Origin of the sequence: Dactylosporangium sp. NPDC000244 (assembly GCF_040300725.1) — a bacterium.
Classification (GTDB): Bacteria; Actinomycetota; Actinomycetes; order Mycobacteriales; family Micromonosporaceae; genus Dactylosporangium.
Map to the genome: position 1 here is coordinate 230,687 of NZ_JBEPEH010000006.1, position 102,855 is coordinate 333,541.

79 protein-coding genes (1 of these 79 running past the window's edge) are annotated in these 102,855 nt (G+C 74.4%); 56 read left to right on the plus strand and 23 right to left on the minus strand.

All coding sequences use genetic code 11. The annotated features are described in order from the left end of the window. The 4 genes in view from ABT369_RS10790 to ABT369_RS10805 are tightly spaced (each overlapping or abutting the next) and all read left to right on the plus strand, a layout consistent with a single transcriptional unit that may run on beyond the window. Window positions 1-3,136, plus strand: the 3' portion of a protein-coding gene (locus ABT369_RS10790) for a non-ribosomal peptide synthetase (RefSeq protein WP_350611520.1). Its footprint begins 2,339 nt before the window's first position; the window shows 3,136 of its 5,475 coding nt (coding positions 2,340-5,475); its start codon lies beyond the left edge, outside the window; the stop codon is at window positions 3,134-3,136. Next, the gene (locus ABT369_RS10795; RefSeq protein WP_350611521.1) at window positions 3,129-4,247 is read left to right on the plus strand and encodes a saccharopine dehydrogenase NADP-binding domain-containing protein; all 1,119 of its coding nucleotides are present in this window, start codon (window positions 3,129-3,131) and stop codon (window positions 4,245-4,247) included. Before ABT369_RS10790 ends, ABT369_RS10795 begins: the two co-directional genes overlap by 8 nt. Further along, entirely contained in the window at window positions 4,244-5,329 is a 1,086-nt protein-coding gene (locus tag ABT369_RS10800; RefSeq protein ID WP_350611522.1) for a Gfo/Idh/MocA family oxidoreductase, read from the plus strand. The genes ABT369_RS10795 and ABT369_RS10800 overlap by 4 nt, the downstream gene beginning before the upstream one ends. Further along, window positions 5,326-6,093, plus strand: a complete 768-nt coding sequence (locus ABT369_RS10805) for a thioesterase II family protein (protein WP_350611523.1) — start codon at window positions 5,326-5,328, stop codon at window positions 6,091-6,093. The genes ABT369_RS10800 and ABT369_RS10805 overlap by 4 nt, the downstream gene beginning before the upstream one ends. Here the strand turns inward: ABT369_RS10805 and ABT369_RS10810 are convergent. Further along, on the minus strand, window positions 6,051-7,343 hold the full coding sequence (locus ABT369_RS10810; RefSeq protein WP_350611524.1) for a condensation domain-containing protein: 1,293 nt from the start codon (window positions 7,341-7,343) through the stop codon (window positions 6,051-6,053). The two genes, ABT369_RS10805 and ABT369_RS10810, sit on opposite strands and share 43 nt — an antisense overlap. 171 nt (window positions 7,344-7,514) lie before the next feature. Between ABT369_RS10810 and ABT369_RS10815 the strand changes: the two genes are divergently transcribed. From ABT369_RS10815 to ABT369_RS10940, 26 genes are all read left to right on the plus strand, one after another. Continuing rightward, window positions 7,515-8,522 carry a class I SAM-dependent methyltransferase gene (locus tag ABT369_RS10815; RefSeq protein ID WP_350611525.1) on the plus strand — a complete coding sequence of 336 codons (1,008 nt, stop codon included), beginning with the start codon at window positions 7,515-7,517 and terminating at the stop codon, window positions 8,520-8,522. Window positions 8,523-8,610: 88 nt separating this feature from the next. Continuing rightward, window positions 8,611-9,747 (plus strand): steroid 3-ketoacyl-CoA thiolase, encoded by a 1,137-nt coding sequence (locus tag ABT369_RS10820; RefSeq protein ID WP_350611526.1) that lies wholly within the window; start codon window positions 8,611-8,613, stop codon window positions 9,745-9,747. A 50-nt stretch (window positions 9,748-9,797) separates the two neighbouring features. Then, window positions 9,798-10,988 carry a CaiB/BaiF CoA transferase family protein gene (locus ABT369_RS10825; RefSeq protein ID WP_350611527.1) on the plus strand — a complete coding sequence of 397 codons (1,191 nt, stop codon included), beginning with the start codon at window positions 9,798-9,800 and terminating at the stop codon, window positions 10,986-10,988. A gap of 90 nt (window positions 10,989-11,078) precedes the next feature. Beyond that, window positions 11,079-11,819 (plus strand): 3-oxoacyl-[acyl-carrier-protein] reductase, encoded by a 741-nt coding sequence (gene fabG / locus ABT369_RS10830; protein ID WP_350611528.1) that lies wholly within the window; start codon window positions 11,079-11,081, stop codon window positions 11,817-11,819. Further along, entirely contained in the window at window positions 11,816-12,247 is a 432-nt protein-coding gene (locus ABT369_RS10835) for a 3-hydroxyacyl-ACP dehydratase FabZ family protein (RefSeq protein WP_350611529.1), read from the plus strand. Before fabG ends, ABT369_RS10835 begins: the two co-directional genes overlap by 4 nt. Beyond that, complete coding sequence (locus ABT369_RS10840) at window positions 12,231-12,749, plus strand: 3-hydroxyacyl-ACP dehydratase FabZ family protein (RefSeq protein WP_350611530.1); 519 nt, start codon at window positions 12,231-12,233, stop codon at window positions 12,747-12,749. The genes ABT369_RS10835 and ABT369_RS10840 overlap by 17 nt, the downstream gene beginning before the upstream one ends. Beyond that, the gene (locus ABT369_RS10845; protein WP_350611531.1) at window positions 12,746-12,997 is read left to right on the plus strand and encodes an acyl carrier protein; all 252 of its coding nucleotides are present in this window, start codon (window positions 12,746-12,748) and stop codon (window positions 12,995-12,997) included. The genes ABT369_RS10840 and ABT369_RS10845 overlap by 4 nt, the downstream gene beginning before the upstream one ends. Before the next feature lie 3 nt (window positions 12,998-13,000). Then, complete coding sequence (locus tag ABT369_RS10850; RefSeq protein WP_350611532.1) at window positions 13,001-14,206, plus strand: beta-ketoacyl-[acyl-carrier-protein] synthase family protein; 1,206 nt, start codon at window positions 13,001-13,003, stop codon at window positions 14,204-14,206. Further along, complete coding sequence (locus ABT369_RS10855; protein WP_350611533.1) at window positions 14,203-15,294, plus strand: beta-ketoacyl synthase N-terminal-like domain-containing protein; 1,092 nt, start codon at window positions 14,203-14,205, stop codon at window positions 15,292-15,294. The genes ABT369_RS10850 and ABT369_RS10855 overlap by 4 nt, the downstream gene beginning before the upstream one ends. Next, window positions 15,291-16,400, plus strand: a complete 1,110-nt coding sequence (locus ABT369_RS10860) for a beta-ketoacyl synthase N-terminal-like domain-containing protein (RefSeq protein ID WP_350611534.1) — start codon at window positions 15,291-15,293, stop codon at window positions 16,398-16,400. The genes ABT369_RS10855 and ABT369_RS10860 overlap by 4 nt, the downstream gene beginning before the upstream one ends. Continuing rightward, entirely contained in the window at window positions 16,397-17,155 is a 759-nt protein-coding gene (locus tag ABT369_RS10865) for a beta-ketoacyl synthase N-terminal-like domain-containing protein (protein ID WP_350611535.1), read from the plus strand. The genes ABT369_RS10860 and ABT369_RS10865 overlap by 4 nt, the downstream gene beginning before the upstream one ends. Further along, window positions 17,152-17,943, plus strand: coding sequence for an alpha/beta fold hydrolase (locus tag ABT369_RS10870; RefSeq protein WP_350611536.1), 792 nt, complete (start codon window positions 17,152-17,154; stop codon window positions 17,941-17,943). The genes ABT369_RS10865 and ABT369_RS10870 overlap by 4 nt, the downstream gene beginning before the upstream one ends. Further along, entirely contained in the window at window positions 17,940-18,878 is a 939-nt protein-coding gene (locus ABT369_RS10875) for a hotdog family protein (protein WP_350611537.1), read from the plus strand. Before ABT369_RS10870 ends, ABT369_RS10875 begins: the two co-directional genes overlap by 4 nt. Then, window positions 18,875-19,573, plus strand: coding sequence for a 2-hydroxychromene-2-carboxylate isomerase (locus ABT369_RS10880; protein WP_350611538.1), 699 nt, complete (start codon window positions 18,875-18,877; stop codon window positions 19,571-19,573). The genes ABT369_RS10875 and ABT369_RS10880 overlap by 4 nt, the downstream gene beginning before the upstream one ends. 27 nt (window positions 19,574-19,600) lie before the next feature. Continuing rightward, complete coding sequence (locus ABT369_RS10885) at window positions 19,601-20,335, plus strand: class II aldolase/adducin family protein (RefSeq protein ID WP_350611539.1); 735 nt, start codon at window positions 19,601-19,603, stop codon at window positions 20,333-20,335. A gap of 11 nt (window positions 20,336-20,346) precedes the next feature. Next, on the plus strand, window positions 20,347-23,145 hold the full coding sequence (locus ABT369_RS10890; RefSeq protein WP_350611540.1) for a cytochrome P450: 2,799 nt from the start codon (window positions 20,347-20,349) through the stop codon (window positions 23,143-23,145). After that, a complete protein-coding gene (locus ABT369_RS10895) occupies window positions 23,142-25,367 on the plus strand; it encodes an acyl-CoA dehydrogenase family protein (protein ID WP_350611541.1) in 2,226 nt (741 codons plus the stop codon). Before ABT369_RS10890 ends, ABT369_RS10895 begins: the two co-directional genes overlap by 4 nt. Beyond that, entirely contained in the window at window positions 25,364-25,960 is a 597-nt protein-coding gene (locus tag ABT369_RS10900; protein ID WP_350611542.1) for an NADPH-dependent FMN reductase, read from the plus strand. The genes ABT369_RS10895 and ABT369_RS10900 overlap by 4 nt, the downstream gene beginning before the upstream one ends. After that, window positions 25,957-27,210 (plus strand): MFS transporter, encoded by a 1,254-nt coding sequence (locus ABT369_RS10905; RefSeq protein WP_350611543.1) that lies wholly within the window; start codon window positions 25,957-25,959, stop codon window positions 27,208-27,210. The genes ABT369_RS10900 and ABT369_RS10905 overlap by 4 nt, the downstream gene beginning before the upstream one ends. Before the next feature lie 67 nt (window positions 27,211-27,277). After that, window positions 27,278-28,630, plus strand: coding sequence for an LLM class flavin-dependent oxidoreductase (locus tag ABT369_RS10910; RefSeq protein ID WP_350611544.1), 1,353 nt, complete (start codon window positions 27,278-27,280; stop codon window positions 28,628-28,630). Beyond that, window positions 28,627-29,802 (plus strand): acyl-CoA dehydrogenase family protein, encoded by a 1,176-nt coding sequence (locus ABT369_RS10915; protein ID WP_350611545.1) that lies wholly within the window; start codon window positions 28,627-28,629, stop codon window positions 29,800-29,802. The genes ABT369_RS10910 and ABT369_RS10915 overlap by 4 nt, the downstream gene beginning before the upstream one ends. Window positions 29,803-29,918: 116 nt before the next feature. Then, entirely contained in the window at window positions 29,919-30,221 is a 303-nt protein-coding gene (locus tag ABT369_RS10920; RefSeq protein ID WP_350611546.1) for an acyl carrier protein, read from the plus strand. A gap of 43 nt (window positions 30,222-30,264) precedes the next feature. Beyond that, a complete protein-coding gene (locus ABT369_RS10925) occupies window positions 30,265-31,824 on the plus strand; it encodes a carboxylesterase/lipase family protein (protein ID WP_350611547.1) in 1,560 nt (519 codons plus the stop codon). A gap of 11 nt (window positions 31,825-31,835) precedes the next feature. Beyond that, a complete protein-coding gene (locus ABT369_RS10930) occupies window positions 31,836-32,711 on the plus strand; it encodes a glycosyltransferase family 8 protein (RefSeq protein WP_350611548.1) in 876 nt (291 codons plus the stop codon). A gap of 19 nt (window positions 32,712-32,730) precedes the next feature. After that, window positions 32,731-34,377, plus strand: coding sequence for an AMP-binding protein (locus ABT369_RS10935; protein WP_350611549.1), 1,647 nt, complete (start codon window positions 32,731-32,733; stop codon window positions 34,375-34,377). Further along, a complete protein-coding gene (locus ABT369_RS10940; RefSeq protein ID WP_350611550.1) occupies window positions 34,374-35,840 on the plus strand; it encodes an aldehyde dehydrogenase family protein in 1,467 nt (488 codons plus the stop codon). The genes ABT369_RS10935 and ABT369_RS10940 overlap by 4 nt, the downstream gene beginning before the upstream one ends. Here ABT369_RS10940 and ABT369_RS10945 read toward each other — a convergent pair. Continuing rightward, on the minus strand, window positions 35,806-36,543 hold the full coding sequence (locus ABT369_RS10945) for an alpha/beta fold hydrolase (protein ID WP_350611551.1): 738 nt from the start codon (window positions 36,541-36,543) through the stop codon (window positions 35,806-35,808). The genes ABT369_RS10940 and ABT369_RS10945 overlap by 35 nt on opposite strands. Window positions 36,544-36,963: 420 nt before the next feature. Between ABT369_RS10945 and ABT369_RS10950 the strand changes: the two genes are divergently transcribed. From ABT369_RS10950 to ABT369_RS10980, 7 genes are all read left to right on the plus strand, one after another. Next, window positions 36,964-38,304, plus strand: a complete 1,341-nt coding sequence (locus ABT369_RS10950) for a LysR family transcriptional regulator (RefSeq protein WP_350611552.1) — start codon at window positions 36,964-36,966, stop codon at window positions 38,302-38,304. 77 nt (window positions 38,305-38,381) lie between these two features. Further along, window positions 38,382-39,527 carry an LLM class flavin-dependent oxidoreductase gene (locus tag ABT369_RS10955; RefSeq protein WP_350611553.1) on the plus strand — a complete coding sequence of 382 codons (1,146 nt, stop codon included), beginning with the start codon at window positions 38,382-38,384 and terminating at the stop codon, window positions 39,525-39,527. After that, a complete protein-coding gene (locus ABT369_RS10960) occupies window positions 39,521-41,095 on the plus strand; it encodes a (2,3-dihydroxybenzoyl)adenylate synthase (RefSeq protein WP_350611554.1) in 1,575 nt (524 codons plus the stop codon). Before ABT369_RS10955 ends, ABT369_RS10960 begins: the two co-directional genes overlap by 7 nt. Before the next feature lie 3 nt (window positions 41,096-41,098). After that, entirely contained in the window at window positions 41,099-42,070 is a 972-nt protein-coding gene (locus ABT369_RS10965; RefSeq protein WP_350611555.1) for a ferritin-like domain-containing protein, read from the plus strand. A gap of 15 nt (window positions 42,071-42,085) precedes the next feature. Continuing rightward, window positions 42,086-42,634: a TetR/AcrR family transcriptional regulator gene (locus tag ABT369_RS10970; RefSeq protein WP_350611556.1), complete on the plus strand. Its 549-nt coding sequence runs from the start codon at window positions 42,086-42,088 to the stop codon at window positions 42,632-42,634. A gap of 87 nt (window positions 42,635-42,721) precedes the next feature. Further along, window positions 42,722-44,539 (plus strand): ABC transporter ATP-binding protein, encoded by a 1,818-nt coding sequence (locus ABT369_RS10975; RefSeq protein ID WP_350611557.1) that lies wholly within the window; start codon window positions 42,722-42,724, stop codon window positions 44,537-44,539. Continuing rightward, window positions 44,523-46,352 (plus strand): ABC transporter ATP-binding protein, encoded by a 1,830-nt coding sequence (locus ABT369_RS10980; protein ID WP_350611558.1) that lies wholly within the window; start codon window positions 44,523-44,525, stop codon window positions 46,350-46,352. Before ABT369_RS10975 ends, ABT369_RS10980 begins: the two co-directional genes overlap by 17 nt. A 59-nt stretch (window positions 46,353-46,411) precedes the next feature. Here the strand turns inward: ABT369_RS10980 and ABT369_RS10985 are convergent, their stop codons facing one another. The 9 genes from ABT369_RS10985 to ABT369_RS11025 all read right to left on the minus strand — a co-directional run bounded on the left by ABT369_RS10985 (window position 46,412) and on the right by ABT369_RS11025 (window position 55,893). Then, window positions 46,412-46,759, minus strand: a complete 348-nt coding sequence (locus ABT369_RS10985; RefSeq protein ID WP_350611559.1) for a VOC family protein — start codon at window positions 46,757-46,759, stop codon at window positions 46,412-46,414. 243 nt (window positions 46,760-47,002) lie between these two features. Continuing rightward, a complete protein-coding gene (locus ABT369_RS10990; RefSeq protein WP_350611560.1) occupies window positions 47,003-47,290 on the minus strand; it encodes a hypothetical protein in 288 nt (95 codons plus the stop codon). A 174-nt stretch (window positions 47,291-47,464) separates the two neighbouring features. Beyond that, a complete protein-coding gene (locus ABT369_RS10995) occupies window positions 47,465-47,647 on the minus strand; it encodes an FG-GAP repeat protein (protein ID WP_350611561.1) in 183 nt (60 codons plus the stop codon). A gap of 13 nt (window positions 47,648-47,660) precedes the next feature. Then, window positions 47,661-48,005, minus strand: a complete 345-nt coding sequence (locus ABT369_RS11000; protein ID WP_350611562.1) for a hypothetical protein — start codon at window positions 48,003-48,005, stop codon at window positions 47,661-47,663. Between the two features lie 33 nt (window positions 48,006-48,038). Next, complete coding sequence (locus ABT369_RS11005; protein WP_350611563.1) at window positions 48,039-51,644, minus strand: caspase, EACC1-associated type; 3,606 nt, start codon at window positions 51,642-51,644, stop codon at window positions 48,039-48,041. 5 nt (window positions 51,645-51,649) lie between these two features. Beyond that, the gene (locus ABT369_RS11010) at window positions 51,650-52,630 is read right to left on the minus strand and encodes an AAA family ATPase (RefSeq protein ID WP_350611564.1); all 981 of its coding nucleotides are present in this window, start codon (window positions 52,628-52,630) and stop codon (window positions 51,650-51,652) included. Next, window positions 52,627-54,495, minus strand: a complete 1,869-nt coding sequence (locus ABT369_RS11015; protein WP_350611565.1) for a VMAP-C domain-containing protein — start codon at window positions 54,493-54,495, stop codon at window positions 52,627-52,629. Before ABT369_RS11015 ends, ABT369_RS11010 begins: the two co-directional genes overlap by 4 nt. Continuing rightward, on the minus strand, window positions 54,492-54,842 hold the full coding sequence (locus ABT369_RS11020) for a CU044_2847 family protein (RefSeq protein ID WP_350611566.1): 351 nt from the start codon (window positions 54,840-54,842) through the stop codon (window positions 54,492-54,494). The genes ABT369_RS11015 and ABT369_RS11020 overlap by 4 nt, the downstream gene beginning before the upstream one ends. A 265-nt stretch (window positions 54,843-55,107) precedes the next feature. Further along, the gene (locus ABT369_RS11025) at window positions 55,108-55,893 is read right to left on the minus strand and encodes a poly-gamma-glutamate hydrolase family protein (RefSeq protein ID WP_350611567.1); all 786 of its coding nucleotides are present in this window, start codon (window positions 55,891-55,893) and stop codon (window positions 55,108-55,110) included. A 78-nt stretch (window positions 55,894-55,971) separates the two neighbouring features. Between ABT369_RS11025 and ABT369_RS11030 the strand changes: the two genes are divergently transcribed. After that, window positions 55,972-56,958 (plus strand): phosphotransferase family protein, encoded by a 987-nt coding sequence (locus tag ABT369_RS11030; protein WP_350611568.1) that lies wholly within the window; start codon window positions 55,972-55,974, stop codon window positions 56,956-56,958. On the opposite strand, the gene nhaA is transcribed toward ABT369_RS11030, so the two are convergent. The 4 genes from nhaA to ABT369_RS11050 form a co-directional block, all read right to left on the minus strand. Further along, a complete protein-coding gene (gene nhaA / locus ABT369_RS11035) occupies window positions 56,891-58,102 on the minus strand; it encodes a Na+/H+ antiporter NhaA (RefSeq protein ID WP_350611569.1) in 1,212 nt (403 codons plus the stop codon). The two genes, ABT369_RS11030 and nhaA, sit on opposite strands and share 68 nt — an antisense overlap. A gap of 69 nt (window positions 58,103-58,171) precedes the next feature. After that, entirely contained in the window at window positions 58,172-58,327 is a 156-nt protein-coding gene (locus ABT369_RS11040) for a hypothetical protein (protein ID WP_350611570.1), read from the minus strand. A 29-nt stretch (window positions 58,328-58,356) separates the two neighbouring features. After that, window positions 58,357-59,310 carry an MBL fold metallo-hydrolase gene (locus tag ABT369_RS11045; protein ID WP_350611571.1) on the minus strand — a complete coding sequence of 318 codons (954 nt, stop codon included), beginning with the start codon at window positions 59,308-59,310 and terminating at the stop codon, window positions 58,357-58,359. A gap of 74 nt (window positions 59,311-59,384) precedes the next feature. After that, on the minus strand, window positions 59,385-60,269 hold the full coding sequence (locus tag ABT369_RS11050) for a serine hydrolase (RefSeq protein ID WP_350611572.1): 885 nt from the start codon (window positions 60,267-60,269) through the stop codon (window positions 59,385-59,387). 11 nt (window positions 60,270-60,280) lie between these two features. Here ABT369_RS11050 and ABT369_RS11055 point away from each other — a divergent pair, with 11 nt between their 5' ends. From ABT369_RS11055 to ABT369_RS11075, 5 genes are all read left to right on the plus strand, one after another. Next, window positions 60,281-61,249 carry a LysR family transcriptional regulator gene (locus ABT369_RS11055; RefSeq protein ID WP_350611573.1) on the plus strand — a complete coding sequence of 323 codons (969 nt, stop codon included), beginning with the start codon at window positions 60,281-60,283 and terminating at the stop codon, window positions 61,247-61,249. Between the two features lie 73 nt (window positions 61,250-61,322). Then, window positions 61,323-62,090, plus strand: a complete 768-nt coding sequence (locus tag ABT369_RS11060) for a glycosyltransferase family 2 protein (RefSeq protein WP_350611574.1) — start codon at window positions 61,323-61,325, stop codon at window positions 62,088-62,090. Further along, on the plus strand, window positions 62,087-62,803 hold the full coding sequence (locus ABT369_RS11065; protein ID WP_350611575.1) for a polysaccharide deacetylase family protein: 717 nt from the start codon (window positions 62,087-62,089) through the stop codon (window positions 62,801-62,803). Before ABT369_RS11060 ends, ABT369_RS11065 begins: the two co-directional genes overlap by 4 nt. Window positions 62,804-62,913: 110 nt before the next feature. Beyond that, window positions 62,914-63,087, plus strand: coding sequence for a hypothetical protein (locus ABT369_RS11070; RefSeq protein WP_350611576.1), 174 nt, complete (start codon window positions 62,914-62,916; stop codon window positions 63,085-63,087). Beyond that, window positions 63,071-63,325 carry a hypothetical protein gene (locus ABT369_RS11075; protein WP_350611577.1) on the plus strand — a complete coding sequence of 85 codons (255 nt, stop codon included), beginning with the start codon at window positions 63,071-63,073 and terminating at the stop codon, window positions 63,323-63,325. Before ABT369_RS11070 ends, ABT369_RS11075 begins: the two co-directional genes overlap by 17 nt. A gap of 22 nt (window positions 63,326-63,347) precedes the next feature. Here ABT369_RS11075 and ABT369_RS11080 read toward each other — a convergent pair whose 3' ends face one another. The 3 genes from ABT369_RS11080 to ABT369_RS11090 are packed head-to-tail and all read right to left on the minus strand — an operon-like array spanning window position 63,348 to window position 65,694. After that, window positions 63,348-64,190: a metallophosphoesterase family protein gene (locus tag ABT369_RS11080; protein ID WP_350611578.1), complete on the minus strand. Its 843-nt coding sequence runs from the start codon at window positions 64,188-64,190 to the stop codon at window positions 63,348-63,350. 41 nt (window positions 64,191-64,231) lie between these two features. Further along, complete coding sequence (locus ABT369_RS11085; protein ID WP_350611579.1) at window positions 64,232-65,074, minus strand: ROK family protein; 843 nt, start codon at window positions 65,072-65,074, stop codon at window positions 64,232-64,234. Next, on the minus strand, window positions 65,071-65,694 hold the full coding sequence (locus ABT369_RS11090) for a 4'-phosphopantetheinyl transferase family protein (protein WP_350611580.1): 624 nt from the start codon (window positions 65,692-65,694) through the stop codon (window positions 65,071-65,073). Before ABT369_RS11090 ends, ABT369_RS11085 begins: the two co-directional genes overlap by 4 nt. 41 nt (window positions 65,695-65,735) lie before the next feature. On the opposite strand from ABT369_RS11090, the gene ABT369_RS11095 reads away from it, so the two are divergent. Further along, on the plus strand, window positions 65,736-66,554 hold the full coding sequence (locus ABT369_RS11095) for a glycosyltransferase family 8 protein (RefSeq protein ID WP_350611581.1): 819 nt from the start codon (window positions 65,736-65,738) through the stop codon (window positions 66,552-66,554). Here the strand turns inward: ABT369_RS11095 and ABT369_RS11100 are convergent. Further along, window positions 66,445-67,845: a glycosyltransferase family 2 protein gene (locus tag ABT369_RS11100; protein WP_350611582.1), complete on the minus strand. Its 1,401-nt coding sequence runs from the start codon at window positions 67,843-67,845 to the stop codon at window positions 66,445-66,447. The genes ABT369_RS11095 and ABT369_RS11100 overlap by 110 nt on opposite strands. 178 nt (window positions 67,846-68,023) lie before the next feature. Here ABT369_RS11100 and ABT369_RS11105 point away from each other — a divergent pair, with 178 nt between their 5' ends. The 6 genes from ABT369_RS11105 to ABT369_RS11130 all read left to right on the plus strand — a co-directional run bounded on the left by ABT369_RS11105 (window position 68,024) and on the right by ABT369_RS11130 (window position 72,605). After that, a complete protein-coding gene (locus ABT369_RS11105; protein ID WP_350611583.1) occupies window positions 68,024-68,266 on the plus strand; it encodes a DUF5988 family protein in 243 nt (80 codons plus the stop codon). 18 nt (window positions 68,267-68,284) lie between these two features. Continuing rightward, window positions 68,285-68,674 (plus strand): VOC family protein, encoded by a 390-nt coding sequence (locus tag ABT369_RS11110; protein ID WP_350611584.1) that lies wholly within the window; start codon window positions 68,285-68,287, stop codon window positions 68,672-68,674. Further along, entirely contained in the window at window positions 68,671-69,477 is an 807-nt protein-coding gene (locus tag ABT369_RS11115) for a shikimate dehydrogenase family protein (RefSeq protein WP_350611585.1), read from the plus strand. The genes ABT369_RS11110 and ABT369_RS11115 overlap by 4 nt, the downstream gene beginning before the upstream one ends. A gap of 173 nt (window positions 69,478-69,650) precedes the next feature. After that, on the plus strand, window positions 69,651-70,817 hold the full coding sequence (locus ABT369_RS11120; protein WP_350611586.1) for a DegT/DnrJ/EryC1/StrS family aminotransferase: 1,167 nt from the start codon (window positions 69,651-69,653) through the stop codon (window positions 70,815-70,817). Window positions 70,818-70,852: 35 nt separating this feature from the next. Then, window positions 70,853-71,947, plus strand: a complete 1,095-nt coding sequence (locus tag ABT369_RS11125; protein ID WP_350611587.1) for a Gfo/Idh/MocA family protein — start codon at window positions 70,853-70,855, stop codon at window positions 71,945-71,947. A gap of 13 nt (window positions 71,948-71,960) precedes the next feature. Continuing rightward, complete coding sequence (locus ABT369_RS11130) at window positions 71,961-72,605, plus strand: HAD-IA family hydrolase (protein WP_350611588.1); 645 nt, start codon at window positions 71,961-71,963, stop codon at window positions 72,603-72,605. Here ABT369_RS11130 and ABT369_RS11135 read toward each other — a convergent pair. Together ABT369_RS11135 and ABT369_RS11140 are read right to left on the minus strand one after the other, a co-directional pair. Then, a complete protein-coding gene (locus tag ABT369_RS11135; RefSeq protein WP_350611589.1) occupies window positions 72,590-73,633 on the minus strand; it encodes a 3-dehydroquinate synthase family protein in 1,044 nt (347 codons plus the stop codon). The genes ABT369_RS11130 and ABT369_RS11135 overlap by 16 nt on opposite strands. Beyond that, window positions 73,630-74,244, minus strand: coding sequence for a hypothetical protein (locus ABT369_RS11140; RefSeq protein ID WP_350611590.1), 615 nt, complete (start codon window positions 74,242-74,244; stop codon window positions 73,630-73,632). The genes ABT369_RS11135 and ABT369_RS11140 overlap by 4 nt, the downstream gene beginning before the upstream one ends. Window positions 74,245-74,449: 205 nt before the next feature. Between ABT369_RS11140 and ABT369_RS11145 the strand changes: the two genes are divergently transcribed. Genes ABT369_RS11145 through ABT369_RS11155 form a run of 3 tightly spaced genes read left to right on the plus strand, consistent with a single transcriptional unit; the run spans window position 74,450 to window position 89,975 of the window. After that, window positions 74,450-87,460, plus strand: a complete 13,011-nt coding sequence (locus tag ABT369_RS11145) for an SDR family NAD(P)-dependent oxidoreductase (protein ID WP_350611601.1) — start codon at window positions 74,450-74,452, stop codon at window positions 87,458-87,460. 17 nt (window positions 87,461-87,477) lie between these two features. Next, entirely contained in the window at window positions 87,478-89,055 is a 1,578-nt protein-coding gene (mhpA, locus tag ABT369_RS11150; RefSeq protein ID WP_350611591.1) for a bifunctional 3-(3-hydroxy-phenyl)propionate/3-hydroxycinnamic acid hydroxylase MhpA, read from the plus strand. A 29-nt stretch (window positions 89,056-89,084) separates the two neighbouring features. Beyond that, window positions 89,085-89,975 (plus strand): SAM-dependent methyltransferase, encoded by an 891-nt coding sequence (locus ABT369_RS11155; protein WP_350611592.1) that lies wholly within the window; start codon window positions 89,085-89,087, stop codon window positions 89,973-89,975. A gap of 30 nt (window positions 89,976-90,005) precedes the next feature. On the opposite strand, the gene ABT369_RS11160 is transcribed toward ABT369_RS11155, so the two are convergent. Then, window positions 90,006-90,767 (minus strand): thioesterase II family protein, encoded by a 762-nt coding sequence (locus ABT369_RS11160; protein ID WP_350611593.1) that lies wholly within the window; start codon window positions 90,765-90,767, stop codon window positions 90,006-90,008. A 101-nt stretch (window positions 90,768-90,868) separates the two neighbouring features. On the opposite strand from ABT369_RS11160, the gene ABT369_RS11165 reads away from it, so the two are divergent. Continuing rightward, the gene (locus ABT369_RS11165; RefSeq protein WP_350611594.1) at window positions 90,869-91,303 is read left to right on the plus strand and encodes a hypothetical protein; all 435 of its coding nucleotides are present in this window, start codon (window positions 90,869-90,871) and stop codon (window positions 91,301-91,303) included. Beyond that, window positions 91,300-91,989 (plus strand): hypothetical protein, encoded by a 690-nt coding sequence (locus ABT369_RS11170; protein WP_350611595.1) that lies wholly within the window; start codon window positions 91,300-91,302, stop codon window positions 91,987-91,989. The genes ABT369_RS11165 and ABT369_RS11170 overlap by 4 nt, the downstream gene beginning before the upstream one ends. A 55-nt stretch (window positions 91,990-92,044) precedes the next feature. Here ABT369_RS11170 and ABT369_RS11175 read toward each other — a convergent pair whose 3' ends face one another. Further along, window positions 92,045-92,746: an alpha/beta fold hydrolase gene (locus ABT369_RS11175; protein ID WP_350611596.1), complete on the minus strand. Its 702-nt coding sequence runs from the start codon at window positions 92,744-92,746 to the stop codon at window positions 92,045-92,047. Window positions 92,747-92,905: 159 nt separating this feature from the next. On the opposite strand from ABT369_RS11175, the gene ABT369_RS11180 reads away from it, so the two are divergent. Beyond that, window positions 92,906-102,855 (plus strand): type I polyketide synthase (locus tag ABT369_RS11180; protein ID WP_350611597.1); only part of this gene is annotated, 9,950 nt, incomplete at its 3' end.

Consider the following 102,855-nt stretch of genomic DNA (forward strand, 5'->3'; position numbering starts at 1 on the left):
GCCGGCGCAGCTGCAGATGCTCCACGACTACCTGGCCGCGGTTCCCGGCGTCGGCGCCGGGCCGCTGCGGCTGGCGCTGCTGTCCGGTGACTGGATCCCGGTGCCGCTGCCCGACCGTATCCGTGCCCGCGTGCCCGGCCTGCGCGTGGTGAGCCTCGGCGGTGCGACCGAGGCGTCGATCTGGTCCATCTACCACCCGGTCGAGCAGGTCGACCCCGGCTGGGCCAGCATCCCGTACGGCCGCCCGCTCACCAACCAGACCGTGCACGTGCTCGACCACCGGCTGCGGGAGCGGCCCGAGTGGGTGCCGGGCGAGCTGTACATCGGGGGTGCCGGCGTGGCGCTGGGCTACCTGGGCGACGAGACGCTGACCGCCGCCCGGTTCATCACCCACCCGGCGACCGGCGAGCGGCTCTACCGCACCGGCGACCTCGGCCGCCAGCTGCCCGGCGGCGACATCGAGTTCCTCGGCCGCGAGGACACACAGGTGAAGGTGCGCGGCCACCGCATCGAGCTGGCCGAGGTGGAGAGTGCCCTACTGGCGCATCCCGCGGTCGGCAATGCCGCGGCGCTCGTCGACGGCGCGGAGCCGATGCAACGCCGGCTCGCCGCCGCGGTCGAGGCGGCACCCCGCGACGGCGCGGCCGACCGCGACCGGGCGCTCGCCGAGCGCCTGCACGCGGACGCGGCGGCGGCCGCCGGCGAGGTGTGCGCCGGCGTCGACACCGCGCGGCTGGCCGCCTTCGCGCGGCAGCTGGACGAGACCGCGATGCGGGCCATGCTGTACACGCTGCGGGAGCAGGGCCTGTTCGCCACCGACAGACGCGCGCCCACCGGCGAGTGCGCGCACACCGCCGACGAGATCATGGCCCGCGCGCGCGTGGCCGACAAGCATCACCGCCTCATCCGGCGCTGGCTGCGCGGGCTCACCGAGCACGGCTTCCTCGCCCGGGACGACGACGGCCGGTACCGGCAGCTGCGGACGGTCACCGCCGAGGACGTCGCCGAGGCGTGGCGGAGCACCGAGCGGATGCAGCGCGAGGTGCGCCACGGCGCGGAGCTCATCCGGTACTTCCGGGTCGCCACCGAGCACCTCCCGGAGCTGATGCGCGGCGAACTGGACCCGGTCCGGCTGCTGTTCCCCGAGGGCCGCCTGGACATCCACGAGTCCGCGTACAACGACAACACGCTCAGCCGCTACCTCAACCAGGTCGTGGTCGCCGCCTGCCGCGGCATCGCCCGGCACGCGCACCCCGAGGGGCGCCCCCTGCGGCTGCTGGAGGTCGGCGCCGGCGTCGGCGGCACCAGCATCGACCTGATCCCGGCGCTGGCCGGGCTCGACGTCGACTACCTGTTCACCGACGTGTCGCAGTTCTTCCTCAACAAGGCCGCCGAGCGCTTCGCCGAGTTCCCCTGGGTGCGCTACGGCCTGTTCGACCTCAATGCCGACCCGCGCGCGCAGCAGCACCAGCCCAACTCGTTCGACGTCATCGTCTGCGCCAACGTCATGCACTACGCCCGGCACGCCGGCCATGCCCTGGCGCGCCTGCGCGAGCTGCTGACGGCGGGCGGATCGCTGGTCTTCATCGAGACGACGAAGGACAACTACCAGATCCTCACGTCGATGGAGTTCCTGTTCGACGCGACGAACAACGACTTCGACGACGTGCGCCGCGGCCGCGACGACACGTTCATCGCCCGGGCGGACTGGCTGGACCTGCTCGCCGAGGCCGGCGGGAGCACGGCGTTGTGCCTGCCGGAGGCGGACGATCCGCTGGCCGAGGTGGGCATGTTCGCCTTCGTCGCCCGGTTCAAGAGCGACCGGCAGCCGCTCGACGCCGCCGAGCTCACGGGCCACCTGCGTGCCCGGCTGCCGGAGCACATGGTGCCCGGCCGGCTCGAGGTCCTCGACGCGCTGCCGCTGACCGCCAACGGCAAGGTCGACCGGCGGGCGCTCGCCGGCCTGCTGGGCCGGCCCGACGCGAGCGCGGCGGCGACCACGACGGCGGGCGCCCAGCCGCTGGATGACCTCGAGCGGCGCCTCGCCCAGGTGTGGGCCGAGGTGCTGGCCGTCGCCGAGGTCGGCCGGGACCAGGACTTCTTCTCCCTCGGCGGCGACAGCCTGCTGGCCGCGCAGCTCGTCACGCGGCTGATCGAGCAGGTGCCGGAGGCGGCCGACGCGTTCTTCGACAGCCTGCTGCGGGTGGTGCTGGAGGCCGCCAGCGTCGGCTCGCTCGCCGACCACCTGCGCAAGCCCCAGGACGGCCCCGCGGCTCCGGACTCCGCCGGGTCGCCCGTGGTGGAGCTGCGCTCGCCGCCCGCGGATCGGCCGGTCGTGCTCGTCCACGGCCCGCAGGGGACGCTGGAGGGCTACGGCGAGGCCGCCGGGGCCGGGGACCTCGGCGTGGTGCTGTCGGACCCGCAGTCCTACGTCGCCGCCGCGCCGGACCGGCTGATCGAGCGGGTCGCCGGGGCGTACGCGCACCGGCTGCGGGCCGAAGGTCATGACGCGGTCCAGCTCGTCGGCTGCCGGCTCGGCGCGGTCCTCGCCGTCGAGATGGCCCGGCAGCTGGCCGAGGCCGGCGGGGAGGTGACCGGCGTGACCGTCATCGCCGGCTATCCGCCGCCGTACGTCGTGGAGGACGAGCTGCTCACCGAGTACCTCTACGCACTCGAGCTGGGCGTCGATCCGGCCGAGCTCGGCTACCCGTCGGCCGGCGAGGTGGCCGCGCAGATCGCCGCCGCTCGCGGGCGGAACCCGGTGCTGGTCCCGGACGGGTCGCTGGCCTGCGGCGAGCTCGGCGAGGTCAGCCAGGCCGACCGGCTCGGCGCGCTGGCCGAGGCCGTGGCCGCGCTCGGCACCGCCAACCCCGGCGAGGTCGCCGAACGGTTCCCGGTGTTCCGGCAGGCAGTGCGAGCGACGGGCCGGCACGAGGTGATGCCGTACTTCGGCGACATCACCCTGCTGCGGCCGTCCGGCGAGGAACCGGCGGCCCTGGCGGACATGACCGCCTTCTGGCAGGAGGTGTGCCTCGGCGAGCTTCGGGTCGTCGACATCCCCGGCACCGCGGCGGACTGCCTCGCCGGGCCGCGGGCCGCGGCCGTGGCCGAGCTGATCGGGGACGGCCGTGGCTGAGCCGCTGGTCGGTGTCGTCGGCGGCTACGGCGCGGTCGGCGCGGCGCTCGCCCGGCAGCTGTACGACCGGGGCGGGGCACGGCTGCGGATCGGCGGCCGCGACCCGCACGCGGCGGCGGCGCTCGTCGACAAACAGCTCGAGGGCCGGGGCGAGGCGGCGGCGGTCGACGCCTACGACCCCGGCAGCCTCGCCGCGTTCTGCGCCGGATGCGCCGTCGTCGTCAACTGCGCCGGTCCGTCGTACCGGGTGCTGGACCGCGTCGCCGTGGCCGCCCTGGCCGCCGGCGCCCACTACGTCGATCCCGGGGGCGACCTGCCCGTACGGGACCTGCTCACCGCGGCCGGCACCGGCGACCGGGCCGCCGTCCTCAACGCGGGCCTCATGCCCGGCCTGACCGCGCTGCTGCCGCTCGGGCTGGCCCGCGCCGGGTCCGGCCGCGTCGCGCGGCTCACCGCGTACGCCGGGCTGGTGGACCGGATGACCCCGGCCGGCGCCGCGGAGTACCTGCTGAGCCTGGGCGGCGGGCACGGCGAGCCGCTGGCCGCGTGGCGCGGTGGCCGCCGGGTCTCGCGGGCGTTGGAACCGCTGACCGGCGTCGAGGTGCCGTTCTACCCCGGCCGGGTGGCCGTGCATCCCTTCCTCAGCGGCGAGACCGAGTGGCTCGCCGCCACGCTCGGTGCGGACGACGTCGACTGGTACAACGTGTTCGACGGCGGCGGCAACGTGGTGGCCGCGCTGAGCCGGCTGCGTCCGGCCATGCTCGGCGCCGGCGACCTCGAGTCGGCGGCCCGGGAACTGGCCGAGGCCGCCGCGCTGGATCTCTTCGGCCGCGACCCGTACCAGCTGTTCGTGTTCGAGATCGCCGACGCCGTGGGGCGCCGGGTCCTGGTGCTGCGGACCGAGGACACCTACGAGGCCACCGCGCTGCTGGCGGCGCAGGCCACCGTCGACGCGCTCGCGGGGCGGCTCCCGGCAGGCGTCCACCTCGCCGCGGAGGTCGTTGCCTACGCGCCGGTCGCCGCCGCGCTGCGGGCACATCCGACGGTTCGCGTGTTCGAGGTCATCGACGCGGGCCTGGACGGCGCCGCCGCGGACGAGGGGGAGCTGTGAGCCGGCCGCGCGTGCTCGTCTGCGGCACCGACTTCGGCCGCATCTACCTCGCCGCGCTGGCCGCGCCCGACGCGGGCTTCGAGCTCGCCGGCATCCTCGCCCGCGGCGGGGCCCGCTCGGTGGAGTGCGCCGCGCACTACGGTGTGCCGCTCTACACCACCGTGGCGCAGGTGCCGTCCGACGTCGAGATCGCCTGCGTCGTCGTCGGCGGCGCGGTCACGGGCGGCCCGGGCGCCGAGCTCGCCTCGGCGCTGCTGGCACGGGGCATCCACGTGCTGCAGGAGCACCCGCTGCACCACGACGAGCTGGCCGGGTGCCTGCGCACGGCGCACCGGCACGGCGTCGTCCACCATCTCAACACGCACTACGTCCACGTCGCGCCGGTGCGCCGGTTCGTCGCCGCGGCCCGGGCCCTGCTCGCCCGCCAGCGGCCGCTCTTCGTGGACGCGATGGTGGCGGTGCAGGTGACGTACACCCTGTGGGACATCCTCGGCCGAGCGCTGGGCTCCGTGCGGCCCTGGTCGTTCACCGGCCCGCAGCCGGCCGGGCCCGAGGCCGCCTTCCGCAGCCTGGACGGCACCCTCGCCGGCGTGCCGCTGACGCTGCGGGTGCAGCAGGAGATGGACCCGTCGCAGCCGGACAACTTCGCCCACCTGTTCCACCGGATCACCATCGGCACCGAGGGCGGCCATCTCACGCTCGTCAACACCCACGGCCCGGTGCTGTGGTCACCGCGCCCGCACATGCCCGCCGACGCCGCCTCCGTCGTCGCGTTCGAGGACTCCGCCGCGGGCCATCTCGACTTCGCCAGCACCGCACCACTCGGGCCCGCCGAGGCGCCCAGCTACCGCGAGGTGCTGGCGCGACTCTGGCCCGACGCGGTGCGGCACGCGCTGCGGGAGCTGGCCGCGGATCTGCCCGACCCGGCGGCCGCCCGGCGGCGCGGCCAGTACCATCTGGCGCTGTGCCGGCTCACCGCGGACGTGAACGCCCGCCTCGGCCCGCCCGCTATGCGTCGCCATCCCGCCTCGCCGCAGGTGCTGCCGGCGGCCGCGCTGGCCGTCGCCGAGGACACGGCATGAGCGGCGAATGGGGTCTGTGGTTGCGGGCGTTCCGGCCCCGTCCGCATGCCGCGATGCGCCTGGTGTGCCTGCCGCATGCCGGCGGCGCCGCGAGTTTCTACCGTCCCTGGCAGGCCGACCTGCCGCCGGAGATCGAGCTGCTGGGGGTGCAGTACCCGGGCCGCGGTGACCGGTTCGGCGAGCCGCACGCCGAGGCGCTCACCGCCATGGCGGCCAGGATCGCCGGCGCGCTGACGGAGCGCCTGGACCGTCCGTTCGCGCTCTTCGGGCACAGCCTGGGCGCCGCGGTGGCGTTCGAGGTGGCCCGTCAGGTGCAGGACCGGGCCGGCGGCCTGCTGCTCGCCCTGTTCGTCTCCGGCCGGGCGGCACCGGCCGATCCGGGCCTGCGCCACCGCGAGCCGGACGAGGTGCTCTGGGGCGAGCTGGCCCGCCTGGGCGGCACGAGCCCCGAGCTCGTGCACTGCGACGAGCTCAGGGGGCTGGTGCTGCCGACGCTGCGGGCCGACTACCGGCTGAGCGAGACGTACGGCCCCGCGCCGCGCCCGGCGGTGCGCTGTCCCGTGGTGCTCTGCGTCGGCGAGGCCGACCCGGAGGCGCCGGTCGCGGCGGTGCGGGAGGGCTGGCTCGACGGCATCCGCGGCGAGCCGACGCTGCGGGTGTACCCCGGCGATCACTTCTACCTGGTGCCGCACCGGGCGCGGGTGGCCGCCGACGTCTGCCGTCAGCTCGGCCTGGCCGCCGTCGGCTGGCCCTCGACGCCGTAGCCGGGACCGCCCACGCGGGCGGCCACCTCGGCCGCGATGTCGGCATAGCCGGTGGTCAGGGCGGCGGCGACGTCGGGGGCGAGGCCGGCGTGGAACAGCAGCACCTGGATGCCCTGCTGGCGCGGCACCAGGGCGAACTCGGCCCGGAACCGGGTGGCGACGCCGTCGGGGACGTACGCCTCGACCCAGGCCCCGGGAACCCGCCGCCGCTCGGCCGGCTCGGCGAGCATCTGGAACACCAGGTCGTCCGGCCGGCCGGCGCCGCGCTGCGGGTCCAGCGGCAGCAGGTGGTACGGCAGCTCCTGGTGGATGAACGCGTCGCGCACCGTGCCGTGGGTCCGGCGCAGCAGCTCGGCGAAGTCCTCGCCGGGCACGGTCGTGCGCAGCAGCACCAGGTTCGCCAGGAAGCCGACCACCTGCCCGTGCTCGGGCCGCACCCGGTTCGCGAACACGGAGGACACCGTCAGGTCGGCCTGGCCCGTGATCCGGTACAGCGTCGCGTAGAACAGCGCCAGCATCACCGTGAACAGGGTGGTGCGCTCCTGCCGGCCGAGCGCCCGCAGCCGCCGCACGACGTCCTCCGGGATGTCGGCGGCGACGGTGGCGCTGCCGCCGGCCGGCGGGCCGTCCCCGTCCGCGGCGGCGGGCAGGACGGGTGGGCGGGCACCGGCGAGCTTCGCCCTCCAGTACGCGGCGTGCCGCGCCATCCCGCCGCCCTCGCGTTCGCGCTGCCAGTCCGCGAAGTCGCGGTACTGGCAGACGACCGGCTCCGGCGTTCCCCCCTCGTACAGCTGCCAGAGTTCGCGGAAGAGCACCGCACACGACCACGCGTCGGTGACGAGGTGGTGGGCGTTGATACAGATCAGCCAGGCCTCGTCGCCGGTGCGCCACACCGTCACCCGCACCGGCCAGCGGGTCGGGTCGATCCGGGTGGCCAGTTCGCCGGCGAGCGCCCGGCGCAGCGCGGCGGCCGGGTCGGCCGCCGCGCGGAGGTCGACGACCACGGGCTCGACCGGCCGCGGCGGATTGATCAGCTGGGTCAGGAGCGGCCCGCGGCCGGTGAACGTCGTGCGCAGGCTCTCGTGCCGGGCGGTCAGCGCGGTGAGCGCCGAGCCCAGCGCGGCAACGTCGAGCTCGCCGGTGACACGGCACAGGGTCGGACAGTTGAGCGCGCCGTCGGCCCCCCGGTTCCGGTCGAGTATCCACAGTAGACGCTGGCCGGTCGAGGCCCGGCTCGTGGAGGGCTCCATGCCTCGCAATCTAGTTGCGTCGATGCCTGTCGGGTACTGCGATTGTCGGCTATCGTCGGGTCCCTTCGGGTATAGGGGGCAGTTATGACGTTTGCGCCGGCGGGTCATGCGCATACGGCCGCAGCGCTTGCCACCCGGTTGTTTCTGGCCGGCCTGGCGACCGCGGAGCTGATGACCGTCTATCTCGGGCTGCGGCTCGGGCTGTACGAGGCCATGGCGGACGGGCCGCTGACGGCGGCGGGTCTCGCGGCCCGCGCCGGCGTCGACGGGCGCTACGCGCTGGAGTGGCTGGAGCAGCAGGCGGCGGCCGGGCTCATCGAGGTCGACGACGCCGGGCGGGCCGCCGCCGAGCGGGAGTACGCCCTGCCACCCGGCCACGCCGAGGCGCTGATCCGCTCCGGCGGCCCGAACTCGGTCGCCCCGATGGTCCTGCTGCCGGTGGGTGGCGTCGCCGGTGTCCTGCCGCGACTGCTGGACGCCTACCGGACCGGCGGCGGAGTGCCGTACGCGGCGTACGGCGACGACCTGCGCGGCGGCGACGGCGGGCTCAACCAAGCGGTGTTCCTGCGCCAGCTGCCCGGGTGGATCCGCCGGGCGCTGCCCGACGTGCACAGCCGGTTGGGCGCCGGTGCCGCCATCGCCGACGTCGCGTGCGGCAGCGGCTGGTCCAGCATCGCGCTGGCCCGCGCCTATCCGGCCGCCACCGTGCACGGCTTCGACCTCGACCCCGCCTCGGTGGCCGACGCGCGGGCCAACGCCGCGCAGGCGGGCGTCGCCGACCGGGTCAGCTTCGCGGTGCGCGACGCCGCCGATCCGCGGCTTGCCGGCCGCTACCAGCTGGTATGCCTGCTGGATGCGCTGCACGACATGGCCCGGCCGGTGCCCGTGCTGCGGGCGCTGCGGTCGCTGCGCGCCGAGCGCGACGGCTGCGTCCTGCTGATGGAGCCGCGGGCCGCCGAGCAGGCGGTCGCCCCGGCGGACGAGACCGAGCGCTTCCTCTACGCCGTCAGCGTCCTGCACTGCCTGCCGGTCGGACGCTTCGAGCAGCCGTCCGCGGCGACCGGTACGGTGCTGCGCCCGGCAGCGGTGGACGCGCTGGCCCGCGAGGCCGGCTTCGAGCGCGCCCACCCGTTGCCGGTCGAGCATCGGTTCCACCGGCTCTACCGGCTGACCGGCTGACCCGACCGCGCGCTATGCACAGTTGCGGGCCGGCCGGCCCGACAGTGGCATTGTCGGCGTCGCGGTGTCGCGTGCCACGCTGGCCCGCATGGCAGTACCGGTGATCGTCGAGGCGGTGCGTACCCCGATCGGCAGGCGCGACGGCTGGCTGTCCGGGCTGAGCGCCGTGCAACTGCTCCGGCACGCGCAGCAGGAGGTGCTGCGCCGATGCGGGCTTCCGCCGAGCCACGTCGAGCAGATCATCGGCGGCTGCGTGACGCAGATCGGCGAGCAGAGCCTGAACGTGACCCGCAACGCCTGGCTCGACGCCGGTGGCGATCCCGCCGTCGGATGCTCCACTGTGGACACGTCGTGCGGGTCTGGCCAGCAGGCCAACCACCTCGTGGCCGCGCTCATCGCGGCCGGTGCGATCGAGGTCGGCATCGCCTGCGGCGTCGAGTCGATGAGCCGCGTGCCGATCGGGGCGAACATCGTCAACGGGCCGGGCCACTACCTGACCGAGGACTATCCGTTCGACGACCCGCCGCGGATGCAGTTCGGCGGCGCCGAGCGGATCGCCCGGCGGGAGCACTTCACCCGCGCGCAGCTCGACGCGTTCGGGGTCCGGTCGCAGGTGCTCGCCGCGCGGGCCTGGGCCGAGGGCCGCTACGACCGGGAGGTGACGCCGGTCGACGCCGGCGGCCGGCTGGTGGCGCGGGACGAGGGCCTGCGGGAGACCACGGCGGAGGTGCTGGCCGGGCTGCGCCCGAACATGCGCGACGGGCTGCACACCGCCGCGACGTCGTCACAGGTCTCCGACGGCGCGGCCGCCGTGCTGTGGATGGCCGAGCACCGGGCCCGGGAGCTCGGGCTGCGGGCGCGGGCGCGGCTGGTGCACCAGGTCGTCACCGGGGCCGATCCCTACTACCTGCTGGACGGGCCCGTCGCGGCGACCGCGAAGGTACTCGCGCGGGCCGGCATGAAGCTGGACGACATCGACCGGTACGAGGTGAACGAGGCGTTCGCGGCGGTGGTGCTCTCGTGGGCCCGTCACCACGACGCCGACCCCGACCGGATCAACGTCAACGGCGGCGCGATCGCGCTCGGGCACCCGCTCGGCGCGACCGGGACCCGCCTGTTCGTGTCGGCGGTGCACGAGCTCGAACGCTCCGGCACCGAACACGCACTGGTGACGATGTGCTGCGGCGGCTCGCTCGGCACCGCCAGTGTCCTGCGGCGCGTGTAGGTCGCGTCCCGTTGATCAGCGCGGCGTAGCGCGCTCGGCCGAGGAGGATCATGGACCGCGAGGAGTTCTACCGGGAGGCACGCACCGACCTGACCGGGCCGCTGGCCGGCGTGCGCGTGCTCGACGTGACCAAGGTGTGGTCCGGCCCGATGGCCACCTGTGTGCTGGCCGACCTCGGCGCGGACGTGATCCGGGTCGAGATGCCGGGCAACCGGGACGGCCAGGTGCCGCCGCGGATTCCCGACACCGGGCTGTCGTGGTTCCGCGAAACGGTACAGCGCAACAAGCGCAGCGTCGCCCTCGACCTGCGGCGGGAGGCGGACCGTGAGACGCTTCTGCGCCTGATCCCGACCGTCGACGTGCTCGTCGAGAACTACAAGCCGGGCACCATGGACGGATGGGGCCTGGGCTACCGCGACTGCCGCGCGGTCCGCCCGGATCTGGTCTACGTCTCCATCTCGGGTTTCGGGCAGTACGGCCCGGACGCGCACCGCCCCGGCTACGACCCGGTCGTGCAGGCGACCTCCGGCTGGATGTCGCTCAACGGCGAGCCGGACGGCCGCCCGGTCAGAGCGCCGACGTTCCTGGCCGACGACGTGGCCGGGCTGCACGGCGCGATCGGCGCGCTGGCCGCGCTGCGCCACCGCGACCGCACCGGCGAGGGCCAGCACGTGGACGTGGCCATGCTCGACACCATGCTGTTCCAGAGCGCCGGATTTCTCACGCTCGGCGCGACCGGGGTGCCGATGCGACGGTGGGGCGACGAGGCCGAGTCCGTCGCGCCCGCCAACGGCTACGACTGCGCCGACGGCCAGATCTACCTCGCCGTCGCCCTCAACAAGCACTGGCGCGTGCTGGCGGAGCTGATCGGCCGGCCGGATCTGGCCCGGGCCCCCGGATTCGCCACCAACGACGAGCGGCTCGCCAACCGGGCGGCCGTCAACGCCGTGGTGGCGCGATGGTGCCACGAGCGGACGGCGGCGGACGCCGTCGCCCGGCTCTGCGCGGCCGGGCTGACCGCGACCCCGGTGCGGACGTTCGCCGACGCCGCCGAGGACCCCCACGTCCTCGAGCGCGAGATGCTCGCGCCGACCCGGCTGCACAACGGCAGCACCGCCCCCCTGACCGGCACCGCGGTGAAGTTCTCGCGGACGCCTACCCGGGTGCGGCACGGCGCTCCGGCGCCGGGGGCGGACACCGAGGAGATCCTCGGCGATATGCGGCTTGACGGTCACGTATGACATCGCCCGCCGCCTTCTGTCCGAGGCGCTCAAGACCTTATTACGTTGAGATATCTCGACACCGGCAGCGGCGGAACAAGAGGGAGAGCGATGTCCGAGCGACCCTGCGTCCTGATCAGCGGAGCCTCCAGGGGCATCGGCCGCGCGATCGCGCTGCGCCTGGCGGCTGACGGGTACGCCGTGGCCGGCTGCTACGCGAGCCCGGGGGAGCAGGCCGACAAGACCCGGGCGGAGGTGGCGGCGCTCGACGTGCCGACGCACTTCGCGCCGTGCGATGTGGCCGACGCGGCCGCCGTGGAGGCCTTCATCCACGACGCGCAGCGGCGACTCGGACCGCTGACCGCGGTGGTGAACAACGCCGGGATCAACCGGGACGCGCCGCTGGTGCTGATGCCGCCCGCCGACTGGGCCGACGTCGTGTCCACGAACCTCACCGGCACCTGGAACGTCTGCCGCGCCGCGGTCTTCGGATTCCTGAAGCGGGGCGGCGGCGCGGTCGTCAACATGTCGTCCGTCGCCGGCATCCACGGCAACGCCGGCCAGACGAACTACGCCGCCACGAAGGCCGGCATCATCGGCCTGACCAAGTCGCTGGCCAAGGAGGTCGCTTCCCGCGGCATCCGGGTCAACGCCGTCGCGCCCGGCTTCATCGAGACGGACATGACGACAGCGCTGCCCGAGCGCACCAGGAACAAGGCGCTGGAGCGGATCCCCATGCGCCGCTACGGGACGCCCGACGAGGTCGCCGCCCTGGTCGCGTTCCTGGTCTCGGCGCAGGCGTCATACGTCACCGGTCAGGTCTTCTCCGTCGACGGCGGGATCACGCTGTGACGGCGGCGAGCGCCGCGCCCCTGCGGGCCGCGGACCGGATCGACGTCATCGCCGGTGACCTGCGCCGCGACGACGTGCTCACCGTGCGCGCCGCGAAGCTGGTGGACCCGAGCGACCCGTACCTTCCCGGGCACTTCCCGGGTCTGACGCTGTTCCCCGGCGTATTTCTTCTGGAAACGCTGCGGCAGACGGTCGTGGGCGTGCTCGGCGAGGACCGCGGTGCGCTGCCGGAGCTCACCCGGTTGCGGTCGCTGCGCTGCCTGGCACCGCTGCGCGCCGGCGAGTGGTTCACGCTGACCTGCACGCTCACCCGCCACGACGACGGGCACCGGGCCGACGGCCGGTTCGAGCGCGGTGACGGGGTTCGGGCGGCGACGGTGCGCGCCGACTACGGCTATCCCGGGGGCGGCCGTGCTGACCCACGCTGAACTGCGGGCACTGCTGCCGCAACGCTGGCCGATGCTCCTGCTCGACCGGGTCGACGAGCTCGAGCCCGGGGTGCGGATCACGGCGGTGAAGGCGGTCACCGGCGCGGAGCCCTGCTACCAGGACCTGCCCGACGGCCTTGACGCCGACCGGTACGCCTACCCGTTCCCGCTCGTGCTCGAGTCGTTCGGGCAGGCCTGCGCGGTGCTGTGGCGTGCCTCCACTGCGGACGACCCCGGCGGCGTGCTCATGTTCGCCGCGGCGCGCGACTGCGTGCCGCGGGCCACCGTCAACCCCGGTGACGTCCTGCGCCACGAGGCCCGGCTGGAGCACGTGGTGCCCGGCACCGCCTTCGCCTGTGGCAGCACATGGGTCGGCGACCGGGAGGTGGCCACGTTCGGCTCCCTGGTGGCGGTGACCCGCCCGGCCGGGCAGATCGAGCCGCGTGGAGCAGGTCGACGAGCCGCTGAGATGACACCGAACCGAGGAGAGGAAGACAGATGAGCACGACGAGTCGTTTCGAGGAACTGCGTGAGATCGTCGCCGAGGTGCTCGAGGTGGAGCCCGAGGAGGTCACCGACGCCGGCGACTTCGCCGACGACTACGAGGCCGACTCGATCCGGGCCATCGAGATCCTGGCCCGGATCGAGAAGCTGTACAAGGTGGAGATCCCGCAGTCGGAGCTGCCGGAGATGCGCAACCTCAAGGCCACCTACGAGGTGGTCGCGCGGTACGCCGGCTGGCAGGACTGAGCGATGCACCCGGTCGTCGTCACCGGCCTGGGTCCGGTGTCCAGCGTCGGCATCGGCCGCCCCGAGTTCAAGCAGTCGCTGCTGGCCGGGCGGTCGGGCATCGGCCCGATCGAGAGCTTCGACACCCGGGGCTTCCCGTACGTCAACGGCGGCGAGGTGACCGGGTTCGAACCGCAGGCCCTGCTGGAACGGATCGAGCCCGCGCACTGGGGCCGCTCGGCGCTGTTCGCCGCGGCCGGGGCCCGGCTGGCGGTGCGCGACGGCGGCCTGGACCTGGATCGGGTCGACGCCGGTCGCGCCGCCGCCGTGATCGGCACCACCAGCGGCGAGTCGCAGGTCGTGGAGCGGATCACCGCTCAGCTTGTCGCCGGCGGGTTCCCCGCCGCGGACGCCGCGCTCTTCGGGCAGGCACCGGCCGGGCGGCTGGCCCACGCGGTCAGCGCGGAGCTCGGCCTGTGCGGGGAGTCGATGACGCTGGCGACCGCCTGCTCGGCGAGCAACTACGCCCTGGGGTACGCGCACGACCTGATCGCGACGGGGCAGGCCGACGTGGCGCTGGCGGGCGGCGCCGACTCGGTGTGCCGCTGGGCGCACGCCGGCTTCTACCGGCTCGGCGCGCTCACCGCCGACGCGTGCGCGCCGTTCGACCGCGACCGCTCCGGGATCCTGACCGGCGAGGGCGGCGCGGTGCTGCTGTTGGAGAGCGCCGGACACGCCGCGGCGCGCGGCGCCCACGTCTACGCCGAACTGCTCGGCTACGGCGTCAACTGCGACGCGCGGCACATGGTGGCTCCGGACGCGCCCACGATCGCCGCCTGCATGCGGATGGCGCACCGGCACGCGGGCATCAAACCGGACGACGTGGACTACATCTGCGCCCACGGCACCGGCACCCCCGCCAACGACTCCGTGGAGGCGACGGCCGTGCGGGACGTGTTCGGCGCGGCACCGCCTCCGATGAGCTCGATCAAGTCCATGCTCGGGCACACCATGGGCGCGGCCAGCGGCTTCGGCGCGATCGCCTCGGCGCTCGCCATCGCCGACGGGTTCCTGCCGCCCACCATCAACTGGCGCACGGCCGACGAGTCGCTCGAGGGCATCGACCCGGTGCCGAACCAAGCCCGGCCGGCCGCCGTCCGGGTCGTGCAGAACAACGGGTTCGCCTTCGGCGGCAACAACGCCATCGCCATCCTCGGGGCCGTCACATGACCGGGACCGTGATCACCGGCTTTGGTGTCCTCAGCGCCGCCGCGGTCGGGGCCGGGCCGCTCGTCGCCGCCGTGGCGCCGATCGGGCACGGCGCCGCCGCCGCGCCCCCCACGACCGCCGTCGACTGGTACGCCGAGCCGCTGCCCGCACCGGCCGCGGCCGTGGTCGAAGGCCTCGACTTCACCGCCCTGCTCGGCCGCAAGGGCACCAGCACCTTCGACCGGGCCACCGGGCTGGCTGTCGTCGCCTGCGGGCAGGCGTTGTCCGACAGCGGGCTCGCCGTGTCCGACGAGACCCGGCAGCGGATCGGCATCACGCTCGGCACCACCCTCGGCAGCCTGCGATCCACCAGCGACTTCAGCCGCGAGACCCTGGTGCAGGACAAGCCGTACCTGGTCAATCCGATGCTGTTCCCGAACACCGTGATGAACTGCGCGGCCGGGCAGGCAGCGATCCGCTTCGGGCTCAAGGGCGTCAACGCCACGGTCGCGGGCGGGGCCCTGGGGTTCCTGGGTGCCTTGCGGTACTCCACCAACGCGCTGCGCGCCGGCTATGCCGATGCCGTGCTGACCGGCAGCGTCGAGGAGTACACCCCGCACTCCGCCTGGGCGGCTCACCACGCACCCGGGGCGGTGCCCGGGGTGCCGACGGGTGAGGGCGCCGCCGTGTGTGTCGTCGAACGCGCCGAGGCCGCCCGCGCGGCCGGCCGGCACGTCGACGCCGAGGTGCTCGCCGCCACGGCCGGGTTCGCCGCGGCCGCGGACGCCTGGCCGGACGCGCTGGCCGGGTGTGTGCGCCGGGCGCTCGCGGCGGCGGGTGCCGCCCCGGCCCAGGTGACCCTGGTCGTCACGGCCGACCCCGCCGAGATCACCGCCGTCGCCGCCGCGCTGGACGGTTCCCGCTGCCAGACGCTGGCGGTGCGGGAGGTCTTCGGCGAGTGCCAGGCCGCCTCGGGCGCGTTGCAGGCCGCGACGGTCCTTGCCGTGCACCGCGGCGACCCGGCCCGCGACGGGCAGCTGGCGCTGGTCACCGGCCACACCCCGGACGGCGCCGTGGGAGCGGCGCTGTTGCGGGGGTGGAGCCGGTGAGCGTGCTGATCCTGGCCAGCGAGGTGCGTACCTGCCTCGGCGACGGCGACGCGACCTACGCCGCGCTGCTGGCCGGGCGGACCGGAGTCGCACCGCTGCGCGGCGTCGACGGCGCGCGGATCAACGTGCTCCACGGCTACGAGATCCCCGGCGCCGACCACGGCCGGCCGCTGCGGGCCGGCGCATGGCTGGCCCAGTGCGTGACCGCCGCGCTGCGCCGCGCCGGCGTCGATCTCGCGGCCGAACCCGCACGGCGGGTCACGGCCGTCGTCGGCACCGGGCTGCGTGAACTGTCCGCGGTCGAGGCCGGCGACACCCGGGCGGAGGACCTGCACTTCGCCGGCGTGGTTCGGGCCGCGGCGCCGGTGCTGGGCGAGGTGCTCACCATCGCCAACGCGTGCAGCGCGGCCGGGCACGCCCTCGCCCTCGGCCAGGACCTGCTGGAGCTCGGCGACGCCGACGTCGTGGTGGTCGGCGGCGCGGACGCCATGACCGAGTCGATGCTGGCGATGATCGGCCGGATGGCGGACGCGCCGACCGACCGGATCCGGCCGTTCGACGCGGACCGTCGCGGGGTCCTCCTCGGCGAGGGCGCCGCCGCCGTCGTGCTCGCCCGGGAGCCCTCGCCGGGCCGGCGGCCGGTCGGCCGGGTGCTGGCGACCGGGCTGTCCTGCGACGCCGAGCACGAGACCGCGCCGTCCGCGGACGGCATCGCGCGGGCGATGCGGGACGCCTACCACCGCGCCGGCCGGGCACCGTCCGACGTCGACCTCGTGGTCGCGCACGGCACCGGGACGGCACTCAACGACCCGGTCGAGGCCGGGGTCCTGCGCGCCGAGGTCGGCGGCCGGCCGCTGGTCACCGCCGTCAAGGGCGCCATCGGGCACACCTCCGGCGGATCGGCCCTGATGAGTCTCGACGTGGCGCTGCGCTGCCTGGCCGGCGGGCCGGTGCCGCCCGTCGTCGGGCTGCGCGAGCCCGCACCGGAGGCGCACGGCCTGCGGCTGGTGACCGGTGCACCGGCGCCCGGCCGGATTCGGCTGGCCCAGGTCGACGCGTTCGGCTTCGGCGGCGTCAACGCGGTCACGCTGGTGGCGGCGCCATGAACCTGACCGTGCTGGCCAGCGCCGTGTATCTGCCCGGGGACGACCCGGGCGCCCCGCCGCCGGAGCGGGCCCACGAGGTGCTCGGCCGCAAGGGACTGCTCGGCAAGGACGCCGCCACCCGGCTCGCGATCTGTGTCGCGCACCGGACCCTCGAGCGGCCCGACGGTGCACCCCGGCCGGCCGGGCCCGCCGACCCGCGGACCGCGGTCGTGGTCAGCTCCAACCTCGGCAACGTCGCCGCGGTCCGGGGCGTGGTGCGGACGGTGCGCGAGAGCGGTGGCCGTGGCGTGAGCCCGCTGCTCGCCCCGGTGTTGTCCAGCAATGTGATCGCGGCGGCGCTGGCCATCTGGTTCCGCTGGAGCGGGCCGAACCTGATGATCTGCTCGGGCGCCACCGGCGGGCTCGACGCGGTCGCGAGCGCCGCGCTGCTGCTGCGGTCCGGGCGGGCCGAGCGGGTGGTGGTGGTCGGCTGCGAGCCCGCCGACCCTGACGCGGCCGCCGTCTACGGACGCCCGCTGCGGGCCTGCGCCGCCTGCCTGATCCTGGCCCGCTCCGGGCCGGCCGGGAGTCCCCACGTCGGTGCGGTCCGTCCGGTCCTGGACGGCGGCGCCGCCGCAGACAGCTACGGCGCCGACGGTGTGCTGCGGGTCGCCGAGGCGGCCGCCGCCGTGCGCGCCGGGAGCTCGACCGGCCGGTTCGTGGTGTGCGGCGACGCCGCCGACGGGTGGCGCGGTGTGCGGGTGAGCGCGTCGTGAACCCCAGTGCGCAACCGCGTCCGTTGCGGGCCGGCGGCGACGGGCCGCTCGTCGCCTTCGTGCACGGCATGGAGGACGGCTGGGAAAGCTGGATGCCGCTGGCCGAGCGCCTTCCGGCGGGCTGGCGCGCGGTCGCGCTGGACCTGCCGTGGCGTTCCGGCAACGACTACCGCTGGCGGCACACCACCGCCGCCGACTGGGTGGGCCGCGGCCTCGCCGCTCTCGATGAGCCGGTCGCGGTGCTGGTCGGGCACTCGCTGGGGGCCACCGCCGTGCTGGGCCTGCTGGCCGGCCCGCAGGCCCCGGCCACCGCGCCGGACGCACGGGCGGTCCTGCTGGCGCCGTTCTACCGGCCACCGGAGGTCCCGGTCAGCTGGGCGGTGTTCGAGCGATGCCGCCGCGAGTTCGACGCGATCGTGACGCAGGGCCTCGGCCCTCGGCTCGGGCCGCGGGCGGCCCTGCTCGACCCGGACCTGCGTGAGCTGATCGTGGCCAAGATGGTCGAGCGGATCGGCCCGATCGGGTTCCTGACGCTGTTCGAGCACTTTCTCGCCACCGCGGAGCTGCCGCTGGGCTCGGTCCGGACACCGGCCCTCGTGCTTGCCGGCAAGGCCGATCCGTGCCTCGCCGGCGGCCGGGCCGAGGCACTGGCCCGGCGGATGCCGGCCGCCACGGTGCGCATCCGGCCCCACTACGACCACTTCTGCCACGTGGCGCAGGCCGCTGACGTGGCCGGCGAGCTCCTCGGGTTCGTCGCCGACCCGGCCTGGGAGGAGACCAGCGCATGACCACCGACACCACGACCGGCCCGGCCGTCGAGACGGTCCGGCTCGGCCGCCCGCGCTTCACCGGGGCCAACATCCGCACCTGGATCGGGTTCAAGCACTTCATGTACCTCGTCGAGGAGGCGATCCTGGAGTGGTTCCGGCGACAGGGCCAGGCGCCCGGCCGGCTGTACCTCGAGCACGGGCTGGGCCTGGAGATCGTGGACTCCTCGGTGCTCCTGCCGGCCGTGCTCGAGCTCGACGACGAGGTCACCGCGCTCGTGGCCCCGGCCGCCGGGGGCGAACCGGGCCGCTTCTCCGTGCGGCTCCTGGTCACCCGGGACGGGCGCGAGGTCAGCGTGCTGCGCGGGCGCGTGAGCGTCGTGCTGGTCGCCGAGAAGGACCCGCCGGGCAGCGCGCCCGCCGGTGCGCTGCGGCCGCTCGTGGTGGCGGAGGCCGGCGGCGGTGGTCCCGGCACCGCGATCACCGGTGATGTCGCCGCGACCCTCACCCCGCACGGCTCGACGGCCCTGCTCTGGTCGTGGCGCACGGCCTACCAGCACTGCCACTACTCCGACCGGGTCCAGCACTCGGCCTACGTGGCCGCGCTGGAGGACGTCGTCGAGCGGTTCCTGGCCGACCGCGGCATCTCGGTGCGCCGGATGCTCGCCGAACGGGCCTGGATACCGGTCGTGTCGCGCGCGCGGGTCACCCTGCTCGCCGACGTGCACATGGAGGAGACGGTGCACACGACGTTCGTGGTCACCGACGTGCTGCGCGGCACCACCTTCGACGGCCGGATGGACTGCTACGTGCGGCGCGGCGACCGGCTCGTGCACACCGCGACCGCCACCATCCTGCACGGCTACGCGATCAGCCGCGGACCCGGCGCCGGCCGGCTCGCCGAGCTCGACGCGCCGACCGTGGCCGCGCTCACCGGCGGGCCGGCCCGCCGATGACCAGCCGCGCACCCCGGGTGTACTTCTCGTTCCGCAGCCCGTTCAGCTGGATGGCGGTCCGGCGGCTGTGCGAGGCCGTGCCGGATGCGATGACGCGGCTGGAGTTCCGGCCGTACTGGGACCCCGACCCGCAGACCGAGGCGGCGCTCACCGAGCGCGGGGCGGAGTTCCATTACGTGCAGATGAGCCGGGCCAAGCACCGCTACATCCTGCTCGACACCAAGCGGCTGGCCGCCCGGGCCGGCCTGCGCATGGTCTGGCCGATCGACGTCGACCCCTGGTGGGAGCTGCCGCACCTGGCCTGGCTCAAGGCGCGGCGGCTGGGCCGGGCCGAGCAGTTCTACGCCGCGGCCACCGACGCCCGCTGGGAGCACGGCCGCGACATCTGCGAGCCGGTGACGCTGCGCGAGGTGGCCCGCGCCGCCGGGCTGGACGGCGACGAGCTCGCCGGCGCGGTCCACGACCCGGCGATCCGGGCCGAGGGCGTCGACTGCCTGGTCGCCGCGTACCACGACGACGTCTTCGGCATTCCGTACTGCATCGCCGGCCGGGACCGGTTCTGGGGCCTGGACCGGCTGGACGACTTCGTCGCGGCCTTGCACGCGCACCCCAGTCCCGAACCAGAGCGCGATGCCGGCCGGCCCGCACCCGCCGGTGCCGCCTACGACACCGACACGGCCGGCGGTTGCGGCTGATCGCAGCGGCGGAAGGAACGGCACGGTATGAGCACGAGAACGCCTGACCAGGAGCGGCTGTACCGCCGCCGGCAACTCGCGGCGGCCTTCCGGGTGTTCGCCGAGCACGGCTTCGACGAGGGCGTGGCCGGCCACATCACGGCCCGCGACCCGATCCTGACCGACCACTTCTGGGTCAACCCGTTCGGCACCCACTTCGGCGACATCCGCGCCGGCGACCTGCTGCTGGTCGACCACGCCGGCCAGGTGGTGCGCGGGACGGGCCGGATCAACCCGGCGGCGTTCGCCATCCACGCCGCCGTGCACGCCGCCCGGCCGGACGTCGTGGCGGCGGCACACGCCCACTCGACGTTCGGCCGAGCCTGGTCCGCGCTCGGCCGCCCGCTCGACCCGATCACGCAGGACGCCTGCGCGTTCTTCGAGGACCACACGGTCTATCGCGACTTCACCGGCGTCGTGCTGGACCTGGACGAGGGCAAGCGGATCGCGGCGGCGCTCGGCGGGGCGAAGGCGACGATCCTGCGCAACCACGGCCTGCTCACCGTCGGGCACAGCGTGGGCGAGGCCGCGTGGTGGTTCGTGGCGATGGAGAGCTGCTGCCAGGTGCAGCTGGCCGCCGAGGCGGCCGGAACGCCCGTCCGCATCGACGCCGCCGAGGCCCGGGCGACCCGGGAGACCGTCGGCGGCCACGACATCGGCCGGTTCAGCTTCGGCCCGCTCTACCGCCACGCGGTGCGCCGGGACCCGGGGCTGCTCGACTGAGGAGGAACGAGATGGCAGAACTGGTACGCAGGGCCGCCGCGGTCTCCGGCGAGCAGTGGGCCGTCGTCGACGACCATTCGCCCCGGCAGTCCTGGACCGCGCTCGACGAACGGGTGAACCGCTGGGTTCACCTGCTGCGCGCGCGGGGCCTGGGGACCGGGGACCGCGTGGCCGTCTTCGCCGGCAACCGGCGCGAGGTCGTCGAGGCGGTGCTCGGCTGCCTGCACGCCGGGGTCACGTTCGTGCCCGTGAACTGGCACCTGACCGCGGGCGAGGTCGCCTACCTGCTCACCGACTCGCAGTGCCGCGGACTGGTCGTGGACCGGGCCCGCGCGGCGACCGCGGCGGCCGCGTTGTCCAGCGCCGCGATCCGCCCCGACCTGTGCGTGGTGACCGGCGGACCGGATGGCCTCGAGGGCTTCGAGGGGCTCGAGGCGCTGCTGGACGCCCAGCCCGGCGACGAGCCCGCGCAGCAGTGCTCGGGCGCGACCATGCTGTACACCTCCGGCACCACCGGCAACCCGAAGGGCGTGGTCAACGGGCTGCTCGTCGCCGGCGCTCCGCTCAGCCGGGTCGATGTGCTCGTCCAGCGGTTGCAGGCCGGCCTCGGCGTCGACCGTGGCGGCCGCGCGCTGCTCGCCGGCCCCTGGTACCACTCGGCGCAGTTGTTCTTCTCGCTGTTCCCGCTCCTGGGCGGGTGCCGGTTGGTCATACACGACGGATTCGACCCGGCCCGGGTGCTGACCGCGATCGACGAGCACGGCATCACCAGCAGCCACCTCGTGCCGACCCAGTTCATCCGGCTGCTGCGCCTGCCGGCCGAGGCCCGGGCGGCGTTCCGCGGCGCGACGCTGCGCCGGGTCTGGCACGGCGGCGGGCCGTGCGCGATCGACGTGAAGCGGCAGATGATCGAGTGGTGGGGCCCGGTGCTCACCGAGTACTACGCGGCCACCGAGGGCGGCATCGCCACCGTGATCGACTCGGCGGGCTGGCTGAGCCGGCCGGGCAGCGTCGGGCGTGCCGCGCCGCCGAACGAGCTGGTCGTGGCGGGCGCCGACGGCACGCCGCTGCCCGCGTTCGCCGAGGGCACCGTCTACCTGCGCCGGCCGGCGGACAATGACTTCCACTACCACGGGGCGCCGGAGAAGACCCGCGACGCACACCTGGCGCCGGGCACGTTCACCTACGGCGACACCGGATACCTCGACGACGACGGCTACCTGTTCCTCACGGGGCGGCGGGCGGACACGATCGTCTCCGGCGGGGTCAACGTCTACCCCGCCGAGGTGGAGGCCGTCCTGCAGACGCACCCGGCGGTGCGCGACGCGGCCGTCTTCGGCATCGCCGACGACGAGTTCGGTGAACGGGTGACGGCCGCCGTCGCGGTGGCGCCGGACGCCCCCGCCGCCACGGCGTTGTTCGAGCAGCTGGACCGGCACTGCCGCGCCCGGCTCGCCGGGTTCAAGGTGCCCCGGCAGTACCGGGTGGTCGGCTCCGTGCCCCGCGAGCCGACCGGCAAGCTCCGCCGCCAGGTGCTGCGGGACCGGCTGGCCGCCCCGGACCCGCTGCTCGCCGATCCGGCGACGTACGCGACCGGTGTCCCGCACGACGAGTTCCGGCGCCGGCGGGCCGAGTCGCCGGTGGCGTGGGCCGGCGAACCGCCCCTGCGCCGGCACCGCGGCGGCACCGGCACGCACACCCGCACCGGCGCCGGGTTCTGGGCGGTGACCGGGCACGCCGCCGTCGTGGCGGCCTCCCGGGACACCGCGACGTTCTCGTCGGCGGCCGGGGGCGCCTTCCTCGCCGACCCGCAGACCCCCGAGCAGCTGGAGCGGGCCCGGCAGCTGCTGGCCAACATGGACGCCCCCGAGCACACCCGGTTGCGGCGCCTGGTGAGCACCGCCTTCGGCCCGCGTTCGGTGCGCGCCCTGCGCCGGTCGATCCGGCAGAACGCGGCCGAGGTCGCCGACGCCGTGCTCGCGGCCGGGGAGTTCGACGCCGTCGCCGACCTTGCCGCGGAGCTGCCGCTCATCGTGCTGGCGGACCTGTTCGGCATGCCGAGGGCCGACCGCGGGCTGCTGCTGCGCTGGAGCAACCACCTGGTCGGCTTCGACGACCCGCGATTCGGCGGAGGCGACGTCGCGGTGTACCGCGACACGTTCGCGGAGGCTTCCGACTACGTACGCCGGCTCGCCGCGCACCGCCGCGCCCACCCCGCCGAGGACGTGGTGAGCCTCCTGGCCAACGCCGAGGTCGACGGGCGGCGCCTCACCGACCAGGAGCTGTGCCAGTTCTGGATGCTGCTGGTGGTGGCCGGCAACGAGACCACCCGGCATGCGATCTCGGGCGGGCTGCTCGCGCTCACCGAGCACCACCGGCAGCGGGACCGCCTGGTGGCCGACCCGGCCCTGCTGCCCACCGCCACCGAGGAGATCCTGCGGTGGGTCACACCGATCATGCAGTTCCGGCGTACCGCCACCGCCGACACCGAGTTGGCGGGGCAGCCGATCGCCGCCGGGGACAAGGTCGTCCTCTACTACATCTCGGCCAACCGCGACGAGGCCGTGTTCGAGCGGCCGGACGACTTCGACGTGGGCCGCCAGCCGAATCCGCACCTGGCGTTCGGCGTCGGCGCGCACTTCTGTCTCGGCGCCGCGCTGGCCCGTGAGGAGCTCTCGACGATGCTCGAGTTCCTCCGCCCGCACCTGTCGCGCCTGGAGCTGACCGCGGCGCCGACCCGGCTGCAGTCCAACTTCATGAACGGGCTGACGGCGATGCCGGTCCGCTTCACGCCGGAGCGCCCGCGATGACCGCCGCCGAGTTCCGCGCGGCCGCCCGGGACTGGCTGGCCCGGCACGCGGACACGCCCTGGGGCGAGGGGCTGGACGGCGCTCGCCGGTTCCAGCGCGCGCTGCATGCGGCCGGGTTCGCGGGCATCGACTGGCCGGTCGAGTACGGCGGCCGGGGTCTCGGCGCCGACGACGAGCTGGCGTTCGCCGCGGAGTCCGCCGGCTACGACCTGCCCAGCGAGCCGTTCACCATCGGGCTGCGGATGGTCGGGCCGACGCTGCTGGCCTTCGGCACCGAGCCGCAGCGCCGCCGGTACCTGCCGTCGCTGCTGCGTGGCGAGGAGATCTGGTGCCAGCTGATGTCCGAACCGGGCGCCGGCTCCGACCTCGCGGCGCTGGCGACCCGGGCCGAGCCCGACGGCGACGACTTCGTGGTCACCGGCCAGAAGGTGTGGACGTCCCGCGGACAGTGGGCGGACCTCGGTGTCCTGCTCGCGCGCACCGACCCGCGGGCGCCCAAGCACCACGGCATCACGATGTTCGTGGTCGACATGCACGCGCCGGGCGTGACGGTGCGGCCACTGCGCGACCTCGCCGGGCGGGACGTCTTCAACGAGGTCTTCCTCGACCGGGTCCGGGTGCCGGCGGGCCGGATCATCGGCGAGCGCGACGGCGGCTGGGCCGTGGCCATGGCCATGCTCACCCACGAGCGGCAGTCCAGCGCGGCGATGCTGCGTGCCTCCGGCACCACGATCACCGCGGCCCAGCTCGCGCGGGCGGCCACCGGCGACCGGGCGATCGCCCTCGATCGGGTCGGCCGGGTGCGCGTGCACGAGAACGCGCTCGCGTCGCTGCGGGCCGAGCTGGCCGCCGCCGCGCGGTCCGGCGTGGAGCTGGGCGCCCGCGGCTCGGTGGCCAAGCTGGCCTGGGCGGCACTCGACCGGCTGGCCGCCGAGACCGCGTCGGAGGTGGCCGGCCCCGGTGTGGTCGCCCGTTGCGGGCGGCCGGGGGAGGCGGACCTCGCGACCGCCGTCGGCGTCGCGCTGTCGACCGGCATCGCCGGCGGTACCGATGAAATCCAGCGCAATATCGTCGGGGAACGGCTTCTCGGCCTGCCCCGCGACGGCGACACCGCCACCCGGCCCGCCGCGGCGCCGACGTCGGCCGGCAGCGCCGAGCTCGACGCGCTGCGCGACGCGGTGCGCCGGTTGCTCACCCGGCACGCGGCCATGCCGCAGGTGCGGGCGGTGGCCGACGGCTGGCACGGCTGGGACCGTCTGCTGTACAAGCGCCTCGCGAGCGAACTGGACCTCGTCGGGCTGGCGGTGCCGGGCCGGTTCGGTGGCAGCGGGGCCGGCTGGCGGGAGGCCGGCGTGGTCTGCGCCGAGCTGGGCCGGGCGCTGGCGCCGGTGCCGTACCTGACCGTGGTCCTCGCCGCGCAGGCCCTGGTCGCCAGCGGCGACGAGCGGTCCGCGGCCGAGCTGCTGCCGCCCATCCTCGCCGGGGCGACCGTGGCGGTCTGGGTCCGCCCGCCGGACGGCGCGGTGACCGCGAGCGGAGACCGGCTGACCGGCGTGGTGCCGCTGGCCGCGGACGCGCTGGCCGCGGACGTCCTGGTCCTGCCGGCCGGCGGCGACGACGGTCCCGGCCTGTACGTGCTCTCGGCGCGCGGTCCCGGAACGCGCCGCGACCGGCTCGAGGCGCTCGACCCGACCCGCCGGCTGGCCCGGCTCGAGTTCACCGGGGCCCGGGCCCGCAAGCTGTCCTGCACCGATCCGGCGGGGGCGACCGGCCACCTCGACGACCTCGCCGCGCTGCTGCTCGCGGCCGAACAGTACGGCGGGGTCGCCGAATGCGTGCGGATGGCGGTCGCGTACGTCAAGGAGCGTACGCAGTTCGGCCGCCCGATCGGCGCGTTCCAGGCGGTCAAGCACCGCTGCGCGGATCTGCACGTCGTCGCGGAGCAGGCCGGGGCGCTCTGCCGGCACGCGGCGACCGTCGCCGACACCGCACCGCACGAGCTGCCGGAGGCGGCGGCGAGCGCCAAGGCCTACCTCGCCGAGCACTACCGGCGGGTGGCGGCCCAGACCGTGCACCTGCACGGCGGTCTCGGCTTCACCTGGGAACACGACGCCCACCTGTACCACAAACGGGCGCTGACGTCCGCCGTGCTGCACGGCGACGCGACCGGACACCGGCTGCGCATCGCCGCCCGGCTCGGCCTGACCGGGGAGGCCGGATGACGGTACGGGAGATCGCCGGCACGCCGCGGGTGGTCCTGCTGGCGGGCTCGCTCAGCGCGCACTCCAGCGCGGACCGGCTGGCCCGCTGGTGCGCCCGCCGGTGCGTGGCGGCGGGCCTGCCCTCCGCCGTGTTCAGCGGGACCGACCTGGAGTTCCCGTTCTACCGGCCGGGCCGCACGGAGCCGCGGTCCCGCGCCTTCCTGGACGCTCTGGCCGGAGCGGACGGCGTGGTGCTGCTCTCGCCCGCCTACCACGGTGCGCCGAGCGGGCTGCTGAAGAACGCCCTCGACTACGTCAACGAGCTCGCCGACGACCCGCGGCCCTACCTGCACGGCCGGGCGATCGGATGCGTCGGTGTGGCCGGGGGCGACCAGGGCGCGCACTCGACGGTCGCGTCGCTGCGGACCATCGGCCACGCGCTGCGCGGCTGGCCGACCCCGCTGGGGGTGACGCTCGCCCGGGAGCGCGCGGCGTTCACCGACGACGGATCGCCCGCCCACCCGAGCGCGGTCGCCGATCTGACGGTGATGGTCGAACAGGTCCTGACCATGGTTCGCTGGGCGGCCCGCGAGCAGGCGGACGCGGTGCTGTGACCGGCACCGCGACCGATCCTGCCGATCCTGCCGCTGCTGCCGCTCCGGTCGTCCTGCGCCGCAACCGGGATTTCACGCTGCTGTGGCTCGGGCAGGCGGCCTCGCAGCTCGGCTCCGGTATGTCCGCGGTCGCCTATCCGCTGCTGGTCCTGGCCCTCACCGGCTCGGCGGCGCTGGCCGGCACCCTCGCGGCCGCGGTCACCGCGGCCACGGTGCTGGCACGATACCCGGCCGGCGTGGTCGTCGACCGGTGCAGCCGCCGCGCTGTGCTGGTGTCCTGCGACGCCCTGCGGGCCGTGACCCTGGCCGCGCTCGGCATCGCCGTGCTGACCGGCCACGCGGGGTTTCCCGCCGTCCTGGCCGCCGCGCTCGTCGAGGGAGTCTGCGCGGCGTTCTTCGCCCCGGCCGAGCTGGCCGCGGTGCGCCACGTCGTCCCGGCCCCGGCGGTGGCGGCGGCCGCGGCCGGCAACCAGGCCCGTGGTCACCTCGCGGGCCTGCTGGGCAATCCGGCCGGCGGTGTCGCGTTCGGGATCTCCGCCGCCCTGCCGTTCCACCTCGACGCGGTCTCCTACCTGGTGTCCCTGCTGTGCGTCGCGGGCATCCGCACGCCACTGCGCGCGCCGCGGCGGCCGGACCCGGGCCCGGATCGAGTGTCCGGAACCGAGATGCTGGCCGGCGTGCGCTGGCTGTGGCGGCACCGGTTCCTGCGGGCGACGCTGCTCTGGAGCGCCGCCGTCGCCGTCGTCTACAGCTCGATGGGGCTGCTCGTCGTGGTGCTCGCGCACCAGCGCGGCGCCGGGCCGGGCGGGATCGGCGTGATGCTCGGGATGGGCGGCGTGGGCGGCCTGCTGGGGGCCGTGGCCGCGCCGTGGCTGCTGCGGCGCCTGTCCGCGCGCGCCGTCGTGCTCGGCTTCGGCTGGTGCGGCGCGGCGAGCGTGGGGCTGCTGCTCGTGGCCGGCTCGCCGTGGACGATGGGGGCGCTGGCCGCCGTCGCGTACTTCCCGGCGCCCGCGCTCGTGGCCGGGATCCAGGCGCGCATCGCCACCGAGGCGCCCGATGCGTTGCTGGGACGGGTCAGCAGCGCGGCGAGCCAGCTGGCCGCGGTCGCCACGCCGGCCGGGCCGCTGCTCGCCGGACTGCTGCTCGGCCTGGCCGGTGCGGTGGCCACCGTGTGGTGCTACGCGTCCGTGATGGTCCTGCTCGCCGTGGTCGCGATGGCGAGCCCGGGGCTGCGATCGGGCAATGGGTAGAAGCGGCCGCGCAAATGCATAGACGAGAGTCGGTACCGCCGGCGGACGTGCCGATAGCGTCGGGGACATGCACCTCAACCTGTTCACGGAGTGCACGCCGTCGCCCTCGTTCGAGGGGCTCTGGCGGCATCCGCAGGAACCGGACCCGGCGGTGTACCGCAGCCTCGGGCACTGGATCGCGCTGGCCGCCCGGCTCGAGGAGGCGTGCTTCGACGCGCTGTTCTTCGCCGACGTGCACGGCGTCTACGACGTGTACGAGGGCTCGTGGCAACCCGCGGTGCGCGAGGCGGTGCAGATCCCGTCCATCGACCCGGTCCTGGTCATCCCCGCGCTCGCCGCGGCGACACGGCACCTCGGGTTCGCGGTCACATACTCGACCACGTACCACCCGCCGTACCTCTGCGCCCGCACGTTCTCGACGCTGGATCACCTCACCGGCGGCCGGATCGGGTGGAACGTCGTCACCTCGTACCTGCGCTCGGCCGAGGCGAACGGCATCGGCGAGTTCCTGGCCCACGACGTGCGGTACGACCGCGCCGACGAGTACCTGGCGGCGGTCCGGGCGCTGTGGGAGGACAGCTGGTCCGACCGCGCGGTCGTGGCCGACGTCGCCGGCGGCCGGTACGCCGATCCGGCACTGGTCCGCGAGGCCGGCCACGAAGGCAAGTGGTTCCGGGTGCGCGGCCCGCACCAGTGTGAGCCGTCGCCGCAGCGGACACCGGTGCTCTACCAGGCCGGTGCCTCGGGGCGCGGGATGGCGTTCGCCGCCCGTCACGCCGAGGTGGTCTTCCTGACCGCCGCGGACCGCAAGCGGTGCGCGGAGCAGGTCGCCGAGCTGCGCCGGCTGGTGCGGGAGGCGGGCCGCGACCCGGCGTCGCTCAAGGTGCTGCTCGGCATCCCGGTCATCGTGGCGCCCACCGCCGAGGAGGCGGCCGCCAAGGTGGAGCTGTTCACATCGCTGCACAGCGCGGAGGGGCGGCTCGCGAAGTGGTGCGGCTGGACCGGCGTCGACCTCGGCGGGTATGCGGACGACACCCCGATCGAGAGCATCCGGGTCGAGGGCACCCGCACGCCGCTGGACCTGATCCGGCGCACGAGCCCGGACCGCGACTGGACCGTCGGCGACGTGCGCCGGACGCTGACCCTGCCGCACCGCCCGATGCGCGGCGGCCGCTTCATGCTCGCCGGAACCCCCGAGGAGGTGGCCGCGCACATGACGGCGTGGATCGAGCAGACCGGCATCGACGGCTTCAACCTCATCCCCTGCCCGGCGTCCGCCGGTGCGGTGGACATCTGTGACCTGCTGGTGCCGCAGCTGCAGCGGCAGGGCCTCTTCCGCCGCCGGTACGACCCCGGCGAGCCGACGCTGCGCGAGCGGTACTTCGGCGCCGGCCATCGCGACCACGGGGGCCGGCCGTGACGGAGAACGCGCTCACCCACCTGCCCGGCCTGGCCGCCCTGGCGACCAAGCTGCGCGGCGACGCCGACCGTGCCCAGGCGCTGCCGGCGGAGCTGGTCGCGGAGCTGACCGCGGCCGGCTGCTTCCGGATGGTCACGCCGGTCAGTCACGGCGGCGACGAACTGCCACTGCCGGACGTGATCCGCGTGGTGGCGGCGCTGTCGCGGGCCGACGCGGCGGTGGGCTGGACGGTCGGGCAGGCGGCGCTGGCCCAGGTCGTGTTCGCCTACCTGCCGCCGCCGACGTTCGACACGCTCTACGCCGACGGGCCCGACGTCGTCGGCGCGGGCGCGACGGCGCCGAAGGGCCGCGCGATGCGCGATCCGGAGGGCGGCTGGCGGATCTCGGGGCAGTGGCCGTTCGTGACCGGCTGCGGCCACGCCCGCTGGTTCTTCGGTCAGTGCGCCGTGGTGGGCGACGATCCGGCGGCGACCGGCGGGGCGGACGGGGCCGGGCCGCCGCCGATGCGGCTGGCGGTGCTGCCGATGGACTCGGTCACGGTGGTCGACAGCTGGCACGTGCTGGGGCTTCGCGGCACCGGCAGCAACGACGTCAAGGTGCGCCGGCGGTCGTGCCCGGACGAGTGGACGTGCTCGGTCGTCGGCTCCCGCCCGGCGCTGGACCGGCCGGGGTTCCGGACACCGCTGCTGGAGTACGGCGCCTTCCTGGTGGCCGCGGCCATGGTCGGCATCGCGTGGGGGGCGGTCGACGACGTCGTCGCGCTCGCCGGCGCGGGCAAGCGACCGGCCTTCAGCCCGGCCGCGCTGGCCGACCAGCCACTGTTCCAGGACCGGGCCGGGGAGGCGTACCTGGCCGCGACATCGGCCGAGGCGCTCCTGACGGCCCAGACCGAGGCCGCCTGGGCCCGGGCCGCGCGACCCGGCTCGCCGGCGTCGCTCGTCGAGCGGGCCGCGCTGCGGGGGACCGCCGCGGAGGTGGCCACGCTGGCGCGCCGGGCGGTGGACACGGCCTACCAGCTCGGCGGCGGCTCGTCGATCTACGACTCGTGCGGGTTGCAGCAGCGGATGCGCGACCTGCACACCGCCACCCAGCACGCGGTCGCGTCCCGCCAGCCGTACCAGGTGCTGGGCAGCGCGCTGGTCGATCGGCCCAACCGGTCACTGGCGTACTGAGCCACGCAGGGTTGCATCACCGGGCGCCCTGCTGTCATATCCGCCCACCGCCGGCGCTCGCTAGCCTGACCGAGTGGGACGACATCGACGATCCACAGTGGACAATGGAGGTCACCATGGCTGACGCGCCGGCCACGCCGGACACGGCGGCACACACCGAAGACGGGATCCGCCGGACCGTGCGGGACATGGTCCTGCAACTGGCGCCCGAGCCCGATCCGGCGGCCGATGGCCGAGCCCGGCTCGCCGACGACCTCGGATTTCACTCGCTGGCCCTGGTGGAGCTCGCCTTCGCACTGGAGGACGACTTCGACCTGCCGCTGATCGACGAGCCGGCCGCGCGCAGCATCACCACGATCGACGAGGTCGCCGAGCACGTCATCCGCGTGCTGCGCGAGCGCGGCGACCTGGCGGATTGACCACAATGGACGGCCGGTTCCCCACCTGCGAAGGAGAAGCCTGATGCGATGGTCATGGAAGCGGAGCGCCGCCGCGGTGCTGGCCGCCGGGCTCGTCGGCACGCTCGGCGCGGCCCAGGCCTCGGCCAGCCCCGGCCACGACCCGATAGCGCGCACCTGGGGCGGCTGGGTGCGCGGCGCGGTGGTCGACGGCACGGAGCAGTACCTCGGCATCCCCTTCGCGGCGCCGCCGACCGGAGCGCTGCGCTGGCAGGCGCCCCGCCCGGCCACGCCATGGACCGGTGTCCGCGACGCCACCGCGCTCGGGCCGATCTGCCCGCAGACGCCGGCCGTGCTCAACAGCGGGCTCGGCAGCACCACCGAGGACTGCCTGCGGGTCAACGTGTACCGGCCCGCGAAGCCTCAGCGCCGCCCACTGCCCGTCATCGTCTGGCTGCACGGGCCCTCGGACTCCGGCAGCGGCAACAGCTACCGGCCCGGCCCGCTGGCCGCCGCCGGCGACGCGGTCGTCGTGACCGTCAACTACCGGCTCGGGATCTTCGGCTTCCTGGCCCATCCCGGCCTCTCCGCCGAGGCCGGCGCGGCCGGCTCGGGCAACTACGGGCTGCTGGACCAGCAGGCTGCGCTGCGCTGGACCCAGCGCAACATCGCGGCCTTCGGCGGTGACCCGCGCCGGGTGGCGGTCGCCGGGCAGTCCGACGGCGGTACCGACGTGTGCGCGCACGTCGCGTCGCCGGCCGCGGCGGGGCTCTTCCAGCGTGCGGTCGTGCAGAGCGGGCTGTGCGGCCTGCCGCTGCCGACGCTGGCGCAGAGCGAGCAGCGCGGTGTCGCCCTCGCCCAGTCGGCCGGCTGCACCACGGTCGCGTGCCTGCGCGGCCTGCCCGTCGCCGACGTGCTGCGGCTCGGCACGACCGGGGCCTGGGGCCCGTCGGTCGGCGGCAGCGTGCTACCGCGGCAGATCCCGCAGGCGTTCGCCACGGGTGCGGTACACCGGGTCCCGGTGATCCAGGGCACCACGCACGACGAGGGACGGTTCCTCATCGCCACCGAGCTCGCCGGCCGGCCCCCGCTGACGGCCGAGGACTACCAGCACGAGATCACCGCGCGCTTCGGCGACCGCTCGGCGCAGGTCCTCGCCGAATACCCGGCCCAGGCCTACGACGTGCCGGAGCTGGCGCTGTCGGCGGTGGTCACCGACTCCACGTTCGCCTGCCCGACGCGGGCGCTCAACACGGCACTGAACCGCCATGTGCCGGTGTACGAGTACGAGTTCGACGATCCGGACGCGCCGCTGTTCCTGCCGGTGCCGCACACCTTCCCGCTCGGCGCCTACCACGCGGTCGAGGTGCAGTACCAGTTCGCCTTCCCGATTCCGATGCCGCCGCTGTCGGACGCGCAGCGCGCGCTGGCCGAACGGATGGGCCGCTACTGGCTCGCGTTCGCGGCCACCGGCGACCCGAACACCGCCGGTGCCCCGTCGTGGTCGCGGTTCCGGGGCGCGGACGCCCAGATCCAGTCGCTCGCGCCGGCCGGCCCGGCCCGCGCCGACGACTTCGGCACCGACCACCGGTGCGGGTTCTGGTCCGGACTGCAGGCGGGGTAGGAGAGATCACCATGTCAGGAAGCAGCCCGGAGGCGATCGGCATCGCCTTCGCCATCGACGGCAACTACGTCATCCCGCTCGCCGCGGCGGTCCGCTCCATCGTGGACAACTGCTCGACACCGGAGCGGATCGAGGTGGTGGTGCTGGCCCGCGACGTCGCGCAGCGCGACCGTGACCTGGTCGTGGCGTCGATCGCCGGCACCGGCGCGACGATCGACTTCGTGGACGTCAGCGACGTGGACTACAGCGGCCTGCCACAGATCGGCTACATCACGACGACCATGTTCGCCCGGCTGCTGATCCCGCAGTTCACGCCGCCGCAGTGGCAGCGGGCGATCTACCTCGACGCCGACGTGCTGGCCTTCACCGACATCGCGGAGCTGTGGGAGCAGGACCTCGCCGGCAACCTGGTCGGCGCGGTCGAGGACGACCTGGTGACCGTCGCCGTGCACACCCGGTGGGCCGCGCAGTACGCGGCCGCCGGCAAGCCCGGGCTGGACAAGGCGTTCTTCAACTCCGGGGTGATGCTCATCGACCTGGCCGGGTGGCGACGGGAGCGGATCGGGGAGCGGGCGCTGGACTTCGCCCGTCACGACCCGGCCTCGGTGACGAGCTCCGACCAGGAGGCGCTCAACGTGACGATGGCCGGGCGCTGGCAGGAGCTCGATCCGGCCTGGAACGTGTCGACCCACTACTATCTGCGGCCGCGCAGCCGGCGGCGATTCGCCGAGACGCTGCGCAACGTGAAGCTGCGGCACTTCACCACCCAGTTCAAGCCGTGGCTGCCGGTGCCGCAGGTGCCCGGCGCCGAGGAGTTCTTCACCTACCTGGACCGCACGGCCTGGGCCGGCTGGCGCCCGGCGCCCGAGCCGGTCGCGGCCGGCTGAGCGGGGGAAGAGGCGGGCGATGGATCGCACATTGCTGGCGTGGCTGGACGACCCGGAGCCGCGGCGTGGCATCCGGTTCGCCCGGCGCGGCGAGGAGTGGGAGTTCTGGGGGTACGACCGGCTCGCGCGGCTGGCGTACCGCACCGCGGCGGCCCTCGTCGAGGGCGGCGTCCGCGGCGGCGACGTGATCGTGGTGGTGCGGCGCTCGGGGCCGGGGTTCGTCGGCACGTTCTTCGGGACGCTGCTGGCCGGCGCGACCCCGTGCCCGGCCGCGCCGCCGGTCGCGTTCGGCGATCCGGCCGGCTACCACGCGCACCTGTCCGGCCTGCTCGGCGCCGTACGCCCGGCGCTCGTGCTCACCGAGCCCGACCTCGTGGCGGAGATCGGCGCGATCGCCGCGGCCGCCGGCGGGTGCCCGGTGCGCTCGGCCGACGACCTGCTGTCCGGGGTGGCGGAAGACAGCCGCCCCCCGGGCCGGCGACCGGCCGAGCTGGCGCTCATCCAGTTCACCTCGGGCTCCAGCGGCCGGGCGCGCGGCGTGCGCGTGCCCCGCGCCGCGCTGGAGGCCAACCTGACGGCGATCAGCACGTGGCTGCGGCACACCCCGGACGATCCGACCGCGACCTGGCTGCCGATCCATCACGACATGGGCCTCATCGGGACGTTCCTGACGCCGGTGGTGAACACCGCCGACGTGTGGCAGCTGACGGCGGAGGAGTTCGTGCACCGGCCGCTGCGGTACCTGCGGTGCTTCGGCGAGGGCGGCGCCCGGCTCTCCGCGATGCCGGCGTTCGGGCTGCACCACATCCTGCGCCGGGTGCGCCCCGATGACCTGGCCGGCCTCGACTTCGGCCGGTGGCGTGCGGTGATCGTCGGCGCCGAGCGTATCGACGCCGACGCGCTCGACCGGTTCGCCGCGCTGCTCGGCCCGCACGGCCTCCCGCGGCGGGCGCTGTGCCCGGCGTATGGTCTCGCCGAGGCCACGCTGCTCGTCACCGGCGTCGGGCTGGACGAGCCGTGGCGTGCCGCCGAGGTCGACCCCACCGGGCTGTCCGTCGGCGCGCGTGTCGAGCCCGGCGACACGCGCGTGGTCGGCTGCGGTCCGGCGATCGGCGGCGTCGAGGTGTCCGTGGTCGACGACGAGGGCACCGCCCTGCCCGACGGGCACGTCGGGGAGGTGGTCGTGCGCGGGGCGTCCGTCTCGCCGGGCTACCTCGGCGGCGCCGCGGACACCGGTGCCGCGGCGCTCACCGAGCTGACCGGCGGGGTGCTGTACTCCGGCGACGCCGGGTTCCTGGACCGCGGCCAGCTGTTCGTCCTCGGCCGGCTCGGTGACGCCATCAAGATCCGCGGAAAGGCGTTGTTCGCCGAGGACGTGGAGGCGGTGCTCGCCGGCCACGGGGTGCCCACCCACCGGTTCGCGGTGGCGCTGGGGTTCCACGACGGCGCACCGACCGCGGTGGTGGTCGCGGAGGAGGCGCCGGGCGGCCCGCTCACCGCCGCCGTCGGCGCGGTGCGCGGCCGGCTGGGAGACGCCCGGCTGGTCGTCATCCGGGTGCCTCGGGGCACCATTCCGCGCACGTCGAGCGGCAAGCCGCGGCGGCGCCGGCTCTGGTCGGCGTTCGCGGACGGTTCGCTCGCGCCGATGTCAGGAGCAACGACATGACCATGACTTCGGTACCGTTGCAGGTGCTGCCGGAACCGGCGTTGCTCATCGGCGCGCAGCGGCGCACCGACTCCAGCGGCGGCGAATACGATCACGTCTACGCGGCTACCGGGCGCCGGACGGTGACCGTACCCGTCGGCGGCCCGAGCGAGATCGACGAGGCCGTCCGCGCGGCGGCCGCCGCGGCCCCCGGCTGGCGTGCCACCGCGCCGGATCGCCGCCGCGACCTGTTGCTCGAGCTCGCCCGCCGCATCGTCGATCATGCGGAACGGCTCGGCATGCTGCAGACTGTGGAGACCGCCGTGCCCCGGCGGTTCGCCACGCGGCTGCCGCAGGTCGCCGCGGACTTCCTCACGTACTGCGCGGGCTGGGCGGACAAGGACGCCGGCGAGGTCGTGCGTACGTGGCCGGCGCCGGCGCTGGACTACACGCTCGACGAGCCGTACGGCGTCGTGGCCGTCATCGTGCCGTGGAACGCCCCGCTGCCCTCGATCGCTCAGGTGCTCGCACCGGCGCTGGCCGCCGGCAACACCGTCGTGCTCAAACCGCCGCCACTGGCTCCGTTCACCGCGCTCGCCGTCGCCGAGCTGGCCCTCGACGCGGGGATCCCGCCCGGCGTCGTCAACGCGGTCGCCACTGGGCCGGAGGGCGGCGCCGCGCTGGTCGGGCACGCCGGCGTCGACAAGATCCACTTCACCGGGAGCGCCGCGACCGGGCAGCGGGTGCTCGGCGCCGCGGCGGCCAACTTGACGCCGGTCTGTCTCGAGCTGGGCGGCAAGTCGGCCCATGTGATCTTCGCCGACGCGGACCTGCGGATGGCCGCGCGCCAGGTGCTCGCGGGACTGGTCGTCAACAGCGGGCAGATGTGCGTGAGCGGCACCCGGGTGCTGGTCCAGGCCGCGGCGTACGACGAGGTGCTGGCGACGCTCACGAAGCGGCTGCGCCACGTGTCCGTCGGCGATCCGTTGCTGGACGCGACGCTGATGGGTCCGGTCATCAGCGAGGAGGCGTGCCGGCGGATCCTCGGCGTGGTCGAGCGGACCGTCACCGCCGGCGAGGCCCGGCTGGTCACCGGGGGCGAGCGGCTCGGCGGTGAGCTGGGGGAGGGGTACTTCCTGCCGCCGACGGTGCTCGCGGACATCGACCACGGCAGCGACCTGGTGCAGCAGGAGGTGTTCGGGCCGGTGCTGTCGCTGCACCGCTTCGACACGGAGCAGGACGGGTTGCGGCTGGCCAACGCGACCCGCTACGGGCTGGCGGCCTACGTGCACACCACCGACCTGCGCCGCGCGCACCGCGTCGCGGCCGGGCTGGTGGCCGGGACGGTGTGGGTCAACGGCTTCCCGGGGGTCGGCCCCGCGGTGCCGTTCGGCGGAACGCGGCACAGCGGCTTCGGGCGGGTCGGCGGGCGTGCGGGGATGCGCGAGTTCAGCCGGCCGAAGAATGTCTGGGTGAGCCTGTGAGGCACCGCGCCGACAGGTAGCCTCGGATGTGCCGGGCCACGGTCTCGGCCTGCGTGGCGTGTGCGTCGTGCCGCAGCGACGTGTCGAGCACGAGCGTCGCGTGCGGCAACGCGGAGGCCAGACCCTCGGCCCGGCCGAACGACAGGCCCGGGTCGTCCGCGCCGGACAGGACGAGCGTCGGCACGGTGACCGCGCCGAGCGGCAGGTCACCGGTCGCGACGAACTCCTCGAACAGGGTGATGAAGCGGGCCGGGCCGAGCCGGTCGATGATGCGGTCCAGCAACTCGTCGACGGCGGCGGGGTCGGTCTCCCGGCGCCGGTCGAGCGCGCGCCCGCGTTCGCGGATCACCGCCTCGAAGTGCTGGCGGCACAGCGTGAACAGGTCCCAGGTGACGCCCCAGTCCGGCGGCCGGTACAGCGGAGCGATGAGCACCGCCGCGGCGGCGTCGGTACCGCCGGCCAGCACGTCCAGCACGGCATTGGCGCCCAGCGAATGCCCGATCAGCACGTCGTAGGGGGTGCCGAGCGCGCGCAGCCGCCGGCGCAGCCACGCCCCGGCCGTCCCGTCGCGCCGCCAGCGGACGTCGGCGCCCGCTCGCCACGGCAGCTCGAGCGTGATCGCTTCGCCCTCGAGGGCGGCCGTCAACGGCGCCCAGCTGTCCGGGGTGTCGTCGAGACCATGGACCAACACGAACACCGTCACGGTGCCATACAAACCAGCGCGTGCCATCGGGGCCAGACCGCGCGCGGAGATCGGCATAGCGGAGCGTTTCCCGGAATACCCGCGCCCGCGCTGGTTATGCATTCCACCGGCTCTGCACCGTTCACCCGGCCTTGAGCTATGCATCCTTGATCTCCGGCGGCCACCGGAACGGCGGACTCATGCCATGCCCGAAAGTCCATCGATCGGTATAGTTCAGGCCGGGCTCGTCGTCGACCTGGCGCAGGGCTCGACCGGTTGGAAATCCGGGCGCTGAACTCGGCAAACGTCGCTCTCGGTGACGTCGGACGCGGACCCTCGTGCACGACTGTTCCTACACATTACGTCTGCCGCCGTGTATACATCCGACGGCTTCGTACCCATCACGTTCGTCATCCTGAACCGTGCGACGGGGAGGTCACCTTGGTCGAGGAGCTACCGAGCCGGCAGGATTTCCTCCTGCTGCAGGGCGTCGTGGAGACAGGGAGTATCCAGGGAGCGGCACGGCTCGTCGGGATGACGCAGGCGGCCGCGCTGCGGCGGCTGGAACGGCTGGAACGACGCGTCGGGGTGCACCTCGCCGAGGTCGAGCACGGGCGGGCCGGGCTCACTCGCGCGGGCTGGGCGGTGCTCGCCGCCGGGGCGCGGCTGCTGCACTCGCTGGAGTCGGTGTTGCAGCGCGTCACCGAGGAGGTCGGCACCAGCCGGGCGGCGCTGCTGCCGACGCTGCGGCTGGCCGCATTCGGCAGCGATCTGAGCGAACTGGCCGACCGGCTGGCGTTACAGGTCCCCGGCATGCTGCTCAACGCCGTGGCGGCGGAGCCCGGCGAGGCGATGGAGCAGTTCGAGCGGCGCCAGGTCGACGCCGTGTACCTGTGGCTCGGCGACGACGCCATCCCGAACTGCGACCGCCCGCTGGCCCGCCACGACTTGCTGGACGAGCCGCTGTGGGTCGCGCTGCCCGCCGGGCACCAGTGTGCCAACCAGTCCACTGTGGACATCGCGGACCTCGCCGGCGACCAGTGGATCGTCGGCGACACCGACGAGTCGACGGCGCTGCTGCGCCGAGCGACCGCGGACCGGTTCGCTCCGAAGATCACCTTTGTCGCGCACACGCCCGCCGAGCGCCGCAGCCTGCTCGGGCTCGGCCACGGTGTGACGCTGTCCTCACCGCTCATCGTGCTGCCGACGGTCAACCCCGGCTTCGTACTGCGCCCGTTACGCAACCCCCCGCGCCGCCGGCACGTGCTGGTCATCGACGGGGCGGTCATCGCCGAACAGCTCGTCGAGGCGCTGCGTGCCTGCCTGATGCGGCTGTACAAGGAGCGGGCCGAGCAGCGCAACCCGGAGTACCGCTACTGTGCGCAGTTCCCGCCCCAGGCGGCACACCCCGCTGCGGCCCTCCCGCCGCCCGAGGACGTCATCGCCCGGCTGCTCGTCGCCGGGCCGGCGCTGCCTCCGCCGAACGCCGAAGGGGCACTGGAGCCCGAGGATCTCCACCTGCTGCACGTCGTCAGCGAGTGCGGCAGCCTCAACCGGGCCGCGCCGCAGTTACTCATCACCCAGCCGGCCCTGACCCGGCGGATCGGCCGCCTCGAGTGCCGGCTCGGCATGAACCTGCTCGAGCGCACCCACCGCGGCACGGCGCTCACGGCCAAGGCGCACAGGCTGCTCGACGGCGTCCGCGAGGCGGAGACCGCCTACCGCTCGGTGGCGCACCGTCTGCGGCACGGTGGGTCCGGACGCCTGGGCGTCGCGAGCTGAGGCATAACCGGCCGGGTCATGCCGATGCCGGTGGTGACCCTAGGCCGGACCGGACACCCTTGGTGACAATCGTCGATGTGGAACGCGACGCATCGAATCGGCAACCGGCCACGCCGCTGCGGCTGCACTGGTTTCTCCCCACGCACAGCGACGGGCGTGAGATCGCCCGCGACGCGGCCCGGCGCCAGCCCCGCCGGGAACCCGACATCGGGTACCTGGCCCAGGTCGCCATGGCCGCGGACCGGCTCGGCTTCACCGGCGTGCTCACCCCGGCCGGCCTGTTCTGCGAGGACCCGTGGCTGGTGTCGGCCGCGCTCGCGGCACAGACGCGGCACCTGAAGTTCATGGTGGCACTGCGGCCCGGCCTGGTCGCCCCCACGCTGGTGGCCCAGATGGCGGCGACCTACCAGCGGCTGTCCGGCAACCGGCTGCAGCTCAACATCGTCACCGGCGGTGACGCCGACGAGCAGCACCGCTACGGCGACTGGCTGGGCCACGACGAGCGCTACGCCCGGGCCGACGAGTTCCTCTCGGTCGTGCGGGGCGCCCTGCGCGGCGAGCCGTACGACTTCCACGGCGAGTACTACCGGGTGACGGGCGCGACCGTCACCCGCCCGCCCGCCGAGCCGCCCGAGGTGTTCCTGGGCGGCTCGTCGGCGCCGGCGAAGTCCGTTGCGGCCCGGCAGGCCGACGTCTACCTGTGCTGGGGCGAGCCCCCGAAGGCGATGGCGGAGCACGCGGCCGAGGCCCGCACCCTGGCCGCCGCGCACGGCCGGCACATCAGCATCGGTACCCGCTTCCAGGTCATCACGCGCGACACCGCCGCCGAAGCGTGGCAGGTGGCCGAGCGGCTCCTGGACGGGATGGATCCGCAGCGTATCGAGCAGGCCCGGCGCCGCTTCTCCCGCAGCGAGTCCGAGGGGCAGCGACGGATGGCGGCGCTGCACGGCTGGCGGTCGGACGGGCTGGAGGTCTACCCGAACCTGTGGGCCGGCTACGGGCTGCTGCGGCCGGGCGCCGGCATCGCGCTCGTGGGCAGCCACGACGAGGTAGCCGACCGGCTCGCCGAGTACCACGCCCTCGGCGTCGATCACATCATCCTGTCCGGCCAGCCGCACATCGAGGAGGCGTACTGGTTCGGCGAGGGCGTGCTGCCGCGGCTGCGCGAACGCGGGCTGCTGGACGGACCGACCCGTGCGCACGAGGAGGCACTGGCATGCTGAGCGGCTGCACGCCCTGGCCGGACGAGACGGCGGGACGGTACCGGCGGCTGGGCTACTGGAGCGGCGAGGTGCTCGGCGACCTGACCCGCGACGTCGCCCGCCTCGACGGCGAGCGGATCGCGGTGGTCGACGGTGCCGGGCGGCACACGTACGCGGACGTGGACCGGCGCGCCGACCGGCTGGCCGCCGGCCTGCACGGGCTCGGCCTGCGACCCGGGGACCGCGCCGTGGTACAGCTGCCCAACCAGGTCGAGTTCGTGACCACCTGCCTGGCGCTGTTCCGGCTCGGTGTGATCCCCGTGCTGGCGCTGCCCGCGCACCGGGGCCGCGAGATCGGGTACCTGTGCCGGCACACCGGCGCGGCCCTGTACATCACCCGGGAGCGCTACCAGGGCTTCGACCACCGGGAACTGGCCCGCCAGGTGGCGGACGAGGTCGCGCACGTCCTCGTCGCCGGCGATCCCGGGCCGTTCCGGTCCCTGGCCGGCGTCGATGCCGACCCGCTGCCGCTGGACCGGCCGGCCAGCTCCGAGGTGGCGTTCTTCCTGCTCTCCGGCGGCACGAGCGGGGTACCGAAGCTCATCCCGCGCACCCACGACGACTATGCGTGCCAGCTGCGCCGCACCGCGGAGGCGGTCGGGTTCGGGCCCGGCGACGTCTACCTGGCGGCGCTGCCCGCGGCGCACAACGCCGCGCTCGGCTGCCCCGGCGTCCTCGGCACGCTGCGCGCCGGCGGAACCGTGGTGATGGCCGGCACGCCGGCTCCCGACGAGGTGTTCGCGCTCATCGCCCGCGAGCGGGCCACGCTGACCACGGTCATGCCGCCGATCGTCGGGTTGTGGCTGGACCTCGCCGGCCCGCTCGGCGCCGACCTGTCCAGGATGACCTTGCAGGTCGGTGGCGCCCGGCTCAGCCCGGACACGGCCCGCCGGGTGCGTGGCGAGCTCGGCAGCCCGCTGACCCACTGGTTCGGCATGGCGGAGGGCCCGCTGTTCCACACCCGCCTGGACGACCCGGACGAGGTCGCCGCCACCACGCAGGGCTGGCCGCTGCACCCCGACGACGAGGTGCGGGTCGTCGACGTCGACGGCCGCGACGTGGCGCGCGGCGACGAGGGCGAGCTGCTCGTGCGGGGGCCGTGCACCATCCGCGGGTACTACCGCGGCAGTGGCGACTCGTTCACCCCGGACGGCTTCCTGCGCACCGGCGACCTGGTCCGGCTCACCGCGGAGGACCGGCTGGTGGTCACCGGCCGGCGCACCGAGGTGGTCAACCGCGGCGGGGAGAAGGTGCCGGCCGGCGAACTGGAGGACCAGCTGCTCGGCCACCCCGACGTGCGGGAGGCCGCGGTGGCGGCGCTGCCCGACCCGGTGCTCGGCGAGAAGACCTGCGCGTTCGTGGTCGCCGGCGGCCCGGTCAGCCCGGAGGCGCTGATCGGGTACCTGCGCGGCTGCGGGCTCGCCGAGTTCAAGCTGCCCGACCGGGTGGTCTTCCGCCCGGTGCTGCCGCGGACACCGATCGGCAAGATCGACAAGCGGGCGCTGGTCGCCTCGTTGGGAGCTGACTGACCGATGACGCACTTCGCCGTCACCACACCGGTCGATGCGGTCCTCACCTGGGACTACGACTCGACGAGTCCGCGCCTGCGGTCGCTGTACGAACGGGCCAAGCACGGCCAGTGGAACGCCACCACCGACCTGGACTGGTCGACGCCGGTCGAGTTCGGCGCGCGCCTGCCGGAGGACTCCGGCTTCGCCATGGAGTCGTTCCGCTCCTCACCGCTGGCCCGCCGTGGCCCCGGTGCCTGGGACGCGTTCCGCTGGGAGCTGCAGTCGTGGATGGTCAGCCAGTTCCTGCACGGCGAACAGGGTGCGCTGGTGGTGGCCGGCCGGCTGGTGCAGGTGCTGCCGGACCTCGACAGCAAGTTCTACGCGGCCAGCCAGGTGGTCGACGAGGCGCGGCACGTCGAGGCGTTCTCCCGGTATCTGCGGGAGAAGGTGCCGCACCCGTACGCGATCGCCGGCTCCCTGCGCCAGCTGCTGTCCGATGTGCTGTCCGACAACCGGTGGGACGTGACGGCGCTCGGGATGCAGATCATGGTCGAGGCCCTCGCGATGGCGGCGTTCCGGCTGGCCAACTCGACCTTCCACGACGACCTGATCCGGGAGATCACCCGGCTCGTGGCGCGGGACGAGGCGCGGCACGTGTCCTTCGGAGTGCTCTCGCTGGAGGGCCTCTACTCCGAGCTGACCACCGCGGAGCGGGGGGACCGCGAGGAGCTCGTCCTGGAGTCGGCGGCCCTGATCCGGCGGCGGTTCCTGCTGGAGGACATCTGGGAACGCCTCGACGTCGACCGTGCCGAAGGGATGGCCTATGCGGCGGCCGACCCGCTCATGGTGGCGTACCGGCAGGCCATCTTCACCAAGGTGGTCAGCGCGCTGGGCAAGATCGGCCTGCTCACCACCCGGGTCCGTGACGGCCTCGCGGCGCTGGACCTGATCGGGTTCGCCAGCGACCGCAGCCTGCACGGTGCCTTCCGGTAGGAATCGCTCGCGACCATGCCCGACCGCAACCGGACGCGGGTGTCCCGGCGGCTCATCATCGCCACGGCGCAGGCCATCGCGGAGAAGCAGGGCGTCGACGCGGTGACCATGCGCCGGGTCGCGGAGTGGCTGCGCATCACACCGATGGCGCTGTACCGGCACATCGCGGACAAGGAAGACCTGCTGCGCGCCCTGCTCGACCGCTCGCATGCCGACATGCCGCCGCCCGGCCCGCACGTCGACCCGCGCGTCCGGCTGCTGGCGCTGGTCCGCTGGCACCACGCCAGCCTGGCCCGCCATCCGTGGGCGATTCCCCTGGCCGCGACCGGCGAGCTCTTCCCGCAGGTGGGCGTCTGCTCGCTGTACAACTTCGACCGCGCCTTCCGCGAGAGCGGCCTGGATCACCGGGAGGCGGCGCAGAGCCTGCGTGTGCTGTGGCGGTTCCTCATCGGAGACCTCACCCAGCGCGCACGCCGGCCGCGCGCCGTCGACCGCGCGCAGGAGTCCTTCGAGGAGGATCTCGGCCGGATCATCGACGCGCTGCTGCGCCGGCCGGGTCGGTGAAATTGTCGTACCCCCGTGGTTTGCTGAACCCACCGGAACGGAGGCTCGGCGACGGAGGCAGGGCACGACAGGCGACAGGAGGCAGCGGTGATCCGCCGATTGCGTGAACGTCAGGAGTGGAAGTTCTTCGGCGTGCTGCATCACGCGGACCGCCCGCTCGCGGCCGCCTGGTGGGCGGTACTGGTGCTGCGCGGCCTGCTGCCCGCCGCGTTCGCGGTCGCCATGGGCCTGCTCGTCGGCGCGGTGCAGCAGGGCCGTCCGCTCGCCGGGCCGCTGGCCTTCGCCGGTGTCGTGTTCGTCGCGCTGCAGGTCCTGGCGCCGGTGCACAAGGCGATCGGCGCGAACCTCGGCGACCGGACGGCGGCGTGGCTGTACGACCGGCTCACCGAGGCCGCGGCCGGCCCGCCCGGGATGGGCCACCTCGAGGACGGCGAGCTGAGCAAGGACATGACCGTCGCGCGGGAGTTCGACGCCGGCATGACCGGCCCGCCGCTGTCCGCGTCCGTGGACTTCATCGCCGGTGGGCTCGTGACCCTGCTGAGCGGCCTGGCGTCGGCGGTGGTGCTGGCCGGCTACGCATGGTGGGCGCCGCTGCTGCTCGGCGGCGCCTGGCTGGCCACGCACTGGCTGCTCCGCGAGAGCGGCGTGTGGAAGGATCGCAACACCGACGAGGTCCGCTCGGCCCAGCAGGAGGCCGACTACGCCTACCAGCTCGCCGTCAACGCGCCGGCGGCCAAGGAGATCCGGCTGTTCGGCCTGGTCGACTGGGTCATCGAGCGGTTCGTGGAGCGGCGGGTGCGGCTGCACCGGTTGCAGTACGAGGCGACCCGGATGCGCGAGCGGTCCCTCGCGGTGAGCGTCGTGGTGACCGTCGCGGCCAACGTGCTGGTGTTCTGGTCGCTGATCGACGCGGTGCTCGGCGGCCGGCTGAGCCTCGGCGGCCTGGTGACGTTCGCCCAGGCGGCGCTCGGCGCCTCGATGATCGCGTTCGGCGGGCTCAACTGGGCCCTCGACGGCGCCGCCGCGCCGGTGGCCGCGGTGCTGCGGCTCGGCCCCCGGACCGGACCCGCCGGCGCCCTGCCCGCCGGTGACGTTCCCGCCGACGGGAAGCCGGCGAAGGAGATCCGCTTCCGCTCGGTGCACTTCGCGTATCCGGGCACCGCCGCGCAGGACGTGCTGCGGGACTTCGATCTCACCATTCCGGCCGGGACATCGCTGGCGATCGTCGGGCGCAACGGGGCCGGCAAGACGACGCTGGCCAAGCTGCTGTGCCGGCTCTACGACCCCACCTCGGGCTCGATCGAGATCGACGGCGTCGACCTGCGCGACCTCGACCTCACCGCGTGGCGCACCCGGGTCACGGCCGTGTTCCAGGACTTCATCCGCTTCGAGCTGCCATTGCGCGACAACGTCGCCCCGACCGGCGCGCCGGACGAGGTGATCCGCGCGGCGCTGGAGGCCGCCGGGGCCGGGGACCTCGCCGGGTTGGACACCGTGCTCTCCAAGGGATACCCCGGCGGCACCGACGTCTCCGGCGGCCAGTGGCAACGCATCGCACTCGCGCGGGCGCTGTGCGCGGTCCGGCTCGGTGCGGGCGTCGTCCTGCTCGACGAGCCCACGGCGCAGCTGGACGTGCGGGGCGAGGCGGAGATCTTCGAACGGGTCCTGGAGCAGACCAGGCATTGCACGACCATCCTGGTGTCGCACCGCTTTTCGACCGTGCGCAAGGCCGACCGCATCTGCGTGCTGGAGGAGGGCCGGGTCGTCGAGCTGGGCACGCACGACGAGCTCATCGCCCTGGCGGGCCGGTATCGCACCATGTTCGACCGGCAGGCGCAGCGCTTCGCCGCCGACCGGCCGCAGGACGACGACGAGGAGGTGGCCACCGATGACGTCCTCGCGTGAGGCCTCGCCGTCCGCCGCGGCCGACGAGGCCGAGCCGCTGCCGCCGGCGCTGGTGTCGATGTGGCGGCTGTGCAAGCTCGGCTACCGCTACGAGCCCAGGCTCATGGGCGTCGCTCTCGCGCTGGCGCTGCTGGCGGCGGTGCCGGAGGCGCTGCTCGCGCTGTGGCTGAAACTGCTCGCGGACGGGCTGGCCGAGCACGACAACGCCCTCGTCTACGGGGCCGGCGCGGGACTGGCCGTCTCCGGTGCCGGCACGTGGCTGCTGAGCGCGGTGGCGGCCCGCCAGCACCGGCGGTTCCGCGACAAGGTGACGATCGCGCTGGAGTCGCACGTGTCCCGCCTCCAGGCGTCCATCGTGACCGTCGCCCACCACGAACGCCCCGAATATCTCGACCGGCTGTCGGTCCTGCGCGATCAGGTCTTCGTGCTCGACCACATGTACATGTCGGTCTTCTCCACGCTCGGCTGGATCCTGCGCCTCGCCGTCACCATCGCGCTGCTGGCCTCGATCAGCCCGGCGCTCGTGCTGCTGGCCCTGTTCGCGGTGCCGACGGTGCTGACCTCGGCGTGGCGCCCGGCGGTCGAGCGGGCGGTGCAGGAGCGTGAGGCCGCGTCGCTGCGCCTGGCCCGGCACCTGTTCGGCCTCGCCACCACCGCGCCGCCCGGCAAGGAGGTGCGGGTCACCGGCATCGCGGATCGGCTCGTGGCCCGGCGCCGGGAGGCATGGGAGCGTTGGTACGCGCCGATGGCGTCGGCGCGCCGGGGATCGGCCGTGTGGCACGCCGCCGCCTGGGCGGTCTTCGGGGCCGGCTACGTCGCCGCGGTCGTCTACGTCTCCTCGGTGCTGTCCGCGTCCCCCGGAGACGTGCTGCTGGTGCTGGCCGCGGGCGCGCAGCTGTCGGCGTACGTCGGCGCGACGGTCGGTGAGATCGGATTCCTGCGCGGCATCTGGATGGACGGCTCGCGACGGCTGGCGTGGCTGGAGGACTACGCGGCGGCGTTCGCGGAGCGGGCCGATGTGCCGGTGCCCGACGCGCTGACCGGCGGCATCACGCTCGACCGGGTGTCGTTCGCCTACCCCGGCAGCGGCTCGAAGCTGGTGCTGCAGGACGTCGACCTGACGCTGCCGGCCGGTGCGGTCGTCGCGATCGTCGGCGAGAACGGCGCCGGCAAGAGCACGCTCGTCAAACTGCTGGCGAAGCTGTACGAGCCGACCGCCGGCCGCGTGCTGGTCGACGGCACCGACCTGGCCGCGATGCCCGCGGACGAGTGGCGGCGCCGGCTGGCGGGCGCGTTCCAGGACTTCTACCGCTTCGAGCTGCGCGCCCAGCGCACGGTCGGCCTCGGCGACCTGCCGCGCCTCGACGAGGAGCCCGCCGTCGGGTCGGCGGTCGGCCGCGCGGGAGCCGACGACGTGGTCGCGCAGCTGTCCTCCGGCCTGCGCACGCAGCTCGGACCGGCGTGGCCCGGCGGCGTGGAGGTCTCCTTCGGCCAGTGGCAGAAGCTCGCCCTCGCCCGCGGCTTCATGCGCGACGAACCCCTGCTGCTGGTGCTCGACGAGCCGACCGCCGCGCTGGACGCGGAGACCGAGCACGCCCTGTTCGAGCGGTATGCGGCCGGCGCGCGCCGCGACACCGCCAACGGCCGGATCGTGATCCTCGTGTCGCACCGGTTCAGCACGGTGCGGATGGCCGATCTGATCATCGTGCTCGACGGTGCCCGCGTGGCCGAGGTCGGCGCCCACGAGGAGCTGATGGCCCGCGGCGGGCAGTATGCGGAGCTGTACCGCATCCAGGCGGCCGCCTACCGGTAGCGCGGACGCCTCCGGCGTGCGGGCCGGGCGTCACGCCCCCGAGCGCGCCGATCCCCGGATCACGCGTGCTGCGTGACGTTGATGACCGTGCCGTTCGGGTCGCGGACGAAGAAGCGCCGCAGGCCCCACTCCTCGTCGGTCAGGGGGTAGACGATCTCGGCACCGGCGGCGACGGCCCGATCGTGCACCGCGTCGACGTCGTCGACCTCGATGGAGACGTCGGGGTGGACGCCGGCCTTGATGTCGAGGTTCATGACGCCGAGCTGCACCTCACGCCGGTCCGTGCCGAAGAACAGGATCCAGTCGAGGCCGCCCTGCTCCTGCAGCCCGACGACGTCGCGGTAGAACGCCCGGCTGCCCTCGAGATCGTCGGAGCGGATATTGGGCTTGATCCATTGCACACCCATTGCTGGAGTCTACGGCCGGCGAGGCGCCCCCGCAGGTCATCGGCGTCACGCCCCCCAGGTGTGCGCGTGTTCGGCTGGTGGGGCCGTGGTCGTGGTAGGGCGGCTACGGCAACAACGGATACGGCAACAGCTACCAATGGCTGGTGCGATTGGTGACGAGCCACCACATCGGGGGGCGCCGCGGGCGGGGTTGCCGCCCGCGACGCATCGCCGGCCGTTGTCGGGATCGGGCCGATCCGGCGCTCAGAGCTGGCCCGATGTTCCCGTCGACCAGACCGCCTGGCTTCCGGCGGTGTAGATGACGAGGTTGCCGTCCGGCTGCATCAGCACCCCGTATCGGCCGTCGGCGGAGAGCGTGTACCGGCCGCCCGACATGGTTGCCGGCGCGGTCAGCGCGACCGGGCCGATGTAGCCGTCCCCGGCGAACGCGCCGGGATTGACGGTGGCCGCCGCGGCAGGCAAGGCGGTGCCCGCGACAAAGGCCGACGCGGCGGCCGCCGCGATGAGGAGATGCCGGCGGAGTCTCTTCACGGTCGGTGGTCCTTCCTGTCGGCCAGGCCGGCGGCGCACAACAGGAAGACGATTCGCAGTCGCATGGAAGGCCGTCCTGGGGGTTCCGGTCCGCCGCGTTCGGGCGGCATGCGCCCAAGGTAGGAATCGGACCGGAACCCCGGCATCGGTGTCAGCACGTACTTCCCTGATACGTCAGATGCCCGACGGTCTGTCTCTCACATGACGCTGTCGCCGGTGAGGTTGCCGTTCGGTTCCGGTGTAGAGCTTCGTGATGCCGGCGGCGTCGACGCCCGCGATGTCGGTCTTGCCGTCGCCGTTGAAGTCGCCGGCGGTGATGGCGTGGAATCCGTTCCACAGCCCGCCGGCGGGCCACATGAGCGTGCCGCCGTTACCACAGGATGCCCCGGATCGAGCCCACCACCCCGGCGTGCTGTGCCCGGTCCAGCAGCCGGGCGTAGTTCCCGCCGGTCGGCAGGAACGTCGTGATCCGCTTCTGGGCCGCCGCGTTCGACTGCCCGTTGACCAGGAACACGTCTCCCGCGACCAGGTCGGCCCAGCCGGCCTGCAGCACCGGCGCACCGCTGCCCAGCGTGTAGAGCGACATGGCGTAGCTCTGCAGGCCCGCCGGGATCGCCCCGGCCAACGCGAAGGCCGCGCCCACACCGAAGACCGCCGCGGTGGTGCTGGAGATGACGGTGCCGTCCTGCTCACGGGACAGCACGTCGAGATCCACGACGTGCCGGAGCGTAACGCCTGACGCGTGTCGCTATCGAACGAGTAGGCCGCCCACCGGCCGCAGCTCCGCATCGATCGAATATGCGAGCACCTTCAGGTGAAATGGCCGAGCCAGTCCCAAGGGCAGCTGCAGGCTTGCGACAAATGGAGCTCCCGGGACGAGTGACAGCCCGACGTACCGTGCGATGTTTTCGACCATCGAAGGATCTGACGGGTCGATCGCCTGCACCTCCAGCTCGACGTTTCGGGCGGGCCTGTCGACCGTGACGGCAAGTTCGTAGGTGCGGCGGTTGAAGACCCCGACCCGCCTGAACGAGCACGAAAGCCGGACTGCGTCGTGATGGAATTCCGAAGCGCCGGCTCGAGACGGGGGTGTGAGCGACAATGCGACGGGAAGCGAGAACACCTCGCCCCTTGTGCCGGGTGCGACGCTTCGAAGACTGGCCTGGGCGGTTTCCGGGCCTGAGGGGATCCGGCAGCCGACGGCCAGATATTGCGGTCGGGTGACTCTGTGCACGTAAGAGGCACCTCCTCGCCGGAATTGCGTCACCTCGACGGCCGTGGCATCGGACGGCCATGTCCAGGTCACAGCGATGCCGGGGCCAAGTCCGTCGATTGCCAGCCGGGCGTTGGTGACTGGATCAACGCCAAAGGCAGCCGGCCGGCGCGGGTTCGGCGCGGCGGGCGCGGAGGCTGCCCGGTTCCGGATGAGGCCGACCTGGTGCGTGTCTCCCTCGGAATACTGACTGAGCTGCAGACGACCTTCCGCGGTCAGTGAGCGGCGGAGCTGCTGATAGACCAGATCGAGGGACATGACCTCGCGCTCGCCGGGGACACCATTGTTCATCAGGTCGAGCAGCGCCGCGGTGAAGGACGTCGGTTCGCCGGGGGACGCGAAGTTCGCCGGAGCCGGGTTGGCCGAACGCATGACGTGTGTGCCTTGTGCCTCCCAGCCCCCCGCCGGTTCGAAGTCATCCGCCCGACTGTCGGGTCGCCGCGAGCCGGTGTCGCAGGTATCGAGGATCATGACACGAGCGTTCGCGGCGCTGTCAGCCATCAGCCGAGACAGGTGGTGGTAGGGGAGAGCCGTCCACGGTTTGTCCGCTGTGGTATTGGACAGGGCGAGGTAGGCCTCCGAATTGATGGTGAGCGAATGCCCGGCGAAGTAGACGAAGAGGGCGGCCCGGCATTTGGAAGCTGCCGCGTGCAGCGGTTCGAGCACTCCGCGGGGATCGGTGGGGTTCAGGATGACGTGACAGTTCTCCGGCGGCAGGCCCCAGACATCCGGATCGGTCAAAGCCGAGGCGAGCGCTTGAGCGCTGGCGGAGACCGAGGGCAGGGCCGGCAGAGCCCGGTATTCGGCGACCCCGACGATGACGGCGTGGGACGTCGCCGGATCGGCCAGCGGTTGGATGCTCGCCGGCGGCGGGGTCGTCGATCTGGACAGCCGATATTGCATCGTCGTGCCTTGGCCGTCGGACGCAAGGTATTCGATGGTGCCCCCATCTGCCATCGGCACTACTTCGTCCCACGCGAGCCGACGGCCGTCGACGACCACGGCAAAGTCGCTTCGAGCCGACCGGCGCCGAAGCAGGCAGCGCCCATCGGATTCCGCACGTATCTCCAGTAGTGCACCGCGCGGGATCGTGACCAGGTGATCCGGCAGCGCGAGTTGGCCGTCGGGCAGGTCGGGTCCGCGGCCGAACTGCAGCCATGCTCGATGGCTCAGACGGAACCTGAACACGAGCGATCCGATAGTGGTCTCGAACGCGATCGCCGGGTCCGGCGACGCGGAGATGGGCAAGGCGATCGTCCACGGTTCAGGCGTGATGGTGATGGTGTAGCCGGGCGGGGGCAGCAACGGGTCGACGGCCAATTTGACCGTCACGGCCGTGCCTGGCCGGTGCCGGTCTACGGCGGCGCGCGCAAGGGCCACAATGCGGGGCCGGGACACGGGTTCCGCAGTCCGGACGGTGATGGTCAGCGGTCCCGCGTCGGTCGGGTGCGTGTCAGGGGCGAGCAGATCGACGTAGCGCGAGTACATCGCGGCCAGCTCGGGGGCCAGCCGGTCGTCGATCGCCGCGGCAGCCGGACCCGAGCCGGTGTCCGCGCGGATGTCGGCCGCCGCTCGTGCTGGACGGTCCCAGCGCGCGGCCACGTCGGGCGGCAGCCAACCGAGCGACTCCGGCAGGGTGCGCACCGGCCCACCGTCGTCGCGGGCGGCGACAACCGGAAATGTCGGGCCGAGCATGCTGTCTCGGTCGGTCAGGTACCGGGTGACCGAAGAAAGCACCAGCGCCGCCTCCGACCGGCGCAGTCTCCCGAGCAGTGCCTGCCGTACTCCGGGCAGAAAGTCGTAAGTGTCCTCGGCGACGTGGGTGAGTAGGCCCCCGACGATGACCTCGGCCAGCGTCTCCGGGCCGCTCCCGGGCTCGATGAGATGCTGGACCAGGCTCATGACCGGCACGGTCAGCGGGACCACTGACAGGCAGACCGCCAGGCGGTAGGCGGCCGGCGAGGCGACTGCCCGGAAGATCTGGACGTATTGTTCGGCTGACTGCGGAGTTGTCGCAGCCGTCCCGGGCCGGTCCAAGTGCATCGATGGCGCATCAATGACGCTGGCCGACAGTTCGATCGGCCTGGCATCCGAACCGACGACAAGGCGAGCCCAGGCTTCGAACCAGGGCGGCTTGATTCGCAGGACCGGAACGGCCTGTGTGCCATCGGCCAGCGGCCGGTACGTGCCGCGCCGGCGAACCGCGAACCGGGGACGGTCGTAGCGGTCGCCAGTCGGCCGTGGCCGAAATTGTCCGGGTTGGGTGCGCAGACCGGTCCGGCTCCACATGCGTTCCGGCAACGGCTGCAATACCACGACCGGTCCCGTGGCGGACCAGGTGCCGAGAACGGCCGGCCAGCGGCCGTCGTGCCATTGAGGGTCGGCGCCGTCGGTGAGCACCACGTACATGCGTCGACCGTTGGGTGCGATCAGCCACTCGGGTCGATGGGCGACGCCACCCGGCGAGACCAGCGTCCCGTCGTCGGCGAGCCGCCACAGGCGGACGTCACGGAACGCGCCCAGCTGGGTGAACATCGCGACGAGCTCGGCGGCCAGCGGTCGCCACACGGACATCGAGGTCGCGCCGTCGACGATCACGGCGACGTCGAGCCACCGTTCGACGGTGGGCCGCATGACCGGAATCCACATTCGGGTTTCGGCGATGAAGGTCGCGGTCGCTTGTTCGTCCAACCGCGACCGACCCCGGCCCGGGCGTTGGTGCTTGAGGGGGCGGAGTGCTCGGAGGATGTCGCTTCGATCCGGCAGGGCCGGCGCCTGTGGCATCCAGCCGCCGCGTCCCTGGGTCGTTTGTCCGGCGTCCGGCGGAGCGATCGCCTTCAGCGTGTCCATCGGCGGATCGGGGACCGGTTCGGCTGGAACCGGCGGCATCGTCCCGACGGTTTCGTCGTCGGGCCGCGGCCGGGCCGCGACGTCGGAGACGCCGTTCGCCGGGTCGTGGGCGGTGATGTGTTGTGCCAGCCACACCGCCTCAGCGACCTCCAGCGCCGTCGGCCTCAGCCCGGCGTCGGCCAGCACCGTGACCAGATCGGCGAGAAGAGCGCGAAGGCCGGCGGCACTCATCGTCGCTACCGGGTGGACAGGTGACGCAGCACCAGGTCGGCCAGCGCGGCGCGGTCGCCGCCGAGGTCGGCGGTGCTGGCGGTGAGGAAGATGGCGTTGAGGAGTTGGTCGGTGGCGAGCTCGCCGTGACTACGAGCGGCCAGGAACCGTTCGATCAGATCGGCTCCGGCCGCGCCGTCCGCGCCGAGATGAGCTTCAACGATGCTAGCCAGGCGGGTCCCGTCGGGTTCCGCGAGATCGAGCCGGACACACCGCCGTAGAAAGGCGGGCGGGAAGTCCCGTTCGCCGTTGCTGGTCATCAGCACCAGCGGGAACGCACGGCAACGAACCTGTCCGCGGTGGATGCGGGCCGGTGAGGCGAGATAGGGAACCCGAACATCCACATCCGCTTCGACGTCTGCGATCCGAGCCAACTCGGGTATCGAGAACTCACCCTCCTCGAAGACGTTGAGCAGGTCGTTGGGCAGGTCGATGTCACTCTTGTCGATCTCGTCGATGAGCAGGACCCGGGGATTCGCGTACGGCAGCAGGGCCGTGCCCAGCGGGCCTAGCTGGATGTACCGTCCGATGCCGGAAGCCGGGCCCTGGTGGTGGGCGGCCAGGTTGGCGTCATGGAGCCGGCCGATTGCGTCATAGGCGTAGAGCCCGTCCTGCAACGTCGTGCGGCTGGTGATCGGCCATCGGAGGACCGGGCCGAGCCCGAGCTCATGGGCGACCGCATAGGCCAGGGTCGACTTGCCGGTGCCTGGCTTGCCGCTGACCAGTATCGGTCGGCGCAGGTAAACGGCAGCGTTGACGAGGTCGACCTCCGCCGGATCGGCGCGGTAGGCGACGGCCCGCTCGAGGTCACCCGGGCGATCGTCGGCCGCGCTGTCCGGATCCAGTTCGACGAGCGGGCCGCCGGCGAACCGCCGCCAAGGGGGCGTGGGTGGTTCGGTCCACGTCTTCGGCGAGCCGTCGCCGGTGAAGAGGTGCCATTCCGTCATGTCGACTCCTGTTCCGGCGGCTGCGGATGCCTCGGGGCTGGCGCCACGAATGGGGTGGTGAGTGCGGGCAACCGGCTCGGGTCGTCCCACAGCAGCACCACATCCCGGCATCCGTGGCCTGGCTCATGGACCACTCGGTTCCGCAGCCGGCGGATCAGGTCAGGAAGCGGCATCGTTTGGCTGACTGTCCGCTCGGCGGTGAAGGCGGCCTGGAAGCGGTCGCCGGTGCAGGGCTGGTCAGGGATTCCGGCGTCATGCTCAGGGCAGCTCCCACGGCGCCAGACGGCAACCGGGACGCCGGCATCCAGTGCGACCTTGAGGGCCTCGTAGCTCGGTGGGAAGTCGGGTGGTCGGCGTAGCGCGATCATTGCGACGTCGGTCTCGAGTTCGAGTTCTGCGGCGAAATGCGTCGGCTCGGGTATGCCGACGCAGGGTAGCCAGTGCGGCTCGGTGCCGGAGGCGTCGTGCAACCGCTTCCAGCGGCGGCGCCAGTCGGTGTGGGAGGTCCGGTCCTCGATCCGTTCGAGGTCGCGAAGGACGACCCGGTATTTGCGGCCGAGGCTGGTCGTCGGCGCCGCGGGAACGAGCTCGTCGAACGCCTCGCCGAACAACTCGATCGGGACTGCGAACTCAATTCCGGCGTTGCCTTCGAGGCCGCGAATGATGACCCGCAACTGCGTGCAAACGAGAGCTTTCGCGTCGTCCAGGGTGTGTACGGCGTCGCTGTCGCAGTAGGCGTGTGTGACAAGCCCGTCCGACCGGTGGATCCAGACGTCGAGTTGATACTGATCCGGAGTACGCGTTCCCGGCCGGATCACGACCACCACCGTATGCGGCTGCCCGGCCTCCGCCGTGGGTCTGGGCCTGTGACGTCGCTGCGTCAGCGCGCCATAGACCCCGATCCGGGCCGCCACCGCGGTGGTCCAGTCGTACAGCCGCCGGCCGAGATCCGATCCGGCGGCCTCCGCCGCGAGGTCATCCGTCAACCGCAGCAATGGCTGCAGATCCTTCGTATCGCTGATGCCCTCGTCCAGCAGCCCATAGACGCGATCGCGCAGCCCGGCGCCGTCGGCGCTGGTCCGATTCGTATGCTCTGGCCAGTCGGCGAGGGCGCCGATGAGCTCGGCCTCCTCCTCCGCCTTGATCCAGTTGGGCACGAGTATCGCGGCTGCGGTGGGCGGCAACACCGCGCGAGCGCGGGTCCACCGGTCGTCCCGCGCGTGGAACCGATCGTGCCGGCGCAGCGCGGCGCCTCGTTGTGTGCCGTGCAGGCCGCGCAGGCCCGCGGTGGGAACAAAGAAACCACCACGGTTGCTGTTCTCTGCCCGGGTCGTCGTGACAAGTCCGCACACGGCGCCGGTGCCCAGGTCCAGCACCGGCCCGCCAGACATGCCGGGACCAATTTCGTTCTCGGTGAACTGCCACAACTCGCCCGCGCCGAACGTCGCAAAGCCGCCGACGGTCCCACCGAGGTAGAACGGCTCGAGGCGGACGTCGAGGATGGCGGAGTGCCCGAAGGCCATGACCGGCGCGCCGACGGTCTTGGGCAATTCCGCGAGCCACGCACACGGATGATCGTCGTCGTCGTCGTCGACCTCGATCAGGGCAAGGTCCGGATACGGCCAAAGTCGGCCCGTGCCGGCGTTCGGAGCGCGGTCGAGAACTGTTCCCGACCGGTACCGGCCCGAGCGGCCGACACGGACGGGCTGACCCGTCGCCGGCACCACATGGGCACAGGTGAGCACAAGTCCCGGCGCGATCCAGACGCCGGATCCCCCGCGCGCGGTGCCCTCCTGGCCGGCTACGCCGACCCAGACCAGGGCACCGTCGAGCAGTTGCTGAAGGACCAGCCGTGGATCAGTCACTGCGACTGGGCCGGCGCCGCCTCGAGTGCGGCTTCATCCAGGTCGGCGGATTTCCAACCGACGGTGACCTTGATGGAGGCGTTGGCGCCCCCCTCGACGAGGACACTGGTCAGCTTGCCGGTCTTCACCGCGAGCCCGATGCCGAACTCGACGCTCACCTCGTGTGGGCGCAGGCCCGCCAGGGCCGCCCTGGTAGTGCGCGCCACGCCTTGGATCACCGCTCGGAAATCGGCCAGGTCGAGCCGGTGCAACACCTCGGCAGCGCTGACGTTCGAAGGTCCGTCTTCTTCCGGCACCGTGACCCAGACGGTCTCACCGGACGGAAGCTGCACCTGGACATCCGGCACTGGCCAACTCCTTGCGCTACGTTCTGATAGCCGACGGTGGCGACACCACGCTACAAAACCGGCAGTCGTATGGAAAGCGCCGGAAGACGAGTAGCGACCTGCCCGATCAGCCAACGCGCCGCGGCCGTCCGGCTGCCATGTGGACCGGACGGCCGTGGAATGCGATCGCGACGAATCCGCAGGCCGGCCCCGCTCGTGTCGACGAGCGGGACCATCGAGCGCCCATCAACCCGGGCGAGTCACGGACCAAACGTCCGACCGGCGGTCAGAGGGCGGCGCGGACTGCCCCGGCGAAGGTCCAGAAGGTGGTCGTCGTCGTGTTGCGCCGGCCCGCGCGGGTGTTGGTGCCGAACATCGCCGTGCGCAGCGGCGTCGTCAGCTCGAGCTGCGCTCCCGCGCCGGACAGCGTGCGGTTGATGATGTTCGCCGGGTCGTTGCCGTCGAGCTCGCCGACCCCGCCCGCGTCGACCGCGGTGATGCCGGCCGCGACGAGCTGGTTGCGCAGCGCCGTGCGCAGGGCCGCGTCGCCGCCGCCGACGAGGACGGCCTGGGTGCCGTCCGGGAAGCCGGCCTGGCTGGGCGTGCAGCCGTGCAGCGACACGGCGCGCGTGGCGCCGCCGCAGATCGCGCGGGCGTAGGGGTCGTCGCAGTGCGTCGAGGTGACGTGCAGGACCCCGTTGTTCGACGCGCGCAGGCCTTCGAACATCCAGAAGTCGTACAGCGCCCCGCCCGTCGCCGCCATCGTCGCGGGGTGGTAGCCGGCGATCGCGAGGCAGAGCTCCGATGTGCCGGGCTCGATCCCGCCGCCGTGTGGCGCCACGATCGCCGTCCCGCTCAGCGCGGGCGACGCGGTGGTCTCGCTGTCGTCGACGGCCGCGTGCCGCCGGAACCGCCGCCCCCAGTCGGTGCCCTCCACGAGCGCCGGATCGGCGTAGAGCGCGGTATTCGACGGATACACATCCGCCGCCGCGGCCGACTGAACCGAGAGCGCGGGCGCCACCAGGGCCGCCCCGCCGATCGCTGCGAGCAAAGCCCGCCGTTGCATCCCCATGGCGCAGAGGCTACTGAAACTGTTCGATTCCCGCTGTCCCGTGTCGTATCGGCAGTGGCCGGCCCTAGATTACGCGGGGTGGACCTCTCACGTCTCGGCGCGCCGCTCGGTCCGATCGTCCGTGTCCGCGGCGGGTTCGCCAACCGGATGTACCGGCTCGACACCGACCAGGGGTCATTCGCGGTGAAGGAGTTGAACGTCCTCGATCGTCGCTGGGACTACCGCGCCGAGGACGTGTTCAGGTTCGAGCGGGCCGCCTTCGCCGCCGGCATCCCGATGCCGGAGCCGATCTCGGCGAGTCGCGGCACGCTCGTGCACCGGTGGGTCGAGGGCGAGAAGGTGCCCGAGGCGCCGGTGCCGGTGGCGTACGCGTTCGAGATCGGCGAGATTCTCGCGCGCATCCACGCGCTCGACGTCGCGTGGACCGACGTCCCGATCGAGGGCCCGGCGTCGCGGGACTGGCCCGACCTCGCCGAGCGGGCGGCGGCGACCGCACAGCCTTGGGCCGGCGAACTCGCCTCCCAGGTCGAGACGTTCCTCGCGATCGCCCGCTTCGTCGACACCTGCGAGCGGCCGGGCCCGGTCGTGCTGACCCACGGGGACATCCAGCCGTGGAACCTGCTCGCTCGGGAGGGTCGGCCGGTGGTGCTCGACTGGGAGCTCTCGGGGATGCTCGACCTGTCCGGTGAGCTCGGCTCGACCGCGCTGAGCCTCGCGAAGGGGCCCGGCTTCGACGACATTCGGCCCGCCGTCTTCCGCTCGGTGCTCGACGGCTACATCGCCGGGGGCGGAGCGCTGCCGCCGTGGGGTCCGAGCTGGTTCGTGTTCATGATCGGCGGCTGGCTGGGGCACACGAGGTGGAACATCCTGCGCTGCCTCGCCGGTGTCGAGGCCGGCGCCGGCCCCGACCTCGCGCTGTCGCACGAGTCCGTGCGCGACGGCGTGCGCGGCCTCCCCGTCCTGTTCGGCCGGCTGCCGGAGCTGCAGGAGCTGCTCACTACAACGGCGGCTGAGCCGCGCCCCGGGGACGGGCGCGGTACCGGGCCGAGCGGATCGACAGCGTGACGGTGCCGAGGACGACCGCGACCGCCGAGCCGACGAGCACGCCGCCCTTGGCGTCGTCGACCAGGCGCTCGCTGTCCGGGTAGGACAGCTCGGCCATGAGCAGCGAGACGGTGAAGCCGATCCCGGCCAGCTGGGCCAGGCCGAGGATGTCCCACCAGCTCAGGTCGGGGTTGAGCTCGGCCGGCGTCAGCGTGACGGTCAGCCAGGTCCCGCCGGCGATGCCGAGCACCTTGCCGGCGACGAGGCCGAGGATGACGCCGATCGCGACGGTACTGGCGAACAGATCGCCGGTGCGGAAGGAGACCCCGGCCGCCATCAGCGCGAAGACGGGCAGGACGACGGCGGCGGTGACCGGCCGCAGCAGCCGCTCGGCCCGGTGGCTGGGGTCCTCGGACTCGCCCGGCACCGCCCGGGCCCGCATCAGCAGGCCCATCGCCGCGCCGGCGATCGTCGCGTGGACCCCGCTGGCGTGCACGAGAGCCCAGATGGCGACGGCCAGCGGCACCCCGACGGCCCACCCCGGCACCCGGGCCGGCAGCATCCGGGCCGCGCGGGGGCTCTGCAGCAGCCCGAACGCGGCCAGCAGTCCGATCGCGGCGATGAGCGGCGCCCAGCTCAGCGCCCCGGCGTAGAACACCGCGATGACGACGATGGCCACGAGGTCGTCCACCACGGCGAGGGTCAGCAGGAACGTGCGCAGCGCCGGCGGCAGGCCGCGGCCGACCATCGCCAGCACGGCGACGGCGAACGCGACGTCGGTGGCCATCGGGATGCCCCAGCCGGCCGAGAGCTCGCCGCGGCCGGCGTTGACCGCGGCGAACACCAGCGCCGGGATGACGGCGCCGGCCACGGCCGCGACGACGGGCAGGGCCGCCCGCCGCGGGTGACGCAGCTCGCCGTGCACGAACTCCTGCTTGAGCTCGTTGCCGACGAGGAAGAAGAACACCGCGAGCAGCCCGTCGGCGGCCCACTCGTTCAGGGTCAGGTGCAGATGCCAGCCGGCCGGGCCGAACGCGGTCGTGCGCATCGTCTCGTACGCATGCGACCACGGCGAGTTCGCCCACGCCAGCGCGACGACCGCGGCCACCGTGAGCAGCACGCCCCCGACCACGTCACGGCGCAGCGCGGCCCCGACACGGCTCATGTCCACCACAGATCACCCGTCCGGCGTCACCGAAGACCCCGGCGCCGGGCGGCACAGGGGAACCGTAGGTCAGCTGCGGTGAAGTCCGGGCGGGCAGCCGGCGATCTCGCCGTGCGCGTTCGTGCCCCACGACGACAGCCACCCGTTCGTCCCCGGGTGGCGCATGACCCCGGCCGGGCACGTCGGCACCCACGGCTGTGAGGTCGGCGCGGTGGCGGTCGTCATCGCCACCATAATACGGTCCCGCCTCTGGGTCAGAAGGTGTACGGCGTGTCGTACTCGGGTCGCAGCACGGTCGCGCGCGGCGAGGCCTTGCGGATCGCGGCGATGAACGCGTCCAGCTTCGCGGCGTCGGACGAGGCCACCGCCGGAGGATTGCGCAGCGGCCGCTCGAAGTCGTCCCAGTGCACCGGCACGACCACCCGCGGGTGGTCCAGCGCCCGCAGCAGCCGCCCGGTGTAGTCGTGCACGACCCCGCCCGCCGGCAGCGCGATCATCGCCACGTCCGGGGCCAGCCCGGTGAGGTTGCGCTCGACGAAGTCGCTGCCGCCCATGAAGAAGACCTTCGGGCCGCCGGCGATCGTCACCTGGTAGGCGAGGGTGTCACCCTCGGGCAGGTCCGCGATCGTCGTCGGGGCCGGCGGCGGGGTGAGCCGCACGCCCGGGAACGCCAGCGAGTAGGCGGTGTTGCGGCTGTGCAGGGCCGCGATCACCTCGACGGTGTAGTCGCCGAAGTCGAGCTGCTCGCCGCCCTTGACCGGGATCGCCTGGGCGCTCGGCACGCCCGAGGCGAGCGCGAGGTGGTAGGCGGTGAGGGTGCCGAGGACGCGGACGCCGGCGACGGTCTTCGCGATGTGCGGCACGTCGTTGAAGTGGTCCCAGTGCGTGTGGGTGACGAGCACCGTCTCCGGCCGGCCGATGCGCGGCCCGATCGCGTCGGGGTCGACCCGCAGCGGCGTCGCCGGGTCGAACGCGCCGGTGAACAGGCCGGTGGGGTAGCGGGAGAGGTACGGGTCGACGAGCACCGTGCGCCCGTTGACGTCGATGCGCCAGCCGGAGGTGCCGAACCAGCGGAACGTCCCGGCGCGGGAGCGTGCGGGCGAGGCCGCGGCGGGGCCGGTCGTGGCGGCGAGCCCGGAGGCGACCGCGGTGCCGGCGACGGCGGTGCGAAGCAGGGCGCGGCGGTTGAGGTCACGAGTGTCGGACATGGCGACCACCCAAGCATCGCCGGGCTCGGGCTGTCCAAGACCGGGATATCGTACGGCCCATATCCGATCGCATATCAGCGCTGGTCACGCAGCAGACCGACGGCCTCGGCCGCGGCCCGGCCGAGCGCCAGATCGGCCTCGATGCGGGGGACGCGCCCGCCGCCGCTGACGAAGACGGCGATCGCGTAGCGGCCGCCGTCCGGGTACTCCGCGACCCCGATCTCCATCGCCAGTCCGGGCAGCGTGCCGGTCTTGCCCGCGACCCGCACCTCGGCCGGGAACCCCGACCGCAGCCGGGTCCAGAACAGCTGGCGGGCCATGAGGTCGCGGACCGCCGCGCACGCCGCGGGCGGCCCGGCCTCGTCGCGCCAGATCAGCCCGAGCAGCCGGGTCAGCTCCTCGGGCGTGCTCGACGTCGTGCGCTCGGGGTCGAACACGCGCAGCGCCGCCACCCGCTGCGGCGGCAGCGTCGGGAACAGCCGCGCGAACTCGGCGTCGTCGCGCGCGCCGAGGTCGGCGAACATCGACTCGAGCAGCTGCCGGGGGCCGCCGGCGACCCGCGTGCGGTGCAGGCCGAGCTCGGCGGCGAGCAGCCCGAGCAGGTCCGGGCCGCCGAGGCGGTGCAGCAGCACGTCGGCGGCGGTGTTGTCGCTGACGGACATGGCGAAGTACGCGAGATCGCGCAGCGAGGCCTCGACGTCGTCGGCGCACCCGGCGGTGCCCCAGCCGCCGAAGCGGTCGCCGGCGCCGATGACCACGCGCTCGGCCGGGTCCACGGTGCCCGCCGCGACCTGGCGGGCGAACTCGAGCACCAGCAACACCTTGACGATCGACGAGAGCACGACGGGCTCGTCGGCGCCGACGCCCACGGCCCGACCCGAGTCGAGGTCGCACGCGTGCAGCCGGCCCTGGACCCCGGCGGCGGTGAAGATCCCCTCGATCGACATATGTTCCGACATATGGTCACTGTATGGTCGACCTGTCGCGGCATCTGCGGTACTTCCTCGTCGTCGCCGAGGAGCTGCACTTCAGCCGGGCCGCGGAGCTGCTCGGCATCGCCCAGCCGCCGCTGAGCCAGGCGATGCGCCGCCTCGAGCGGGAGCTGGGGGTCACCCTGTTCGACCGGCTGCCCCGCGGCACCGAGCTGACCGCCGCCGGCCGCGCCCTGCGCGACGAGGCACCGCAGTTCCTGGCGGCCGAGCGCCGGCTGCGCACGCTCATGCACAGCATCCGCGACGGCGACCTCGGCACCCTGCGGGCCGGGGTGCCGCCCGAGACCCCGGCGGCCGCCCTGGGGGAGCTGCTGCGCCGGCTCGGCGAGCAGGCGCCCGGCCTCGACGTGGACCTGCAGGAGCTCACCACCGCCGAACAGCTCGAGCTCTTGGCCGCGGCGCGGCTGGACGTCGGCCTCGTGCACCACCCCGTCGACGCGGCCGACCTGGAGTGCGGCCCGGTCACCCGGGTGCGCCTCGGCGTCGTGCTGCCGCGGGTCTCGCCGCTGGCCCGGCTCACCGAGCTCACCGCCGACCAGCTCGCCGGTCAGGGGCTCGTGGTGTTTCCGCGGGCGACGGCGCCGCAGTGGTACGACACCCTGATCGGCGCCTGCCGGGAACTCGGTTTCATGCCGTCGCGGGTGCGGCACGCCCGGAATCCGGAGTTCCTGTGCGGGCTCGTCCTCGCCGGGCTCGGCGTCGGGCTGGAGCGCGAGGATGCCGTGCGGCGCGAGCCGCGGGTCGCGTGGCGGCCCCTCGCCGGCGACCCGCTGTGGCAGGAGACGTCGGCGGTGTGGCCGCGGCGCGCCCCGCACCCGGCCGCGCAACGGTTCGGCGCGCTGGCCGGCGCCGTGCTGGCGCCCCCGGCCGCCGCCCCCGGCCGCATCCTCGGCGCGCCGGGGCCGTGGTCGGTCGTCTTCGATCGGGCTCGCACCACGGTGGATTAGGGGGAAAGCCCCCGGTCGAATTCGGGGGAGTTCCGGATCGTGCCGAAGGCCGCGAAGTTCAAGACTCGATCGCATGACAGAGAGGCCCAGAATCAGCGTTGTCATCCCGTGCTACAACGAGGCCGGATACCTCACCGACGCGCTCCTCTCCCTGCGTAAGCAGGACTTCGACGGAGTGTTCGAGGTCATCGTGGTCGACAACAACTGCACGGACGACACGGCGGGCATCGCCCGCGACTTCGGCGCGCGGGTCGTGGCCGAGCCGGTGCCGGGCGTGTGCAACGCCCGCCAGCGCGGCACGGAGGAGGCGCGCGGCGAGATCGTCATCTCGACCGACGCCGACACGGTGCACGGCCGCGACTGGCTGAGCCGCATCGACGCCCGGTTCCGCTCCGACGAGCGCATCGCCGCCGTGGTCGGCCCGTGCGTGTACGCCGACGGCCCGCGCTGGGGCCGGGTGTACGCCCGGATGCTGTTCGGCGCCGTGAACGCGGTCTACAAGGTGACCGGCCGCGCCACGTACGCGAGCGCGACGAACATCGCCTTCCGGCGGGACGCGTGGACCGGCTACGACACCAGCCTGACCCAGGGCGGCGACGAGCTCGACCAGCTGCGCCGGCTGCGTCGGCGGGGCCGGGTCGTCTACGAGCACGCCAACCCGACCTTCACGTCGGGCCGGCGCCTGAGCCGCGGGCTCGGGTACAACCTGTTCGTGACGCTGCCCGTGCACTACCTGCTGACGTACGCGGTGAACCGGATCGCGGGAAGGCGCGTGCTCGGCTCGGCGCCGGCGTTCCGCGACGAGGACGGGTCGTTCGAGGCCACCCTGGCGGGCCGATGACCGCCGTGGCCGTGCTGGTGCTCCTCGCCGCGCTGGGCGGGGCGTACTGGCTGCTGATGTCGCCGTTCGCGCCGTCGAAGCGCGACTATCCGTACCACGGGGCCGCCGACGACCGCGTGGTGGCGCTGACCTTCGACGACGGGCCGAACGAGCCCTACACCTCGCAGATCCTCGACATCCTGGCCGCGCACCGCATCCGGGCCACGTTCTTCCACGTCGGGCACTGCGTGGAGCGGCACCCGGAGACGGCCCGGCGCGTGATCGACGAGGGGCACGTGGTCGGCAACCACTCGCTGAGCCACCGCTTCGGCACCTATCTGCGCCCGAACGCGTTCGCGCGGGAGGTCGAGCAGACCCAGCAGATCCTGGTGCGCGTGACCGGCCACACGCCGGCGCTGGCCCGCACGCCGTGGCTGTGGCGCCAGCCGGCCCTGCTGCGCATGCTGCGCCGGGGCGGCCTGCACCCCGTCGCGGGCGAGTTCGGGCACGCCTTCGAGGTGTTCCAGCCGTCGGGGGTCCGGATGGCGCGCCGCGCGATCGCCAAGACGCGCCCGGGCTCGATCCTCATCTTCCACGACGGCTTCGACGGGCGCGGCGGCAACCGTGCCGAGACGGTGACCGCCGTGCGCGAGACCATCGAGGGCCTGCTGTCGCGCGGCTACCGCTTCGTGACGGTCGACGAGCTGCTGGGCGTCCCCGCGTACCAGTCGTAGCGCCCCCGTCCGGCCGGCGGCCGGGGGTCGTGTGAACGCCGGATGTCGGTCCGGGCAGCACTCGGTTGCCGGGCTGCCTGGGGCTGTCGGGCGGACCTAGCATCCTGGTCATGACGGGGCCGGAGGTCGTGGCGTGGCGCGGGTGGACACCAACACCAACACCGCCGCCGCCCCGGCCGGGCCGTTCCCGGGCGGTGCTCGTCGTGCTCGGCGTCGTCGTGCTGGCGGTGCTCGGCTCGCTCGCGCTGCGCGGACGCCACCGACGAGGTGACCCTCCTGCGTGACCTCACGGCGCAGTACGCGACCACGCCGATGACCCAGCAGATCTTCGCGCTCCACGACGAGCTGTGCCCGCCCGCCGCGCGGGCCTGGACCGGCGCGGCCGACGCGCGGTACGAATCCGGCTACCTCTGGCAGTTCCAGGACGGCGTCCCCGGCCAGGCGGTGCGGGGCTTCGCGTGCACCGTCCGGCTCGCCGGGCACAGCCCGTTCACGGGCACGCTGCGGCACGCGGCCGCCTGAGTGCTCAGGGCACTCAGGGCACTCAGGGCGCCGGGACGCGGGTGCCCAGGATCGCGCGCGGGCGCGGGGGAGTGCCGCGACGGCGCCATTCGCGGGGGTACCCCACCGAGACCTCCTCGAACGGCACCCCGTCGTGCACGGTCGAGCGGGGGATGTGCAGGTGCCCGTAGACGACCGTCGCGGCGTCGAAGCGGCGGTGCCAGTCGCGCGTGCGCGTCGTGCCGCACCACTGGGCGAACAGCGGGTACCGCAGGATGTTCGTCGGCTCCCGCACGAGCGGGTAGTGGTTGACGAGCACCGTCGGCAGTCCCGGTTCGCGGGCCTCGAGGCGGCGCTCGGTCGCCGCGATGCGGGCCGCGCACCACGCCTCGCGCGACGGGTAGGGGTCCGGGTGCAGCAGCATCTCGTCGGTGCACACCACGCCGGCGTCGTAGGCCAGCTCCAGCGAGTGCTCCTTCGAGCGCGCCTGCGGGACCCGGAACGAGTAGTCGTACAGGGTGAACAGGGGCGCGACGGTCACCGGGCCGCCGGTGCCGTCCCAGACGACGTACGGGTCCTCCGGCGTGGCGATCCCGAGCTCCCGGCACAGGCTCACCAGCGCCTCGTACCGGGCCACGCCCCGCAGCTGCACCGGGTCCTCCCGCGGCGTCCACAGCTCGTGGTTGCCCGGCGCCCAGATGACCTGCGCGTAGCGGCGGCTGAGCAGGCGCAGCGCCCACTCGATGTCGGCGAACAGCTCGGCCACGTCGCCGGCGACGATGAGCCAGTCGCCGGGGTTGTCCGGGCGCAGCTGCTCGACGTACGCGCGGTTCTCGGCGTAGACGATGTGCAGGTCGCTGACGGCCAGCAGACGCGCCGGTTCCATGATCCGACCGTAGCCGGGGGCCCGCGACCCCGACACCCCTATCAATCCCCGGCCCGGGCCAGCAGGAGCGCGCCGTGCAGGGAGGAGAGCCCGCCGAGCGTCGCCGCTCGCACCGGCGCCGGAGGGTGGCCGGGGCGGCCCAGCGCCGCGGTGTGCTCGGCCACGGCCTCGACGAATCCGGGCAGCCCGGCCGCGAACCCGCCCCCGATGATGGTCAGCGCCGGGCGGAACAGCTCCCCGAGGCCGACCGCGGCCGCGGCCAGCGCGGCGCAGCTCTCCTCCACGGCGGACACCGCCCGGGCGTCGCGGGCGAGCCAGCCGTCGCGCAGCTCGTCGAAGGTCACACCCGCCCGCCGCAGGGTCGCGGCCCCCGAGGCGACCGCCTGCACGCACCCGGCCCGGCCGCAGTCGCAGCGGGGCCCGGCGCGGTCGATGATCATGTGCCCGACCTCGCACGACCCGCGCGAAGGCCCCGGGCACGGCCGGCCGCCGACCACGGCCCCGCCACCGATCCCGGTGCCGACCCCGAGGTAGACCACGTCGGCGCAGCCGGCCGCGTCCGCCTCGGCGATCGCCGCGAGGTCACCGTCGTCGGCCACCTGCACGGTCGCCGGAGCGAGCATCCGAAGCAGTTCGGCGCGCAGGTCGAGGCCGATCCAGGAGGGGCGGGTGGGCCAGGCGACCACGCGACCGTCGCCGTCCATCGTGGCCGGCATGGCGACCCCGACCGCGTCGAACTCGAGGCCCCGGACGTACGAACCCAGCAGCGCAAGGTCCTGCTGTGCGGTGGAGGAGTCGGGCCACGCTAACGTGGCGTCGAAGCCGGAAGAGAGGCGCAGGGCGACCTTGGTGCCGCCGACGTCGATGCCGAGGGCCGTGCTCATCGGTGCGCGATCGCGGTGAGCAGGAGCCCGGAGCGGGCCAGCCAGCGGCCCTCGAAGCGCGGGCCGGGCACGAGCAGCGTCGCGGTGAACGTGCCGGTCCCGAAGGTGATGTCGGCCTCGTGGAAGTCCAGCCAGCGGTGGGTGAGGGGAAACCACGTCTTGTAGACGGCCTCCTTGGCGCAGAACAGCAGCCGGTCCCAGCGCACCTCCGGCCGCGCCCGCAGCAGCGCGCCGACCCGCGCCGCCTCGCCCGGCAGCGCGATCGACTCGAGCACCCCGTCGGGCAGGGGCTCGTTCGGCTCGGCGTCGACGCCGACGGACGCCAGGTCGCGCTCGCGCGCGACGACCGCGGCCCGGTATCCGGCGCAGTGGGTGATGCTGCCCACGATGCCGGCCGGCCACAGCGGCTCCCGCTTCGGCCCGGACAGCAGCGCCACCGCCGGCTCCCCGAGCCGCTGCAGCGCCTGCCGGGCACAGTGCCGGGCGGTGGTGAACTCCAGCCGCCGCTTCTCGACCGCGCCGGCGACTAGGGGTTCCTCCTCGGGCCACAGTTTTGCGTCGGAGAGGTCGGTGGTCGCCTCGACGGCGATCGATTCCTCGGGCAGAATCTCCTCAATCATCGAACCTACCTCCGCTCGTTCACGCGTTGAGGGGAACCGACATGGACATCGCGCTCGCCTTCGACGAGGGGTACGCGACCTACGCCCACGTCACGATCGAGTCCATCCTGCAGTCCCACACCCACCGCGACGACCTCACGCTCTGGCTGCTCACGCCGGCCGGTCTGGAGCCGCGGGTGGTCGACGCCTTCCGCCGCCAGATCGAGGAGCGGGCGCACGCGCGATTCCTCACCGCCGACGACGGTTTCCGCTCGATGCCCATTGCACAGCAGGAGAAGTACCGCTACATCAGCGCCGGGATGTACCTGCGCCTGTTCCTGCCCGACCTGGTGCCGCCCGGCATGACGCGCCTGCTCTACCTCGACTGCGACACGATCGTCGGCGGCGACCTGAGCGGGCTGTTCGCCCGGCCGATGGGCCGCGCCCCGCTCGGCGCGGTCCGCGACGGCTTCACGCTCTCGATGGGCCATGAGGGCGGCGTACCGGGCGCCGGGGCGCACGTCAGCCGCCGGGCGCCCTACTTCAACTCGGGCGTGCTGCTCATGAACCTGCCGGTGTGGCGCGAGACCGGCGTGACCGAGGGCTGCTTCGAATACCTGCGCGCCAACCACGACCGGCTCCGCTTCCCCGATCAGGACGCGCTGAACCTGGTCACGTACGGGCGGTGGCACCAGCTGGAGTCGAAATGGAACGACACCATCCTGTGGTGGATGTGGCCGGGCGACCCGCGGGCGGCCCGGTACGTGGCCATCACGCATTTCCTGGGCCCCAGGAAGCCGTGGCAGAGCGACTTTCCGTACGCCGGATACCGCGACCGTTATCTCGAGCTTGCCGGGCGCGTGGCTGAGCTGACGGCATGAGCGGGCGGCCGGCGACGAACCGGTCGAGGTAGCCGCAGGTCTGGCTGAGGCTGAGCCCGGCCTCGCGGCCCTCCCGCTCCACCGTCTCCAGCGTCAGGTCCGAGCGTCGTTCGAGCCGCTGCCACAGCGCCGTGGTGCGCTCGGCCGACGCGAGCAGCTCCGCGACCCAGGCCCCCTCGGACCGGTTCAGGTACTGCAGGACATGCCGCGGCGGCACACCGGTGCGCGGGGCGTGACGCTGGAACGCGGCCGCGATCGCGGCCAGGGGCACGAGATGGGCGATGTCCGGTCGCGGCTCCGGCGTGAGCCGCGCGGCCAGGGCGCTCCACGCCGGCCCGTCCGGGATCGCCGCCGCGATGAGCCCGTCGAGCTCGGCCAGTAGCGGCTCGGCGTCCACCTCCAGCAGCGGATGCCCGAGCAGCTGCCCGGTCTCCTGCAGGTAGCCCGCGTGCAGGCAGGTCGAGTAGATGAACGCCATCGTGGCGAACGCGCCGCGGACCGGCACCGAGTCCAGCTCGGCGAACTGGCGGTACCAGTCGGGCCGCCCGGCCAGCGCCGCGGAGTAGACCCGCCACGGCGACGGCAGGAACTGCGCCCGCGCCTCCAGCCCGTAGCGGAAGTGCAGCCGCGCACAGCTGCGGCCGTCCCGCAGCGCCCGGCCGGCCAGCGCCGACACGTCCTCGTCCACGTAGTGCAGGGGCGTGGCCCAGCTGTCGAGCCAGCCGATCCGGCCGCCCGCCGCGCGCAGCCGCAGGGCGAGGTCGGTGTCCTCGCCCGCGTTCGGGTGCTGCTCGACGTCGAACGGCGCGCCGGGCGGGGCCATGTCGCGGCGGTAGCCGGCGTTCGCGGTGACCAGCAGCCCGCCGCTGTGCCCGTCGAGGGGGGAGGCGTCGTAGAACCGCTGGTGGTCCATGAACGCGGTGATCGGGCCGAGCACCGCCAGCCGCACCGGCCCGCTGACCGCCACGGGCCCGGCCTTGAGCGCCTGGTGCATGTCGGCGCACCAGGACTCGGGCACGATCAGGTCGTCGTCCACGAAGAGGACGGTGTCGTGCCGGGCCGCCGCGACGCCGGTGTTGCGGGCGCGGGAGACGCCCGGCGGATCGGAGTGCAGCACGCGCAGGGCGGGGCTCGCCGGGCCCTCGTACGTGACGCCGGGAGGCACGCGGTTGGCCACCAGCAGCACCTCGGCATCGGGGCCGAGCCGGGCGGCGGAGTCGAGGGCGGCGGCGACGCACTCGCCCACCACCTTGCGTTCAAGGGTGCTCGGGATCACGACGCTGACCGACACGGCCAAGATTGTTTCCTGTTCCGGGGCCCGGCCGACGCCCCTAATCCGTCAGTGCGGGTGGCAATAGGGGTGCGCCTCAGGGGTGGGCTATGTCACAGCCGGGTCCTAGAGTCGTTTCCAGGCAAGGCGACAGCACCTCGAATCCCGGCAGCACCTCGATCCCGGCGGAGGCTGACCTATGAGCCAGAACACCCAACCCACTACCCATCTCGACGCCCACGAACTCATCGAGGCGATGCTCGAAGGCGGCCCCGTCGGCATGCCCGTCGAGCTGCGCGCCCAGCGCGTGCAGTCGCACGAGGAGAAGATCAAGGTGTCGTACTACGGCGGCCACGAGCATTTCGAGCGCGTACCCGACACCGGGGTCGGCGGCGCGCCCGTCGTGTTCCGCTGGACCGGCCGCACGCGGATGGCCGAGTAGGACGAATCAGGTGTAGTGATGGCGCACGACATGAGCGAGCACCCGGGCCCCGCCGACCGGGAGATCGTGGTTCCGAACGGCGACGAGGCCGTTGCGTTCTACCGTCAGGCATTCGACGCGGCGGAGCTGTGGCGCGAATGCCTGCTCGACGGGTCGGTGCTCGCGGCCGAGATGGTTCTCGGCCCGTACCACCTGCTGCTCAAACAGGACCCCGGCCGAGCCGCATCGGCGTCCGAGCCGGCGGTTTCGGAATACGCGGTTCTGGAATACGCCGAGCCCGACGCGGCCTACGCCCGCGCGCTCGCCGCCGGCGGTCTGGCCGAGCCAACCGGCCACGCCACGGGCCCGGGCGGCCTGCTGCGCGACGCCTACGGCCAGCGCTGGGACGTCGTGGGCCGCGACCGATGACGGTCGACGGCTCGACCCGCGTGTTCGGCGTGCTCGGCGACCCCATCGCGCAGGTGCAGGCGCCGCGGCTGCTCAACACCCTCTTCGCCGAGCTCGGCCGCAACGCGGTGCTGGTCCCGATGCACGTGCGGCCCGACCGGCTCGCCGAGACGGTCGCGGGGCTGCGGCGCATCGTGAACCTCGACGGGCTGCTGGTGACCGTGCCGCACAAGGTCGCCGTCTGCGGGCTCGCCGACCGCGTCAGCCCGACGGTCGCCGCGGCCGGCAGCGCCAACGCGCTGCGCCGCGAGCCGGACGGATCGTGGCTGGCCGAGAACTTCGACGGCACCGGCTTCGTCGCCGGCCTGCGCCACGCCGGGCACGAGCCCGCCGGGCGCACCGTGACCCTGGTCGGGGCCGGTGGGGCCGGCGCGGCCATCGGGGTCGCGCTGCTGGACGCCGGCGTCGGGCGCCTCGCCGTCCACGACGTCGACGCCGACCGCCGCGAAGACCTCGTGGACCGCCTCGAGCGCCACCGCCCGGGCATCGCCGTCGCCACCGCCGAGCCCGCGCTCGGCGACGCCGACATCGCCGTCAACGCGACCCCGCTGGGCCTGCGCGAGGACGACCCGCTGCCGTTCGCGCCCGAGTCGCTGCGGCCGGGCGGGCTGGTGGCCGACATCATCATGAAGCCGGCCGACACGGCACTGCTGCGCGCCGCGGCCGCCCGCGGCTACCCGATCCACTACGGGCGCCACATGCTGGAGGGCCAGCTGGACGGGTACCGCGCATTCTTCCGCCTGGACACGGTGACAGTCCACTAAGGACGGACCCTCGTTGAGGGGTGCCTAGGGGCCGCTCTAAGGGCAGCCCACGGGCCGTCTGAGCAGGTAGCGTCCCATTCGCGCGGTCGCGGACATACCCATCCGCCCCCGCGGCCCGGGCTCCTCGTGGGTATCGACTCGGTTCCGGAAACACACGAATTCGGAGTAGGACGATGACGGATCTCTCCCCACAGGCGCCCGATTTCCCGCCGTGGCCCCAGTACGACGACGCCGAGCGCACCGGCCTCATCCGCGCCCTGGAACAGGGCCAGTGGTGGCGCATGATGGGCCAGGAGGTCGACTCCTTCGAGCGCGAGTTCGGGGAGTACCACGGCAGCCCGTACGCCCTCGCGGTGACCAACGGCACCCACGCCCTCGAGCTGGCCGTCGAGGTGCTCGGCATCGGCCCGGGCGACGAGGTCATCGTCCCGGCGTTCACGTTCATCTCCTCGTCCCAGGCGGTGCAGCGCCTCGGCGCCGTGGCCGTCCCGGTCGACGTCGACCCGCGGACCTACTGCATCGACGTGGCCGCCGCGGAGGCCGCGATCACCCCGCGCACCCGCGCCATCATGCCCGTGCACATGGCCGGGCACATGTCCGACATGGACGCGCTGGCCAAGCTCTGCGCCGACGCCGGCATCACGATGCTGCAGGACGCCGCTCACGCGCAGGGCGCGCGCTGGAACGGCAAGCGCGTCGGCGAGTTCGGCTCGATCGCCACGTTCAGCTTCCAGAACGGCAAGCTCATGACCGCCGGCGAGGGCGGGCTGGTGCTCTTCCCCGACGCCGAGCTGCACGAGCGCGGCTTCCTGCGGCACAGCTGCGGCCGCCCGCGCACCGACCGCCGGTACTTCCACCAGACCTCCGGCTCGAACTACCGCATGAACGAGTTCAGCGCGAGCGTGCTGCGCGCCCAGCTCTCCCGGATCGAGGCGCAGACGGACGTCCGTGAGGCGCGGGGCCGCCTGCTGACCTCGCTGCTCGCCGAGATCCCGGGCGTGCTGCCGCAGGGCCGCGACGAGCGCTGCGACCGCAACTCCCACTACATGGCCATGTTCCAGCTCCCGGGTGTCGCCGAGGACAAGCGCAACGCGATCGTCGACCGGCTCATCGAGCGCGGCCTGCCCGCGTTCGTCGGCTTCCGCGCCATCTACCGCACCGACGGCTTCTGGGAGACCGGGGCGCCCGACGAGTCCGTGGACGCGATCGCGAAGCGGTGCCCGGTCAGCGAGGCCCTCACGGCCGAGAGCATCTGGCTGCACCACCGCACCCTGCTCGGCACCGAGCAGCAGATGCGGGACATCGCCACCATCGTGGCGCAGACCCTGGCCGGAGCGTGACGCCCGGCTCCGCCGTGGGTGCGGGTCACCGACCGGTGCGCACGGCGGTAATCGGTCTCGGGTGGGCCGGACGGTCCATCTGGCTACCGCGGCTGGCCGCCGATCCGGCCTACGCGGTGACGGCGGTGGTCGACCCCGACCCGGGGGCCCGTGCCGCCGCCGTCGAGGCCCACCCGGCGGCCTCGGGGTTCGCGACCGTCGAGGAGCTCGACACGGCGCTTGTGGATCTGGCGGTGGTGGCGGTACCGAACCATCTGCACTGCGACGTGGCGTGCGCGGTGCTCCGCAAGGGGATCCCGGTCTTCCTGGAGAAGCCCGTCTGCCTCACCAGCGCGGAGGCGCAGCGGCTCGCCACGGCCGAACAAGCCGGCGGGGCCGTCCTGCTCGCGGGCAGCGCCGCGCGGTACCGCGCCGACATCCAGGCGCTGCACGGTCTCGCGGGCTCGCTCGGCCGCATCCGGCACGTGGACATCGCCTGGGTCCGGGCCCGGGGCATCCCCGGCGCCGGCGGCTGGTTCACCGATCGCGGCCTGGCCGGCGGCGGCGCCCTCGTCGACCTCGGCTGGCACCTGTTCGACGTCGTCGGCCCGCTCATCGGCGGCACCGACTTCGTGCAGGTCATCGGCACCGTCTCCGACGACTTCATCGCCTCGGGCACCTGGAACGCCGGCTGGCGCGGCGACGCCCCCGGCGCGGCGACGCCCCCCGGCGACGTCGAGGACACCGCGCGCGGCTTCCTGGTCAACGGCGACGGCGTGTCGGTGTCGCTGCGGGTGAGCTGGGGCTCGCACGAGGCGCTGGACGGCACGGTCGTCAAGGTCGAGGGCAGCGCCGGCACCGCGACCCTGCGCTGCACCTTCGGGTTCAGCCCGAACCGGGCCGGCGACTCCGAGCTCACCTGCCTGCGCGCGGGCGAGGCGGCGCCGGTGGCCCTGCCCGCCGAGCCGATCGGCACCGAATACGACCGGCAGCTGGCCGCGCTGCCCGCGCTTCTGGCCGATCCGGGCAACCGTGGTCGTGCGATCGACGAGACGACGAGGACCATCGCCGCGATCGAGCGCATCTACGCCTCGGCCGGGGTGGTCCGCACGCTGATGCAGACGCCGGCGCCGGTCGCCGCCGGCCGATGATGGTGGTGGCCTGATGCTGAACAGTCCCGAGATCCGTGCCGTCGTCTTCGACCTCGACGGGGTGCTGGTCGACAGCACCGAGGTCATGCGCGAGGCGTTCACCGTCGCCTACGCCGAGGTCGTCGGCCCCGGCCCGGCCCCGTTCGCCGAGTACAACAAGCACCTGGGCCGCTACTTCCCCGACATCATGCGCATCATGGGCCTGCCGCTGGCCATGCAGGAGCCGTTCGTGCGCGAGAGCTACCGGCTCGCGCACCGCGTGCCGCTCTTCGACGGCGTCGAGGAGGTGGTGCAGGAGCTGCGCGAGCGCGGCCTCGGCACCGCGATCGCGACCGGCAAGAGCGGCGAGCGCGCCCGCTCCCTGCTGGAGCAGCTCGGCGTGCTGCACCTGTTCGACCACGTGATCGGCTCGGACGAGGTGGCCAACCCGAAACCGGCCCCCGACATCGTGCTGCATGCCCTGGCCCTGCTCGACGTCCCGGCCGCGCACGCGGTCATGGTCGGCGACGCGGTCACCGACATCAGCAGCGCCCGGGGCGCGAACGTCGCCGCGATCGCCGCGCTGTGGGGCGAGAGCGACGAGGCGGAGCTGCTGGCCGCCGCGCCCGACGCGGTGCTGTACAAGCCCAAGGACCTGCTGACCTACTGCGGCTGGTAGGCCGCCCGGGGCATCGCGGCCAGCGCCGCTCGCACGGCCGGCTCCGGCACGTCGCGCACCAGCTCGACGCCGCCGGGGCCGTCCAGCACGAAGGTCAGCCCACTCTTCGAAACGGACGTGGCCTTCTTGTCGGACCGCATGACCGCGATGAGCGCGTCCGCGTCGGCACCGTCCGGCAGGCCGGTCTGCAGCCCGTAGCTCGCGACGACCGCCTCGTGCTCCGCGACCCGGTCCGGGCCGATGCGGCCCAGGTGCCCGGCGAGGCGCCCGGCGAAGACGGTGCCGACGCCGACCGCCTCGCCGTGGCGCAGCGCGAAGCCGGTCGTGAGCTCCAGGGCGTGGCCGAGCGTGTGCCCGTAGTTGAGGATGTGCCGCAGCCCGCCGTCGCGCTCGTCGGCCGCGACGACCGACGCCTTCAGCCCGACGCTGGCGGCGATCTGCTCGACGACCTCGAGCCCGCGCAGGTCGCCGGCGCCGATGAAGTGGCAGCGCGCGATCTCGCCGTAGCCGTTGACCCACTCGCGGGCCGGCAGCGTCGCCAGGAAGTCGGTGTCGCACAGCACCGCGCTCGGCTGCCAGTAGGCCCCCACGAGGTTCTTGCCCTCGGGCAGGTTCACCGCCGTCTTGCCGCCGACGCTCGCGTCGACCTGCGCCAGCAGCGTGGTCGGCAGGTGCACGACGGCGACGCCGCGGTGGTAGAGCGCCGCGGCGAGCCCGACGGTGTCGGTGGTGGTGCCGCCGCCGACCGACACCACGGCGTCGGAGCGGGTCAGGCCGAAGCCGGCGAACTCCCGGCAGAGCCGCTCGACCTGCGCGAGGGTCTTGTCCGGCTCGCCGTCGCGGGCGGCCATGACATGCGTCGGCAGCCCCGTCTCGGGCACCAGCTCGGGCGGGCGGGCGGAGACGACGGCGACCCGGCGGGCGCCGATCGCGGCGAGCACGCCCGCGAGCCGGTGCCGGGCGCCCGGTCCGATGTGGACGTCGTAGCTTCGCGCACCGAGTTCGACGGTGACGGTCCGGATCGTCACGGGAGCCTCCGCACCACGAGGGCCGCCAGCGCCTGGTCGGCGCGCGGGACGCCCAGCCGGTTGAGGGTGCCGTCGGCGAGGCGGAAGAGGGTGTACTTCATGGGCCCGGTCACCTCGCCGAGCCCGGCGAGCGCCCGGTGGTACTCGGCCCAGGAGTCGTCCGCGCAGGGCTCCGGCACCGGCTGCTCGGCGAGCGCCATGAGCTTGAGCCGCACCCCGGAGCCGAGGCTCGCCGACCAGTACCGCCAGCATTCGAAGAGGAACGGGCGCCGCTCGCCGGGCGCGATCAGCCCCGCGGCCGCCCGCAGGTGGCGCACGGCCATCGGCAGCGCCGTGTCGGCGGAGAGCTCGCCGCGGCGGGCCAGCGCGAGCGCGAGGTCGCTGGCGATGGTGGACAGCTCCGGATGCGCCGGCCCATCGGCCGCGGCAACGGGCGCGACGCTCAGGCCGAGGCGCCGGGCGGCTCGCGCGCCGCAGTGGAAGCGCAGCTCGAAGCCGAAGGCCTCGCGCCGGTAGGACCAGTGGGCGCCGGGATCGGCCTCCCGCAGCCTGGCCACGGTGTCCGGGATCAGCTCCAGCAACGCCTCGTCGTCGCCGCCCGCCGGACGCAACAGTCGGGCGTACCACCAGCTTCGCGCCATCCGCGGCCGCCCTCGGGTCGTCCCAGCGTGATGCCCGACCCTAACCCGCCGCCCGTGGCCAGGAGATCCCCAAAAGTCTCGGGCGCGGCTAGGGGTCGGCAGGGGTACCGGCCCCCCGCCCGCGAACCAAGACTGTGAACGGCCCGGCCCGGCCCGACCAACGGATGTGGTGAACTTGCTGCGAACCGAGTTGATCCGGCCGATCACCGAACTGCTGCGCGAGCACGGCCGCCGCTTCGGGGCCAAGGCCGCGTTCCGCGACGCCCGCCGCGCCGTCACCTACGGCGAGCTGGAGCGGCGGACCCACTCGCTCGCCGGGAACCTCGCCGCCCTCGGGCTGGGGCGCGGCGACCGAGCCGTCATCTACCTCGGCAACCGGGTCGAGACGGTGGAGAGCTACCTCGCGCTCGTGCGGGCCGCGGCGATCGGGGTGCCGCTGAACCCGCGCTCGACCGACTCGGAGCTCGAGTACCTCCTCGAAGACTCCGGCGCGGTGCTCGTCATCACCGACGAGGCCCGCGTGGACCAGGTGCGCCGGGTCGCGGGCGACCGCCGGATCGTGCTCGTGGGGGAGGACTTCGAGGCGCTGGCCACGACCGAGCCCGCGGCGCCCCCGCCGGACGACCTCGCGCTCGACGAGCCGGCCTGGATGCTCTACACCTCCGGCACCACCGGGCGCCCCAAGGGCGTGCTCTCCACGCAGGCGAGCTGCCTGTACTCGGTCGCGGCCTGCTACGTGCCGATCCCGGGCCTGTCGGCCGACGACCGCGTGGTGTGGCCGCTACCGCTGTTCCACAGCCTCTCGCACATCGCCTGCGTGCTCAGCGTCACCGCGGTCGGGGCCACCGCCCGGATCGTCGACGGGCTCTCCGCCGACGACGTCCTCGCCGCGGTCCGCGAGGACGCCGCGACCTTCCTCGCCGGCGTGCCCACGCTCTACCACTACCTCGTCGAGGCGGCCCGGGAGTCCGGCTTCGTCGCGCCCGACCTGCGCATGTGCCTCGTCGGCGGGGCCATCACCACGGCCGCGCTGCGCCGCGCCTTCGACGAGACGTTCGGGGTGCCGCTGCTGGACGCGTACGGCAGCACCGAGACGTGCGGCTCGATCGCCGTCAACCGGCCCACCGGCCCGCGGGTCGAGGGCTCCTGCGGCCTGCCCGTGCCCGGCGTCGAGGTGCGGCTGGTCGACCCCGAGACCGGCGATGACGTGCCCGCCGGGGTCGAGGGCGAGGTCTGGGTCCGCGGCCCGAGCGTCATGCTCGGCTACCACAACCAGCCCGAGGCGACCGCGGCGGCGCTGCGCGACGGGTGGTACCACACCGGCGACCTCGCCCGCCGCGACGAGGCCGGCCACCTCACCGTCGCCGGCCGGCTGCGCGAGCTCATCATCCGCGGCGGGGAGAACATCCACCCGGCCGAGATCGAGGAGGCCCTGCGGGGCGTGCCCGGCGTCGCCGACGTCGCCGCGACCGGCCGGCCGCACGAGGCCCTCGGCGAGGTTCCGGTCGCGTTCGTGGTGCCCGGCCCCGAGGGCGTCGACCCCGCCGCGCTGCTCGCCGCCGCCCGCGAGCGCCTGTCGTACTTCAAGGTGCCCGAGGAGCTCTACGCCATCGCGGCCGTCCCGCGCACGGCCTCGGGCAAGGTGACCCGGCTGGCCCTGCTCGACCGCCCCGCGCGCCTGCTCGCCGTCGCCGGAGGCCAGCACGACCGGCTCCTGCTCGACTCCTGGACCGAGCTCGGCCCGGCCCGTCCGGGCGAGAGTACACAGTGGACCGTGGTGCTCGCCGACGGCGCGGGCGCCCCGCCCACCCCCGAGCACGTCCGCGCGGCCAACGCCGCCCTGCGCGCCCACGTCGAGCACCGGCTCGCGGCCGAACGCCTCGTCATCGTCACCCACGGGGCGGTGTCCGCGGTGCCCGGCGAGCCGATCCACGACCCCGTGTACGCGCCCGCCTGGAGCTGGCTGCGCCTCCTGCAGGCCGAGCACCCCGACCGGCTGCGGCTGCTCGACCTCGAACCCGGCACCGACCCGGCCCCGCTGATCGTGGACGACGAGCCGCAGGTCGCGGTGCGCGGGGGCGTCCGCCGCGCCCCCCGCCTGGTCCCGGCCCGCTCGATCGAGGCGGCCTCAGCACCGCTGGGCCCGGTGCGGGTCATCGGCGTCGGCACGGCGTTGTCCGGCCACCTCGAGCAGGCCTACGCACTGGACGGGACCGTCCCGACCGTCGTCGTGGCCGTCGGCGGCGACGCGGACGAGGCCTGGCGCATCGCCGCGACCGCGCGCGACGTCCCCGCCGAGAGCCGGCTCATCGTGCTCACCTCGCTCGCCGGCCTCCGGGGATCGGCCGCGGACACGGATCTGGTCGCGGCCGAGGCCTACGCGCGCGGGATCGCCGCGCGGCACCCCAACGGGCTCGCCCTCGCCGGCGACCCGTCCACCCGGGAGGGCCGCGCACTGTTCGACGCCGCGCTGCTCACCGGCGCGACGGCCGCCACCGCGTGGCCGACCGGCGCGACTCCGACCGGCCCGGCGGCGGCCCTGCTCCGGCGCGGCCCGGCCGGCGTCCCCCGGCCCCGCAGCGGCGACGGCGACGCGCTGCGGGACCGGCTGCGCGGGCAGCCCGCCGTCCAGCGCCGGCACACCCTGCGGCAGCTCGTGCACGCGTGCGCGGACGCGGTGCTGCCGGCTGCACACGGTACTGATGCCGACCGCCCTTTCAAGGCGCTCGGCTTCACCTCCCTGCAGGTCGTCCAGCTGCGCGACCGGATTCGCGCCGAGACCGGCCTCGCGCTGCCGTCGACCCTGGCCTTCGACTACCCGACGCCGGCGCTGCTCGCCGAGCACCTGGCCGGGCTGCTCCTGGGCTCGTCGCCCGCGCCCGCCGCCGACGACCCCGCCCCCGCCGCCGCCGGCGAGCCGGTGGCCATCGTGGCCATGGGCTGCCGGCTGCCCGGCGGGGTGAGCAGCCCGGACGAGCTGTGGGACCTGGTCGCGCGCGGCGGCGACGCCATCGGCGAGTTCCCGGCGGACCGCGGCTGGGACCTGGCGCGCCTGCGCGACGGGGCGAGCGCGACCCAGCTCGGCGGATTCCTCTACGACGTCGCCGACTTCGACGCGGAGTTCTTCGGCATCTCGCCGCGCGAGGCCCTCGCCATGGACCCGCAGCAGCGGCTGCTGCTGGAGACGTCGTGGGAGACGGTCGAGCGGGCCGGGCTCGACCCGGGGGCGCTGCGGGGCAGCCCGACCGGCGTCTTCTTCGGCGTCATGCACCACGACTACGCCACGGGGGTCGAGGCGGGGGAGCTGGAGGGGTACCTCGGCACCGGCACCGCGGGCAGCGTCGCCTCCGGGCGGGTCGCCTACGCCCTCGGCCTGGAGGGCCCGGCGATCAGCGTCGACACCGCGTGCTCGTCGTCGCTGGTGTCCCTGCACCTGGCCGCGCAGGCGCTGCGGGCCGGCGAGTGCTCGCTGGCGCTGGCCGGCGGGGTCGCGGTGATGGCGAGCCCGCAGGTCTTCGTCGAGTTCTCCCGGCAGCGTGGCCTGTCCCCGGACGGGCGCTGCAAGGCGTTCGCTCAGGGCGCCGACGGTACGGCCTGGTCGGAGGGCGTCGCCGTGCTGCTCCTGGAGCGCCTGTCCGACGCCCAGCGGCTCGGCCATCCCGTGCTCGCGGTGCTGCGCGGCTCGGCGATCAACCAGGACGGCGCCTCCAACGGCCTCACCGCCCCGAGCGGCCCCGCGCAGCAGCGGGTGATCCGCCGCGCCCTGGCCGGCGCCGGGCTCACCGCGGCCGACGTCGACGCCGTCGAGGCGCACGGCACCGGCACCCGCCTCGGCGACCCGATCGAGGCCCAGGCGCTCATCGCCACCTACGGCCAGGGCCGGGACACTCCCTTGTGGCTCGGCTCGCTGAAGTCCAACATCGGCCACGTCCAGGCCGCGGCCGGGGCCGCCGGCGTCATCAAGATGGTCCTCGCCATGCGCCACGGCGTGCTGCCGCGCACGATCCACGTGGACGAGCCGACCCGCGAGGTCGACTGGTCGGCCGGGGCGGTACGGCTGCTGACCGAGGCCCGCGAGTGGCCCGACGCCGGCCGCCCGCGCCGCGCCGCCGTCTCCTCGTTCGGCGTCAGCGGCACCAACGCCCACGTGATCCTCGAGTCGCCCCCGGACCCGGCTCCCGCGCCGCCCGCCGAACCCTCCGCCGACCTCCTGCCCTGGCTGCTCTCCGCCGCCTCGCCCGAGGGGCTGCGCGCCCAGGCCGGCCGGCTGCTCGCCTGGGCGGACGACCAGCCCGCCGCCGACATCGGCTTCTCCCTGGCCACCACCCGGGCCGCGCTCACCCACCGGGCCGTCGTGGCCGGTGGCGACCGGGACGGTCTCGCCGCGCTCGCCGCCGACCGGCCCGCGCCCGGGCTGCTCACCGGCGCCGCCGAGCCGGGCCGCCTCGCCGTGCTCTTCACCGGCCAGGGCAGCCAGCGCGCCGGGATGGGCCGCGAGCTGTACGAGCGCTTCCCGGTGTACGCCGCCGCCTTCGACGAGGCCTGCGCGCTGCTCGACCCGCGCCTCGCCGACGTCGTCCGCGACGGCTCGCTGCTCGACCAGACCGAGTTCACCCAGGCCGGGCTCTTCGCGCTCGAGGTCGCCCTGTTCCGGCTCCTGGCATCGTGGGGCGTGACGCCGGACGTCGTCGGCGGGCACTCCGTCGGCGAGCTCGCCGCCGCCCACGCCGCCGGGATCCTCTCGCTGCCGGACGCGGCCCGCCTGGTCACCGCCCGCGGCCGGCTCATGCAGGCCCTGCCCGCCGGCGGCGCGATGGTCGCCGTCGAGGCGGCCGAGGACGAGGTCGCCCCGCTGCTCTCCGAGCGGGTGAGCATCGCCGCGCTCAACGGGCCGCGGGCGACGGTCATCTCCGGCGACGAGGACGCCGTGCTCGCCGTGGCCACCCGGCTGCGGGCCGAGGGGCGGCGGACCCGGCGGCTGCAGGTGTCGCACGCGTTCCACTCGGCCCGCATGGACCCGATGCTCGACGCGCTCGCCGAGGTCGCGGCCGGGCTCACCGTGCGCCCCGCCGAGCTGGCGCTGGTGTCCAACGTGACCGGCGCCGTGGCCGACGCGGGGCTGCTCGCGGACCCGCGGTACTGGTCCCGGCACGCCCGCGAGGCGGTCCGCTTCCTCGACGGCGTCCGCGCGCTGCCCGGGCTCGGCGTCACCACCGTCCTCGAGGTCGGCCCCGGCGGCGTGCTCACCGCCCTCGGCCCCGACTGCGACGCCGGCGACCTCGGCTTCGTGGCCGCGCTGCGCGACGGCGGCACCGAGGTGGCCGACCTGCTCGCCGCGCTCGGCCGGCTGCACGTGCGCGGGGTTCCCGTCGACTGGGCCGCGCTCCACGAGGGCCGCGGCCGGCGGGTGCCACTGCCGACCTACGCGTTCCAGCGCACCCGGTTCTGGCTGCCGGAGACCGGCCCGGCCGAGCGCCGGGGCGGGCTCTACGAGATCGGCTGGGCGCCGGTGCCACCCGGCACCGAGCCGGCGACGCTCCTGCGGGCCGAGTCCGCCGCGGACGGCCCGCTGCCGCAGCGGGCGCGCGAGACCGGCCGCCGGGTGCTCGCGTCGATCCAGCGGTGGCTCACCGACCACGACCACGGTCGCCTGGTGATCGCCGTCGACCCGGCCGACCCCGCCCAGGCCACGGTCCCGGGCCTGGTGCACTGCGCCCAGGCCGAGCACCCGGGCCGGTTCGGGCTCCTCGAGGCCGGCACGGACCCGGAGCTGCCCGCGGACGAACCCTGGCTGGCCGTCCGCGACGGGCGGCTGCTCGCCGCCCGCCTGCGCCCCCTGAGCGGCACCGGCGGCCACGCCCCGAAGCTCGCGGGCGGCGCCGTGCTCGTCACCGGCGGCACCGGCGGCCTCGGCCGGCTCGTCGCCGCGCACCTCGCCGCCGGGTACGGCGTCGCCGAGCTGGTTCTGGTGTCCCGCCGCGGCACCACCGAGCCCTGGGTGCAGGACCTGATCGACACGGGCGTGCGGGTCCGCGTGGTCGCCGGCGACGTGGCCGACCGGGCGACCCTCGCGGCCGCGATCGAGCCGGTCCGCGACCGGCTCGTCGCCGTCGTGCATGCCGCCGGGGTGGTCGACGACGCCGTCGTGGCCAACCTCGGCGACGAGCGCTGGGACCCGGTACTGCGCCCGAAGGTCGACGGCGCCTGGCACCTGCACGAGCTGACCGCCGGCCTCGACCTGGCCGCGTTCGTGCTGTTCTCGTCCGCGTCCTCCACCCTCGGCGGCCCCGGCCAGGGCAACTACGCCGCCGCGAACACGTTCCTCGACGCCCTCGCCGCGCACCGCCGCGCCGTCGGGCTCCCGGCCACCACCATCGCCTGGGGGCTGTGGGCGCAGGCGGCCGGGATGGGCGGCCGCCTGCGCGACGTCGACGTGGCCCGCGCCGCCCGCGCCGGCACCCGAGCCCTGAGCGACGCGGCCGGCCTGCACCTGCTCGACGCCGCCCTGCGCGCCGACCGGCCGCACGTCATCGCCATGGACCTCGACCACGCCGCCCTCGACCCCGGGGCGGCCCTGCTGCGCGAGCTCGCCCCGGCCGTGCGGCACGACGATCCGCTGGTGGAGAAGCTCCGGGCCATGGACCCGGACGAGGGCACCGCCCTGCTGCTCGACCTCGTCCGGACCAACGCCGCCGTCGTACTGGGCCACGCCGGACCCGACCGGATCGTCCCCGCCCGCGCGTTCAAGGACGCCGGCTTCGACTCGCTCATGGCGGTCGAGCTCGGCCAGCGGCTCAGCGCCGGCACCGGCCTGCGGCTGCCCGGCACCACGATCTTCAACCACCCGACCCCGCTGCTGCTCGCCGGGCACCTGCGCCACCGGCTCCTCGGCGACGCCGCCCCGACGGTGGCGCCCGACGCGCCCCGGGCGGCGACCGGCGAACCGATCGCGATCGTGGCCATGGCCTGCCGCTTCCCCGGCGGCGTCGGCTCGCCCGAGCAGCTGTGGGATCTGGTCGCCGCGGGCGGGGACGCCATCGGGCCCGTCCCCGCCGACCGGGGTTGGGACCTCGACGCCATCTTCGACCCCGAGCCGGGCGTGGCCGGGCGGACCTACGTGCGCTCCGGCGGGTTCCTGGACGGGGTCGCCGACTTCGACGCCGGCTTCTTCGGCATCAGCCCGCGCGAGGCGATCGCCATGGACCCGCAGCAGCGCCACCTGCTCGAGGTCGCCTGGGAGGCCCTGGAACGCGCCGGGCTCGACGCGACCGCGCTGGCCGCGAGCCGCACCGGCGTCTTCGTCGGCACGCACGGGCAGGACTACGCGGCCCAGGCCGCGGGCGGCGACGAGGCCGACGACGGGCACCTGCTCACGGGCTCGTCCGGCAGCGTGCTGTCCGGCCGCGTCGCCTACGCGCTCGGGCTCGAGGGCCCGGCCGTCACCGTCGACACCGCGTGCTCGTCGTCGCTCGTCGCGCTGCACCTCGCCGCCCAGTCGCTGCGGCTGGGGGAGTGCGAGCTCGCTTTGGCCGGCGGGGTCTCGTTCATGTCGAGCCCGTCCGGGCTGGTGGGCTTCAGCCGCCAGCGGGGCCTGTCGCCGGACGGGCGGTGCCGGGCCTTCTCCGACGCCGCCGACGGGTTCGGGATGGCCGAGGGCGCCGGGCTCGTCGTGCTCGAACGGCTCTCCGAGGCGCGCCGGCTCGGGCACCCGGTGCTCGCCGTCGTGCGCGGCTCGGCGGTCAACTCCGACGGCGCCTCGAACGGGCTCACCGCCCCGAACGGCCCGTCCCAGGAGCGCGTCATCCGCCAGGCCCTCGCGAGCGCCGGGCTGGCCCCGGCCGACGTGGACGCGGTCGAGGCGCACGGCACCGGCACGCCGCTGGGCGACCCGATCGAGGCGCAGGCGCTCATCGCCACCTACGGCCAGGAGCGCCCGGCCCCCGTGCTGCTCGGCTCGGTCAAGTCCAACATCGGGCACACCCAGGCCGCCGCCGGGATCGCGGGCGTCATGAAGATGGTCCTGGCCATGCGGGCGGGGATCGTCCCGGCGACCCTGCACGCGGACACGCCGACCTCGCACGTCGACTGGTCGGCCGGCGCGGTCGAGCTGGCGGCCGAGGCCCGGCCATGGCCCTCCACCGGCCCCCGCCGGGCCGGGGTCTCCTCGTTCGGCATCAGCGGCACCAACGCCCACGTCATCATCGAGCACGTCCCCGCCCCGGAGCCCCCGGAGGAGCCCGCCGCGGAGCCCGAGGCTGGGACGCCGGTGCCGTGGACGCTGTCGGCGCGCACCCCGGACGGCCTTGCCGCGCAGGCCCGGCGGCTGCACGCGCGGCTCGGCGCCGAGCCGGACCTGCACCCCCGCGACATCGCGCACACCCTGCTGGGCCGGGCGGCGCTGGAGCACCGGGCCACCATCGTCGGCGGCGACCTGATGGCCGGCCTGGCCTCCCTCGCCGACGGCACCCCGTCCGCCGCCGTCGCGCTCGGCCGCGCCGAACCGCCCGCCCGGGGCGCTGTCTTCGTCTTCCCCGGGCAGGGCTCGCAGTGGACCGGCATGGCCGCCGAGCTGCTCGACACCTCGCCGGTCTTCGCCGAGCGGATGGCCCAGTGCGCCGCCGCGCTCGCCCCGCACGTCGAGTGGTCCCTCGACGACGTGGTCCGGGGCCGCGCCGAGCCCGGCCTCCTGGAGCGGGTCGACGTCGTCCAGCCCGCGCTGTTCGCGATGATGGTGTCCCTCGTCGAGGTGTGGCGGTCGCTCGGCGTCGAACCCGCGGCCGTGATCGGCCACTCCCAGGGCGAGATCGCCGCCGCGTGCGTCGCCGGCGCCCTCACGCTCGAAGACGCCGCGATGGTCGTCGCCCGCCGCAGCCGGGCGCTGGCCGCGCTGGCCGGGGGCGGCGGCATGGTCTCGCTGCCGATGCCCGCCGACGAGGTCCGGGCCCACCTGGTCGCCTGGGACGGCCGGCTGGCAATCGCCGCCGTCAACGGCCCCGGCTCGGTGGTCGTGGCCGGCGAGGCCGAGGCGGTCGAGGAGCTGCTGGCCGGCTTCGACGGGCGCGCCCGACGCATCCCCGTCGACTACGCCTCCCACTCGCCGGCCGTGGAACGCATCGAGGCCGACCTGCTCGACGCCCTGGCCGGGGTCCGTCCCCGCCGGGCCGAGCTCGCGTTCTACTCCACCGTCGAGGCGGCCTGGGCCGACACGTCCACATTGGACGCCGCCTACTGGTACCGCAACCTGCGCCGCCCCGTGGAGTTCCACCGCTCCGTCGAGGACCTCCTGGACCAGGGCTACCGCGTGTTCGTCGAGGCGAGCCCCCACCCGGTCCTGACCCGGCCCATCGCCGACACCGCCGAGGCCGCCCGGCGCGACGACGCCGTCGCCACCGGTACGCTCCGGCGCGACGACGGCGGCCTCGAACGGGTGCTGCGCTCGGCCGCCGACCTGCACGTGCGGGGCGTGCGGATCGACTGGCCCGTGACCGGCCGGCTCGTGGACCTGCCGACCTACGCGTTCGACCACCGCCGCTACTGGCCGACCGCTTCGGGGGCGACCGGCGACGTTGCCGCCGCGGGCCTCACCGGCCTCGACCACCCGCTGCTGACCGCGTCGGTCACCGTCGCGGGCACCGACGGCCTGCTGCTCACCGGGCGCGTCTCCCGCCGCCTGCAGCCCTGGCTCGCCGACCACGTCGTGCTCGGCCGGACCCTGGTGCCGGGGACCGCGTTCGTGGAGCTGGCCGTGCGGGCCGGCGACGAACTCGGCTTCGGCGCGCTGGACGAGCTCGTCGTCGAGGCGCCCCTCACGCTGGACGGCGACGCCGCCGTGCGCCTGCAGGTCGCCGTGGCCGCCCCCGACGACACCGGCCGGCGACCCGTGTCCGTCCACTCCCGGCCCGCCGACGCCCGGCCCGACGCCCCGTGGACCCGCCACGCCGCCGGTCTGCTCGCCCCGAGCGCACCCGCGCCCGGCTTCGACCTCGCGACCTGGCCGCCGCTCGGCGCCCGCCCGGCCGACGTCGAGCAGTTCTACCCGCGCCAGGCCGAGGCCGGCTACGAGTACGGCCCGGCGTTCCAGGGCCTGCGAGCCGTGTGGATCCGCGGCGACGAGGTCTTCGCCGAGGCGGAGCTGCACGCGCCCGCCGCCGGGTTCGGGCTGCACCCGGCACTGCTGGACGCCGCGCTGCACGCGGCCACCTTCGCCGGTGTCGGCCGCGCCGAGCCCGGCCGGGTCATGCTGCCCTTCGCGTGGAGCGGCGTCGCCCTGCACGCCACCGGCGCGACCACGGTGCGGGTCCGCGCGGTCCCGGCCGGCGAGCACGCGATGTCCGTCCAGCTCGCCGACGAGGCCGGTGCCCCGGTCGCCGCGGTGACGTCCCTCGCGCTGCGCCCGGCCGCCGCCGACTCCCTCGGCACCAGCGGGCCCGGCGTCGCCGACTCCCTCTTCGTCGTGGACTGGACGCCGCTGCCCCGCCCGGCGGTGCCGGCGGTGAGCGCCGCCGCGACGACCGTGCACATCGCGGCCGACACCGCGGCGGACACGCCCGCGCGGGCCCGGCTGGCGGCCGCCGCGGCCCTCGCCCGGGTGCAGGAGTGGCTGGACGACCCCGCGGCCGACGCGTCGACGCTGGTCGTGGCGACCGAGCACGCCGTGGCGACCCGGGCCGGCGAGCCGGTCGACGCCGCCCTCGCCACCGTGTGGGGGCTGCTGCGCTCGGCCCAGACCGAGCACCCGGACCGGTTCGTCCTGCTCGATCTGGACCGCCCCGACGCGCTCGACGGCGACCTGCTCGACACCGTGCTGGCGGCCCAGGAGCCCCAGCTGGCCGTCCGCGGCGCTCAGCTGTTCGCGCCGCGGCTCGCCCGCGCCGAGCCCGGTCCCGAGCTGGTCCCGCCGCCCGGCACCGCACCCTGGCGGCTGGACTCGCTGGGCCGGGGAACGCTCGAGAACCTGGCCCTCGTACCGCACGATCCCGGCCTGGCCCCCCTCGGCCCGACCGAGGTCCGGGTCGCGCTGCGCGCCGCCGGCGTCAACTTCCGCGACGTGCTCAACGCCCTCGGCATGTACCCGGGCGACGCGGGCCTGCTCGGCGGCGAGGGGGCCGGCGTCGTCACCGAGGTCGGCGCCGGCGTGCCCGACCTGCACCCCGGCGACCGGGTCCTGGGCGTCTTCGACGGCTCGTTCGCCACGCTCGCCGTCACCGAGCGCGGCCTGCTCGTGCCCGTCCCGCCCGGCTGGGACTGGGCCCGCGCCGCCGCGACCCCGGTGGTGTTCCTGACCGCCGCCTACGGCCTGTTCGACCTCGCCGCCCTGCGACCCGGTGAGGCGGTGCTCGTGCACGCCGGGGCCGGGGGCGTGGGCATGGCCGCCATCGGCCTCGCCCAGGCCCGCGGCGCCGAGGTCTACGCCACCGCGAGCCCCGACAAGTGGCCGGTCCTGCGCGAGCTCGGCCTGGACGAGGACCACATCGCGTCCTCCCGGACCCTGGAGTTCGAGGACCGCTTCCTCGCGGCCACCGGCGGCCACGGCGTCGACGTGGTGCTCAACTCCCTCGCCGGCGACTTCGTCGATGCCTCCCTGCGGCTGCTGCCCCGCGGCGGCCGGTTCGTCGAGATGGGCAAGACCGACCGGCGCGACCCGGGCGAGGTCGCGGCCCGCCACCCCGGCGTGGACTACCGCGCCTTCGAGACGGCCGACGCGGGCGTGCCGCGCCTTCAGGAGCTGCTCCTGGACGTGGTCGACCGGCTGGACCGGGGCGAGCTGCGCCCGCTGCCGGTCGCGAGCTGGGACGTCCGCCGGGCGCCGGACGCGTTCCGCCACCTCAGCCAGGCCCGCCACGTCGGCAAGGTCGTCCTCACCCTGCCCCGCCCGCTCGACCCGGACGGCACCGTGCTCATCACCGGCGGCACCGGCCTGCTCGGCGGGCTGGTCGCCGAGCGGCTCGTCACCGGGCACGGCATCCGGTCGCTGGTGCTCGGCAGTAGGCAGGGCCCCGGCGCGCCCGCCGCCGCCGAGCTGCGCGAGCGCCTGAACGCCCTCGGCGCCGAGGTCACCGTCGTCGCCGGCGACGTCGCCGACCCGGCCGACGTGGCCGCCATGCTCGCCGCCGTGCCCGCCGGGCGCCCGCTGACCGCCGTCGTGCACGCCGCCGGCCGCCTCGACGACGCCCCGGTGACCGCCCTGAACCCGCGGCGCCTCGACGCGGTCTTCGGGCCGAAGCTCGACGGCGCCTGGCACCTGCACGAGCAGACCCGCGACCTGGACCTGGCCGAGTTCGTGGTCTTCTCCTCCGGCGCCGGCATCTTCGGCGTCGCCGGCCAGGCCAACTACGCGGCCGCCAACGCCTTCACCGACGCCCTCGCCGCCGACCGGCGGGCCGCGGGCCGTCCGGCCCGCGCGCTGGCCTGGGGCCTGTGGGAGCAGACGAGCGCGATGACCGCCGGGCTCGGCGAGATCGACCGGGCCCGGGCCGCCCGCGCCGGCCTGCTCGCCCTGCCGACCGGGCTCGGCCTCGACCTGTTCGACGCGGCCCTGCGCACCTCGGCGTCGCTGCTCGTGCCCACCCGGCTCGACCTCGCGGCGCTGCGCCGCCCGGCGCCCGGGGCCCGGGTGCCGGCGCTGCTCGGCGGGCTCGTCGCCCGCCGCCCCGCCGTGCGCCCCACCGCCGGCGGTCCGGCCGGGGCCGCGGGCCTGGCCGACCGGCTCGCCGGACTGCCGGCCTCGGTCCAGCTCGGCCACCTGCTCGAGCTCGTGCGGGCCGAGGCGGCCGCCGTGCTCGGCCACGGCACCGCGGAGGACATCGACCCGGTGAAGGCGTTCAGCCAGGTCGGGTTCGACTCGCTCACCGCGGTCGAGCTGCGCAACCGGCTGACCCGGGCGACCGCGGTCCGGCTGCCGGCCACGCTCATCTACGACCATCCCGACCCGACCGCGCTGGCCCGGCACCTGCAGGCCGAGCTCGTCCCGGTCGCCGCCGCGCCCGAGCCGTCCATCCTCGACGAGCTCGACCGGCTCGAGCGCGCGTCCGTGGACCCGGGGCTGCGCGAGGCGGTCGCGGCCCGCCTCGAGGCGCTCGCCGCGCGGTGGCAGGCGGCGGGCGCGGCCGAGGCCGACGTCGACCTGGACCAGGCGACCGATGACGAGCTGTTCGCGCTGATCGACGACGAGCTCGGGCTGTCGTGACCGAGAACGGGGGCACCATGAGGGACGACGACGCGCTGCTGGACGTGGTGGTGGTCGGCTTCGGCCCGGTCGGGCAGGTGCTCACGATCCTGCTCGCCCAGCGGGGCCTGCTCGTCACCGTCGTGGAGCGCTGGCCGACGCCGTACACGATGCCGCGCGCCGTCTCCTACGACGCCGAGGCGGCCCGCATCCTGGCCGCCGCCGGCATCGGCGACCGGGTGGGCGAGGTGACCGAGGCGTCGCGCGACTACACGTTCAAGAACGCCGCCGGCCGGACGCTGCTGCACGTCGACGTGCCGGAGCGGGAGGGGCTCGGCTGGGCCGACTCGACGTCGGTGTACCAGCCCGGGCTCGAGGCGCTGCTGGCCGAGCGGGCCGCGGGGCTGCCGACCGTCGAGGTGCGCCGCGGCCAGGAGGTCGTCGCGCTGACCGAGCACGCCGACCGGGTCGAGGCCGAGGTCCGCCGGGGGGACGGCACGAGCACGACGCTCACGGCCAAGTACGTCATCGGCTGCGACGGCGCCAACAGCTTCGTCCGCGGGGCCATCGACGCGCCGCAGCACGATCTCGGGTTCACCCACGACTGGCTCGTCTGCGACGTCGTGCTGCACGAGGCCCGCGCGTTCAAGCCCAACAACCTGCAGGTGTGCGACCCGGCCCGGCCCCGCACCGCGGTCTCGGCCGGCCCCGGGCACCGCCGGTGGGAGTTCATGCGCGTGCCCGCCGAGTCGTTCGAGGACTTCGCCACCGAGGCGTCGGCCTGGCGCCTGCTGAGCCTGTTCGACATCGGCCCGCACAACGCCACCCTGGACCGCTTCGGGGTCTACACCACCCAGGCCTGCTACGCCGAGCGCTGGCGGCGGGGCCGGGTGCTGCTGGCCGGCGACGCGGCCCACGTGATGCCGCCGTTCATGGGGCAGGGGATGAGCTCCGGGTTCCGCGACGCGATCAGCCTCACCTGGCGGCTCGACCTGATCCTGCGTGGGGCGTCCGGGGTCGGGCTGCTGGACTCGTACGAATCCGAACGGCGCGCCCACGTCCAGCACGCCATCGCGATGTCGATGGAGTCGGGCAAGGTGATCTGCGAGACCAACCGGCGTGCGGCGGTCACCCGCGACGGCACCCTGCTGGCCGCCCGCCGCCGCGGCGCCGTCCAGGGGATGTCGCGCACGCTGGTCGAGCCGCTGACCGGGGGCGTGCTGCACGCCGGCGGTCCCGAGGGCACGGCCGGGCACCTCACGCCGATGGCGCGGGTGAGCCGCGCCGGTAAGGTCGGCCTCTTCGACGAGCTCAGCGGGCCCGGCTTCGTCGTGCTCGCCACCGGCGATCCGGCCGCCCTGCTGGGCCCGGAGCGGGTGTCGTTCCTCGACTCCATCGGCGCGACCCTGCTGCGGCTGGTCCCGTCCGGCCCCGCCGCGGCCGCGGACGAGGCCACCGTCGCCGACCTCGACGACGTGCTCGGGCCGTGGCTGGCCGCGATGCCGGCGGCGGGCGTGCTCGTGCGGCCGGACTTCCACATCTTCGGCGCCGCCGACGCCGACGGGCTGCCGGACGTCGTGGACGACCTGCGGCGACAGCTCTCATCGGCGCACTGATCCCTTTGTGAGAGAGGGGCACCCCAACGGTGTTCGAGAACCTCAAGATCCTGCGCCGGGCCGTGAAGGCCGTGGCGACCAAGGACCCGGAGTTACGAGTCCAGCGCTTCTACCTGATCCAGGAGCCCCAGGTCGAGTTCCTGGACCGCTCCACGCACTACATGAACGTCGGCTTCTGGGACGGCGATGCCACCACGCTCGACACGGCCGGCGAGGCCCTGGCCCGCAAGCTCGGCGAGGCCGCGGAGCTGCGGGCCGGCGACACCGTGCTCGACGCCGGGTTCGGCTACGGCGACCAGGACTTCCTGTGGCTGCGCGAGCGCGAGGTCGGCCGGATCACCGGGCTGAACATCACCCCGCACCACGTCGAGGCGGCCCGGGCGCGGGCCGAGGCCGAGGGCGTCACGGACCGGCTGGACTTCCAGCTCGGCTCGGCGCTGTCGACCTCGTTCGAGCCGGAGAGCTTCGACCGGGTGGTGGCGCTCGAGTCGGCGTTCCACTTCCACCCGCGCAGTGCCTTCTTCCGGGAGGCGTACCGCGTCCTGCGCCCCGGCGGCGTGCTCGCCGTCGCCGACATCATCCCGATCGACGGCGCCACCCCGCGGATGGCGTTCAAGGCGGGCCCGCTGAGCTTCCTGAAGTTCAGCCTGCCCGACGAGAACTGGCACGACGGCAGCACCTACGCCAAGGAGCTCACCGAGGCCGGATTCGCCGACGTCACCGTCGAGTCGATCCGCGAGAAGGTGTACGAGCCGTGGCGGCAGTACATGGCCGGGCGTGTCGACGACGACGAGTACCGCCGCAAGCTCGGCAAGGCGTTGCACAAGGGCGTGGTGCGGCACTGGTCCGGCCAGGACGTCATGCGTCAGGAGCTGGACCTGCTCGACTACGTGATCGCGGTGGCCCGCAAGCCCGAGTGATCGTGCCCGGGCCGGCTGGCGACCCGATCGTCAGCCGGTCCGGCCCGTCACCTGGCGCCGGATGGTGCCCAGGATCTCGCCCTGGTGCCGGGTCAGGAAGAAGTGCCCGCCGGGGAAGACCTTCAGCTCCGTCTCGCCGGTGGTGTGCTCGGCCCACGCGCCGGCCTCTTCCGGGGTCGTCTTCGGGTCGTCGGCGCCGGTGAAGACCGTGATCGGGCACGTGAGCAGAGGACCCGGCTCGTACTTGTAGGTCTCGGCCGCCTTGTAGTCGTTGCGGATCGCGGGCAGCGCCATCCGCAGCAGCTCCTCGTCGCCGAGGATGGCGGCATCGGTACCGCTGAGGCGCTTGACATCCGCGAGCAGTCCCGCGTCGTCGAGCAGGTGCACCGTCTCGTGCCGGAACCGCGACGGGGCGCGCCGGCCGGACGCGTAGAGCCGCGTCGGCACGACGCCCGCCTCCTGCTCCAGGAGCCGGGCCACCTCGAAGGCGAGGCTCGCGCCCATGCTGTGCCCGAACAGGGCCAGCGGGCGGTCGGTCATGGGCCGCAGGACCTGGAACACCAGCCGGGCCAGCTCGGGCAGGTCGGGAACGCAGGGCTCGAGGCGGCGGTCCTGGCGGCCCGGGTACTGGATCGCGACGACCTCGATCGCCGGGGCGAGGGTGCGCGAGACCGGGAAGTAGAAGCTCGCCGAACCACCGGCGTGCGGCAGGCACACCAGCCGGGGCGCTCCCGCGGCCGCCGGGTGGTAGGTCCGCGCCCACAGGCCGGTGTCGAGCTGCGGCGTCGTCATGCGCCCGATCGTAGGGCGGCCGCGCCACCCGCCCAACCCCTACTCTCGATCCTGTCATCCCGGGGTTGACAGCGGGCGCCGGTGCCCGTCACGCTGGTCGTGTGAAGCGTAAACCCGGGGTTGACATCCCCGCCGAGTGGCGCGGCGTCCTGGCGCACCGTGATCCGGCCGAGGCCGGGGCGGCGGCCGGCCGCTTCGCCGCGAGCGGGCTCACCCCGGAGCAGGTGCGCGGCACCCTCGCCGACGGCGGCGACGGCCTCTACGCCGCCGCCCGCACCGAGGAGCCGGGCTGGGCCGAGCCGTTCGGCGGGCGGCTCGGGGCCGCGCTGCTCGCCGCCGAGGTCAGCGCGTTCGCCGCGCACCTCAGCTCGCGCGCGGCCCGGGTGCGGGCCGTCGCCGTCAACCAGCTCCTCGACGACCTCAGCGCCGTGACCGTGGCCGACCGGCTCGGCGTGTCCCGCCAGAAGGTCTACGACCTCGCCCGCAACGACCAGGCCGCCCCGTACATCGACACCGTGCCGTGGAGGCAACCATGAACGTTCCCGAGCTCGTCGCACTGCCCGACGAGTCCGTGCGCCCGCTCGTGCACCCGCTCGACGTGCCGGAGGCTCGCCGGCCCTTCTTCCTGTCGTGGCTCATCGCGGTGCTCGCCGGGCCCGCGACCGTCGCGAGCCTCGTGGTGGTGTTCTGGTTCGTCGCCGAGGACCGGTACATCGGCCCGCCCGTCGGCATCTTCGTCGCCCTCGCCGGCTGGGCCGCCGCGACCTGGTTCGAGCGCGAGGCCTGGGCGTACATCCCCCGCAAGCGGCAGGACCGGGCCCGGCAGCTGCCGCTGTCGTGGGACCTGACCCGCTGGCTCGTCGTCGCGGCCAGCGCCGGTGCCGCCCTCACCCTGCTCGGCCGCCGTCTCCTGGAGCCCTCCGTGCCGCAGTCGGTCAGCGCCTACGTGGTCGGCGCGTGCGCCGGCATCGTCGTGGTCATCGTCGCCGAGTTCCTGTGGCGCCTCGCGATGGCGATCGCCGGCCGGGGGCGGCTGCGGGCCGCGCTGCTGCACCTGCCCGGGCTCGCGGTCGTCGCCGCCGTCACCGTGTACCTCTACCGCGAGCTCGTGAACCTGCCGGTGGACCGCGAGTGGCACACCTCCGACCTGGTCATCGGCGGCGCCGTGCTGGTCGTGATCCAGGTCATGCACTGGGTCCACAAAGCCCGCAACGCCCGATGAAGCGGCTGCGCGGCCGCCCTCACCTGATGGCGGCCGCCCTGCCCCGGTTATGTCCTCAGCCGACCGCCGCGGCCGCCCTCAGGATCACCTCGGCCACCTCGGCGGGCCGCGAGACGGTCAGCGCGTGCGACGCCCCGGTCACCTCCACGATCTCCTTGGCCTCGGCCCGCCGGGCCATCTCCCGGTGCATCTCGACCGGAATGTTGAGGTCGGCGTCCGGGAACACGAACCACGACGGCAGCGAGGGCCACGACGGTGGCCCCGACGGCTCGGTGAGCGCCACGTCGCGCAGCGGGCGCTGGGTCGCGGCGAGCACCGCGGCCTCCGCCTCCGGCACGTCGGCGGCGAACTGCGACCGGAAGCGCGCCTGCTCGATGAAGAAGTCGGTGCTGCCGTCGGCCAGCGGCACCGGGCGGAGCGTCTCGCCCAGCGTGCTGCCCGGCCGCCGGCCGCTCAGCTCGCCGATGCTCTCGCCCGCAAGCGGCGCGAACGCGGCCACGAAGACCAGGCCGCGCACGTCGCCGCCGCTGACGTTGCTGATGACGGCCCCGCCGTAGGAGTGCCCGACGAGCAGCACCGGGCCCGGAACCGCCCGGACGACGGCGGACACGACGGCGGCGTCGCCGGACAGGCTGCGCAGTGGGTTCGGTGCCGCGATCACGCTGTGGCCGGCCGCGTGCAGGCGCGGCACCACGCCCGCCCAGCTCGCCGACTCGGCGAACGCGCCGTGCACCAGGACAACGGTGAGATCAGACATGCCCGGACCGTAGGCGCCGCCGCACCCGGGTCGCATGCGTCACGTGACCCAACTGCACGACGCGGCTTAGGGGCCGGTCCCGTCCGGTAGGGGTTGTCCGGTTTCCCGAGCCGCCCGTACGTTCACGAGGGTTCGATGTCGGTTCGTGGGCGGTGGCTGATGGCGAACGAGGAAAAGCTTCGCGACTATCTCAAGCGGGCCACGGCCGACCTCTACGCGACGAGCGAGCGGCTGCGGCAACTGCAGGAGCAGCACAGCGAGCCCATCGCGATCGTCGGCATGAGCTGCCGGCTGCCGGGCGGCGTCCGCTCGCCCGAGGACCTGTGGCGCCTGCTCGCCGGCGGCAGCGACGCGATCTCCGGGTTCCCGGTCGACCGGGGGTGGGACCTCGACACGCTGTACGACCCCCACGGCCTGCGCCCGGGCACCTCCCGCACCCGCGAGGGCGGCTTCCTCTACGACGCCGGCGACTTCGACCCGGCGCTGTTCAAGATCTCGCCGCGCGAGGCGCTCGCGATGGACCCGCAGCAGCGGCTCCTGCTGGAGGGCAGCTGGGAGGCGCTCGAACGGGCCGGGATCGCCCCGCTTTCGCTCGCCGGCCGGCCCGTCGGCGTCTTCGCGGGGGTGATGTACCACAACCACGCCGCCAGCCTCACCGACGTCCCCGCCGAGGTCGAGGGCTTCCTCGGCACCGGCACCGCCAGCAGCGTCGTGTCCGGGCGCGTCGCCTACGCCCTCGGCCTCGAAGGCCCCGCCGTCACCGTCGACACCGCGTGCTCGTCCTCCCTCGTGGCCCTGCACCTGGCCGTCCAGGCCCTGCGCGGCGGCGAGTGCGAGGCGGCCCTGGTCGGCGGCGTGACGGTGATGCCGACCGCGACGACGTTCATCGAGTTCAGCACCCAGGGCGGCCTGGCCCCCGACGGCCGGTGCAAGTCGTTCGGCGCCGCCGCGGACGGCACCGGCTGGTCCGAGGGCGTCGCGGTGCTGGTCGTCGAGCGCCTCTCCGACGCCCAGCGGCTCGGCCACCCCGTCCTCGCCGTCGTGCGCGGCTCCGCCGTCAACCAGGACGGCGCCTCGAACGGTCTGACGGCCCCGAACGGCCCCTCTCAGCAGCGCGTCATCCGCGCCGCGCTCGCGAGCGCGGGCCTGGCCCCGTCCGACGTGGACGCCGTCGAGGCCCACGGCACCGGCACCACGCTCGGCGACCCGATCGAGGCCCAGGCCCTCCTGGCCACCTACGGCCAGGACCGCGACCGGCCGCTGTGGCTCGGCTCGGTCAAGTCGAACATCGGCCACACCCAGGCGGCCGCCGGGGTCGCCGGGGTCATCAAGATGGTCCTCGCCATGCGGCACGGGCTGGTGCCGAAGACCCTCCACGCCGACGAGCCGTCGCCGCGGGTGGACTGGTCGGCCGGCGCGGTGGCGCTGGCGACCGAGGCCCAGCCGTGGCCGGATGCGGATCGCCCGCGCCGGTCGGCGGTGTCCTCGTTCGGGATCAGCGGCACCAACGCGCACGTGATCCTGGAGACCGTCGCCGAGGCGCCCGCCCAGCCCACCGCCGACGGAGCCGCGCCGGTGGCGTGGGTCGTGTCGAGCCGGTCCGAGGTGGGGGTGGAGGCGCAGGCGGCCCGGCTGACGGGCTGGCCCGGCTCGCCGGTGGACATCGGCTACTCGCTGGCCGCGACGCGCTCGGGCCTCGAGCATCGGGGCGTGCTGCTGGACGGCGAGCTGGCGGTGCGCGGCTCGGTGGCCCAGGGCGGGACGGCCGTGCTGTTTCCGGGTCAGGGTTCGCAGCGGCCCGGGATGGGCGAGGAGCTGTCCGCGGTCCATCCGCGGTTCCGGGAGGTGTACGAGGAGGTCCGCTCGCTGCTGCCGGAGCCGTCGGGGTCGGTGGACGAGACGCGGAATGCGCAGGCGGGCCTGTTCGCGATCGAGGTCGCCTTGTTCGAGCAGTTGCGCGAATGGGGTCTGAAGCCGGATTTCCTGGCCGGGCACTCGGTCGGTGAACTCTCGGCCGCGTATTGCGCCGGGGTGTTGAGTCTTTCGGACGCGGTCAAGGTTGTTGAGGCTCGCGGCCGGTTGATGGGTGAGCTGCCGCCGGGCGGGGGGATGCTCGCGGTCGGTGCGGCGTTGGATGTGGTGCCGGACGGTGTTTCAATGGCGGCGATCAACGGGCCGTGGTCGGTGGTGCTGTCGGGTCCGGTCGAGGTGCTGGACGCGCTGGTATTTCCCGGGGTGCGCACAACGCGGTTGCGGGTGTCGCATGCGTTCCACTCGCCGCTCATGGAGCCGATGACCGCTGCCTTTGCCGAGGTGTTGCGGTCCGTGGAGTGGCGGCCGGCGCGGATTCCGATCGTGTCGAATGTGACCGGCGAGCTCATGACTGAGTTCGACGCGGACTACTGGGTTCGGCATGTCCTGGCGACGGTGCAGTTCTACCCGACGCTGCGACTTCTGCACCGGGAGGGCGTGCGGACGTTCCTCGAAGTCGGGCCCGGTGGTGCGTTGAGCGCGCTGGGGCCGGATTGTGTCGAGGACTCGGCGTTCGTTCCGTTGCTGCGGTCTGGTCAGCCGGAGCCGCGGGCGCTGCTGAACGGGCTCGCGCATGCACACGTGCGGGGGGCCGGGATCGACTTTGCGGCCTACCATCGCGGCAAGGTTGTGCCGGTGCCGACGTACGCGTTCCAGCACGAGCGGTTCTGGCTCAACGCCGGCCGGCCGGGCACCGCGGCGCGCCCGCGAGACGGGGCCGACGGGTGGCGCTACGACGTCACCTGGAGCCCCGTCCGTCAGCCCTCAGCACCCGTCGCGCCGCGGCGGATCCTCGTCGTCGCGCCCCCCGGCCTCGCCGACACCGTCCTGCCCGACGCCGACGTGCTGCGCCTGGACCCCGGGCTGGACCGCGCGGCAACGGTGGCGGCGCTCGCCGGGATCGCCGAGCCGCCCGACGCGGTGTTGTCGCTGCTGGCGCTGGACGAGCGGCCCCTGGCCGGCTTCGACGCCGTCCCCGCCGGTTTCGCCGGGACCGTCGCGCTCGCCCAGGGGCTGGGCGACGCCGGGATCGACGCTCCGCTGTGGATCGCCACCCGGTCCGCGGTCCCCGTCGACACGCTCGAGCATCCGGCCCAGGCCCTCGTGTGGGGGCTGGGCGGCGTCATCGCCGCCGAACACCCCGACCGGTGGGGCGGCCTCGTGGACCTCCCCGCCGCGGTGGACCCGGCTCGGCTCCGGTGGGTGCTCGGCGGTGAGCACGGCGAGGACCAGCTCGCGATCCGCGCCTCCGGCACCTATGCGCGCCGCCTCACCCCGGGGACGTCCCGGGCCGGCGGGCCGGGACGGTCGTCGCGGGGCACGGCGCTCATCACCGGCGGGACCGGGGCGCTCGGGGCCCGGGTCGCCCGCTGGCTGGCCGCCGGCGGCGCCGAGCACCTGCTGCTGGTCAGCCGGCGCGGCGCCGACGCGCCCGGGGCCGCGGAGCTCGTCGCCGAGCTCGAGGGCCTGGGCAGCCGGGTCACCGTCGCCGCCTGCGACGCGGGGGACCGGGCGGCCCTGGCGGCGCTGGTCGAGCAGTACCCACCCACCTCGGTCTTCCACACCGCCGCCGTCCTCGACGACGCGCTCGTCGGCTCGCTGCGCCCCGAACAGCTCCAGCGCGCCCTGCACGCCAAGGCCGCCGCGGCCCGCAACCTGCACGAGCTCACCGCCGGCCTCGACGCGTTCGTGCTGTTCTCGTCGCTGGCCGGCACGCTCGGCGGCCCCGGGCAGGGCAACTACGCCCCGGGCAACGCCTACCTCGACGCGCTCGCCCACCACCGCCGCGGCCTCGGCCTGCCCGCGCTGTCGGTGGCCTGGGGGCTCTGGGGCGGCAGCGGGCTGGCCGACGGCGCCACCCTCGCCGGCGGCGGGGCCGTCCCGATGGAGCCCGGCCTCGCCCTCGACGCGCTCGGCCAGGCCCTCGACGAGGGCGTCACGGCCACGGTCGTCGCCGACATGCGCTGGGAGTACCTGGCGGGGCCGGGCGCCCGCCCGCTGCCGCTGCTCGCCGAGCTCCCGGCCGTCCGCGCCGCACGGCCCGAGCCGCGGGCCTCCCGCAGCGGACCCGGCGACCAGCGAGCCGTCCACGATCTCGTCCGCGCCGAGGTGGCGGCGGCCCTCGGGCACGCCTCCGCCGCCGCGGTCGCGGCCGACCGCGCCTTCCAGGACCTCGGCTTCACCTCGGTCAGCGCGATCGAGCTGCGCAACCGGCTCGCCGCCGCGACCGGGCTCACGCTGCCCACCACCCTCGCGTTCGACTATCCGACCCCCCGCGCGCTCGCCGAACACCTGCTCGCCCGGCTGCTCCCGGCCGAGGCGGACCGGCCCGCGGCGGTCGCCGGACCGGGCGGCGGACCCGGCGACGAGATCGCCATCGTCGCCATGAGCTGCCGGTTCCCCGGCGGCGTCCGGTCGCCGGAAGACCTGTGGACGCTGCTGGAGGCCGGCACCGACGCGCTTTCCGGCTTCCCCACCAACCGCGGCTGGGACCTCGAACGCCTCCGGGACGGCCAGAGCGCCACGCAGCACGGCGGGTTCCTACACGACGCCGACGGCTTCGACGCCGGGTTCTTCGGCATCAGCCCGCGCGAGGCCACCTCGATGGACCCGCAGCAGCGGCTCCTGCTGGAGGCCTCGTGGGAGGCGATCGAGCGGGCCGGCATCGACCCGGCCGCGCTGCGCGGCACCGCCGTCGGCGTGTTCGCCGGCACCAACGGCCAGGACTACGGCGTCGGCGAGCTCTTCGCCCGCGACGTCGCCGGCGGCTACGGCGCCACCGGGACCTCCGCGAGCGTGCTCTCCGGCCGCGTCTCCTACGCGCTCGGCCTCGAGGGCCCGGCCGTCACCGTCGACACCGCCTGCTCCTCGTCGCTGGTCGCCCTGCACCTGGCCGCGCAGGCGCTGCGCAACCGCGAGTGCGACCTGGCGCTCGCCGGGGGCGTGACGGTCATGACGACGCCGGGCGCGTTCATCGAGTTCAGCCTGCAGCGGGGGCTCGCCGGGGACGGGCGCTGCAAGGCGTACGCCGACGCCGCCGACGGCACCGGCTGGGGCGAAGGCGTCGGCGTGCTGGTCGTCGAGCGCCTCGCGGACGCCCGGCGCCGCGGCCACCAGGTGCTGGCGGTGCTCGCGGGCTCGGCCGTGAACCAGGACGGCGCGTCGAACGGTCTTACGGCCCCGAACGGCCCTTCGCAGCAGCGCGTGATCCGCGCAGCCCTGGCGAGCGCCGGGCTCGAACCGTCCGATGTGGACGTTGTGGAAGGCCACGGCACCGGCACGCGATTGGGCGACCCGATCGAGGTCCAGGCGTTGCTGGCGACCTACGGCCAGGATCGTCCGGCCCCGGTGCTGCTCGGCTCGATCAAGTCGAACCTCGGCCACACGCAGGCGGCCGCGGGCGTCGCGGGCGTGATCAAGATGGTGCTCGCCATGCGGCACGGCCTGGTTCCGCGCACCCTGCACGTGGATGAGCCGTCGTCGCACGTGGACTGGACGGCGGGCTCGGTGGCGCTGGTCTCCGAGACCCGGCCGTGGCCTGCCGCCGACCGTCCCCGCCGGGCGGGCGTGTCGTCGTTCGGCATCAGCGGCACCAACGCGCACGTGATCCTGGAGGGTGTCGAGGCGGCGGAGGTCTCGACTGAGTCCGGCCTGCCGGCGGCGTGGGTGGTGTCGAGCCGTTCTGAGGCCGGGGTGGAGGCGCAGGCGGCTCGGTTGTCGGGTTGGCCGGGTTCGCCGGTGGACATCGGGTTCTCGCTGGCGTCGACTCGGACCGGTTTCGAGCATCGTGGTGTGCTGCTGGACGGTGAGCTGGCGGTGCGCGGCTCGGTGGTCCAGGGCGGGACGGCGGTGTTGTTCCCGGGTCAGGGTTCGCAGCGGCTCGGGATGGGCGAGGAGCTGGCTGCGGTCTATCCGCGCTTCCGCGAGGTGTATGAAGAGGTCCGCGCCCTGTTGCCGGAGCCTTCTGGGTCGGTGGACGACACGCGGAATGCGCAGGCCGGTCTGTTCGCGATCGAGGTCGCGCTGTTCGAGCAGTTGCGCGACTGGGGCCTGAAGCCGGACTTCCTGGCGGGTCACTCGGTTGGTGAACTGTCGGCGGCCTACTGCGCTGGGGTGTTGAGCCTTTCAGATGCGGTCAGGGTCGTTGAGGCTCGTGGGCGGTTGATGGGGGAGCTGCCGGCGGGTGGCGGGATGCTGGCGGTCGAGGCGCCGGTGGGCGAGGTGCCGGACGGTGTGTCGGTGGCGGCGATCAACGGGCCGTCGTCGGTGGTGCTGTCCGGGCCGGTTGAACTTCTAGACACGTTGGCGTTCCCAGGCGTGCGGACGACTCGGTTGCGGGTGTCGCATGCGTTCCATTCGCCGTTGATGGAGCCGATGACCGCCGCGTTCGCCGAGGTGCTGCGCTCCGTCGAGTGGCGGCCGGCTCAGATTCCGATCGTGTCGAACGTGACCGGTGAGTTGATGACCGAGTTCGACGCGGACTACTGGGTCCGGCATGTCCTCGCGACTGTGCAGTTCCATCCGACGCTGCGGTTCCTGCACGGGCAGGGGGTGCGGACGTTCCTCGAAGTCGGGCCGGGTGGTGCGCTCAGTGCGCTGGGGCCGGATTGTGTCGAGGATGCCGCGTTCATTCCGCTGCTGCGATCTGGTCAGGCGGAGTCTCGGGCGCTGCTGAACGGGCTTGCGCAGGCGCATGTGCGGGGGACCGGGATCGACTTCGCGGCCTACCATCGTGGCGCTGCCGTGCCGGTGCCGACCTACGCGTTCCAGCACAAGCGGTACTGGTTGCCGACCGTCACGCCCGAGCGCCGCCGGTACGAGGTCGCCTGGGAGCGCCTGGCGGACGTGCGCGCCGACCGTTCCGGGCGGGCCGTCGTGTTCGTGCCGCCGGGGCTGCGTGACATCGTGGACCTGCCCGGCGCCGAGGTGGTCGAGGGCGGTGTCGCCGAGCTCGTCGAGCTGGTGCGGACGCTGGACCCGTCGGCCCGGCTCTGGTGCGTGACCCGGGGCGCGGTGCGGGCCGAGGCCGGGGACGTGGTCGATCCCGAGCAGGCCCAGCTGTGGGGCCTCGGGCGGGTCGTCGCGCTCGAACATCCGCAGCTCTGGGGTGGCCTCGTCGACGTCGCCGACGGTGTGCCGCTGGTGCTGCCGTCCGGCGAGGACCAGGTCGCCGTCCGGGCCTCCGGGGTCTACGGGCGGCGCGTCGTCCGGGGCGAGAGCGGCGGGCGATGGGCGCCCGAGGGCACCGTGCTCATCACCGGCGGGACCGGCGTCCTGGGCCGGCGGGTGGCCCGGTGGGCCGCGGAGTCGGGGGCGTCCCGGATCGTGCTGATCGGCCGGCGGGGCGGGGCCGCCGAGGAGCTGGGGGTTCCGGTCGACGTGGTCGCGCTCGACGTGACCGACCGGGACGCGCTGGCGGCGCTGCGCACCCGCTACGAAGACCTCGGGGAGCCGGTTCGCGTCGTCGTGCACGCGGCCGGGGCCGGCCAGGGAACGCCGCTGGCCGAGATGACCGCCGACGAGATCGACAGCGTCATGCGGGCCAAGGTCCTCGGCGCGGATCACCTCGACGCGGTGTTCGGGGACGTCTCCGCGTTCGTGCTGTTCTCGTCCATCGCCGGGATCTGGGGCAGTGGCGGGCAGGGCGCCTACGCCGCGGCCAACGCCCACCTCGACGCCTTAGCCGCCCGGCGGCGCGCCCGCGGGCTGCCCGCGTCGGCGATCGCCTGGGGGCCGTGGGGCCAGGGTGGCATGGCCGCCGGCGCCCTGGAGGAACAGCTGGGGCGGCTCGGGCTGGCCGCGCTGGACCCCGAGACCGCCATCGCCGCGCTCGCCGCCACCCCGCCCAACTGGGACGCGGTCATCGTCAACGTCGACTGGGATCGGTTCCTGCCGGCGTTCACCGCGCGGCGGCCCAGTCCGCTGCTCGCCGCCTTCGCTCCCGAGACGCCGCCCGCCGCGGCGGCCGTCCCGCCGGCCGGCCTCGTCCCTCCCGCCGACCTCGTCGAGCTGGTCCGGACCCAGGCGGCCGCCGTGCTCGGGCACGACGGCGTGGACGGGATCGCGGCCGGACGGGCGTTCAAGGAGCTCGGCTTCGACTCGCTGACCGCCATCGAGCTCCGCGACGCCATCGCCCGGCACACCGGGCTACGGCTGCCGTCCTCGCTGGTGTTCGACTACCCGAACCCGCAGGCCCTCGCCGACCACCTGGCCCGCGAGCTGACCGGCGCCCCGGCCGACGAGATCGCGCCGCTCGCCACCGGCACGGCCGGCGACGACCCGATCGTCATCGTCGGCATGAGCTGCCGGCTGCCCGGCGGGGTCCGGTCGCCCGACGAGCTGTGGCAGCTGCTGGTCGACGGCCGCGACGGCATCACCGGCTTCCCGGACGACCGCGGCTGGGGCCGCGGCGCCGGCGCATCCTTCGCCCGGGCGGGCGGGTTCCTGCCCGACGCGGCCGGCTTCGACGCCGAGTTCTTCGGGATCAGCCCGCGCGAGGCGCTGGCCATGGACCCGCAGCAGCGGCAGCTGCTCGAGGCGGCCTGGGAGGCGGTCGAGCACGCCGGGATCGCGCCGGGATCGCTGCGCGGCAGCCGGGCCGGGGTCTTCGTCGGGGCCTCCGGGCAGGGGTACGCCTCCGGCTCCTTCGGCGCGGTCGACGGCGTCGGCGGCCATCTGCTCACCGGCAACGCCACGAGCGTGCTGTCGGGGCGGGTCGCGTACGCGCTCGGCCTCGAGGGCCCGGCCCTCACCGTCGACACCGCCTGCTCGTCCTCGCTCGTCGCGCTGCACCTGGCCGCGCAGGCGCTGCGCTCCGGCGAGTGCGACGCGGCCCTCGTCGGCGGCGTGACGGTCATGGCCACGGCGAACACCTTCGTCGAGTTCAGCCAGCAGGGTGGCCTCGCCCCCGACGGCCGCTGCAAGTCCTTCGGGTCCGGCGCCGACGGGACCGGCTGGTCCGAGGGCGTCGGCGTGCTGGTCGTGGAGCGCCGCTCGGACGCCGAGCGGCTCGGCCACCGGATCCTCGCCGTGCTCGCGGGCTCGGCGGTCAACCAGGACGGCGCGTCGAACGGGCTCACGGCCCCGAACGGCCCGGCCCAGCAGCGGGTCATCCGCGCGGCCCTGGCCAACGCCGGCCTGAACCCGCCGGACGTGGACGTGGTCGAGGGCCACGGCACCGGGACGCGGCTCGGCGACCCGATCGAGGCCCAGGCACTCCTCGCCACCTACGGCCGGGGCCGCCCCGGCGACCGTCCGCTGTGGCTCGGCTCGATCAAGTCGAACCTCGGCCACACCCAGGCCGCCGCGGGCGTGACCGGCGTGATCAAGATGGTCCTCGCCATGAGACACGGCCTGGTTCCGCGCACCCTGCACGTGGATGAGCCGACGCCGCAGGTGGACTGGTCGGCGGGCGCGGTGGCGCTCGCGACGGAGGCCCAGCCCTGGCCGGTGGCGGATCGCCCGCGCCGGGCGGCCGTGTCCTCGTTCGGCATCAGCGGCACGAACGCGCACGTGATCCTGGAGGGCGTCGAGGCGTCGGAGATCTCGACCGAGATCGACCTGCCGGCGGCGTGGGTGGTGTCGAGCCAATCCCAAGCCGGGGTGGAGGCGCAGGCGGCCCGACTGTCCGGCTGGCCGGGTTCGCCGGTGGACATCGGGTTCTCGCTGGCGTCGACCCGGACCGGTTTCGAGCATCGTGGTGTGCTGCTGGACGGCGAGCTTGCCGTCCGCGGGTCGGTGGTGCCGGGCGGGACGGCCGTGTTGTTCCCGGGCCAGGGTTCGCAGCGTCTCGGGATGGGTGAGGAGCTGTCGGCGGTCTATCCGCGGTTCCGGGAGGTGTTCGAGGAGGTCCGCTCGCTGCTGCCGGAGCCGTCTGGGTCGGTGGACGAGACGCGGAATGCGCAGGCGGGCCTGTTCGCGATCGAGGTGGCGCTGTTCGAGCAGCTACGGGATTGGGGTCTGAAGCCGGATTTCCTGGCTGGTCATTCGGTTGGTGAGTTGTCGGCGGCGTATTGCGCTGGGGTGTTGAGTCTTTCGGATGCGGTGCGGGTTGTTGAGGCTCGTGGGCGGTTGATGGG

Coding starts and splice junctions, on each gene's coding strand:
- ABT369_RS10985 (WP_350611559.1), bottom strand. CDS start 46,759: ATGGGTGTGCAATGGATCAAGCCCAATATCCGCTCCGACGATCTCGAG.
- ABT369_RS11010 (WP_350611564.1), bottom strand. CDS start 52,630: ATGACGGAATGGCACCTCTTCACCGGCGACGGCTCGCCGAAGACGTGG.
- ABT369_RS11070 (WP_350611576.1), top strand. CDS start 62,914: ATGACGGGGCCGGAGGTCGTGGCGTGGCGCGGGTGGACACCAACACCA.
- ABT369_RS11160 (WP_350611593.1), bottom strand. CDS start 90,767: ATGACGACGCCGCAGCTCGACACCGGCCTGTGGGCGCGGACCTACCAC.
- ABT369_RS10940 (WP_350611550.1), top strand. CDS start 34,374: ATGACCATGACTTCGGTACCGTTGCAGGTGCTGCCGGAACCGGCGTTG.
- ABT369_RS10885 (WP_350611539.1), top strand. CDS start 19,601: ATGAGCACGAGAACGCCTGACCAGGAGCGGCTGTACCGCCGCCGGCAA.
- nhaA (WP_350611569.1), bottom strand. CDS start 58,102: ATGAGCCGTGTCGGGGCCGCGCTGCGCCGTGACGTGGTCGGGGGCGTG.
- ABT369_RS10930 (WP_350611548.1), top strand. CDS start 31,836: ATGTCAGGAAGCAGCCCGGAGGCGATCGGCATCGCCTTCGCCATCGAC.
- ABT369_RS10880 (WP_350611538.1), top strand. CDS start 18,875: ATGACCAGCCGCGCACCCCGGGTGTACTTCTCGTTCCGCAGCCCGTTC.
- ABT369_RS11090 (WP_350611580.1), bottom strand. CDS start 65,694: ATGATTGAGGAGATTCTGCCCGAGGAATCGATCGCCGTCGAGGCGACC.
- ABT369_RS10815 (WP_350611525.1), top strand. CDS start 7,515: ATGACCGTCTATCTCGGGCTGCGGCTCGGGCTGTACGAGGCCATGGCG.
- ABT369_RS10910 (WP_350611544.1), top strand. CDS start 27,278: ATGCACCTCAACCTGTTCACGGAGTGCACGCCGTCGCCCTCGTTCGAG.
- ABT369_RS10820 (WP_350611526.1), top strand. CDS start 8,611: ATGGCAGTACCGGTGATCGTCGAGGCGGTGCGTACCCCGATCGGCAGG.
- ABT369_RS11110 (WP_350611584.1), top strand. CDS start 68,285: ATGGCGCACGACATGAGCGAGCACCCGGGCCCCGCCGACCGGGAGATC.
- ABT369_RS10890 (WP_350611540.1), top strand. CDS start 20,347: ATGGCAGAACTGGTACGCAGGGCCGCCGCGGTCTCCGGCGAGCAGTGG.
- ABT369_RS11050 (WP_350611572.1), bottom strand. CDS start 60,269: ATGTCGGAACATATGTCGATCGAGGGGATCTTCACCGCCGCCGGGGTC.
- ABT369_RS10850 (WP_350611532.1), top strand. CDS start 13,001: ATGCACCCGGTCGTCGTCACCGGCCTGGGTCCGGTGTCCAGCGTCGGC.
- fabG (WP_350611528.1), top strand. CDS start 11,079: ATGTCCGAGCGACCCTGCGTCCTGATCAGCGGAGCCTCCAGGGGCATC.
- ABT369_RS11130 (WP_350611588.1), top strand. CDS start 71,961: ATGCTGAACAGTCCCGAGATCCGTGCCGTCGTCTTCGACCTCGACGGG.
- ABT369_RS10980 (WP_350611558.1), top strand. CDS start 44,523: ATGACGTCCTCGCGTGAGGCCTCGCCGTCCGCCGCGGCCGACGAGGCC.
- ABT369_RS11105 (WP_350611583.1), top strand. CDS start 68,024: ATGAGCCAGAACACCCAACCCACTACCCATCTCGACGCCCACGAACTC.
- ABT369_RS11120 (WP_350611586.1), top strand. CDS start 69,651: ATGACGGATCTCTCCCCACAGGCGCCCGATTTCCCGCCGTGGCCCCAG.
- ABT369_RS11005 (WP_350611563.1), bottom strand. CDS start 51,644: ATGAGTGCCGCCGGCCTTCGCGCTCTTCTCGCCGATCTGGTCACGGTG.
- ABT369_RS10960 (WP_350611554.1), top strand. CDS start 39,521: ATGCTGAGCGGCTGCACGCCCTGGCCGGACGAGACGGCGGGACGGTAC.
- mhpA (WP_350611591.1), top strand. CDS start 87,478: ATGAGGGACGACGACGCGCTGCTGGACGTGGTGGTGGTCGGCTTCGGC.
- ABT369_RS10965 (WP_350611555.1), top strand. CDS start 41,099: ATGACGCACTTCGCCGTCACCACACCGGTCGATGCGGTCCTCACCTGG.
- ABT369_RS10920 (WP_350611546.1), top strand. CDS start 29,919: ATGGCTGACGCGCCGGCCACGCCGGACACGGCGGCACACACCGAAGAC.
- ABT369_RS10810 (WP_350611524.1), bottom strand. CDS start 7,343: ATGGAGCCCTCCACGAGCCGGGCCTCGACCGGCCAGCGTCTACTGTGG.
- ABT369_RS10855 (WP_350611533.1), top strand. CDS start 14,203: ATGACCGGGACCGTGATCACCGGCTTTGGTGTCCTCAGCGCCGCCGCG.
- ABT369_RS10970 (WP_350611556.1), top strand. CDS start 42,086: ATGCCCGACCGCAACCGGACGCGGGTGTCCCGGCGGCTCATCATCGCC.
- ABT369_RS11025 (WP_350611567.1), bottom strand. CDS start 55,893: ATGGGGATGCAACGGCGGGCTTTGCTCGCAGCGATCGGCGGGGCGGCC.
- ABT369_RS10935 (WP_350611549.1), top strand. CDS start 32,731: ATGGATCGCACATTGCTGGCGTGGCTGGACGACCCGGAGCCGCGGCGT.
- ABT369_RS11055 (WP_350611573.1), top strand. CDS start 60,281: ATGGTCGACCTGTCGCGGCATCTGCGGTACTTCCTCGTCGTCGCCGAG.
- ABT369_RS10875 (WP_350611537.1), top strand. CDS start 17,940: ATGACCACCGACACCACGACCGGCCCGGCCGTCGAGACGGTCCGGCTC.
- ABT369_RS10805 (WP_350611523.1), top strand. CDS start 5,326: ATGAGCGGCGAATGGGGTCTGTGGTTGCGGGCGTTCCGGCCCCGTCCG.
- ABT369_RS10900 (WP_350611542.1), top strand. CDS start 25,364: ATGACGGTACGGGAGATCGCCGGCACGCCGCGGGTGGTCCTGCTGGCG.
- ABT369_RS11170 (WP_350611595.1), top strand. CDS start 91,300: ATGAACGTTCCCGAGCTCGTCGCACTGCCCGACGAGTCCGTGCGCCCG.
- ABT369_RS10865 (WP_350611535.1), top strand. CDS start 16,397: ATGAACCTGACCGTGCTGGCCAGCGCCGTGTATCTGCCCGGGGACGAC.
- ABT369_RS10895 (WP_350611541.1), top strand. CDS start 23,142: ATGACCGCCGCCGAGTTCCGCGCGGCCGCCCGGGACTGGCTGGCCCGG.
- ABT369_RS11040 (WP_350611570.1), bottom strand. CDS start 58,327: ATGACGACCGCCACCGCGCCGACCTCACAGCCGTGGGTGCCGACGTGC.
- ABT369_RS11175 (WP_350611596.1), bottom strand. CDS start 92,746: ATGTCTGATCTCACCGTTGTCCTGGTGCACGGCGCGTTCGCCGAGTCG.
- ABT369_RS11065 (WP_350611575.1), top strand. CDS start 62,087: ATGACCGCCGTGGCCGTGCTGGTGCTCCTCGCCGCGCTGGGCGGGGCG.
- ABT369_RS11045 (WP_350611571.1), bottom strand. CDS start 59,310: ATGTCCGACACTCGTGACCTCAACCGCCGCGCCCTGCTTCGCACCGCC.
- ABT369_RS11115 (WP_350611585.1), top strand. CDS start 68,671: ATGACGGTCGACGGCTCGACCCGCGTGTTCGGCGTGCTCGGCGACCCC.
- ABT369_RS10925 (WP_350611547.1), top strand. CDS start 30,265: ATGCGATGGTCATGGAAGCGGAGCGCCGCCGCGGTGCTGGCCGCCGGG.
- ABT369_RS11095 (WP_350611581.1), top strand. CDS start 65,736: ATGGACATCGCGCTCGCCTTCGACGAGGGGTACGCGACCTACGCCCAC.
- ABT369_RS11080 (WP_350611578.1), bottom strand. CDS start 64,190: ATGGAACCGGCGCGTCTGCTGGCCGTCAGCGACCTGCACATCGTCTAC.
- ABT369_RS10995 (WP_350611561.1), bottom strand. CDS start 47,647: ATGTGGCCCGCCGGCGGGCTGTGGAACGGATTCCACGCCATCACCGCC.
- ABT369_RS11060 (WP_350611574.1), top strand. CDS start 61,323: ATGACAGAGAGGCCCAGAATCAGCGTTGTCATCCCGTGCTACAACGAG.
- ABT369_RS10825 (WP_350611527.1), top strand. CDS start 9,798: ATGGACCGCGAGGAGTTCTACCGGGAGGCACGCACCGACCTGACCGGG.
- ABT369_RS11085 (WP_350611579.1), bottom strand. CDS start 65,074: ATGAGCACGGCCCTCGGCATCGACGTCGGCGGCACCAAGGTCGCCCTG.
- ABT369_RS10845 (WP_350611531.1), top strand. CDS start 12,746: ATGAGCACGACGAGTCGTTTCGAGGAACTGCGTGAGATCGTCGCCGAG.